The sequence below is a fragment of the Leisingera sp. CC-HEC096 genome (assembly GCF_059429235.1).
The window spans coordinates 719,035-829,817 of record NZ_JCAIJS010000001.1 but is presented as its reverse complement, the minus strand read 5'-3'; the positions used below and the strand labels follow the sequence as shown (position 1 = coordinate 829,817).

Genomic DNA, 110,783 nt, shown 5'->3' with positions numbered 1-110,783 from the left:
AAGCTTGAAAAACATATCAAACCGGGCGATCACCTGATCTTGAAAACCGCGCATCCCTCGCCCCTGTCGGCGCGGCGCGGCTTTTTTGGGTCCCGGCCCTTCTCAAAAGTGAACAATTGGCTCGCCGCACGCGGTGAAGCCGGCATAGACTGGAACACATGAACGGAGGCACTGGCATGACCCAAAACGTGCTGGACAAGATCAAGGCCTATAAGCTTGAGGAAGTGGCCGCCGACAAAGCCGCGAAACCGCTTGAGGCGGTTGAGGCCGAGGCGCGCGAAGCCTCCCCGGTGCGCGGCTTTGCCGACAGCCTGTTTCAGGCCAGCCGCCGAGGGTACGGCCTCATCGCTGAGATCAAGAAAGCCAGCCCGTCCAAGGGGCTGATCCGCCCGGATTTTGAACCCGCTGAACTGGCCAAAGCCTATGAGGCCGGCGGCGCCACCTGCCTGTCGGTGCTCACCGATACGCCCAGCTTTCAGGGTGCTAAAGACTTCCTCAGCCAGGCGCGCGCAGCCTGCTCGCTGCCGGCACTGCGCAAGGATTTCATGTACGACACCTATCAGGTGGCCGAAGCCCGTGCCCTGGGCGCCGACTGCATCCTGATCATCCTGGCTTCCGTCTCCGACGAACAGGCGCAGGAGCTTGAAGAAAGTGCCTTTGAATGGGGCATGGATGTGCTGCTCGAGGTGCATGACGCCGAAGAGCTGGAGCGCGCCTGCAATCTGAAATCGCCGCTGATGGGTATCAACAACCGCAATCTCAAGACGTTTGAGACCACGCTGGACACCACCCGCGAGCTGTCGCGCCTGGTGCCTGCTGACCGGACCATCGTTTGCGAAAGCGGCCTGACCACACCCGAGGATCTGGCGGACATGGCCCGTTACGGCGCCCGCACCTTCCTGATCGGCGAAAGCCTGATGCGCCAGGAGGACGTGGCCGCGGCCACCCGTACTCTGCTCGCCAACCCTCTGACTCCCGGCATGATGTAAAGGAGGCAGCCCATGAGCCTCACCCATTTCGATACCAAGGGCGACGCCCATATGGTCGATGTCTCGGACAAAGACGTCACTTCGCGCGTTGCAACTGCCGAGGGTCACATTACCATGGCGCCGGAAACCTTTGAAATCATTTCAGAAGGCCGTGCCAAGAAGGGTGATGTTCTCTCTGTTGCCCGCTTGGCCGGAATCATGGGCGCCAAGAAGACACCGGACCTGATCCCGCTCTGCCACCCGCTGCCGGTGACCAAGGTTGCGGTGGAGCTGACTCTGGATCCGGACCTGCCCGGCGTGCGCATCGAGGCAACCGTCAAGACCACCGGCCAGACCGGGGTCGAAATGGAAGCGCTCACCGCCGTCTCCACCGCTGCGCTCACCGTCTATGACATGGCCAAGGCCGTGGACAAGGCGATGCAGATAGGCGGCATCCGCGTCACGCTAAAAGATGGCGGAAAATCAGGCAGGTACGAGGCATAGATGATCTCCGTCAGCGAAGCCCGCGCACATCTTCTGGCGCTTGTCTCCAAGCTGGAGACCGAAGAAGTTCCCTTGGCAGAGGCCGCGGGCCGGGTACTGGCAGAGGATATGCACGCGCGCCGCGACCAGCCGCCGTTTTCCGCCTCCGCCATGGATGGCTACGCGGTGAATGCTGCCGAAGTCGAGCTGCACGCCATGTTCAAGGTGATCGGCGAGGCTGCTGCGGGCCATGCCTTTGACGGCCGCGTGGGCGCGGGCCAGGCGGTGCGGATCTTCACAGGCGCGCCAGTGCCGGAAGGCGCAAGTTTCGTTGTTATTCAAGAGGATATCAGCCGGACCGGAGACCTCATCACCATCAGGGATGAGCCTGGAAGGAACGACAACATCCGCCCCCGCGGCGGTGATTTCACCGATGGTCAGACCGTCTCCGCACCCCGGCTGCTGACACCTGCGGACGTCGCCCTTCTGGCCGCGATGAACATCCCCTCCGTTCCGGTCATTCGCCGCCCCGAGGTCGCCCTGATCTCCACCGGGGATGAGCTGGTGATGCCCGGCGGCACCCCCGGCCCGGACCAGATCATCGCCTCCAACACCTTCGGGTTGAAGGCGATGCTGGAGAGCCTCGGCGCGCGCGCCCGCATCCTGCCGATTGCCCGCGACACCGAAAGCTCCCTGCGCACCGCCTTTGAACTGGCAGAGGGCGCCGACCTGGTGGTGACCATCGGCGGCGCCTCCGTTGGCGACCACGATCTGGTCGGCAAGGTGGCGCAATATCTGGGGATGGAGCGCAGCTTCTACAAAGTCGCCATGCGCCCCGGAAAACCGCTGATGGCAGGCCGGATAAACTCTGCCGCCATGGTGGGTCTGCCCGGCAACCCAGTGTCAGCGATGGTCTGCGGCCATGTGTTCCTCGCACCGATGATCCAGGCGATGCTTGGCCTGCCGGACAGCGGCCAGTCGCTTCAAACTGCCACCTTGGCGGAGCCTCTTTCTGCGAACGGTCCGCGCGAGCATTACATGCGCGCCCGGATTGAGGACGGGAAGATCAGCGCTTTCGCCAATCAGGACAGTTCATTGCTTACTGTCCTGGCCGGGGCCAACGCCTTGCTGATCCGCTCGCCAGGCGACGGCTCACGCGACGCAGGCGAAACCGTGCAATATTTGCCGATCTGACACCCCTTCACCTTTGCAAAAATACTCCACCTAAAAGAACGCGCCTCCCGCGCGTCCATAATCCGCCACAACCGCAAGCCGCCATGTTGACACAAAACGTGAACATGCGTAGAACAAAAGAAAACATCTACAAGAGGCGCGGAGGGAGCGGCGATGCTCACGAAAAAACAGCTGGATTTGCTGGAATTCATTCACAAACGCCTGCAGCGGGACGGTGTTCCGCCCAGTTTTGACGAGATGAAGGAGGCGCTGGATCTGCGCTCCAAATCCGGCATCCACCGGTTGATCACCGCCCTGGAAGAACGCGGCTTCATCCGCCGCCTCGCCCACCGCGCCCGCGCCATTGAGATCCTGCGGCTGCCCGAAAGCCTGGGTGGCACGCCAGAGCCGCATGGCTTTGCACCCGCTGTGATCGAAGGCGGCCAGAGCGGCCAGCGTACTGCCGCAGCTGCGGCCCCCGACCCCATGCGTCAGGCCGCGGTCGAGCTGCCGGTCATGGGCCGCATCGCGGCCGGTGTTCCGATTGAAGCGATCAGCCAGGTCTCGCACCAGGTGGCGGTGCCGGGCGGCATGATTGCCCCCAACGGCCAGCACTTTGCGCTGGAGGTCAAGGGCGATTCGATGATCGAGGCCGGCATCAACAATGGCGACATCGTGGTTATCCGCGAGACCAGCTCTGCCGACAACGGAGACATCGTGGTGGCACTGGTCGAAGGCCAGGAAGCCACTTTGAAGTATTATCACCGCCAGGGCGGAATGATTGCGCTGGAGGCCGCGAACCCGGTCTATGAAACCCGGCGCTACCCCGAGGACCAGGTGCAGGTTCAGGGCCGCCTCGTCGGACTGATCCGCACCTACTGACCCTGCGCTGCCACCGCGAGCAGCCGCCGCAGGCGCCGGATCTCCGGCCCCTCCGGCTTCCACCCGCTCCACAGGCGCGCTCCGGTCGTTTCGCGGGCAGTCAGCAGCCGCCCGTCGGACTGGACCGCGATGCTGCCGGTCTGCCGCAAATCCTCGGGCGTCAGCAGCAAGCAGTCGCCAAGCGGCACGCGAGCGACGTTGGAGACGATGATATCGCCCTTTTTACAAGGGCTTGCCTGCAGCAGTTTACGCTTTCCCGGTGCGTGAACCAAGCGGTATCCCGCAGCTTTCCAAACAGGCAATCCCATGTCCGCCGCGCGCCACCGCGCAGCTGCCTCGGTCTGGCTGGCTGCATCGCCATCGTTTTCCAGCCAGATCTTTGCCGTGAACGCCTGCCCCTTGGCCCGCGACAACGCACGGCCCTCGGTTTCCATTACTCCGATCAGCCCGCCGGATCCGGCGATGATTACCGCGGGCCGCTCCGCCCCGCTCCAAACCCACAGCGCTGCAGCCGCTGGCAACAGGCCAGCGAGCCGGAGCCTCCCCTGCCAGATCACCGCGAATACCATGCCCGACGCAAACAGCGGCAGCACCGCGCCGCCCGGGGCCGCCACATGGGACACGGCCCCCTCAAACCCCGACACGGTTTGCGCGACGCTCAGGATCCAGTCCATGCCCCAGCGCATCACCGTCAGCGCAATCCCTTCCAGCCCGATGGGCACCAGGCAAAGCGCCAGTACAGCCGCCGGAATGACCACAGTGCCCATAACCGGAACTGCCAGCACATTTGCAAGAAGACCGTAGTGAGGAAGGGTGTTGAAATGCGCGGCTGCAAAGGGCGCGGTTGCGGCACCTGCCACGGCGGAGGAAATCACCAGCGCCAGAACCGGCCGCAGCCAGCGCGGGCCCAACGGAACCTCCCCATCGCGCAGCGCGGCAAAAACTGCGACCAGCGCGGCCGTCGCGGCAAAGCTCATCTGGAAACCCGGGCTCAGCAGGCTTTCGGGACGCCGCAGCAATACGATCAATGCCGCCGCCGCCACCGCGCGCAAGGTGATCGCCCGCCGGTTCAGCAGCACCGCGCCCAGCATCACGGCGACCATGACAAAGGCCCGCTCCGTCGCCACATTGCCACCTGACAACATCAGATATCCTGCCCCGGCAGCCAAGGCGGCCAGCGCCGCCAGCTTCTTGACCGGCCAGCGCAGGGCAACCGGCGGCACCAGGCAAAACAGAACCCTCACGGCGGCAAAGACAAAGCCGGTGAGCAGCCCCATATGCAGACCGGAGATTGCCAGCAAATGCGCCAGGTTGCTTTGCCGCAGGGCTGTCAGGGTCTGCTCGCCGACACCGCTGCGGTCGCCGGCGGTGATGGCCGCGGCGAAACCGCCGGTTTCGCCCGGGATCCGCTCCTGCAGGTACCCTGCCATTGCGCGGCGCAGGCGCTCCACCGGGACACCATCTCCCGGCGCCTCCGCCAGCAAAACCGGTAATCTGGTATAGCCGAGGGCGCCCAGTTGTTTGAACCAGGCATGGCGGCGGAAGTCGAACCCGCCCGGCTCCGCCGGACCCTGGGGCGGCAGCAGATGCGCGGTTGTCATCACAATGGCGCCGGGCGGCGGAACAGTGTCCTGCCCCTTCAACGAAATCCTGACACGGACCGGTGTTTTCGCGGGAGACACACGGTCCAGCCGTACCTGGTCCAGGGTCAGCCGCAGCGCATCGGTCGGGGAGCGGTCCACCGACACCACCCGCCCCTCCACCGGGCCGTAATAGCGAAAGTCCAGAACCGGGGCCGCGACCCAATTCGCCCTGGCGCCCGCAAGGCACAGGCCCGCCGCCGTGAAGGCGGGCGCCCAGCATAGAAACGCCAGCGAACGCCGCTGCACGGCCACGCAGGCCAGCAGCATCGAAACCGCCGCGAAAGACGCATAAACCGCCCAGCCAGGTTCGCTTTTCAAATTGAAATAGGCCCCGATCCCGGCGCCCAGAAACACTGGAACCCAGGGGAACAAATGTCCCCGCTGCGCCTGCAGCAGGTCTGCGATGGCTGCGCTCAGCCGCATGCTTGCCCCCCGCCTTCTGGCCCGGTAGACAGGCGGAAACTCTATGCCTCCCATGGTTTCCAAAAGGTAAATCCCGCTCATGACCCAACCGGTTGTCACCCGTTTCGCGCCGTCTCCCACCGGCTTTCTGCACATTGGCGGCGCCCGCACCGCGCTGTTCAACTGGCTTTATGCCCGCGGCCGCGGCGGCAAGTTCCTGCTGCGGATCGAAGACACCGACCGCGAACGCTCCACGCCGGAGGCCACGGCGGCCATCCTTCAGGGCATGGAATGGCTGGGCCTGGATCACGACGGCGAGGTGATCAGCCAGTTCGAGCGCGCAGACCGCCATGCCGAGGTTGCCAAACAGCTGCTGGCGGAAGGCAAGGCCTACAAATGCTTTGCCACTCAGGAAGAAATCGCCGCCTTCCGCGAGCAGGCCAAGGCCGAGGGCAAGTCCACCCTCTACCGCTCGCCCTGGCGCGACGCTGATGAGGCCAGCCACCCGGACGCGCCCTATGTGATCCGCATCAAGGCGCCGCAGGATGGCGTCACTGTGATCAAGGATCAGGTGCAGGGCGATGTGACCATCCGCAACGACCAGCTGGACGACATGATCCTGCTGCGCTCGGACGGCACCCCTGTCTACATGCTGGCTGTAGTGGTGGATGACCATGACATGGGCGTCACCCATGTGATCCGCGGCGATGACCACCTCAACAACGCCGCCCGCCAGATGATGATTTACGAGGCGATGGGCTGGGACGTTCCGGTCTGGGCGCATATCCCGCTGATCCACGGGCCGGACGGCAAGAAACTCTCCAAACGCCACGGCGCGCTTGGCGCGCAGGAATACCAGGCGATGGGTTACCCGGCGGCCGGCATGCGCAACTATCTGGCGCGTCTCGGCTGGTCGCACGGCGATGACGAATTTTTTACAGACAGCCAGGCCAAAGAGTGGTTTAACTTTGACGGTATCGGCAAAAGCCCGGCCCGGTTCGACACCAAAAAGCTGGAGAACCTCTGCGGCCAGCATATTGCCGTTAGCGACGATGCCGCACTGCGGCAGGAAATCTGCGCATATCTGGCGGCTGCTGGAGAACCGGCCCTGACTGACGCGCAGTCACAAGGGCTGGAAGCTGCGATGTATTGCCTCAAGGACCGGGCCCGCACCTTCCCGGAACTGCTTGAAAAAGCGCATTTTATCCTTGCATCACGGCCTCTTGAACGGGATGCGAAGGCAGAAAAAGCGCTGTCTTCTGTATCCGATGGTATACTGGAAGAATTGACGCCGCAGTTGCAAAATGCTAGCTGGGTCCGTGACGATCTGGAGGCGCTTCTGAACGCATTTGCAGAAGCACATGATACCAAGTTCGGCAAACTGGCAGGCCCGTTGCGGGCTGTGCTTGCGGGCCGGGCGGTAACGCCTTCGGTGTTCGATATGATGCTGATTCTGGGCCGCGATGAAACCATCGCCCGGCTCAAAGACGCGACAGGCTGACTTCGGTCTTTACGCCCGGGTAAGCCTGTTTTGATAAGACAACCCCTGCGCGAAATCGCGCAGGCGCTGCCCCGCATGAAGACGCCCGAGCGGCAGCTTTCGTGCCTGTAACAGGAAGGGACATCCATGACCGAGACACAGAAATCTGCCACGCTCAGCCTGAATGGCGAAAATTACGAGCTGCCCATTTTCTCGCCAACGGCCGGGCCCGATGTCCTCGACATCCGTAAGCTCTATGCGCAGGCAGGTGTGTTTACCTATGACCCGGGCTTCACCTCCACCGCCAGCTGCGACAGCACCATCACCTATATTGATGGCGGCAAGGGCGAACTGCTGCACCGCGGCTACCCGATCGACCAGCTGGCGTCCAAGTCGCATTATCTGGAAGTCTGCTACCTGCTGCTGTACGGCGAACTGCCGACCGCCGCTCAGCTGGAGGATTTCGAGACCCGTGTGACCCGTCACACCATGGTGCATGAGCAGATGCACAACTTCTTCCGCGGGTTCCGCCGCGACGCGCACCCGATGGCGACCCTGGTGGGCGTGGTCGGCGCGATGTCGGCCTTCTATCACGACTCGCTGGACGTGACCGACCCGTGGCAGCGCGAAGTTGCTGCGATCCGTCTGATCGCCAAGCTGCCGACCATCGCGGCGATGGCCTATAAGTACTCCATCGGCCAGCCCTTCGTGTACCCGAAGAACGACCTGGATTACTCGGCCAACTTCCTGCACATGTGCTTCTCGGTTCCGGCCGAGGAATATCACGTGAACCCGATCCTGAGCCGCGCGATGGACCGGATCTTCATCCTGCACGCCGACCACGAGCAGAACGCTTCGACCTCGACCGTGCGCCTGGCGTCCTCCTCCGGTGCCAACCCGTTTGCCTGTATCGCTGCGGGCATCGCATGTCTCTGGGGCCCGGCACACGGCGGCGCCAACCAGGCCTGCCTGGAAATGCTCAAGGAAATCGGCTCCGTTGACCGCATTCCGGAATTCATCGAACGCGCCAAGGATAAGAACGACCCGTTCCGCCTGATGGGCTTTGGCCACCGCGTCTACAAGAACACCGACCCGCGCGCCAAGGTGCTGAAGCAATCCGCGGATGAGGTGCTGGAGCTGCTGGGCGTCGAAGACAACCCGCTGCTGCAAGTCGCCAAGGAGCTGGAGCGCACCGCGCTGCACGATGACTACTTCATCGAGAAGAAGCTGTTCCCGAACGTCGACTTCTACTCCGGCATCATCCTGGAGGCGATGGGCTTCCCGACCTCGATGTTCACCCCGATCTTTGCGCTGTCGCGCACCGTCGGCTGGATCTCGCAGTGGAAAGAAATGATCGCCGATCCGCAGAACAAGATCGGCCGCCCGCGCCAGCTGTACCTGGGCGAGACCCTGCGCGACTACGTCGACATTGAAAAGCGCTGATGGCTGCGCAGACAACCAGACAAACGCCCCGCACTTTGCGGGGCGTTTTTTATTTGCTGCCGATGCAAACAGCGGCCTTCTTCCCGCCTGCACTCCAAATCCCCATCTGCTGCGGCAGGCCAGAACGCGAAACAATCCGGGCGGTATCAGCTGACTGTTTCGTCGCGAATTTCAATATTTACGAGTATTTGACTAAAATCACTCAACTCTCTACCAAACTACTTAGTTTATTCCAATCCGGTGGTGCGCGTGCCCCGCGCGCGTCGTTACAGAACGTCACCCGCCGGGCGGCTACAGGATTGAATAGATGGAACTATTAATTTTGCTCGGTATCGGCCTGACCATAGGCGGTGTGGCTATGGCGGCGGACGATGATGATGACGGCGCCAGTGAACCGGACGCTACGGAACCGCCTCAAACCGAAGAGCCCGTAAGTACCATCACCACGTCTGATGCTGCAGATGACTTGACTGCCACTGACCAGGACGAAACCATTTTTGCCAGGGGCGGAGACGATATCGTCGAAGGCCGCGGCGGCGATGACCGCCTGTTTGGAATGGACGGCACCGACATTCTGGTTGGCGGCACCGGCGACGACTTTGTGCGGGGCGGCGCCGGCGATGACTATCTTATCGACAACGACGGATCGGACACTCTGCACGGGGATGCCGGCGATGACAGGATCATCTCAACCAGCGGTATCGACGGCGAAGGAATTGTCGGCTTTTCGCGTGGGGTGGCCGACGGGTCCATCACGGATATCAGTGGTCTCTCCGGGTTTGTAAACCCGGATACGGATGTTGACGGCGATGCAGACAGCGTCTCAGCCGGGTATGGCGATGATACCGTGATCGCGGGGGATGGCGACACCATCTCTCTTGGCGAAGGACGCGACACTCTGGTGGTTGGTGATTGGGTCGCGTCCAACGATGACCCCGTTATCGTGACTGATTTTGACCCCGCCGAAGACCTGCTGGTCTACTCCTGCAACGGCGACGGGCTGCCGCCCAGACTGTCGGTTCAGACCGTCGGCGACGGCAGCGGCGACGAAGGGCAAGGCTCTGCCCTGCTCTTTGCAGACAATGTATTCGTCGCACGGATCCAAGGCGCCGGCGGATTGCTGACGGTCAGCGATGTTTCCATCGTCGACCGTTCTTCCGGCGGGTCCTTTTTCTCCTGGCCGAGCGGCCCCGTCCCCTGAATGCCTGTCAGCGCCCCTCGAACTTTGCGGGGCGCTTTTCCATGAAGGCTGTGACACCTTCCAGGAAGTCGCGGGTTTTGCCGCATTCCCCTTGAAGATGCGCCTCTTCCGACAGCTGTTCCATCAGGCTGCGGCCCGTGCTTTCGCGCAGGGCGGATTTGGTGGCGGCAAAGGCCTTGCTGGGGCCTTGCGCCAGATAGGCGGCACGCTCACGCCAGCGGGCGTCGAACTCCGCATCCGGCACCGCTTCCCAGATCATGCCCCAATCGCTGGCCTGCTGCGCGCTGATACGGTCGGCAAACAACGCCGCACCCATCGCCTTGGCCATACCGATCTGGCGCGGCAGGAACCAGGTGCCGCCGGCATCGGGCATCAGGCCAATCTTGCTGAACGCCTGCATGAAAAACGCGCTTTCACTGGCGATCACCACATCCGCCGCCAGGGCCAGGCTGGCGCCGGCACCGGCTGCGGCTCCGTTGACCGCGGCCACGACAGGCACCGGGCAATTGTAGATCGCCTCAACCATCGGCAGGTATTCGTCGCGCAGCGTGCGCTCCAGATCCAGGTCGCCGCTGCTGGAGGCATCGCTCAGGTCCTGGCCGGAGCAGAACGCATCGCCCGCCCCCGTCAGCACCACCGCACGCGCTTCTGCCGACGCCATCCGCACCGCATGGGTGATTTCCGAGCGCATCAGGCTGGTCAGCGCGTTCTTGCGGCTGGCACGGTTCAGGGTGATGACCGCCAGCCCGTCCTCCAGCGTGAACAGGATTTCCTTGTAGTCCATAGGGTTGCCTCATAAAGCTTGCGTCCCGCCCAGCCGTGCGCAGCGGGCCCGTTTGACGCTATGGTGACGTAAAGCCTGCCCGCCGGAAAGGCAGACCCGGCGTCAATCCTTCAGGATTTTGCGAAGCCGTTCCTGTTCTTCCGCACTCAGGCTCTGCTCTGCGGCTTTCGGCGCCCGGGCCCGGCCGCGAACATAGAATACCGCAATCACCAGCGCCGCCAGCAGCATCAGCGGGCCCGCCGCCCACAGGAGCCAGTTGGCACCGCTGGTGGTAGGCCGCAGCAGCACGTACTCGCCATAACGGGCGACGATGAAATCCATCGCCTCACGGTCGCTGTCGCCGGCCACCAGCCGTTCCCGCACCAGCACCCGCAGGTCGCGGGCCAGTTCGGCGTTGGATTCATCAATGCTTTCATTGCGGCAGACCAGGCAGCGCAGGTCCTTGGACAGCTCCCGCGCACGCGCCTCCAGCGCCGGGTCCGCCAGGATCTCATCCGGCTCCACCGCCAGAGCGGGCGACGGGGTGACGGCAGCTGCCGCCATAAAACCCGCCAGGGCGACGATCAGAAAACGCATCCGTTTCATTCCGCAGGCACTCCGCTTGCCGGTGTCTTGCGCGCGCCCGCAGCCACGCGGAAGCGCCGGTCGCTGAGGCTCAGCAGCCCGCCGAGCGCCATCAGGATGGAGCCGGCCCAGATCCAGTTGGCAAAGGGCTTGATATAGGTGCGCATGGTCCAGCTGCCGTCGGCCTGCTGGTCGCCCAGCACCACATACAGATCCCGGGTTACCCGGTAGTCAATCGCGGCCTCCGTGGTCGGCATCTTGGCCACCGGATAATCGCGTTTCTCCGGGAACATCACCGCTTCGGGCCGGCCGTTTCGGGTGACTTCGACGCGTCCCTTGGTGGTGAAGTAGTTCGGCCCTTGCTCGCGGCTGACATCCTGCAGAACCAGCGTAAAGGCACCAACCTGAAACGGCTCGCCAATGCGGGCCACGCGGATATCCTCCTGTTCCCAGGCGGTCAGCCCGGCAACGGCAAAGATGGTGACGCCAAGGCCCGCGTGGGCCGTGGCCTTGCCCCAGTCCGCCCGCGGCAGCCGCAGCATCCGCTGCAAGCGGCCGGATTTGCCGCTGCGCATCCACAGATCCGTCAGCGCACCGAAGACCACCCAGGATCCCAGAAACAGCCCGACCGGCCCCAGCGCAGACCGCCCGGTCTGCATCGACCAGGCCAGAACGCCCAGCGAAACCGCCAGGACAAACACATAGCGCAGCTGCCAGGCGGTGCGCCCGATCCGGCCGCGCTTCCACGGCAGCATGGCGCCGACCGGCAGCAGCAAGCCCAGGACCACCATGAAGGGAGTGAAGGCTGAATTGAAGAACGGCGGGCCGACGCTCAGCTTCCGGTCCAGCAGCATCTCGGCCACGATCGGCCAGATGGTGCCGAAGAACACCACAAAGCAGCTGACCGCCAGCAGGATATTGTTCGCCACCAGCGCGCTTTCACGGCTGATCATGCCAAAAACGCCCTTGGCCTCCATCGCCTGCGCACGCGCCGCAAACAAGGTCAGCGCGCCGCCGGTGAAGAAGGCCAGGATGATCAGGATAAACACGCCCCGCTCCGGGTCGTTGGCAAAGGCATGGACGCTGGTGATCACGCCCGAGCGCACAATGAACGTACCGATCAGCGAGAAGCCGAAGGCCAGGATCGCCAGGAGGATGGTCCAGCTTTTCAGCGCCTCGCGCTTTTCCACCACGATGGCGGAGTGCAGCAGCGCTGCGGCCAGCAGCCAGGGCATAAAGGAGGCGTTCTCCACCGGGTCCCAGAACCAGAAACCGCCCCAGCCCAGTTCGTAATAGGCCCACCAGGATCCCAGCGCGATGCCGATGGTCAGGAAGATCCAGGCGGCCAGCGTCCACGGCCGCACCCAGCGGCCCCAGGCGGCATCCACCCGGCCCTCGATCAGGGCCGCGACGGCGAAGGAAAACGCCATGCTGAGGCCCACATAGCCGAGGTAGAGGAACGGCGGGTGGAACGCGAGGCCCGGGTCCTGCAGCAGCGGGTTCAGGTCCTGCCCGTCAAACGGCGGCACCGTCAGGCGCAGGAACGGGTTGGAGGTGAACAGGATGAAGGCAAAAAACGCCACCCCGATCGCCGCCTGCACCGCCAGCACCCGCGCCTTGAGCGTGGGCGGCAGCCCGCCGCCAAAGACCGAGGCCAGCGCGCCGAACAGGCTGACGATCAGCACCCACAACAGCATCGAGCCCTCGTGGTTCCCCCAGGTGCCGGAGATCTTGTACAGCATCGGCTTGGCCGAATGGCTGTTCAGCGTCACCAGCTTCAGCGAGAAGTCAGAGGTGATGAAGGCCCACATCAGCGCGCCAAAGGAAAACGCGGTGAACAGGAACTGCGCCTGCGCCGCAGGCTCTGCCACGGCCATCCAGCCGGGCCAGCGTTTCTGCGCGCCGATCAAGGGGATCACGGCCTGCACGATACCGATCATGAAGGCGAGGATAAGGGCAAAGTGGCCGAGCTCTGTAATCATGTTTTTTCCTATACGCCTGTCTGCCGGGGGGGCCAATGGCAAACGCCGCGCCATGCCGCCGCAGAGGGCAAAATGTGATCAGCCGCGGCGCGCTTTCCAGGCTTCCAGCGCTGGATTGTTCTCCGCCGCTGTGGCGTCCAGCCGGGCCGCCGCATCCGTGCGGGTGGCGGCGGCGTCAGGCGCATCCGCCCTGAGCCGCTCCAGCGCGGCGATGTTTTGCGCCACCTGCGGCACCCGCGCCATGCTGGCAGCCAGCCCCTGCTGAAACTCCTGGCTCTTCACCTGATGGCGGGCGCCGAAGTAAAAGGAGACGATGACGCCCAGCAGCCACCACAGCGGCTCTGGCACCAGCGCCAGCCCTTGCATTCTTGCAGCAAACCAAACCGGATCGCTGAGACAAGCGCCTAGCAGTGCAAGGGTCCCAAGCGCCAGCAGGGGCCGCGGCAGACGGTTCACCCCGTCCATGAACCGGTCAAAGCGGCTTTTGCCGCCATACTGAAACTCCGCCGCCAGCTGGCTCAGCGCAGCATTTTGCATGTCATGCGCGCGGGCGGCGCCGGCCTCCGCGTTTTCGCGAAAGACTTCAACGGTTTCCCGCAAGGCGTTGCGATGGCTGCCAAAAATCAATCCGATTATATCTGCAATCAGCCCCATGCCGCGGTCCTCCGCTGAAAGTCGCCGCGGCTCAGGTGGTAGACTGGTGAAATGAACTCTTCGGCCCGCTTGATCCAGCCGCCCTTGCTGCCTGCACGGGTGCGCGCATATTTGCGGCTGGCCGGGCGCCGGTCCGCCAGGCGGAAGTAATAATTTCGGCGCGCCACCCCATAGGCATCGCGCAAGGCCTCCGCGCCGACCTCCGTCGCCTGCGCCGCAGCGCCTGCGGTCTGGGGGCCTATGGCGCCATCAACCGCTACGGCATAGCCCATGTCGCGCAGCAGCCGCTGCAGGATGCGCACCGCGTTGCTGCCCGCGTTCACATACATGTCGAACACCGTCGCCTGCAGGCAGGGCGGCAGGCTGGCGATCCGCGGCGCCTCGAAATAATGGCGGATGAAGATGTCCACCGCCTGCGCCCGGCTCACTGCCTTCACGTCCTGAACATCCACGGCGCCATCGCCGGTCAGATCCAGCCCCAGCCGCCGCAGCGTGCCGATGGTCACACCGTGTTTGGTGGCCCCGCCGGGATCATCGGGATCATTCACAAACCCGCCTTCGCGCGCCACGATCTGTTGTGCAATTTCCTGAACGCTCTGCATGTCACCTCACCACTTCCAACCGGAACAGGATGCCGCAGAGGCGCTAACATCGGCTGAGGCCACCGCGCGCTGCCAGCGCAACACCCGGGTTCTGTTTGCTGGTGGGCCCGGAAAGAAAAAGCCCCGCAGGACTGCAGTCCTGCGGGGCCATTGTGTCAAAATCTTCCAGGGCTCAGGTTCCGGGTTCCTGATAAACCCCCTGCTCCTTCAGCGCGTCCATGACTTCCTTGGGCATGTAAGTCTCATCATGTTTCGCCAGGATTTCAGTGGCTTCAAAGACACCGTTCACGTATCGACCTGTGCCAACCATGCCCTGGTTCTCCTCGAACAGGTCAGGCAGAACGCCGGTGTAGGCGACGTTTACAGTCGCGCCGCCGTCCGTCACCGCAAAGCGCACGGTTTCGCCCTGGCCGCGCTGCAAGGAGCCTTCCGCCACCAGCCCGCCGATGCGGAACACCTCGGATGGCTTCGGAGGCTCTTCCATCACCTGGCTGGGCGAGCGGAAGTAGTTGATCCCGTCCCGCATCGCATAGCCGATCAGGGCGGTTGCCACGATCAGGGCCACCGCGGCAACCGCGATGACTTGGATCCGGCGCTGTTTCTTCAGGTTCTTCATGGTGTCCTCTATTCAGGCCCAACGAGCGCCGGCCCCTGATCAGGGGAACAGCGGCGCCATCATCAGACCTTGGGTTTCTTCCTCACCTAACATCAGGTTTGCGTTCTGCAAGGCCTGGCCGCTGCTTCCTTTTGTCAGGTTATCCAGTGCCGCAAAGACGATGGCACGGCCTTCGATCCGGTCCTGTGCCACGCCGATATGGCAGAAGTTGGAGCCGCGCACGTGATGGGTAGAGGGCGCCTCACCCAAGGGCAGCAGCTCAATGAACGGCTCATCAGCATAGGCCTCGGCAAAGGTATCATGAATCGCCTGCGCGTCGCCCTTCACATAGACGGTCGCCAGGATGCCGCGGTTCACCGGCAGCAGATGCGGGGTGAACTGCACCTTGACCGGGCGGCCTGCGATCTTGCTGAACTCCTGGTCGAATTCGCCCAGGTGCCGGTGGGTGCCGCCGATGGCATAGGCGTTGTAGCCCTCGCTCAGCTCGGCATGCAGCAGGTTTTCCTTGAGCGACCGGCCGGCGCCGGAGACGGCGCATTTCAGGTCCAGGATGATCTCGTCCAGGTCGATAACGCCGGCTTCGATCAGCGGCCGCAGGGCAAACTGGCCGGTTGCGGCGTTGCAGCCCGTGCCGGCCACCAGGCGCGCAGATTTGATGTCATCCCGGTAGAACTCGGTCAGGCCGTAAACAGCCTCTTCCTGCTGCTCCAGCGCAGCGTGCGGATTGCCGTACCACTTCTCGTATTCCGCCGGGTCGCGCAGCCGGAAATCCGCCGACAGATCCACGATCTTGAGGGTCTTGGGCAGCGCCGCGATCACCTCCTGGCTGGTCTTATGCGGCAGCGCGCAGAAGCAGAGGTCGATACCGGCAAAGTCGATCTCGTCGATCTTGCACAGCACCGGCAGCTCCATATGGCGCAGGTGCGGGAACACTTCGGCCATGGTCATACCGGCCTTACGGTCGGCGGACAGCGCCGCGATGTCGATGTTCGGGTGCTGCGCGATCAGCCGCACCAGTTCGGCGCCGGTGTAGCCGGAAGCGCCAAGGATAGCTACTTTATGGGTCATGTCAGACCTCGTCTTTCAAAATGATATGCCGGTTCCGCAGCCATCTGCGGAGAGAAATACGGGGAAAGGCGCCCGCGCACTTTGACCTGGAACAAGGTTCTGGACGGTCGGTGTTCAGGCCGCCTGAAAGGTGATTTCCCGTCGGAGAAACTGGGTCGCGCGGTCGCTGACACGGCCCGGGTTCCCGGTGGTGAAAAAGCCGCCACCGCCATTGCCGTACATGTCAGGATGGCGGGTCAGATAGTCTGCCAGGCTGTCCGCCACCAGATTGCCCTGGCTGAACACCTTGACCTCCGGCCCCAGCGCCTCCTGAAATGTCTGTTCCATCAGCGGGTAGTGGGTGCAGCCCAGAATCGCGGCCTCCGGATGCGGCATCTTGCGTTTCAGCGCATCAACGTGGGAACGCACCAGCGCCTCCGCCAGGATCATGTCGCCATCCTCGATCGCGTCGACAACGCCGCCGCAGGCCTGTGCCTCGACGTCTACACCAATGGCGCGGAACGCCAGTTCGCGCTGGAAGGCGCGGCTGGCGACGGTCGCCGGGGTGGCGAACAGCGCCACATGCTGCACCGCGACCTCACGCGGGGGCGAGTTGTCGCCCCACTGGCGCTCAGTCAGCGCTTCGATCAGCGGCACAAACACCCCCAGCACCCGCTTGCCCTTGGGCAGGCCGCCCTCCTGCATCCGGCGCAGCGCGGCAGCAGAAGCGGTGTTGCAGGCGAGGATCACCAGGTCGCAGCCCTTGTCCCACATACCGGCCACGGCCGTCTTGGTCAGCTGATAGACATCCTCGGCATCGCGCACACCATAGGGCGCGCGGGCGTTGTCGCCGTAGTACAGGAAATTCACATCCGGCAGCCGCTTTTGCGCTGCGTCAAGGACGGTCAGCCCGCCCAAGCCTGAATCAAAGATGCCAACAGCCATAAAGCTCTCTCACGCGCGGTGTTTCTCCTCGAACTCAAACCCATGCGCATAGGATTTGAGCGGTACCGGAGACAGGTCATACGTCGCTTTGCGCAGGAAATCCATCATTGCTTTTGTGTCTTTGGCCAGCGGGTCCAATACGTCGCGGCTAATCGGCTCGCCGATAGCGACCCTCACCGGGGTATCGACACGTTTGCGGAACTCCTTGATCAGCAGCCCCATCCGCAGCGTGACGTGCAAATGGCTGGCAATCTGGAAGAGGCGCGAGGTGTGGCCGTCGAAGAAAACCGGAACCACCACCGCATCCGATTTGGCCACCATCCGCGCGGTAAAGCCGCGCCAGCCCGGGTCCATCGGATGGTCAAAGGGCCGGGCCGCAGTGGACACAGTGCCGCCCGGGAAGATGCCGATGGCACCGCCCTGCCCCAGAAAGCTGAGCGCGTCCTTGCGGGTCTGCAGGTTGGTCTGCATGGCCTCCCGTGTCCCGGCGAAGTCCACTGGCAGGATCACCTTGCTCAGATCCTCCGCCTTGCGGAACACCTGATTTGCAAGAATGCGGAAGTCTCCACGCGTCTGGGACAGAATATGCCCCATCATCAGCCCGTCGAGGATCCCATAGGGGTGATTGGCAATCAGGATCACCGGCTTGTCCCGCGGAATGTTCTCCAGCGATCCTCTGGCCACCTCCAGCGACAGACCGTAGCGCTCCGCCATCACGCTCCAGAAGCTTCGGCCCGCGGCCACATCGCGTTCATATCCAGCCGCACGCCGGATCAGGCCGAGGCGCCCGGTGGAATTCTCCATCAGCCGGATCACCGCGCGGCCCGCGCGGGTGGAGGCCGAATGGGCATAGGAAATATCACGGGCAATATGGCGCTGCGCCTGCATCTGTGGCGGGTCTCCGTCTGGTGTCAGCGGCCAGATAAGGCCGGAGGCGCATTCTGCAATGGATGCGTAACAGGGGTGTGACGCTTTGCTGCAAGACCTGGCCGGGGTGCTTCCACGTGCCCTGGGGTGTCCAGATGCGCAAACGGCGCCGTGGAACGGCAAACGCCGCGCGTCAGCGCGGCGCCAGGCCCAACCGGGAGGGGCCATCCCAACGATGGTCCGGAGCGGGCGGGAGTGCCCCGCCCTGCCCCAATGCCGTTCAGCGTTATTCGGCCGCCTGTTTTACAGCCGTGCCGCCCTGGCGCAGGGCAGCCAGCAGATCTTCGCGGCGCTTCGCGGCCTTCTGTTCGTTTGCCAGTTTCACCGGTCCGAAGCCGCGGATCTGCAGCGGCAACTCGGCCAGCGCCACCAGCGGCTCCATGATCTCCGCACGGGCTTTGGGCAGCCATTCCTGCATGTCGGCCTCATACTGCTTGATCAGCGCCCGCTCCATCTTGCGCTCTTCGGTGTAGCCGAAGATGTCGAGCGGGGTGCCGCGCAGGGACTTCAGCTTGGCAAGCACCCGGAACCAGCGCTCCATCCCAGCACCAAACTTGCGCTTTTGCGGGCGCCCGTTCGGGTCCGTGCCCCCCAGCATCGGCGGCGCCAGGTGGTAGGAGAGCTTGAGGTCGCCCTCAAACTCCGCTTCCGCCTTGGCGCGGCTGTCCAGCAGCAGGCGGGCCACCTCGTATTCGTCCTTGTAGGACAACAGCTTGTGGTAGCCCTTTGCCACCGCCTCTTTCAGCGCGGGATCGCTGATGCCGTCCAGCAGCTTCGCATAGCGCTTGGCCAGCCCCTTGCCCTGATAGGCCACAAGGTGATCGGCGCGGAAGGCGATTTTTTCGTCCAGCGACTTGGGCTTTGCCACCACCTTGGGCTGGATCAGACGCGCCGCTTCTTCAGGGTGCAGCACCGCCCATCGGCCGATGTCGAAGGCGCGCTTGTTGCGCTCCACCGCGGCGCCGTTCATCTCGATCGCCTGCTCAATCGCCTCATGGCTGACCGGAATCAGGCCCTTCTGCCAGGCGCCGCCGAACACCATCATGTTCGAGAAGATCGAGTCGCCCATGGTCGCGCGCGCCAGCTCGGATGCGTCGAACAGGTCGAGACGGTCGCGCAGGCGGGCCTGCAGCGCCACCTCCAGCCGGTCGGTGGGAATGGCGAACTCGGTATTGCGGGTGAAATCGCCGGTGATGATCTCGTGGCTGTTCACCACTGCGCCGGTCTGGCCGGAGGTGGTCAGGCCCAGGGTCTTGGCGCCCGCGCTCACCACCAGATCGCCGCCGATCAGCGCATGCGCTTCGCCGGTGGCTACGCGGATGGCTGAGATGTCTTCCGGCTTATTGGCAATCCGGCAGTGGATGTGCACCGCGCCGCCCTTCTGGGCGAGACCGGCCATTTCCATCAGCCCGGCGCCCAGCCCGTCGATCTGCGCTGCCTGCGCCAGCACCGCACCGATGGTCACAACCCCGGTGCCGCCGACGCCGGTGATCACCACGTTATGGGTGCCGTCGATTGCCGGCAGCTCCGGTTTGGGCAGATGCGGCAGGTCGATATCGGCGGTTGCTTCCTTGCGGATCTTGGCGCCTTCCACCGTGACGAAGGACGGGCAGAAGCCGTTCAGGCAGGAGAAATCCTTGTTGCAGGACGACTGGTCAATGGCGCGTTTGCGGCCAAGTTCGGTGTCCTTGGGCACGATGGAGACGCAGTTCGACTGCACGCCGCAATCGCCGCAGCCTTCGCAGACGTCGGAGTTGATGAACACCCGCTGGTCCGGATCCGGGAACTGGCCCCGCTTGCGGCGGCGGCGCTTCTCGGCGGCACAGGTCTGGATGTAGATAATGGCAGAGACGCCCTCGATCTGTTCGAACTCGCGCTGGATCTTCATCATCTCGGCGCGTTCGTGCATCCGCATCCCAGTCGGGAACAGGGAGGCGTCCACGTCCTCCTTCTCGTCATAGACCACCGCAATGGTCTTGACGCCCATCGCCTTCAGCTCATGCGCGATCTGCTGCGCGGTCAGGCCGCCCTCGGCCTGCTGGCCGCCGGTCATCGCCACAGCGTCATTGTACAGGATCTTGTAGGTGATGTTGGTGCCTTCGGCCAATGCCGCCCGGATCGCCTGCACGCCGGAGTGGTTGTAGGTGCCGTCGCCCAGGTTCTGGAACACATGCTTGCGCTTGGAGAAGGGCGCCTCGCCCACCCAGTTGACGCCCTCGCCGCCCATATGGGTGAAGCCGGTGGTTTCCCGGTCCATCCACTGAACCATGAAATGGCAGCCAATGCCCGCATAGGCGCGGGAGCCCTCCGGCAGCTTGGTCGAGCTGTTGTGCGGGCAGCCGGAGCAGAAATAGGGCAGCCGGGTGGCGATTTCCTCGGCGTTGTCGGCTCGGCGGGCCTCTGCCAGGCTCTCCAGCCCGGCGCGTAGCGCCTCGGTGTCGCGGCCTTCCTCGATCAGGATGTTGCCGAGCTTCTCGGCGATCATGATCGGGTCGAGCGCATAGCGGGTCGGGAACAGCTCGTCCCGGTGCATGGAGCCGGCGCCGCCCTTGTACCAGCCATAGACGCGGCGGCCCTGGCGGGTGTCAAAGATCGCTTCCTTGATCTGGATCTCGATCAGCTTGCGCTTTTCCTCGACCACGACGATCAGGTCCAGGTCTTCGGCCCAGTCGTTGAAGCCTTTCATGTCCATCGGCCAGGTCTGGCCCACCTTGTAGGTGGTGATGCCCAGCCGCTCGGCCATGTTTTCGTCGATGTTCAACAGCTTGAGCGCATGCACCAGGTCGAGCCAGTTCTTGCCCGCGGCGACAAACCCGATCTTGGCGCCGGGCTTGCCCCACACGCGCTTGTCCATCTTGTTGGCATGGCTGAAGGCCTCGGCCGCAAAGCGCTTGTAGTCGATGATGCGGTCTTCCTGACGGAACCGGTCGTCATCCAAGCGGATGTTGAGGCCATCCGCCGGCATGTCGAACTCCGGCGTCACCATCTGCATCCGGTCCGGGCGGGCGTCCACGACCGAGGTCACCTCGATGGTGTCCTTCATGGTCTTGAGGCCGACCCACAGGCCCGAGAAGCGGCTGAGCGCATAGCCGTAGATACCGTAGTCCAGGATCTCCTGCACCCCCGCGGGGCTAACAATCGGCAGGTAGCAGTCCAGCAGCGACCATTCAGACTGGTGCAGCACGGTGGAGCTTTCGCCGGTGTGGTCGTCGCCCATCGCCAAGAGCACGCCGCCGTGCTTGGAGGTGCCGGCCATGTTGGCATGGCGCAGCGCGTCGCCGGAGCGGTCGACGCCCGGGCCCTTGCCGTACCACAGGCCAAAGACGCCGTCATACTTGCCTTCGCCGCGCACCTCAGCCTGCTGCGCGCCCCACAGTGCGGTGACCGCCAGATCCTCGTTCAGACCGTACTGAAAGGTGACATCCGCGGCTTTCAAGTGCTTTTCAGCGCGGCTCATCTGCAGGTCCACCGCACCCAGCGGCGAGCCGCGGTAGCCGGTGACCAGGCCGGCCGTGTTCAGGCCTGCTGCCGTGTCGCGCTGCTTCTGCATCAGCATCAGCCGCACCAGCGCCTGGGTGCCATTCAGCAGAACCGGCGATTTGGTCAGATCGTATTTATCATTGAGTGAGATCTTTTGCGTGCTCATCGTGGCCTCCTCAACCGGGATTAGCTTGCACATTCTGGCGCGCAGAATAGGTCATAATTGCTGACCTGAATAGCCGCTTTTTTTTCGTTTTCGCTCGCTTGCGCATCGAAAACTGATACATAACTAAGATTTCATATAGTCGGCCCCAAACGCACGGAAAGTAACGGATATGGATTGGGACAAGCTCAGAATATTTCACGCGGTGGCGGACGCGGGCAGCCTGACCCATGCCGGCGACAAGCTGAACCTGTCGCAATCGGCGGTCAGCCGCCAGATCCGTGCGCTGGAGGAAAGCCTGAACGCCACTCTGTTCCACCGGCATGCACGCGGGCTGATTCTCACCGAACAGGGTGAGCTTCTGTTCGACGCTACCCAATCCATGACCAGCCGCCTGGACGCTGCCGCTGCGCGTATCCGTGACAGCGAAGAGGAAGTGTTCGGCGAGCTGCGGGTGACCACCACCGTCGGATTTGGCACCCTGTGGCTGGCTCCGCGGCTGACCAAGCTTTATGAGCAGTACCCCAACCTCAAAATCGACCTGATGCTGGAGGAACGTGTGCTGGACCTGCCGATGCGCGAGGCCGATGTGGCCATCCGCATGAAGGAGCCCAGCCAGGCCGACCTGGTGCGCAAGCGGCTGATGACGGTGCGCATGGGGCTATATGCGACACCGGAGTATCTGGAGAAGCACGGCAACCTGGAAACCTCTGCAGACATTTCCCAGCACCGCCTGATCTGCCAGAACCAGAGTTCGGCGCAGGTCGGTTCTGCCGCCGTGCTGGGCAAGAAACTGATGGCGCTGGATCCGGCATCGCTGCTGACCGTGAACAACTATTTCGGCGTTCTGCAGGGTGTTCTGCACAATCTGGGCATCGGCATTCTGCCGGACTATGTAACAGAAGAGTTCCCGCAACTTGTCGAGGTGCTGCCGCACGAGGACCAGAACGAGGTTCCCGTTTACCTGGCTTACCCGGAAGAGCTGCGTCATTCGCAGCGGGTCGGTGCCTTCCGCGATTTCGTCCAGTCCGAGATCATGGAACACCGCAAGCATATGAAAGCGCTGGGCAAGCTGTGATCCCGCCCGCCTCCGGATCAGTCCGCTCCTGCTGCGTTGCGGCAAGCGGACTGGCATCCGGGCTGCCTTGCAAACAGAGCGCCGCCCAAGCCATGCAAAAACCGCATAGCAGCATTGACGCTCATTTGTTGTTAATCCCCTTGAAGGGGCAGGCCCGGAGCCCTAAATGAACCTCATGAAGGCGGCGGCAACGCCCCCCTTCATACCTCCCTGTTGGACTTCGGCCGAGCTTAGTGCTCGGCCTTTTTTTTGGCTGTAACCCATTGGCCTGTAACAGCTCTTAAGGCGCTGCAAACATCGGCCTCTGGTATTGGGCTAACAGTATGCATGTCTGTCTCCGGCCATAGACTGCCCCTGCTGGATAGCATCAGAATGAAAAAACTTGCCCGAAAACATTTGACGTTTCTTGCCGTCTACATTCGCAATGCTTGTATTTTCAGCAGCTTGCCTGGCCCAAGCCGCAATTTCCGCCGATTTGACAACCCTGCAATGCCATCTGCTGCCCAAAGAGATGGAGGCGGGCATGCTGCGGCGCAAAGACGCCTCCGGCGGCATCTGCAGTGGATTCGTTTAATTCCACTTCCCCCGCGCCCCGCCTTGCCCTAAAAGGCGCGCAATCGCAGCCATTGGGGACGTTTACGGATGCAGGAACCCGCCATCACGCCTGAATTGATTGCCAATCACGGGCTGAAGCCCGAGGAATACGATCTGATCCTCGAAATCATCGGGCGGGAGCCGACCTTCACCGAGCTGGGCATTTTCTCGGCGATGTGGAACGAGCACTGCTCCTATAAGTCCTCCAAGAAATGGCTGCGCACCCTGCCGACCGACGGTCCGCAGGTGATCTGCGGCCCCGGTGAAAACGCGGGCATCGTGGACATTGGCGACGGCGATGCCGTTGTTTTCAAGATGGAAAGCCACAACCACCCCTCCTACATCGAGCCCTACCAGGGCGCGGCAACCGGGGTTGGCGGCATTCTGCGTGATGTTTTCACAATGGGCGCGCGGCCCATCGCCTCGATGAACTCGCTGTCCTTCGGCGAGCCGTCCCACCACAAGACCCGTCAGCTGGTCAACGGTGTGGTTGAGGGCATCGGCGGCTACGGCAACTGCTTTGGCGTTCCTTGCGTTGGCGGCGAAGTCCGCTTCCACCCTGCCTACAACGGCAACTGCCTGGTCAACGCCTTTGCGGCGGGCCTCGCCAAGACGGACGGCATTTTCTACTCCGCTGCCTCGGGCGTTGGCATGCCGGTAGTGTACCTGGGTGCCAAAACCGGACGTGACGGCGTCGGCGGCGCCACCATGGCTTCCGCGGAATTCGACGACACAATCGAGGAAAAGCGCCCCACCGTTCAGGTCGGCGACCCCTTCACTGAAAAGCGCCTGATGGAAGCCACGCTGGAGCTGATGCAGACCGGCGCGGTGATCTCGATCCAGGACATGGGCGCCGCGGGCCTCACCTGTTCGGCCGTGGAAATGGGCGATAAGGGCAAACTGGGCGTGCGCCTGGACCTGGAGAAGGTTCCGCAGCGCGAAGAGAACATGACCGCCTACGAGATGATGCTGTCGGAATCCCAGGAGCGGATGCTGATGGTTCTGAAGCCGGAGCTGGAAGCCGAGGCGCGCGCGGTGTTCGAAAAATGGGACCTGGATTTCGCCATTGTCGGCGAAACCATTGCCGAGGACCGCTTCCTGATCATGCACAACGGCGAAGTGAAGGCCGATCTGGTGCTGTCGAAACTGTCCTCCACCGCGCCGGAATACGACCGCCCGTGGGTGGAAACCCCGGCCGCCGAGCCGCTGACCGACGCGGATGTGCCTACCATTGACCCGATTGACGGGCTCAAGGCGCTGCTGTCCTCGCCGAACTACGCAGGCAAGCAGTGGGTTTACGAGCAGTACGACACCACCGTGATGGGCGACACCCAGCGCCGTCCGGGTGCCGGTTCCGGTATCGTGCGTGTGCATGGCACCGACAAGAAACTGGCCTTCACCTCCGACGTGACCCCGCGCTACGTCAAGGCAAACCCGTTCGAGGGCGGCAAGCAGGCGGTGGCAGAGGCCTACCGCAACCTGACTGCTGTGGGCGCCAAGCCGCTGGCAACCACCGACAACCTGAACTTCGGCAACCCCGAAAAGCCTGAGATCATGGGCCAGTTCGTCGGCGCCATCAAAGGCATCGGCGAGGCGGTTGCCGCGCTCGACATGCCGATCGTCTCCGGCAACGTGTCGCTCTACAATGAAACCGACGGCAAGGGCATCCTGCCGACCCCGACCATCGGCGCCGTGGGCCTGATTGCCGCGGGCGAAGAGCCGATCATCGGCGAGGCGCGCGACGGCCATGTTGCCCTGCTGGTGGGTGAAACCGTCGGCCATCTGGGCCAGTCGGCGCTGCTGGCGGAAGTTTTCAACCGCGAGGACGGCGACGCCCCGGCGGTGGACCTGGAAGCCGAGAAGCGCAACGGCGAGTTCATCCGCGCCAACCGCGAGCTGATCAAGGCCTGCACCGACCTCGGCGACGGCGGCCTGGCGCTGGCGGCGTTCGAAATGGCGGAGGAAGCCGGCGTCGGCGTACAGATCGACGCGGGCGACACCCAAACCGTGTTCGGCGAGGACCAGGCGCGTTATCTGATCGCCTGCAACTTCGACCAGGCCGAAGCGCTGATGCTGGCCGCGGGCCAGGCGGGCGTCACCATCACAACCGTCGGCAAGTTCGGCGGCGACATGGTGAAGATCGGTGGCTCTGAGGCGCCGCTGGCCGAGCTGAAGGAGATCTTCCGCTCCAGCTTTGCCGCTGCTGTAGCCTGACCGCTCGCACCGCCGGGCAGCGCTCGTTACAATACAAAGGGCGGGATGGCACAGCCGTCCCGCCTTTTCCTTTGACCGGGGACCTGCCCATGACCCTTCCCGACCTGAAAGAGGATTGCAGCCGCTGCGCGGGCCTTTGCTGCGTGGCCTATCCGTTTGAAGCGCAAGAGGATTTCGGCCTCCTGAAGGACGCGGACACCCCCTGTCCCAATCTCGCTCCGGACTTCCGCTGCACCATCCACGAGGATCTGGAAGCCTGCGGTTTTGGCGGCTGCGTGGCCTATTCCTGCGCCGGCGCCGGCCAGCGGGTGACACAAGACCTGTTTGACGGCGAAACCTGGCGGGATGACCCGGACTTGTTGACCCATATGACCCGCGCCCTGCGGGTGCTGCGCCCGATCCACGAGGCGCTGCTGGTGCTGGAGGAGGCCGCCGCCCTGCCCCTGCCGGAAGACCTGCAGGCCCGGTGTTCTGAGCTGACCCGTGCGCTTTGCCCGGAAAACCCGGCTTCGGTCTGGGATTTCGAGGATGACAGCGTGCAAGAGGCCCTGGCCAGTCTTCCGGACTTCGTCGAAAGCCTCGCGCCCTTCGCCCAGGACGGCTGCTAATCCTGCTTGCACAGCCCCCGGCGCCCCCCTACATTTTTACCGAACAAGACAAAGGACTTCCCCGGATGCCCATGCAAGCCCATGAAATCGAAGAACTGCTGCGCGAAGCCTTCCCGGACGCCGAAATCCAGGTCGGCGGCACCGATGGCGTTCACATGTCGGCGATGGTCGTCGACGAAAGCTTCCGCGGCAAAAACCGCGTCCAGCAGCAGCGCGCCGTGTATGCCGCGCTGAAAGGCAAGATGGACGGCCCCGACGGCGAATTGCACGCCCTGGCGCTGACCACCAAGGCGCCGGAGTAGGATTCGTGTCTCTCTTCGCCTCCATCCTGGTGCTCGGCATTGTGGTGATGACCGCCGTTGTTGCGGCCGTGTCCCAGCGCCGCCGCCCGCTGGAGGAGGACGATGAGGACCCGGATTACCACACCCTGCGCTCAGACTATCAGTCGGGGATGGGCGGCGGCTCCGTCCGCACATGGAAAGTCCCGAAAGACCCGCAGGAATACGCACGATTTTTCGTTCCCAAGAACAAGGCGAAATAGCGTTGCACTGAGCCCTGCATCGCCTGCGGGGCGGATTGGCAAAACCCGCGAAACTGCCTATATGACGGCCAACGCAAACGGCGCAGCAGCCGAAAGGATACTGACTTATGACCGACGCAAAGACCCGCATCGACGAAACCGTCAAAGCCAATGACGTGGTGCTCTACATGAAAGGCACCAAGGAAATGCCGCAGTGCGGCTTCTCCTCGCGTGTGGCGGCGGTGCTGAACTATATCGGCGTGGACTACACCGACGTGAACGTTCTGGCGGATGAAGAGATCCGCGCGGGCATCAAGGACTACTCCGACTGGCCGACCATTCCGCAGCTTTACGTCAAAGGCGAGTTCGTCGGCGGCTGCGACATCATCACCGAGATGACCCTGTCGGGCGAGCTGGACGGCATGTTCGAGGACAACGGCATCGCCTTCAACAAGGACGCCGCCGACAAGATCCGCGAAGCGAACGGCTGATCGCGGCTTCTGTTTTAAAAGGAAAAAGGCGCCCTGCGGGGCGCCTTTTTTCGTTTCAAAAAGACCCAAGGGAACGGTGCCCTCAGCCCGCGGATTTTTCTTCGATCTCCTGGGCCAGCGCCTCGCTTCGGGCCGCGATCTCGGCCAGCGCCTCGGTGACCATCGGCGGCACTACCGGCACTTCAACACGCTCCGGTTCCGGCGCTGGCGCGTTCTTCAGCGCCTCCAGCTCCTGCACGCGTTCCGCCAGTTCAGCCTCCACTTCCTTGATCCGGTCTTCGACGGCAGCGGTCTTGTCCGCCAGCATCAGACCGGCCATCAGGAGCATCCGCGCCTCGGGCATGCGGCCGATCTGATCTGACAGCACCTGCGCCTCATCGTCCAGCATCTTGGCGGCAGAGTGCAGATAGCTCTCCTCGCCCTCCTGGCAGGAGACCTCAAAGCCGCGGCCGCCGATATGAATGGTCACTTCGGGCATCAGACTTCCTCCCCTTCCGGCAGGTTGCGGGCGTTGGCCAGCAGCGGCTCCAGCTTGGCCAGAACCGCGTTCACTTGAGCCTGGTCGCTGGCTTGGGCTGCGCGCAGCCCCTCAATTTCGGCTTCCATCGAGGCATTGATCAGCCCGGCATCGCCCAAGCTCTGGGCGTTGGCCTCGCGCAGCGCCGCGTTGGAGGCGCGCAGCTCCTCATTGGCCTGGCGCAGCTGCTGCAGTTCGGTATCCAGCCGCAGCAGGGCTTCGTTCTGGCGTTCAATCTCCGCACTCATGCCAGAGTCTGCGGCCGGCGCTGCCGCGGCTTGCCCGCCATTCTCCTCAGCCTCTTCCAAGCGGGCTTTCAGGCTGTCGTTTGCAGCCTGAACCTCGGTGAGCTGATCCTCCAGCTTCTCTTTCTCGCTCGCCGCCGTGTTGGCGGCGGCTTCCAGCTGGCCCCTGAGACGCTCAACCTCAGCCCGCAGCGCTTCCTTCTCCGCCGGGTCGCCCGCCTCATTGCGCAGCAGCTGCAGCTCCGCCTCCATGGCCGCAACATCACCGCCATCGGCAGGCGTCTTGCTTTCGGCCTCCTGCAGACGGGCGTGCAGCACCTTTACCCGCTCTTCCAGCTGGGCGTTGGCGGTTTTTTCTTCGTCCAGCGCCTGCTCCAGCGCCTCATTTGCAGCACTTGCCGCAGCCGCTTCCGCTGCCTGGGCAGCTTCGGCGACGGCTTCAGCCGCCTTGACCTTGTCCGCCTCGCGGGCCTCCTGCAGCGCTGAGGTGCCCGCACTGATGCGCTCCAGCGCGGCCTGGATGCGGCCTTGCAATTCTTCGATCTGGTTCATGCCTGTCCCTCACCCGTCCACATCAGTTCACTCTTTTTTCCGGCACCTGCGCGAATCGCGCACGCGCCGCTGACATGGGGCCAGTTATTCCCCTTCAGGGATAAAACACCCCCCCTTGTCTTTCAACCACTTGCCGCGCCAACTTCGCGCAAGCCAGCAGACATGCGCGCAACCATGCTTGATCTTTGGCTCATCGCTGTTATTGAGCGCAGCAATTGCCTGTAACGCCAAAGGAACAATCCAAGTGGACCTGACAGCCCTGCGCACCGCCAATCCCGAGCATTGGAACAAGGCCGCCGCAATCCGCGCGCTGGCTCTGGACGCCGTCGCCGCCGCCAACTCCGGCCACACCGGTATGCCCATCGGCATGGCCGATGTGGCGACCGTGCTGTTCGAAAAGCACCTCAAATTTGATGCATCCAACCCGTCCTGGCCGGACCGCGACCGGTTCATCCTGTCGGCGGGCCACGGCTCGATGCTGATTTATTCGCTGCTCTACCTGGCCGGCGACAAGCAGGTCACCCTGGATCAGATCAAGAACTTCCGCCAGATGGGCGCGATCACCGCGGGCCACCCGGAGAACTTCCTGGTCGATGCCGTCGAAGTGACCACCGGCCCGCTGGGCCAAGGCATCTCCAACGCTGTCGGCTTTGCCATGGCAGAGGAAATGCAGCGTGCCCATTACGGCCGCAAGGTCGTGGATCACCACACCTATGTGATCGCCGGCGACGGCTGCCTGATGGAAGGCATCAGCCAGGAAGCCATCGGCCTTGCAGGCCGCCACCAGCTGGGCAAGCTGATCGTGTTCTGGGACAACAACAACATCACCATCGACGGTACCGTTGAACTGTCCGACCGCACCAACCAGGTGCAGCGCTTCAAGGCGTCGGGCTGGCAGGTGCTGGAAATCGACGGCCACGACCCCAAGGCCATCGACGAGGCCATCGAGGCAGCCAAGAAGTCCAAGAAGCCTTCGATGATCGCTTGCAAGACTCACATCGCCCTGGGCCACGCCGCGCAGGACACCTCCAAAGGCCACGGCGCGCTGACCGATCCCGAGCAGCTGCAAGCGGCCAAGGACGCCTACGGCTGGACCGGCGGCCCGTTCGAGGTTCCCGCGGACATCAAGTCCCAGTGGGAAGAAATCGGCGCCCGCGGCAAGTCCGAGCGTGAAGCCTGGGAAGCCCGCTTTGCCGAGCTGTCGCAGCAGAAGCAGGACCGCTTCAACCGCGCCTATGCGCTGGACGCGCCCAAAAAACTGTCCGCCGCCATCAAGGCGCTGAAAAAGCAGGTGAGCGAGGAGCAGCCCAAGGTTGCCACCCGCAAGTCGTCCGAGATGGCGCTGGGCGTCATCAACCCGCTGATGCCGGAAACCGTGGGCGGCTCTGCCGATCTCACCGGCTCCAACAACACCAAGACCGGCGACCTGGGCGTCTTTGACACCGACAACCGCAAGGGCCGCTATGTCTACTGGGGCATCCGTGAGCACGGCATGGCCGCAGCGATGAACGGCATGGCCCTGCACGGCGGCATGCGCCCCTACGGCGGCACCTTCTTCTGCTTCACCGACTATGCCCGCCCGGCGATGCGCCTGGCCGCGCTGTCCAAGATCCCGACCGTGTTCGTGATGACCCACGACTCGATCGGAGTCGGCGAAGACGGTCCGACCCACCAGCCGGTCGAGCATCTGGCCATCTGCCGCGCGACCCCGAACACCTATGTGTTCCGCCCGGCCGACACTGTTGAGACCGCCGAAGCCTGGGAAATCGCCATCACCGCCAAGGAAACCCCCTCGGTGCTGGCCCTGACCCGTCAGAACCTGCCCACCGTGCGGACTGAGCACAAGCTCACCAACATGGTCGAAAAAGGCGCCTATGTTCTGGCCGAGGCCGAGAACAAGCGCCAGGTGATCCTGATCGCCACCGGCTCCGAGGTCTCCGTTGCGATGGAAGCCAAGGCCAAGCTGGAAGCCGAAGGCATCGGCACCCGCGTCGTTTCCATGCCCTGCATGGAGCTGTTTGCCGAGCAGAACGAAGCCTACCGCCGCAAGGTCCTGCCCGCAGGTCCGGTGCGTGTGGGTATCGAGGCCGCTGTACGTGACGGCGGCTGGGACCGCTGGCTCTTGGGCGAGCGCGGCCAGGAGAAGAAAGCCGGTTTCGTCGGCATGGACCGCTTCGGCGCCTCCGCCCCCGCAGGCGAGCTATTCGAACGCTTCGGCATCACTGCCGAGGGTACAGTGGCGCAAGTGAAAGAGCTGCTGGGCTGAACGGTTTACGCAGAAAGACAAGTTGACTAGACGCCTTCGGGCGTCTTTTCATTTAAGACTTTCAGCTCTGCAGAACTCTCAGCAGGAAACCGAATAGGGAACGTGAGGAAGTCATATGAAGGTAGTGCCAGTTGTCCTCGCGATTTCAGCAATACCAATTGCTTGGCTCGGCGTATCTTTTTTCATCGAACGTGCAGCATCGTGTCCTACTTCTGAAGACCTAGCGCGTGGTATTATTTTCGAGGAAGAGCTCGCAAACGACCATGGGTACATTGTCAAGTCCCACCGCAAAGATTCAGATAATGACACTATTACGGCAAGCTACTTCTTAACGGACGGAAAACTGGAAAGGCTTTTTGAGACCTTTAACGAAACTGCGTCTGCAGTTGACAAAGACATAACACCAGCAACCACAGCAACGTGGATTACGAAAAAGAGCAATGGCTTGTACAACTTGTTGCAGCAACAAGCCGAGGGAAGCAACCGCACTTCCTACGAGTACTCGGCTGTCCCCACTGAACTCGTACTAAGCTATCCTGACGATGAAGTTTTTTACACCGTACAATGGTTCCGCGATAACAAAACTTGGCTTAGGGAAACAAGGTCGAGGGTGACAAAGAGAGGCTCTGTTCACTTTGGCTCGTGCACCTATGTCGCGCTGCAAATAGAAAACAACGGTTATAGAACAAGCCCTGAAGGTGTCAGAAAGAGGGAGAAGCAGTTACTCGTGTACATTCCTGAACTACTATACTCATTGCGTGGTCTCCTATCTGAAAGCCGCCCAATCAAGGTTCGTCATCGCCAAGACGGCGACTTTTTTCCAGACGCAATTGAGTGATTTTCCGTTTCTAGTCACTGGGCTTCAGATCATTTACTGCCGCCCTCGCCAGTTACCTTAGCGGTTAGCGGCCCGATCACCTTGGTCGCCAGCGGGATCAGCAGCAGCCCCAGCGCCACGCCAAACACCCCGTCCATCGCTGCCTTTGCGCTCCATTCGGCAAAGCCATTCCAGGCTGCAGGCACCGCGTGGCCGACGGCATAGGCCCAGTCGTGGATGTGGTGGCCCAGCCAGCCAAAGCCCAGCACCTCCAGCCCGTGGATGATGATGGAGCCTCCGACCCACAGCATCGCCGCAGTGCCGACCACCGACAGGATCTTCATCAGCACCGGCATGAATTTCACCAGCCCGCGCCCCAGGCCCCGGCCCGGAGACGTCAGCGCGTTCTGCGCCAGGTAAAGCCCCACGTCATCCATCTTCACGATCAGCGCGACAGAGCCGTAGACCGCCAGCGTCACGCCGATTGCCACAACCGCCAGCGTTGCCGCCTGCATCCAGACGCTCGGTGCCTCAATGGCGGCCAGCGCGATGGTCATGATCTCCGCCGACAGGATGAAATCAGTCTTGATCGCGCCCTTGATCTTCTGCTCCTCCAGATGGCCCGGGTCCTTGATGCTCATGTCCTCGTCAATGGCGTGGCTGGCATGGGGAAACAGCACGTGAAAAATCTTCTCGGCCCCCTCGAAACACAGGTAAGACCCGCCCAGCATCAGCAAGGGCGTGATCAGCCAAGGCGCGAAATTCGCGAGCAGCATCGCCACCGGCAGCAGCAGGATCAGCTTGTTGAACAGAGAGCCGCGGGTGATGCGCCAGATGATCGGCAGCTCTCGCGCCGGCGCGAAGCCCTGCAGGTATTTCGGCGTCACCGCAGCATCGTCGATGATAACCCCGGCGGTCTTGGCCCCGGCCTTGCCCGCTGCTGCCGCCACATCATCAACAGAGGCCGCCGCCACCTTGGCAATCCCCGCCACGTCATCCAGAAGCGCCAGCAATCCGCTCATGCCAATATCCTCAAAATCTATCCGCTTTAACAGGCAATCTGCCCGCTTCCGCGGCGCAGCACAAGCGTTAGCGCCACCGCGCCGGAACCGCGGATTTCCGTTAACGCCACCGCCGCAAACCGTTACCGCCAACATCATGATTTTGCGCTAACAGTTTCATTTAATGACGCTTTTACCCCTTTAGACCACATCCGCCCCGGTCTATATGGCGGCCAAAGGTTTTTGCTCGCTTGGAGACGTAACTCATGACCATCAAAGTCGGGATCAACGGTTTTGGCCGCATCGGCCGCTGCACCCTGTCGCACATCGCCGCCTCGGGCCGCGACGACATCGAAGTGATCAAGGTGAACGCCACCGGCCCGCTGGAGACCGCAGCGCACCTGATCAAATACGACTCTGTGCATGGCCGTTTCCCGGGCGAAGTGACCATCGGCGACGGCACCATGAACCTGGGCCGCGGCGACATGCAGATGTTCTCCACCTACGACATGAACGAGCTGGACTGGGACGGCTGCGACGTCGTTCTGGAATGCACCGGCAAGTTCAACGACGGTGAGAAGGCGAAGGCCCACCTGGAGCGCGGCGCGAAGAAAGTGCTGCTGTCCGCCCCCGGCAAGAACGTCGACAAGACCATCGTCTTTGGCGTTAACGACGACCAGCTGGAAGCCGGCGACACCATGATCTCCAACGGCTCCTGCACCACCAACTGCCTGGCGCCGCTGGCCAAGGTGCTGGACGAGGCGTTCGGCATCGAGCACGGCATCATGACCACCATCCACGCCTACACCGGCGACCAGCCGACCCTGGACCGCCGCCACAAGGACCTGTACCGCGCCCGCGCCGCCGCCATGTCGATGATCCCGACCTCGACCGGCGCCGCAAAAGCCCTGGGCGAGGTGCTGCCGAACCTGAAGGGCCGCCTGGACGGTTCCGCCATCCGCGTGCCGACCCCGAATGTCTCCGCCGTGGACCTGACCTTCCGCGCAGGCCGCGACGTGACCGCCGAGCAGATCAACGCCGCCGTCAAGGAAGCGGCCGAGGGCCCGATGAAGGGCGTTCTGGGCTTTGAGTCGGCGCCGCTGGTTTCCACCGACTTCAACCACACCCCGGAAAGCTCGATCTTTGCACCCGATCAGACCCGCGTGGTCGAGGACCGCATGGTCCGCGTTCTGGCCTGGTACGACAACGAGTGGGGCTTCTCGGTCCGCATGGCCGACGTGGCCGTGGCGATGGGCAAACTGGGCTAAACGCCCTCAACCCCTTGAGAATTCACGCCCGCTCAGGTTATCTGGGCGGGCGTTTTCCTTTGCGGCGGAGCTTTCATGACCAACCGGATTGCCATTTCCCTGGGCCTGCTCCTGATCGCCGCCGCCATTGTCGACATTGCCCTGTTCGGGGATCAGCACATGATCTTCCTGGGCAAGAAACTGTTCGCCCTGATCGACTGGGTCGCCTTCTGGCGCTGAGCCGCTGTCACCGCTGCTGCTTTGGAGAGCTCCAAGCCCCCCTTCCTTTGGCTTGGCGGCGCCAGCCGCCGCCCGCGCGCAGCGCGCCGCCAAAAGCACAAAGCCGGGCGTCAGCCCGGCTTTGCCTGTGTCCTATGCTGCAAACAGGCTCAGGCGGTCTTGCCCAAACGCGCCAGCAGCTTGTCCTTGACCAGCGGAGAGACGAATTTTGATACATCCCCGTCCAGCCGGGCGATTTCCTTGACCAGCTTGGAGGCAATCGCCTGATGCCGCGCCTCGGCCATCAGGAACACGGTCTCGATCGAACTGTCGAGCGCCCGGTTCATGCCGACCATCTGGAATTCATACTCGAAATCAGCAACCGCCCGCAGGCCGCGCACGATGATCTGGGCCCCCACGTCGCGGGCGCAGTCGATCAAGAGATTTTCAAACGGATGCGCGACGATCTCGGTGCCGGTCTCGTCGCTCAGCTTGGCGCATTCCGCTTCAATCATGCCGACCCGCTCTTCCAGATCGAACAGCGGCCCCTTGTCACGGTTGATCGCCACGCCGATCACCAGCTTGTCCACCAGGGCGCTGGCGCGGCGGATGATGTCGATGTGCCCGATGGTGATCGGGTCGAAGGTGCCGGGATACAGACCCACACGCATGGGCGGCCTCCTGCCTTGTCAGAATTTCTGCGCACGCAAACACATTTGCGGCTGGCAATGCAAGGGGGCAGAAATACGGACCCCGCCCCTGCGGCTCAGTGCCCCATGATCATGTCCTGGAGCGCGTCCTTCTCCATCGCCACCTGCGCCAGCTGCGCCTTCACCGCATCGCCAAGGGTCACGATTCCCACAAGTTTTCCGTCCTCGACCACGGGCATGTGGCGGAACCGGCCCTCGGTCATCTGCTTCAGCAGCTCCCCCACGTTTGACTGGGTGGTGCAGGTCACCAGCTCGCGCGTCATATAGCCGCTGACCGGCTGATCCAGGCAGCCGGCACCCTCTTTCGACAGTTCCCGGACAATGTCGCGTTCTGACAGGATGCCAACCGGCGTCTCGCCATCCGCGGAAACCACCACGGTGCCGAAACGGTTGTCCGACATCACTTTTGCTGCCTCGGCCACGCTTGCATCCGGCTTCACTGTCACGACACCGGTGCTGGCTTTGGATTTCAAAATGACCTGAACAAGCATACGGCAAACCTCCGAAATATTATTGCGTTACAGCAAGGTTTGCCGCAACGCAGCTTCAAGTCAAGGATTCCAGCCGGGCCACCTCGTCGCGGATCCCCTTGGACAGCGCCTGGGCAAAGCGGTTCAGCCGCTCGCTGCGCTGGTCGCCCTGATGGCGCACCAGGTGGAAGCTGCGGGTCAGGCTCACCTTGTCGGTCAGGATCTTGCGCAGCATCCGGTGCGCCGGCAGGCTGAAGTCATGCGCCACGCAGACCGCGGTTCCTTGCGCCGCCATCTTGATCTGGACCGAGACGGAGTTTGAGGCCAGCGCCACCCGCTCCACGCCGATGTCGTTCAGATAGTCGAGTTCCTTGTCGAAGATCATGTCCGGAATATAGCCGATCATCTTGTGGCCCTTCAGATCCTCCAGTTTGGTGATCGGCGGGTGCTCCTTCAGGTAGTGGCGCGAGGCCACCAGATGCAGCTGATAATCACAGATTTTCTGCACCAGCAGCTTGCCCGCAGTGGGCGCGCTGACAGTCACTGCCATATCCGCTTCGCGGCGGCTGAGGTTGATGACCCGCGGCAACGCCACGATCTGAATGTCCAGATCCGGATTCTCCTCAGAAATCTGCGCGCAGACCTGCGGCAGGATGTAATTGGCGGCGCCGTCCGGCGCGCCGATGCGGATCTGCCCGGACAGGGTATCATTGGGACCGGTCAGCGCTTCGGTGCCCGCCCGCATTGCCTGTTCCGCCGCTTCCGCATGAACCAGCAGCCGGTCTCCGGCGGCACTGAGCGCATAGCCTTGGGGGGATTTCACGAACAGCGGCGTCTCCAGTGCCGCCTCGAACCGGGCCACCCTGCGGCCGACTGTCGCCGGGTCCATCTTGAGGACGCGGCCGGCGCCGGACAGGCTCGCCTCCCGTGCCACCGCCAAAAACACTTTCATATCATCCCACTGGGGATCCATCGGCCCGGTTCCTCCGTGTTCCTGCTAACGCCGCGTTAACCTTTTGCGTTCCTGCAAAGCCTCTTTGAAATCTTTCCTCTTTTCCGATGTTTTTTGCAAGCCTAGGATTAAGGCAAGATGAACAGAGGAGGATCCGATGAAAGAACTCGGCCACTTTATCAACGGCAAGATTGTCTCCGGCACCTCGGGCCGTTTTGACGATGTTTTCAACCCGGCAACCGGCGAAGTGCAGTACAAATGCCCGATGGCAAGCGTTGCTGAAACCACCGACGCCATCGAAAAGGCCGCGGCGGCGCAGCCCGCCTGGGGCGCCACCAACCCGCAGAAGCGCGCCCGTGTCATGATGGCGATGGTTGGCCTGATGAACCGCGACATGGACAAGCTGGCCGAGGCGCTGAGCCGCGAGCACGGCAAGACCATCCCGGACGCCAAGGGCGACCTGCAGCGCGGCCTGGAAGTGATCGAATACTGCGTCGGCGCGCCGCAGATGCTGAAGGGTGAGTTCACCGACAGCGCAGGCCCCGGCATCGACATGTATTCGATGCGCCAGCCGCTGGGCGTTGTCGGCTCGATCATGCCGTTCAACTTCCCGGCCATGATGCCGCTGTGGCATGTCGGCCCGGCGCTGGCCTGCGGCAACGCCGTGGTGCTGAAACCGTCCGAGCGCGACCCCTCCGTCCCGCTGATGCTGGCCGAACTGTTCGTCGAAGCAGGCCTGCCCGAAGGCGTGTTCCAGGTGGTGAACGGCGACCGCGAGGCTGTTGACACCATCCTGGACAGCGAAATCATCCAGGGCGTGTCCTTTGTGGGCTCCACCCCGATTGCGCAGTACATCTATTCCCGCGCCACCGCCAACGGCAAGCGCGCCCAGTGCTTCGGCGGCGCCAAGAACCACATGATCGTGATGCCCGACGCCGATCTGGACCAGGCCGCTGACGCGCTGGTCGGTGCAGGTTTCGGCGCGGCCGGCGAACGCTGCATGGCGATCTCGGTTGCGGTTCCGGTTGGCGAGGAAACCGCCGACAAGCTGATCGAAAAGCTGATCCCGCGCATCGAGAAACTGAAAGTCGGCCCCTACACCGCAGGCGACGACGTCGACCTGGGCCCGGTTGTGACCGCGGCCGCCAAGGAACGTATCCTGGGCCTGATCCAGTCCGGCGTCGACCAGGGCGCGGAACTGGTTGTCGACAACCGCGACTTCAAACTGCAAGGCTATGAAGACGGCTTCTTTGTCGGTGCGCACCTGTTCGACCGGGTAACCCCGGACATGGACATCTACAAGCAGGAGATCTTCGGCCCGGTGCTTTCCACTGTGCGTGCAGGCACTTACGAGGAAGCATTGAAGCTGGCGATGGACCACGAGTACGGCAACGGCACCGCGATCTTCACCCGTGACGGCGACACCGCGCGTGACTTCGCCTCCCGCGTGAACATTGGCATGGTTGGCATTAACGTGCCGATCCCGGTGCCGCTGGCCTACCACACCTTCGGCGGCTGGAAAAAGTCGATGTTCGGCGACCTGAACCAGCACGGCCCGGACAGCTTCAAGTTCTATACCCGGACCAAAACCGTGACCTCCCGCTGGCCCTCGGGTATCAAGGAAGGCGGCGAGTTCAACTTCAAGGCAATGGACTAACCCACTGCCTGCAAATCAGAAAAGGCCCCGGATTTTCCGGGGCCTTTTTCTGTTGGGGCAGCCTAGTGCAGACCCGCCACCACGACGGGCGGCGCTTTTACCGGCACGGTCGGGGTTAAAAATAAGGATTTCGGCCAAATTTCCCTTGTTCCGCCGCGTAACTCGTCTATCCGGTCAGCAACGGACAAACAGACGGCAGGCGCATGAGCAAGACACCCGACCCGAACCAGCCGAAGACGGCTGCAAGAACCGCCCGCGACTGGGTCAAGATCCTGGCCCAATACCGCGAACCCAGCCACCTGCGCAGTGCTTTCGAACTGGCGGTGACGGTGGTCCCCTTCCTGCTGCTCTGGGCCTTGGCCTGGTGGTCGCTCTCGATCAGCTACTGGCTGACCCTCGCGCTATCCGTCTGTATCGCAGCCTTCCTGCTGCGCCTGTTCACCATCCAGCATGACTGCGGCCACGGCTCCTTCTTCACCAACCGCCATGTCAGCGACTGGGTGGGCCGCATCATCGGGGTGCTGACGCTGACACCCTATGACGTCTGGCGCCGAACCCATTCGATCCACCACAGCACCCACGGCAACCTCGGCAAGCGCGGCATGGGCGACATTCACACGATGACCGTCGCCGAATACCGCGCCGCCAGCCGCTGGGAGCGGCTGGTCTACCGGCTTTACCGCCACCCGGTGACCCTGTTCGGTATCGGCCCCGGATACCTGTTCTTCCTGCAGAACCGCATTCCCTACGGCCTGACCGGGCAGGCGCGCTATTGGATCAGCGCCATGGGCACCAATGCGTCGATCCTCGCGGCGCTGGGGCTGATCTGGTATTTCGGCGGCCTGATGCCGCTGCTGCTGATTTTCCTGCCCGCCACCCTGATCGCCGCCACTGCCGGCCTGTGGCTGTTCTATGTGCAGCACCAGTTTGAAACCACCCAGTGGACGCAGGATGAAGACTGGCAGCTGCATGACGCCGCCCTGCACGGCAGCTCGCACTACGTGCTGCCGCCGGTTCTGCAATGGCTCAGCGCCAATATCGGCATTCATCACGTGCACCATCTTTACAGCCGTATCCCGTTCTACCGCCTGACTGAAGTGCTGCGCGACCACGCAGAGCTGGCGGAGGGCAACCGCATGACCATCCGCGAAAGCCTGGCCAATGCGCGTCTGCACCTTTGGGATGAAGACAGCTGCCGCCTGCTGTCCTTTGCCCAGGCCCGCAAGCTTTACGCCTGACGCACTGACCGGCGCCGGGCGGCAATATCTTGCCGCCCGGCCCTACACAAACACGTGAAGCGCTGCCGCAGCTCTTTGACACCTCTGGAAATTCCCGTGCGGGTGATTATCTTGCCCGGAGTTTTTGAGCAGCACGGTAGATGGAAAAATGACAAAACTCCGCATCACCCGCCGCGCCACCCTGATGGGCCTGGGCGCGACCCTGGCCACCCCGGCCATCCTGCGCGCGCAGTCGACAGACGCCTTCCCGCAGAACGAACCGGCCATCCGTGAGGAGGTTCCGGTTCAGCGCAATGTCTCTGCGTTCTCACAGCAGGACTGGCAGGATCATTTTGAACAGCTCGGCGCCGGTTGCCTGCTGGCCGACATCAGCTCCCGCGCCCTGCATTACTGGGGCCCGGACGGAGAGACCTACCGCCTGTTCCCTTCCTCCGTACCCATGACCGAAGATCTGACCAAGCGCGGCTACTCCAAAATCGTGCGCAAGGCGGAGAACCCCAGCTGGACCCCGACCCAGTCGATGCGCGAGCGCGACCCGACGCTGCCGGTCCGCATCGAAGGCGGCGCCCCGGGCAACCCGCTGGGCACCCGGGCAATGTATCTGGACTGGCCCGCCTACCTGGTGCACGGCACCCACGACACCCGCAAGATCGGCCGCCAAAGCTCCTCTGGCTGCATCGGTCTTTATAATCAGCACGTCGAAGAACTGTATGAGCTGGTGCAAGTCGGCACCCAGGTCCGGCTGCTCTGAACCGGGAACTCCGCAAGAGCTAAGCTGCCTGCAGAAAGAAGGGGCGCGGAGTTATCCGCGCCCCTTCTTTGTTACCGCCCGCCCTTAGCCCAGGCTTATGTGGTCAGGCTTCAACCCGGTATCAAAGCGCGCCACGGCTTTTTCCATCAGCGCCTCGTAGTTCCGTGTGAAAGTCTCAGTGTCATACAACGGGCCATTACGGATGCCCTCCTTCACGCGGGCCTTCACATCCGCCAGATATTCCGGATCGCGGGCAAGTTTCAGAGCCAGTGCCTGATACTGGTTCGGCGTCGCCGCCGTCAGCTCATCCAGACCAGTTGAGTGCAGCAGGCTGGCAGCAACACGTGCGGCAAACTGCTTGCCGATCTTGGTCACCACCGGCACGCCGGCCCAAAGTGCGTCACTTGCCGTGGTGTGGGCATTCACATTGAACGTATCCAGGAAGATGTCCGCCAGCGGCAGGCGGGCCAGGTGGTCTTCCTGCTCTGCATGACCGGCAAAGACAACGCGCTCCGGATTGACGCCGCGCTTCTTGGCTTCGGCGCGGATATTCTTCTGCACCGCACCGTTAGCCGCGTAAAACCAGAGCACGCTGCCCGGTACCAGCCTCAGAAGTTTCATCCAGATGCCGAACTCGTCCGGCGAAACCTTGTAGGGGCTGTTAAAGGAGCAGAACACCACACCGTTTTCCGGCAAGCCCATGTCTGCCCGTGTAGGCTTGAATTCGGACGCCTTCCGCCGGTCGTCGTTGGACTGGTAGCAATCCGGCATATACAGCACTTTTTCGGTATAGAACCTGCGGTACTTCGGCGGCACGACAATCGGATCTGCAACCATGTAATCCATCGCCTCAACGCCGCTGGTTCCCGGGTAACCAAGGTAAGAGACCTGAATGGGCGCCAGCCGGTGATCAAACAGATTGATCCGGTTTCCGTTTGTATGCCCCTTCAAATCGACCGCGATATCGAGGCCGTCTTCGCGCGCCATAGCGGTAATCGTTTCGCTGGGCATCCCCGAAATCTGCCGGTAGACATCCGCCGCGTCTTCGGCCCGCTGGCGGCCGTCCTGGTCGGTCATTGCGCCGTAGTCGTAGATGTAGATTTCGAACCGGCTGCGGTCGTGCATCTCCAGCATCCGGCCAATCAGGTACATGGTGGCGTGATCCAGGAAGTCGCAGGAGAAATACCCGATCTTTATCTTGCCGGACTTGGCCAAAGGCGCCGTGAAACCGCCAGTGTCGAAGTTGCGCAACTTCTGTGCGCTGGCCGCCTTGATCGAGTGGTTCATCTGAATTTCAGGATCGTCCACGATGCTCAGAAATGAGAACGGATCGACAGAGGTGGTGCTCTTGGAGTGGTTCTTGACCCTTTTCAGCGCCTTGCCTACATCCGTCCAATCGCACTGGCGCCGCTTCAGATACATCAGGCGGGCAAAGACCACGTCGTTGGACGGATCGAATTTCAGCGTATCCTGGAAGTAGTTGATTGCTTCTTCGTCTTGCGAAACCCGCATCAGATAACTTCCGATATAGGCGAGGCATTCCGGATTGTTCGGCTCAAGGCGCAGCGCGTCGACGTGATGCAGGATTGCTTTTTCAGGCAGCCCCATCAGTTCCAGAACTTCCCCGAGTGTGGTGTGGACCAATCGGTTCTTGGGGTCCAGTTCCAGGGCCTGCTTGAGCAGGTAGACCGCATCCGTGCGCTTGCCTTCCACCGCCAACCGGGTGGCGAGCTTTCGCAGCTGTTCTGCATGTTCCTGGGGCGAGGCGTCCCGGACGCCCATCATGCCATGCCGAATATCCATCGCGAAATTGGCCCGCAGATTGCTGGTCACCGCATTGGTGAAGTCCGGCTCACCGGTGGGGCTGCGGCCAGACCCGTTTTGCTCTGAAGCCAGAAAATGCTGCGCCCCTGAATTCGACACTGCGTTTACTCCTTTTGGAATGCCCCGGCAGGATTCACCTGCGAGTGATCGGTTTGAGACAGAGTTTCGCCGAAGTTTCTTAACATTCTCCTCATCAAGCGCGCGCCGCCCTGCGGCATTGCTGCACGGCGGCTTTGCATTTGCGCAGCTTGCCTCAACGTCCTGCCGGCGCTATTAAATAAACAACTGTTCAATTCATTGCGCGACGGGAGGAGCTGAACATGGATTTCGCACTCACAGAGGAACAGCAGGCCATCTTCGACATGGCCCAAGCCTTTGGACAAGAGAACATCGCGCCGCATTCCCGTGAGTGGGAAAAGGCTGGCACCATCCCCAAATCCCTGTGGCCGCAACTGGCAGAGCTTGGCTTTGGCGGCCTGTACGTCTCAGAGGAGTACGGCGGATCCGGTCTCTCGCGCCTCGACGCCACCCTGGTGTTCGAAGCGCTGGCGATGGCTGATCCGGCGGTTGGCTCCTTCCTGTCGATCCACAACATGTGCGGCGGCATGATCGACAAGTTCGGCTCGGAAGAGACCAAGCAGAAGTGGCTGCCCGATCTTTGCACCATGGAGAAGATCTTCTCCTATTGCCTGACTGAGCCCGGATCGGGCTCTGACGCGGCGGCGCTGAAAACCCGCGCCGAGCGCACCAATGAAGGCTACACGCTGAACGGCACCAAGGCGTTCATCTCCGGCGGCTCTTACTCCGACGCCTATGTCGTGATGTGCCGCACCGGCGAAGACGGTCCCAAGGGGATCTCCACCGTGGTGGTTGAGGATGGCAACCCAGGCCTCTCCTTCGGCGCGCTGGAGGACAAGATGGGTTGGAAGGCGCAGCCCACCTCGCAGGTGCAGTTCGATGATTGCGCGATCCCCGCGGACAACCTGATCGGCGAGGAAGGCAAGGGCTTCTCCTACGCCATGGCGGGTCTCGACGGCGGCCGCCTGAATATCTCGGCCGGCGCTCTGGGCGGCGCCCAGGCGGCGCTGAACCAGACCGTTCAATACATGTCCGAGCGCAAGGCCTTCGGCAAATCCATCAACCAGTTCCAGGCGCTGCAGTTCCGGCTGGCGGAATATGAAACCCGCCTGCAGGCCGCCCGCACCTTCCTGCGCCAGGCGGCGTGGAAGCTGGACACTGGTGCGCATGACGCCACCAAGTTCTGCGCCATGGCAAAACTGATGGTCACCGACACCGCCTTTGACGTCGCCAACGGCTGCCTGCAGCTGCACGGCGGCTACGGCTACCTGGCCGACTACGGCGTCGAGAAGATCGTGCGCGACCTGCGGGTGCACCAGATCCTGGAAGGCACCAACGAGATCATGCGCCTGATCGTCGCGCGCCAGCTGATTGCAGAGTAACCTGCAATCAGCACACTGCCCGCGGCAACACATACTGACGGAGCACGCCCGATGAGTGATATCCATATCCGCAAATCCGGCCAGGCCGGCCGCATCACCTTTACCCGCCCCAAGGCGCTGAACGCGATGAGCTATGACATGTGCATGGCCATCGACGCCGCCATGCGCGACTGGGCCGGCGATGACACCGTCAAGCTGGTGGTTATTGACGCCGAGGGCGACAAGGCCTTCTGCGCGGGCGGCGATATTGCCGAGCTTTATGATACCGGCACCAAGGGCGACTATTCCTATGGCCGCACCTTCTGGCGGGATGAATACCGGCTGAACGCGCGGATTTTTGAGTACAAGAAGCCGGTGATCAGCTTCATGCAGGGCTTCACCATGGGCGGCGGCGTCGGCATCGGCTGCCACGGCACCCACCGGGTGGTCGGCGAAAGCAGCCAGATCGCCATGCCGGAAGTCGGTATCGGGCTGGTGCCCGATGTGGGCGGCTCGCTGATGCTGGCGCTGGCGCCGGACCACCTGGGCGAATACCTCGGCATGACCGCAGCGCGGATGGGCGCGGATGACGCCATTCTCGCAGGCTTTGCCGATTATTTCATCCCGCAGGATCAATGGCCTGAGCTGATTGCCGGGCTGGAAGAGACCGGCTCCGCCAAACTGGTAGAGGACGCGGCCAAACCCGCCCCCGAAGGCAAGCTGCGCGGGGTCCGGGAGTATACTGCCAAGCATTTCGGCAAGGACAGCCTGGAAGATATCCTGCAGGGTCTTGAGGCAGACGGCAGCGAATTTGCTGCTGCTGCGCTGAAATCCCTGAACCGCAACTCTCCGCTGTCGATGGCCTGCACCCTGGCGATGCTGCGCCGCCTGCGCGCCGATGGCCCCGCCATCCGCCGCGCACTGGACCTGGAATACCGCTATACATACCGCGCGATGGAAAAGGGCGATTTTCTGGAAGGCATCCGCGCCCAGATCATTGACAAGGACCGCAATCCGCAGTGGCAATACGCCGGCCAGGCAGTGCCCGCATCAGCGGTGGAGGACATGCTGGCGCCGCTCGGCGCGGATGCGCTGACATTTGAGGAGGAACTCGCATGAAGATCGGATTTATCGGACTTGGCAACATGGGCGGCCCGATGGCCGCTAACCTGGCCAAGGCAGGCCACGAGGTGACCGGCTTTGACATGGCCGATGTCAGCATCGAGGGCGTGACGATGGCCGCCTCCGGTGCCGAGGCCGCAGCCGGCGCCGATGCCGTGATCACCATGCTGCCCAACGGCGCCATCCTGCGCTCGGTTGCCGATGAGCTGATCCCGGCCATGGCCAAGGGCGCCAATTTCATCGACTGCTCCACCGTCGACGTGGAATCCGCCCGCGCGGTGGCCGGACAGGCCGCGGACGCAGGGCTCATGTTCGTGGACGCGCCGGTCTCCGGCGGCATCGGCGGCGCGGCGGGCGGCACCCTGACCTTCATGGCAGGCGGCTCGGCAGAGGCGTTTGCCGCAGCGGAGCCGCTGTTCGATATCATGGGCCAGAAGGCGGTGCATTGCGGCGAGGCCGGCGCCGGACAGGCCGCCAAGATCTGCAACAACATGATCCTCGGCGTCACCATGATCGCCACCTGCGAGGCCTTTGCGCTGGCCGACAAGCTGGGATTGGACCGGCAGAAGATGTTCGATGTGGTTTCCACCTCCTCGGGCTACAGCTGGACCATGAACGCCTATTGCCCGGCCCCCGGCGTCGGCCCTCAATCGCCGGCCGACAACAACTACCAGCCGGGTTTCGCGGCCGAGCTGATGCTCAAGGATCTGGGCCTCAGCCAGCAGGCCGCCGCGAGCGCCGACGCCGACACCCCGATGGGCGAACTGGCCATGGCGCTTTACAAGAAATTCGTCGAGGAAGAAGACGGCAAGGGCATGGACTTTTCCGCCATGCTGCCCCGCTTTGAAAAGCGCAGCCGGGAGAGCTGAGCGGACTTGACCGCACCGGCAGCCCTCTGGCAGCCGGTGCGACGTTTTGAAAGGCAGCCCGGAACAGGCTGCCTTTTTCTTCTGGTCTTCGACAATGCCCTTAAAATTCGAGTAAACTCCAGATTTCGGGCACCAGCCTGCCACAGTTCTGTCCAAGTTCGGCACCATTCCGGTAAGCAACCGCAAATCCTTGCACACCCGGAGGCAAGAAGCCCGAAATGGCCACGGCAACGGAACTGAACATCAACACTTCCGCCACCGCCACCCAGATGGCGGAGGAGATCTTTGGCGACGGCGTCACCGTCACCAGCGCCAGCTACAGCGGCGATGATCTGTCATCGGGCATCTATTCGGGCGCCGACACCAGCACGCCTGGCGTGGCGCCCGCCGACTCGGGTGTGATCCTGTCAACGGGTTATGCCCGTGACTTCACCAACAGTGACGGCTCCGCCAATACCAATGTCCGCGCCAACACCAGCACCAACACCTCCGGCGTAGACCGGGACGCTGACTTTGATGCCCTGGCCGGTGCCGCCACCCGCGACGCCTCCTTCATGGAGATCGAGTTCATCCCGGACGGCGACACGCTGACCATCGACTTCGTGCTCTCCTCGGAGGAATACCCCGAGTTCATCAACTCCCAGTACAACGACGTCGTCGGCGTCTGGGTGAACGGGGTTGAAGCGCAAGTGTCCATCGGCGACGGCACCGCCTCGATCGGCAATATCAACGGCGGCACTGAAAACATCTACGTCGACAATACCGGTGACCAGTTCAACACTGAAATGGACGGCTTCACCATCACCCTGACCTTCGTCGCCCCGGTGAATGCAGGCGAGACCAATACCCTCAAGATCGGTGTCGCCGACACCTCCGACAGCAGCTACGACTCCAACCTGCTGATTGCCGGCGGCTCAGTGCAGACGGCCGTGGTCGCGCAGGATGACCAGGAGGATATCGCGGTCAACAAAACCAGGGTTATTGATGTCCTGGAAAACGACAGCACCGCTGCCGGCGGCACTCTGACCATCACCCATATCAATGATCAGGCGGTTTCCGCCGGTGATACGGTCACCCTGACAACCGGCCAGGAAATCACCCTGAATGACGACGGCACCCTGACTGTTGTCACTGACGGCGACCTGGAAACCGTCTATTTCAATTACACGGCGGACAACGGCCAGGGCAATTCGGACACCGGTCTGGTGGAGATCAACCAGACGGTACCCTGTTTCCTGCGCGGCACCATGATCCGGGTTCCAGGCGGCGAGATCGCGGTCGAGGATCTGCGCCCCGGCATGGAAGTTCTGACCTACGACAATGGCCCCCAGACGTTGCAATGGATCGGCAGCCGCCGCGCTGATTGCACACCCGGCACCGCCCCTATCCGCTTTGCCGCGGGCAGCTTTGGCAACACCCGCGACCTCTATGTCTCGCCCCAGCACCGGATGGTGGTGTCCGGAGCGCTGGCGGAGCTGCTGTTCGGCGAAAACGAAGTCCTGGTAAAGGCCAAGGATCTGGTCAACGACAAGACCATCCGCCCGGCGCTGGATCTGGCGCAGGCGGAGTATTTCCACTTGCTGTTCGGCAGCCACCAGATTCTCTGGGCCAACGGCGCCCTCAGCGAGAGCTATCAGCCCGGTCCGGAAACGGCCGAGGGCTTTGATGCGGAAACGCAGGCGGAAATCCGCGAGTTGTTCCCGGATCTTTGCGCAAAAACCGGCCGCGGCTGCGGCGCCGCGGCCCGGCTGTCGCTGCGCAGCTTCGAAGCGCGGGTTATTGCCGCCGCGTAAGCGGCAACCGGCAGCCTGCCGCCACCCCTTTGCGTGTGCTCTTGGAATTGCCGCACGGGCGGTTATTTGGAGGGCAGCGAAGAAAGGATCCGCTGTAAATGGTACGCCGTCACCTTGTTCCCCTCACCGTTCTTGCCGCCGCCTGTGCGGTGGCGATTCCGCTGGCGGCCGGCAATGGTTTTGACACCCCGGTGCAGGCAAGCTTCCAGTGCCCGCATGTCATGGCTAAGAAGTCCGGCTATTGCGTGCCACCGGGCCAGGCCAAGAAATTCTACCGCCGCGGCGACCACATCCTGGACAACTATACCTTTATCGGCAAGCCCGGCGGCTGGGCGCCCGACCCCTACGGCAGCTATGTTCAGGCAGGCGGCTATGTGTACCAGGTCAACCGGGAAACGCATAAAGTGCTGCGGCTGATCGGCGCTGAGTCTGAGCTGAAAAACTAAGTGGCAGAGTCGGCGGCCCGCTGCCCGGCCATCATTTGCATAGCCGTCCGCGTGCCCTCATCGGCCGGGAACAGCATCTCGATACGCAGTTCCGTCATCGCCAGATCGCCGGTGCCGCCGAACTGGGTGATGGTGGAAAAGAACGACAGCACCTGCCCGCCCAGACGGTAGCGGGCCGGGATCACCGCGGGCAGCACGCCTTCGCACAGCGCTGCCGCCGTCACATTCCGCTGCAACTGCTCTATCGCCTGTTCCAATACCGGATCGGCCCCAAAGTGGGCCAGTTCGGTCCGAAGCCGCGCCAGGCTGTGCCGTTCGACGTCTTCCAGATTGTCCAGCGCCGCCCGCAGCGCTGCGTTCTCCAGCAGCGCTTCGATCAGGCTGTCACCGGGTTTGAGCCCCGTTGCGTCCAGCATCATCGCCGCTGCCCGGTTCAGGCGCAGCAGCTGCCAATGGCGGCCAAGAACCATCGCCGGAAACGGCTCATGGCTTGCCAGCATCTGTTCAGCAGCCTGCCACAGCGGTGCCAGTTCCTCATCCTCCAGCGGCCGCTGCACATAGGCCGGCGCCAGGCCTGCCGCTGTCAGCAGCTGGTTGCGGGCCGCGGCAGGCACCTGCAGCTCATCGATCAGCCGCAGCACCATGCCCCGGCTGGGCTGCGCCCGCCCGGTTTCCAGAAACGACAGATGCCGCGGCGACACTCCGGCGCTCAGCGCCAGCTCCATCTGGCTCAAGCGCCGGACCTGCCGCCATTTCTTCAAAGCCCCGCCAAATGCCGCCGCCATCGCTGCCTCCTGCCTTTGATCCACTCTACAGCAAGAGCTGCCGGAAACACTTACCTCCAAGGTAATTGAATTCACTCCCCCTCTGCCCGCAGGCTAAGGCCAGTTCAATACAGGAGGTCCCAATGACCCGCTCCGCTTCCGTCCGCTGGCTCAAAACCGCCGCGGTACTGTCCGCCGCCTTCGGCCTTGCCATGGTTCTGGCACTGGCCACACCGCTCTCACAGGCCCTCGGTTTCTTTCTGGACCTGGCCTTTCTGCCCTTGGATGGCGGGCAGAGGCTGGAACCCGGCCCCGCGTCGCTTATGACCGCCATCAGCGGCGGCCTGCTGTGCGGCTTCTGCGCGCTGATTTACCTGGTGACAGAGCATGTCTACTCTGCCAACCCGGCCCTGGGCCGCCGTCTCCTTATCCCGGCGCTCTTAGCCTGGTACATTCCCGACAGCCTCGGCTCCCTCGCCGCCGGCGCCTGGTTCAACGTGTTGATGAACTCGGCCTTCCTCGCCCTGTTCCTGGTGCCGCTGCTGCTGGCCCGCCCGTCAGCAGCGCAACCCGCATAAGAAAAGGGGCGTTTCAGCCCCCTTTCATCTTTCCTGAAATACTCCGGGGTGAATTGGCCAAAGGCCAAGAGGGGCAGCGCCCCCCTGCGCTCTAGTGCGGCGCAGCGCCCCGCCCTTATTCCGCCGCCACCTTCCGCGCCGCCAGAATGTCCTTCAGATAGCGCCCGGTATGGCTGCGCGGCTCATCCGCCACCGCCTCCGGCGTGCCCGCCGCCACGATCTCACCGCCGCCATCGCCGCCCTCCGGGCCGATGTCGATGATCCAGTCCGCGGTCTTGATTACATCCAGATTGTGCTCGATCACCACAACCGAGTTGCCCTGCTCCACCAGCTCATGCAGCACTTCCAAGAGCTTCTTTACATCCTCGAAATGCAGGCCGGTGGTCGGCTCGTCGAGAATGTACAGCGTCCGCCCGGTCGAGCGTTTCGACAGCTCCTTGGACAGCTTCACCCGCTGCGCCTCGCCGCCCGACAGCGTCGTCGCCTGCTGGCCCACCTTGATATAACCAAGGCCCACCCGCATCAGCGCGTCCATCTTGTCGCGGATCGCCGGCACCGCCTGGAAAAACTCCTGCGCATCCTCGACTGTCATATCCAGCACATCGGCAATGCTCTTGCCCTTGAACTTGATCTCCAGCGTCTCACGGTTATAGCGCGCGCCCTTGCAGGTCTCGCAGGTCACATAGACGTCAGGCAAAAAGTGCATCTCGATCTTGATGACGCCGTCACCCTGACATGCCTCGCAGCGCCCGCCCTTGACATTGAAGGAGAACCGCCCGGGCTTATACCCCCGCGCCTTTGCCTCCGGCAGGCCGGCAAACCAGTCGCGGATCGGTGTGAAGGCGCCGGTATAGGTCGCCGGGTTAGACCGCGGCGTGCGCCCGATCGGGCGCTGGTCGATGTCGATCACCTTGTCCAGATGCTCCAGCCCCTTGATGCTTTCGCAGGGCGCAGGCGTCTGGCGCGCACCGTTCAGGCGCATCGAGGCGGTCTTGAACAGCGTCTCGATGGTCAGCGTCGACTTGCCGCCGCCCGACACGCCGGTCACGCAGACGAACTTGCCCAGCGGGAACTCGGCGGTCACCTCTTTCAGGTTGTTCCCGGTGGCCTTGACCACCTTGATCTTCTTCTTGTTTCCCTTGCGCCGCTTGCCAGGCACCGTAATTTCCCGCGTCCCCGCCAGATACTGGCCGGTGATCGAGCCTGCGTCCGAGGCAATCGCCTGCGGCGTGCCGTGGCTCACCACCTCGCCGCCATGCACCCCGGCGCCGGGGCCAATGTCGAAGACGTAGTCCGCCTGCCGGATCATGTCCTCGTCATGCTCCACCACGATCACGGTGTTGCCCTGATCGCGCAGGTTCTTGAGGGTACCGATCAGACGGTCATTATCGCGCTGGTGCAAACCGATGGAAGGCTCGTCCAGCACATACAGCACCCCTGTCAGGCCGGAACCGATCTGCGAGGCCAGGCGGATACGCTGGCTCTCGCCCCCCGACAGCGTGCCGGAGTTGCGGCTCAGGGTCAGATATTCCAGCCCCACGTTGTTCAGGAAGCCCAGCCGCTCGCGGATTTCCTTGACGATGGCGCGGGCGATCTCCTGCTTCTGCTGGCTCAGATGGTTCGGCACATCCTCGATCCAGGCCAGTGCTTCGCGGATCGACTTCTGCACCACCTGCCCGACATGCACCCCGGCGATCTTGACCGCCAGCGCTTCATCCCGCAGCCGGTAGCCCTCGCAGTGGTGGCAGGGACGGTTGTTCTGGTACCGCTCGAATTCCTCGCGGATCCAGTTGGAATCGGTCTCGCGGTAGCGCCGCTCCATGTTCGGGATCACGCCCTCAAAGGTGCGTTCCACCTGGTAAACCCGGCCGCCTTCGTCATAGCGGAACTGGATCTCCTCCTCGCCCGAGCCATAGAGGAACACCTTCTGCACCTTCTCGGGCAGATCCTTCCATGCGGTATTCTTGTCGAACTGGTAATGCTTCGCGATGGCCTCGATGGTCTGCAGGAAGTAGGGCGACTTGCCCTTGCGCCAGGGCGCCAGCGCACCGTCATAGACCTTCAGCGACTGATCCGGCACCACCAGCCGCTCGTCAAAGAACAGCTCGACGCCCAGGCCGTCGCACTGCGGGCAGGCCCCGAAGGGCGCGTTGAAGGAGAACAGCCGCGGCTCAATCTCGGGGATGGTGAAACCACTGACCGGGCAGGCGAAATTCTCGCTGAATGTGATGCGTTCGGGATCGCCCTCCTTGGGCGCGGTCTCCAGAATGGCAATACCGTCAGCAAGGTCCAGCGCGGTGCGAAGCGAATCCGCCAGCCGCGTCTCCATGCCTTCGCGCACCACCAGGCGGTCGACCACCACGTCGATGTCATGGCGGAACTTCTTGTCCAGCACGGGCGGCTCGTCGAGCTCATAGAACTCCCCGTCCACTTTCACCCGCTGGAAACCCTGCTTGCGCAGCTCCAGGAATTCCTTCTTGTACTCGCCCTTGCGGTCGCGGACGATCGGCGCCAGCAGATAGCCGCGGGTGCCTTCCTCCATCTCCATGATCCGGTCGACCATGTCCTGCACCTGCTGCGCCTCGATCGGCAGCCCGGTGGCCGGGCTGTAGGGCGTGCCCGCGCGGGCAAACAGCAGACGCAGATAATCGTAGATCTCGGTCACCGTGCCCACGGTGGAGCGCGGATTCTTGGAGGTCGTCTTCTGTTCAATCGAAATCGCCGGGGACAGACCGCTGATGTGGTCCACATCCGGCTTTTCCATCATGTCGAGGAACTGGCGGGCATAGGCGCTCAGCGATTCCACATAGCGGCGCTGGCCCTCGGCATAGATGGTGTCGAACGCCAAGGACGACTTGCCCGAGCCGGACAGGCCGGTGATCACCACCAGCTCATCGCGCGGAATATCCACGTCGATGCTTTTGAGATTGTGCTCGCGCGCGCCGCGCACTTCGATGGATTTCAGCTCAGCCATAATGCCCCCGTACCCGCGCCCGCCGTACCCTTGGCGGACGAACGCCCTACAGATAGGGAATGCGATCGGAAACGCCAAGCCCCCATAAAGAACATATCGCGAACAAGAGGAAGTTTGCTGACAGCAGCTGGCAGCAGCCGGAACGCAGTGTCTGCCCGGTCCGGATTTCCCTGAAATCCGGCGCGCCGCGCATCGCGCGGCGCCACGCCCAACGGGAAGCGGTCCCCCAGGGGGCCGGTGACGGGCGGGAGTACCTCTAAGCCAAAGCGCGCCGCCGGGCGGACAGCAGCACATGCACCGCCGCGCCGCATAAAAACAGCACCAGAACCGCAGCCATCATGCCGCCGAATCCCGCCGCCGACAGCGACAGCACCATCAGCGGGGTGCCGATCGTGTTGCCCAGGTTGCCCATCTGCGCCATCGCGCCGCTGGCCTGCGCCCGCGACGCGGCGGTTTCATTCAGCTGCGGCACCGCGGCAAAGGAGCCGCCCTGCACCAGCCCCATCGCACCGGCCATGGCGATACAGGCCAGCGGCGCACCGGGCACAGCCCACAGCCACAGGGCCGCCGCCGCACAGGCCAGAAACCCCAATTGCGCCAGCCGCACCCCCGGCAGGTACCGCAGCAGGAAAACTCCAATAGTCATCGACACCGCAATGCTCGCCAGCGGCATCATCCCCAGCACGAAACTGCGCGCCCCCTCTGCGATATACGGCGGGATCACCGTCAGCACCGCGACAAAGCAGCAGGTGTAGAACAGCCAGCCCGCAGCAGGCGCCGAAATCCAGGGCGAGCGGTAAACCGGCAGATGCAATCCCGGCAGTTCCGCCAGCCGCGGCAGCGGCGTCCGCTCCGGCACGGGAACTGCGCGCAAGGCCAGGCCGAGCAGAACCGCCAGCCCTGCCATCACCGCCGCATGAGCGCCGAACAGCGCCAGCAGCCCCCAGGCGCGCACCAGCGGCAGGCCGGCCCAGGCCAGCAACGTAAAGGCGACGGCAAAGAACGTGCTCCACAAGGTCATCGCCAGCCCCCGGCCCCGGTCCGAACTCAGCTGAGCAATCAGCACCGGCCCCGCCACCACAATGCCGAGGTGCGACAGCCCCTCGACCACACGGGTGGCCAGGAACAAGCCGAACGGCAGATGCAGCGCCTGCAAGGCAGACACCGCCGCCCCGGCCCACAACGCCCAGACCAGCGTGCGCCGGTAGCCAAAGGCAGCGGCATACAGCCCCGCCACCGCGCCCAGCAAAATGCCCAGCGTGCCCACCAGCGAGACGGAAAAGCTGAGCGCCGTGCCCGCCTGCGGATACAGCTCGCCCATGCGACCGAAGATCACCGAGATCTTGCCGTATTGCGCCGCGGCCCCCAGCCCCGCGGCCCAAACCGCCAGGATCAGCCCCCAGCGGGAGTTTCCGCCATCCGTCAAATGTCCGCCCTCAAATAGAAAAAGCAGGCACGCACCGCGCCTGCTTTCCCTGTCCTGCCTGCTATCGCCGCCCGCGGCAAGGGCCGCGGTGCGGGAATGCTGCGTCACATATGGATGACGCGGTCAAAGGCATCGAGCACCGATTCATGCATCATCTCGCTCAGCGTCGGATGCGGGAAGACGGTGTTCATGAGGTCTTCCTCGGTGGTTTCCAGCTGGCGGCCCACCACATAGCCCTGAATCATCTCGGTCACCTCGGCGCCGACCATATGGGCGCCCAGCAGTTCGCCGGTCTTGGCGTCAAAGATGGTTTTCACCATGCCCTCGGCCTCACCCAGCGCAATTGCCTTGCCGTTGCCGATGAAGGGGAAGCGGCCGACCTTGATGTCATAGCCCAGCTCCTTGGCCTTCGCCTCGGTATAGCCGACGGAGGCCACCTGCGGCTGGCAGTAGGTGCAGCCCGCGATGCTCTCGGGCTTCACAGGATGCGCGTGTTTGCCCGCGATCAGTTCGGCCACCATCACGCCCTCATGGGACGCCTTATGCGCCAGCCAGGGCGCACCGGCGATGTCGCCGATCGCATAGAGGCCATCAACACCGGTGCGGCAGTACTCGTCAGTCACCACATGGGTGCGGTCGACCTTGACGCCCAGCTCTTCCAGGCCCAGGCCCTCGACGTTGCCGACGATGCCAACGGCAGAGATCACGGTGTCGAATTCCTGCTTCTCGACCTTGCCGCCGACTTCGATATGAGCCGTTACCTTGCCCTTGCCGCGGTCCAGCTGCTTGACCATGGCTTTCTCCATGATCTTCATGCCCTGCTTGACAAAGGCCTTCTTGGCAAAGGCGGAAATCTCCGCATCTTCGACCGGCAGCACCCGGTCCATCACCTCAACCACCGTCGTTTCAGCACCCAGGGTGTTGTAGAAGCTTGCAAATTCGATACCGATGGCGCCGGAGCCGATCACCAGCAGCTTTTTTGGCATGCGGACGGGGTCCAGCGCGTGCTTGTAGGTCCAGACCAGATCGCCGTCCGCTTCCAGGCCCGGCAGCTCCCGCGCCCGCGCGCCGGTGGCCAGCACGATGTTCTTGGCGGTCAGATCCTGGGTGCCTTTGTCGGTCTTGACCGACACTTTGCCCTTGGCGGGGATCGCTGCCTCGCCCATGACCACGTCGATCTTGTTCTTCTTCATCAGGTGGCCGATGCCGGAGGACAGCTGTTTGGCCACCCCGCGCGAGCGTTTCACCACCGCGTCCAGGTCATATCCAACCTTTTCCGCCTTCAGACCGAAATCCTTGGCGCGCTCCATCAGGTGGAACACTTCCGACGAGCGCAGCAGCGCTTTGGTCGGGATGCAGCCCCAGTTCAGGCAGATGCCGCCCAGATGCTCGCGCTCGACCACGCAGGTCTTCAGCCCCAGCTGTGCTGCGCGGATGGCGGCAACATAGCCCCCCGGCCCGGCGCCGATTACGATCACGTCATAGGATTGTGCGGCCATGCTGTCCCCTCGCCTTGAACAGGATCAATAAAACTAGTTTACCGTTAAACTATTTCTTTCTGCACTGCAATCACCCTCTGCTGCGGCATAGCGGTCATGCGTTTTATGGCAGACTTCCGCTTGGCAGCGAGGCTGGTTCCGGGCCAGCATAAGCCGAAACATGTGCTGCAATCCACTGCCGGGAGCGGAAGACGATGACACGAACTGTTGCGGATCTTGCCAAGGCCCTAGTGAACGCCACCCTGATCCTGCTGGCGCTCTGCCTGTTCCTGGGATGGAAGCTGATGGCGGCGGCTGAGGCCGTCACCGCCAATGCGTCGGAGATTACCAGCCGCGTTGCCCCGCTGCAGACCGCCGCAACCGGGCTGCAGGAGGAATTGGCCAGCCTGCGCGCCGCCCTGCAGGACCCGCCCGGCCGGGACGGCGCCAACAGGCTCTCAGCGGCCCGGCTGGAGCGGGTGGAGGAGCGCCTGAACCAGCTGCAAGCGAATCTTGCCGGGGTCCGGCAGCTGCCGCTGCAGGCGGCCGAACAGGCCGCCCGCGCCGGCGCGGCAGAGCTTGCCGGCCGGATCATCCGCGCCGCGCCGATGCTGCGGGACGGCCGTGCCTGCCATCCGACCGAAGGCTGATCCTGCCTCAGCCCTTGGCGGCGTATGCGTCCAGCAGCGCGCCGAACTCCTCCATTGCGGGGAATTGCTCAAAGCTGTGGTCGGCCGCGACTTGGACGAAGGGAAGCCGTGCAGCGGTCCAGGTTTCAATGAACGGCCGGAACCAGCTGGTGTCTTCGAACATCACCGGACGCACGTTCACGAACCCCTCTACACCTGTGATGCGGGTGAACATCCATGTCATGCACTCCGGGCAGCAGTAGTGCGCCAGGTCTTCGCCCTTGGCGCCGCCAGCGGCCGGCGTGCCCTGCACCACCTCGAAGGCCTCCGCCGGAAACATCGCGGTCAGGGAAAACGCGCTGGCGCTCATCTTCTGGCAGCCGCGGCAGTGGCAGGCAGCGGTCAGCACCGGCGCGGCGGAAACCTCAATCACGGTAGAACCGCAGCGGCAGCTGCCGGTCATCTGAAAGCCTGCTGTGGTCACGGGGCGGTCCTCAATTGCTTATTTGGAAAACAAAGCCCCTCCCTGCCGCAGGCCGCCCAATGGCACAAGGGACCGGCCAAAAAAAATCGCCGCGCCCGGACCCGGGCACGGCGCTGCAAATTTCTGCCGGAGCCGGCGTCAGCCAGCCGCTTGCACCTGCCGCACGGTCTCGCCGTAGCCGCCCGCCATGACATAGTCGAGCTCGGGCCCGGTGCTGGCGCGGTGCAGCGCCTCATTGCGGTAGGGAAAGCGGCCGAACTGGCGGATCACTTCGCGGTGCGCGCGGGCATGCAGCAGGTTGCTGCCGCCGCTCTCAGGCATCCGCTCCATCATCAGCCGGATGCAGCGTTCCTGATCGCACAGGTTCTCCGAATGCATCAGCGGCAGATAGAAGAACTGCCGTGCCGGCTCGTCGATCTTCATGTCCCACTTCTTGTTGATCGCGACCTTGGCCGCTGACAGCGACGCTTGGTCGGAGGCAAACGCCTTACCCTCGCCGCGGAACATGTTGCGCGGGAACTGGTCCATCAGAATGATGTAGGCCAGCGTCCCGCTGGGGTAGGTTAGCCAGAAGGAAAATTTGCCCTCGCAGGCCTCCTGCCAGGTTTTCTGGAACTTCTTGCGGATCTCCTGATCCAGCGCGTCATCCTGCAGATACCATCCCTTCTCCCCGACCTCGTCGAGCCAGAATTCAAGTATCTCTTCGGGACCAGCCATCGGTCTTAACTCCAAGTTTTTCCTGACCCTGATTTCAGGCCATTTTACGTTGCCATTACAAGTAACCTTGGGTCACAAATTGCGACAGGCAAGACCTGGACGTGAAATAATCCTCACGAAAACGGCTGGTTAGCGCAATCAATTCTCCGCGGCGGCGGATTCCTGCTCCTCCAGTTCGGTCTCAATGGCGTATTCCTGGGCGAACTCCACCGCCACCGGCGAAGCGGTCGGCGACATCGCGGCATAGCTGCCGGTCTCCTCGACCGGGATCGAAGCGCGCTGGGTCGCGCGGTACAACGCATAGGCCGCCATCACGAACATCAGCGCGGCGATGAAGGTGAAAAAGCCCGGAGGCCCGAACACCGCGTCCCCCATCAGCCAGCCGGTGATCACCGGACCGGCAATCGCGCCAAGCCCGTTGATGAACACCAGCCCGCCCGACGCGGCCGCCATGTCGTCATGCTCCAGGTAGTCGTTGGTATAGGCGATCAGCAGCGAATAAAGCGGGTTCGACAGGCCGCCGATAAAGAAGGCCGCCACCAGCAGCATCTGGAAATTTCCGCCCAGCAGAAAGCCCGCCACAGCGGCGCAGCCGCCGATCAGCGAGACAAACAGGATCAGCACCCGGCGGTCCATCCGGTCGGAAATCCACCCCAGCGGATACTGAAGCACCGTTGCGCCGACATAGAAGGTAGCGATGAAGACCGACAGCTGGGTCAGGCTCATGCCTGCGGCTGAGCCGTAAACCGCGCTCATCCCGAACTGCGCCGAAAACACGCCGCCCAGCAGGAACATGCCAACGCAGCCCAGCGGCGAAATCTTCATCAGCTCCTTCAGCGTCATCGGCTTGGTGGTGTCAAAGGCAGGGGTCGGCTGGATCGACAGCAAAATCGGCGCAAAGGAAATCGAAACCAGGATCGAAGCGATGATGAAGGCTTCATAGCCCGCCGGGTCGCCGACCTGGATCAAGCCCTGCGCGGTGATGATGCCGATCATCTGCACGATCATGTACAGCGACAGCGCCTTGCCGCGGTTGGTGTTGTCGGCGGCGTTGTTCAGCCAGCTTTCGGCGGTCACATACACGCCGGAAAAGCAGAAGCCGATGATCATCCGCCCCAGCGCCCACGCGATGGTGTTGGGCAGCAGCGGATACAGGATCATCACCGCCGAGATAAAGGAGGCCAGCGCCGCAAAGACGCGCACGTGGCCGACCCGCCGGATCATCTCCGGCGCCAGCCGCGAACCGCCGAGGAAGCCGACGAAATAGGCCGCCATCACAAGGGACATCTCAAAGGAGGAGAACCCCTCCAGGTCGCCCCGGACCCCCAGCATGGTGCCCTGCAGTCCGTTGCCCACCATCAGCAGGCAAACGCCCAACAGCAGCGCCCAAGCGCTCGACAGTACCTGAAGCATTCCGACGCCTCCTTTGAAAGCAAAGCAGCCCTCCACAAGGGACGGGCTGCCTCCACATTTGAATGTTATGTCCGGGCGATCAAGGCTCGCGTGGCCGCTATCGCTGATTCTGATTTCAGTTTCATGACCCAGCGCACACGCTCACGGATCACGATCGCGGCGCTTGTCTATGGATTCGCGCCGCTTTTCTGATGCGGTTCCGCCTTCGCCGGCATCAAAAGCGACGCATCGCCATAAGAAAAGAACCGGTAGCCGCTGCTGACCGCATGTTCGTAGATGCGCCGGATCTCCTCTTGCCCCATCAGGGCGGAGACCAGCATCAGCAGGGTCGATTTCGGCAGATGGAAATTTGTCATCAGCGCATCGGCCACCTGGAACGTGAACCCGGGGTAGATAAAGATATCGGTGTCGCCTTCCCAAGCGTGGATTTGGCCGTCTTTCGCCGCGCTTTCGATCAGCCGCAGCGCGGTGGTGCCGACCGGGATGACCCGGCCGCCCGCCGCTTTGGTGGCAGTGATCTCCGACGCCGCTTCTTCGCTGACCTTGCCCCATTCCGCGTGCATCCGGTGGGTGGTCACATCCTCTACCTTGACCGGCAGGAAGGTGCCCGCGCCCACATGCAGGGTGACATAGCTGATCTCCACCCCGCGCGCCTTCAGCGCTTCCAGCAGCGGCTCGTCGAAGTGCAGCGAAGCGGTCGGCGCCGCCACCGCGCCTGAGTTGCGGGCCCAGACGGTCTGATAGTCGGTCTTGTCCTGATCATCGGCGGCGCGCTTCGCCGCGATATAGGGCGGCAGCGGCATCGCACCGGCCTCGGCCAGTGCGGCGTCGAAATCCGTGCCGCTGAGGTTGAAGCGCAGGTGCCCCTGGCCCTCGGCAATCTCCTCCAGCCTGGCGCTCAGGTCATCGGAGAAGATGATTTCCTCACCTGCCTTGATCTTCTTCAGGGGTTTCAGCAGCGCCGCCCAGGTGCCATCGGCCCGCGGCTCCAGCAGGGTCGCCTCGATCCTGGCCGCCACCGGCCCTTGAGCGCTGTCGCGGTGGCGCATCCCGCTGAGGCGCGCCGGGATCACCTTGGTGTCGTTCAGCACCAGCCGGTCGCCGGGCTGCAGCCACTGCACCAGATCGGCCACCTGCCCGTCGTGCAGGTTTCCGCCCTCGGCCACCAGCAGCCGGGCCGAGCTGCGCGGATTGGCAGGCCGGGTGGCAATCAGATCGTCGGGCAGGTCAAAGTCGAAATCGCTGAGTTTCATGGCGCGCGCTATAGGATGTGCTGCAGGGAAAATCTATGGCGATTTTCACCCCCAGCCAGTTTACTTGTTGGCCCCCGGCGGGGTTTGGACTTGCTCTTCTCCCTCCTCCAGGAGTTCCCCGTCGACGGAAAACGCTCTGTTGTCGCCGGGCACTTTCGGCGGCGGTCCTCGGAAGATCTCGCGCAGGAACCCCGGCGCCAGCCCCGCCAATGGGTTGACCGAGACAGAAGGATCGTCAGCGGTGCCCCGCAAGGTGAAAGTAAAGCCGAACAGCCCCTCGCCGTCCCTGGGCGACAGCACCCGCCCGATGGCATTGAGCAGATAGACCGGCGAGATCACCCCGCGCATGTTCAGACGGCTGCTGTTCAGATCAAAGTTGCCGTCAAGCGACAGCCCCATAGACGGCCCCACAGCGCTGCTTTGATGCAGGATCAGATGGGAGCCGCCGAGGCGGAACCGCCCGTCCATGCTGGTGAACAGAATGCCCTGCCCCGTCATCTCATCAAGCAGCCCGACCAGGCTGATCGCATTCAGAATTGCCGCCATAGACGGCGCGTTGCGCACCCGGATATTGCGGACGCTGACCCGCCCGTCATATTCGCCGGGCCGCTCCGCCGGGACCAGCGTCATGTCGAAACTGCCGCCGCGGCCATGCTCGAACACGCCGGCAGAGCGGAACACGCCGCCGGCATCATTGGCCCGGATACGCGCCGCGGTGCCATTGTTCTGCGGCACCACGGTGCCGGCCACCGGCGTCTGACCATTCAGCCGGGCGGTGAACTCCCCGTTCATGCCGCCGCCGGTGGAAAACCGGCCCTGAAAGCTTTGCAGCCCGATGCTGTCCGTGACCTGCAGATTCTGCAGACGCAGGCTGATGGGAACCGACGCTCCGCTGCTGGCGCCACCGCCGCCGCTGCCGGAGCTTGCCGAAAACGGTGAGCGGTTCAGATCCAGCCTGCCGCCGGTGACTTCAATCGCCGGTGCCGCGCTGCCGCGGCCGCGGAAGGTCACCGCGCCCTGAAACCAGTTGCCCACCCGCGCCGAGGAAAACACCGCCTCGTTCAGCCCGCCGCCCTCGCGGGTAGTCACCCGGCCAGTGGCCGATAGGCCGGGCGCCTGCAGTTCCAGCCGCTCGACGGTTGCGGTCCCGCCCAGTTCCGCCGACATCGACAGCTTCCCCGTCGCCGCTTCATTCTTGCGCCAGCCTATGTCCGCGATCCTGAGGCCAACGCCGGCCAGATCCGACTCCAGCTGCAGCTGCGGCGGTGCCCCGGGTTTCAGGTCAACTTCATAGCGGCCCTGCCCCGTACCGGAAACAGAGCCTCGCGGCAGGCCGATGTTGAAAGCCGAAACCGTTTCCGGCGACAGTTCGATAGTCCCCTCAACCCGGCTGTCCTGAGGGGCGTCCTTGCCAACCTTCTGCCCCCAGCTGGCGGTCAGCGGCACGCCCGACAGGCTGCCGCTGCCGCTGATGCGCACCTCACCCTGGTTTCCTTCGATCTTCAGCAAGGGGGCTGCTGCGGTATGGCCCGGCACCAGCTTGCTGGTCTCCACCGCCCGCGCCTCGCCGCGGTAATGGTACAGGATTTCCTCCGGCTGAACGCCTTTGCGCAGCGGCAGCGACAGCGTGCCCGTGGCCTCCACCTGCCCCTCCGCCAGATCGACCGGCAGCGAAGCCTTGTCCATTACTCTCAGGGGCTCGCGGTTCAGCAGCGACAGCGCCGCAGTCACTGAGCCCCGCGCAGCAATCCGGGCAATACCGGGCGTGCCGTCGCGCACAGTTGTGTCCGGGATGATGAAGGATGTGCCGGTCACATCCACATCACCGCCCTGGTCCGCAGTGACCACCCCCTTGGACGCGGTGACGACAAAACGGTTGCCGTAAAGGCTGAGCTGGCCTGCTGCGTCCCGCACCGGCGGCATGAACTTCTGAAACAGCACCTCGGCCTCTTCAAAGGCCAGGTCCAGGCTGACGAAGGGCTTGCCGCTGCCGCGCCCGCGCATGTGAAAGCCCACATCGCGCACCAGCCCCGCATGCAGGTTGTCGCGCACCCATTCGCGCGGTTTGGACGCCAGCGCCTCGGGCCACAGCTCCTTGACCCGTGCTACGCCGACCTGATCGACCCGCCCGTTCAGGTCGTAATCCCAGCCCTCAGGCCCGGCGCCGATCTCACCGTCAAAATGGATCAGGCTGCCGCCGTCGCGCACCAGCATCTCGCCCAGCCGCAGCCGGAAGGGTTTGAGCCTGAGGTCGAAATCCGCATCCACCCCCGGAAACTTCACGGGCGCCTCGAACAGCCGCCGCGGGTTCAGTTCCAGATCGGTAAAGCGCAGCTGGCCGGTCAGCCCGGTAAGCTGGCCGTTCCGGATACCGGCAAGGCTGGCCTGCCCCTGCATCACACCGGAGCCCCAACCGCTTTGCACGCTGAGTTCGGCGAACTCCAGCACCTCGCGTGCCGGATCATAAGTGAAATAGCTGCGCGCGCCGGTGATCGGCACCGGGCGGGTCTGGGCTTCCGGCTGGATCACCCCCTCGCCGATCCGCAGGCTGGCCTGCACCGGCTCAAGCGCGCCATCGCTGCGGACGCCGCCGCGCAAGGAGCCGGAAATCGGCGCCCGCAGCACCCCCAGCCAGCCAAGCGCCGGACTTTGCAAGGCGATGTCCTCGCTGGCGATCTCTGAGACAAGAACCCCGAATTCGGCCTCCGGGCTGCCGATCTCCGAGGTATAGCTGGCCTCGACAGAACCCACATCGCCGCGCCCGCTCAATACAGAGAACACTGCCGAGGCCGACAGCGAACTGCCGCTTTTCTGCAGCCGGATCTGGCCGCCGTCCAGGGTCCAGGCGCGGCCCAAGCGGTCATCGGTGTAGGACAGCGTCAGTTCGCTGGTCTCCACGCCCCGCAGCGCCGCCAGAACGGGTTTGTCCAGCTGGCTGTCCCACTGCTTGATCAGCTCCACCAAATTACCCGCCTGCCGCGTTGGCAGCCCGCCGCTGGCAAAGCTCAGCGCCAGGGTGCCGTCCGGATTGCGCCGCAAAACCGCGAACAGACCGCTGAGCGAAATCTGTTTGGGCTGGACCTGGCCGCGCAGCAGCGGCCGCATCGCCAGGCTCGCCTGGGCATCCGCCAGCTGGGCAAACACCGCGCCGTCCGGATGGCGCAGCACCACGTCCTTGAGGCTGACCCGCGGCCGCCAGCCCTTGTTCACGACCACATGGATGGCGCCGAATTCGATCTGCAACCCGTTAAGGTGCCGCTCGATCCGGGTTTCAACCCGCTGACGCACCCACTCCGGCGCGTCCAGCCGGGTGCCAAGACCGAAATAGATGGCGCCAGCGCTCAGGAAGCTCAGCAGCGCCAACAGCCAGACGGCACCGCGCAGCAGCCGCCAGCGCAAGCGCCTCTGCGCGGGCGCCGCGAGGCCCGCGTCCGGGCCCGGCTCCGGGCCGCGCACAGGCACGGCCTCAGCCGCAGTGCCGTTATTCTCGCCGGCGGGTTTGATCTCAGCTTTCCCTTCGCTGCTCATGGGTTATGGTTGCGGCGCAGTGATTTGCGCAAATTACGGAGACAGGCCGATGCCCGACGTTTCAGATCCCGCCCCTTCCTTTACCCTGCCCCGCAGCGGCGGCGGAGAGGTCACATTGTCCAGCCTCAAGGGCGCGCCCGTGGTGCTGTTTTTCTACCCCCGCGATGATACTCCCGGCTGCACCAAAGAATCCATCGGCTTTTCAGAGGCTTTGCAGTCATTTGCCGATGCCGGGGCTCACGTGTTCGGGATCTCCAAGGACACGGTAGCCAAACACGATAAGTTCACTGCCAAACACGGGCTGACCACGCCGCTCTTGTCCGATGCAGAGGGCACGGTGTGCGAGGATTACGGCGTCTGGAAGGAGAAGAACATGTACGGCAAGAAGTTCTGGGGGATCGAACGCTCGACCTTCCTGATAGATGCCGAGGGCCGGATCGCCCAGGCCTGGCGCAAGGTCAAGGTCGACGGCCACGTGGATGAGGTGCTGGCAGCCGTCCAGGCGCTTTGAGGCGCTTCCGCTCTCAGGCCTAGCGGGCACTCCCGCCAGTTCGGCCCGCGCCCTGACGGGCGCAGCCCTCGCTGTTGGGCCCGGCGCCGCCCAAGCGGGCGGCGCGCACCGCGCGGAACGCGCGGTGCCAGGCCCAAGGCCGCCAGGGGGATCAGCCCGCTGATCTTCCGCGGGCGCGGGAGCGCTTCTCTTCCGCGGGCGCGGGAGCGCTTCCGTTTCCGCTCTGGACTCCGCCGCCTGAATCAGGTGAACCCGGGCCAGCCGCTGCAACAGGAGACCCGCATGACCGATCAGCCCCTAACGCTCGCAGAACGCGCCGCCGAGGTGCTGAACACCGCGGACGGCCGGCAAAAGACAGCGCTGTCGCGCCGCCATGCAGCCGAGTGGTTCGCCTTCCGCAATGGCACCGGGCCGGACATCGCAATCGGCACCGCGTCACCGCCCATGCACCCGGCCCGGCCCGATAAGCCTGAGCTGCTGCATCCCCGCGACGTGCCCAAGCGCAAGCCGGGGTCAGAGGCGGGCCGCATCGCGCTGCTGCACGCCGTGGCCCATATCGAACTGAACGCCGTCGACCTGCACTGGGACATCATTGCCCGCTTTTCCCATGTGCCGATGCCGATGGGATTCTTTGATGACTGGGTGAAGGCAGCGGATGAGGAATCCAAGCATTTCAACCTGATGTGCGACTGCCTTGAAGCGCTGGGCAGCCACTACGGCGCCCTCCCGGCCCACGCCGGCATGTGGCGCGCGGCGGAGGACACGGCGGAGGACCTCATGGGCCGCCTGGCGGTGGTGCCAATGGTGCTGGAGGCGCGCGGGCTGGATGTGACGCCCGGCATGATCGAAATCTTCCGCAAGGCGCAGCTCACCCAGGCGGTTGACGCGCTGGAGGTGATCTATGCCGAGGAGGTCGGCCATGTCGCCTATGGCTCCAAGTGGTTCAACTTCCTTTGCGGCCGGGACAACCTGGACCCCAAGGAGGTGTTTCATGCGCTGGTGCGCAAATACTTCCACGGCGCCCTGAAACCGCCCTTCAACGAGGAGAAGCGCGCCGATGCCGGGCTGCCGCCGGATTTCTACTGGCCGCTGGCCGATCAGGCGCGGGACCTGCCGGGCCGCTGAGCCCCGGCGGCGCGCCTTGCCGGCCGCAGCCGCCTTTACCGGACTGCCGCAGCCGCCTAGACTGGGACATCTGGACAACCGGGTGATCCCATGTTCGAAAACGATTTCCCATTGCTGAGCACAGCAAGCCTTGTGGCCCTGATCCTGCACACGGCACGATCCGGCCCGGTGACGCTGGACAGCTGCGAAAAGGCGCTGAACGGCCTGTTCCGCCAGGCCAATGAAACACCCGGCCTGCCTCCTGACGATTTGCGCGAACGGCTGGCCGGCCATCTGTCGGACCTGGAAATCGCCGGTATCCTGGTTCCGGGAGAGGCGCTGCCGGGTGAGGCGTCCAGCTGGCGCCTGACCAGCCGCGGCCATCAGGCCCTGGCCCGGCATCCAGAAGGGCTCGACCAGACCGACCTCGCCAAATACCCGGAGTTTGCCGCCCACTTGCGCGACACCGCCCACAAACCCTGCGGCATGGACCCGCGCGCGCACAGCTATGACGAGGGCTTCCGCGCCTGCATGGACGGTCAGCCCTTCACCGGCAACCCCTACGCCTTCGACACCGCCGACCACCAGGCCTGGGAAAGCGGCTGGACAGAAGCGCAGGAGGAACGGCGGAAAGGCCAGCCCGGCTGAACGGCCCGCCTCAGGCACGGCGCGCCCGCTGTCCGGGCCGGACCTTACACTCTGAAACTTCGGCAGGTTTCCGCCTATCCGCCCGCCCTGCCGGCACGATCCCCGTCCAGCGGGTCAACAGGCTTGCCCAATCCGCCCGCCCTGTCTATTCACTTCGCCCAAGGCACCGGATCCGCCCTGCGGCCGCGGTGCGGATCGGGACAGGGACGGAACAGGGAACGGACTTTGCGCACACGGCTCGCGATCAAAATACACGCCTTTCTGGAGCGCCGCTTTCCCGAGCGGCGGGTGTTCCTGAAATCCGACACTGACACGCGTTTCATCCGGCTGCGCTCGGAAACCCAGCTGGCCGCGGTGGCCGGCATCACCCTGTTCGTCGCCTGGGCCATTGTCGCCACTGCCATCGTGCTGATGGACAGCATCGGCGCCGGCAACTTCCGCGAGCTGGCCAAACGCGATCAGCAGACCTACCGGGAGCGGCTGAACGCGATCTCGGCGGAGCGCGATGCCCGCGCCGAAGAGGCCCTGGCAGCACAGGAGCGGTTCAACGCCGCGCTGGCCCAGATCTCAATGATGCAATCTGAGCTGCTGGCCTCGGAAACCCGCCGCCGCGAGCTGGAAACCGGGATCGAAGTGATCCAGACCACCTTGCGCGACACCATGAGCGACCGCGACGGCGCCCGCAAAGCCCTGGCGCAGCTCAAGGAAGAAACCCAGGACGAAAACGCCGCCCCGGCAGTCATGGCCAGCGCCGTGGAGCAGATGGACATGCTGGCGGGCGCCCTGACCGACACCGCCGCGGAACGCGACCGGATCATGGCCGACGCCCGGGACGCCATCGGCCAGCGCCAGGAGCTGGAGCTGGAACTGCAGCTGATGGAGGAGCGCAACGGCCAGATCTTCCGCCAGCTGGAAGAAGCGGTCGCGGTCTCCATCACCCCGCTGGACAAGATGTTCCGCAATGCCGGCATGCCGCCCGACCGGATCCTCGAGCAGGTGCGGCGCGGCTACAACGGCCAGGGCGGTCCGCTCAGCCCTTTGGCGATGTCGACCCGGGGTGAGGAACCCGCGCCGGAGGAACTGCGCGCCAACAAGATCCTTGCCCGGCTGGACCAGCTGAACCTGTACCGGCTGGCGGCCCAGAAGGCGCCCTTTGCAACCCCTGTCAACCTGGGCCAGGTGCGCCAAAGCTCCGGCTTCGGCTACCGGCGCGACCCCAAGACCGGCGGCCGCCGCCTGCACAAAGGCTTTGATTTTGCAGGCCGCACCGGCACCGATATCTTTGCCACCGCGGATGGCGTCGTGACCCACGCGGGCTGGCAATCCGGCTACGGCCGCCTGGTGACGATCCGCCATGCATTCGGCATCGAAACAAGATACGCCCATAATTCGAAACTCCGCGTTAAGGCCGGCCAAAGGGTCTCGCGCGGGGATCACATTGCTGATATGGGTAACACCGGACGGTCCACCGGGACCCACCTCCACTACGAGGTGCGGGTCAACGGGCAACCTGTAAACCCCATGATCTATATCAAGGCTGCGAGAAATGTTTTCTAAGAGCAAAATCAACGAGCCCGGGCCGAAGCAGGCCGACGCAACCCCGGCTGCCCCTGCCTCTGCCGCTCCGGCTGCACCGGCGGCCAGCGAGTACAAGGCCAGCGCGCCCAAGGCCAAGCCCGCCGCGTCGCTGCTGAGCTCGGATCTGCACATCACCGGCAACGTCAAAACCACCGGCGACATCCAGGTCGAAGGCACCGTCGAGGGCGACATCCGCGCGCACCTGCTGACCGTTGGCGAGACCGCCACCATCAAGGGCGAAGTCACCGCCGACGACGTGGTGATCAACGGCCGCATCGTCGGCCGCGTGCGCGGCCTCAAGGTGCGCCTGACCGCCACCGCCCGCGTCGAAGGCGACATCATCCACAAGACCATCGCCATCGAAAGCGGTGCCCATTTCGAAGGTTCCGTGCAGCGCCAGGACGACCCGCTGAACCCGGGCGGCCGCAAGGCGTCCCCGGCACCGGCTCCGGCCGCAGCGCCTGCCCCCTCGGCAGCGGTTCAGGCCGCAACCGCCGCGCACAAGGCCGATAACTGAACAGGCGAACGGCTGGCGTTCAGCACGGCCGGGTCTGACAGGGAAAAAGAAACGCTGCAGGGGAAACCTTGCGGCGTTTTTTTCTTGCGGGGAACACTCGTAAAAGCTGCAAAAAAGCTACAGTAACCTGGCGGCAAGGTCTTCCTTGCCTTGAACATTCCTCCTTGCTCGGGCAACAGACCTTAAAATTGCGTTGACCAACCTGGTTTCAACTAAAGTTTTGCCAGAACCAAGGAGCTGTTCCCAATGGCTACGTTTACCGTGAATGATTCCAGCAACAGCTGGGATGTCGGCGATCTTCAAACCTTCCGGGTCCTTAACCCGACCGCGGGAACCGTCAACAGCAACCTCCTGGAAATCAACGGCACCACATACGGCGGCGCCAGTTTCTTCGGCAGGTTCACGGGCAGTTTCAGTTCATTTGGCTCATCCGTTTATGGAACGATCACCAGCATCACATTCCAGATCGACGGATCAACCGTCTTCACGGCCAGCGGTCTGGACGTGTCCTTCACCAAATACTCCAATACCTATAACCCCTCCGCCTTCGAGGAGGATGCCACCAAAGGCAACGACCTCTTCACCATCGAGTCGACCCTCGGCAGCAGTTGGGAACTGGGTGATGGCAATGACACCATCAATGCGGGAAGCGGCTGGGACTACATCTATGGCGGCAGCGGAACCGACCGGCTGATCGTCGATGGCGCATTCTCCGGCGCCAGCTTCTCCTCCAGCTTCAGCCGCACAATCCTAGACGGACCGGACGGCCGCGACACCCTGAGCTCCATCGAGTTTGTTCAGTTCACGGACCGCACTGTCAGCCTGAAGGCCGGGACCTCATATTCCAACTCTCTCAGCGGCGACACCAGGACGGCGACATCCCACGATGTCCTGCTCGGCGGGGGCGGCAACGATAGCCTCAACGGCCTCTCCGGCCACGACCTGCTTCTGGGGGAAGACGGCAACGACAAGATCACCGGCCACAGCGGCAATGACACTCTGCGCGGCGGCTTTGGCAACGACACGCTGAACGGCGGCTTCGACGCCGACCGCCTGCTCGGCGGCAGCGGCAACGACAGCATGGCTGGCGGCGAGGCGCGGGACACCCTTCACGGAGAGACCGGCGACGACACGCTGAACGGCGACGCCGGCAACGACGTTCTCGGCGGCCAAAGCGGAGCCGACCTGCTGGATGGCGGCCGGGGCAGCGACCGGCTGCACGGCGGCGGCGGCAAAGATGTGATCAAGGGCGGCAGCGGCAAGGATCTGCTCGAAGGCGGCAAAGGCGGCGACCGCCTCTCCGGCGGCGGCGGCAATGACACCCTGTCCGGCGGCACCGGGCGCGACGTTCTGCTGGGCAAAAAGGGCGACGATCATCTTACCGGCGGCAGTCACGCCGACACCTTCGTATTCCACAAAGGACACGGTAACGACACGATCACCGATTTCACCGCAGGCGAGGACCTCATCGGGATCGGCCGCGGTGCATCCCGCCTGAGCCAGCTGGAGTTTGAGCAGCAAGGCGACGATGTGCTCGTCTCTTTTGCCGATGTCACCATCCTGGTGGAAGACATCAGCGTGGCGCAGCTGCAGGATGCTGACAACTTCCTGTTCTAACGTGACTTTTTCTTAAAATGCAAAGGCGCGCCCTGCCCGGCGCGCCTTTCGCTATTTCAGCATCCACGTGCCGTCCGGCCAGAAGGCATGGAAGGCAAAGGCAAACATCACGTCATGCGCCACGTCGCGCCCCTGACGGTCCCGCACCCGGACGGAGCCGATGTCACGCCCCTTGGCAATTGTGCCCGCATCCAGCGCCGAGGCCTGCCCGGCCCGCCAGCTCAGCACCACACCGGATTCGCGGATCTCGCCTTCGCGCGCCAGCCGCGTCAGCGGCCACGCGCGGCTGCCCACGCGCACCACCCGCTCCATCGGCGCCAGCCCGTGCGGCGGCGGCGTGCCGTCATACAGGAACGGCCAGTCCGACCTGTCGTAATTCACATAAGGGTTCTGACCATAGCGCCGGTTCCAGCCCGGCTGCGCCATCACCAGCCCATCCGGGTTGCGGGCGGTGAATTCCTGCCAGCTTTCCACCCAGCTTGGCAGGCCGGCCAGCCGCTGGCCGCTCATCCTGCCGACAATGGCGGTGCCGACCGCCTGCTGCCACCAGCTCTGGGTTTCGCGGTCATACATCACCAGGTCGGAATACCGCAGCTTGCCGGTGACCCCGAAACTCAGCACCCCGGCAGGCGTGCGCCGGTCAAAGGTCATCGCGGAGTTGCACAGCGGGCAATAGGTCACCGCCACTGGCAACCCCGCCACCACGTCGTTCACGATCTCATGCCAGGTCAGGTAGCGCAGCGGATAGGCCCGCGGCCGGGCGCCTGCCAGTTCCAGCGTGATCACCGGTTCGCGCGGCTTGATCCGGCGGTCCTTGGCGGCCTCTGCGAACTGCGGCGCATCCAGCGCCGGAATACCGTCCTTGGGCACCCCGCCAGAGCGGATCTGCTCCCAGTCCTTCACCAGCGATTGGCTGAAGTCGGTTTTCGGCCACTCCCGTTTCCACTCAGCAGGCCCGGCCAGGGCCATCCACGGAAACACCAACGCTGCACTCAGCAACAAGCGTTTCAGCATCGCACATCTCCCTTACCACCAGTCATAAGGGGGCTGATGCGACCGGGACAGGGGCAGACACGCGCTTGTGACGGCAGTTCAACAAACGGTGCCCCCGCGCCAAAGCAAAGGCCCGCTTCCCTTGCGGGAAACGGGCCTCGCCAAAGCTGTGCAGGCTCGCGGCCTTAGTCGGTCACGCTCACCTTGGACATGGTGTCGGGCTGGCCGATCACCGCGCCATTGGGGCCATCGCCGCGCTTGATCGCGTCGACCACATCCATGCCTTCGGTCACCTTGCCGACAACCGTGTACTGGCCGTCCAGGAACGGGCCCGGCGCGAACATGATGAAGAACTGCGAGTTGGCGCTGTCCGGGTTCTGGGAGCGGGCCATGCCCACCACGCCGCGGTCATAGGTGATGTCCGAGAACTCGGCCGCCAGGTCGGGGCGGGCGGAACCGCCCTGCCCGGCCCGGCGCATATCACCGCCAGCCTTGCCGAACTCGACATCGCCGGTCTGCGCCATGAAGCCCTCGATCACCCGGTGGAACACCACGCCGTCATAGGCGCCTTCGGCGGCCAGCGCGGTGATCTGCTCGACATGCTTGGGCGCCACATCCTCGAACAGGTCGATCTGAATGGTGCCGTTGGCTTCGCCTTCGACCTGGATTTCCAGACCGGTGGCAAAGGCAGGCCCTGCCGCCAGCAGGGCCACCAGCGAAAGCGCCTTACGCATCCGCAGCCACCTTGACGGAGATCATCCGGTCCGGGTTCGCAGGCGGCTCGCCGCGGGTGATGGCATCCACATGCTCCATGCCTTCGATGACACGGCCGTACACGGTGTACTGGCCGTTCAGGAAGTGGTTGTCCTTGAAGTTGATGAAGAACTGCGAGTTTGCCGAGTCCGGGTTAGCGGAACGCGCCGCACCCAGGGTGCCGCGGTCATGCGGCAGCTTGGAAAATTCAGCCGGCAGGTTCGGCAGGGAGGAGCCGCCAGTGCCCGCCATGCGGATGTTGAAGCCGTCTTCCATGTCGCCGTTGGCCACGTCGCCGGTCTGCGCCATGAAGCCGTCGATCACGCGGTGGAAGCACACGTTGTCATACTCACCCGCACGGGCCAGTTCCTTCATCCGCTCGGAATGCTTCGGCGCCACGTCGGGCAGCAGTTCGATAACAACATTGCCGTCTTTCAGCTCGATGATGACGGTGTTTTCGGGATCTTTAATCTCGGCCATCTGGCCCTCCTGTCGTCGAAATTTGCAACGATAGTTAAGGGTAGCGCTCGCAAATGCCAAGGGAGCATTGACTGATACGCAAAAACCCCCGAAACAGCCCGCGGATTTGACTGCACTTTCACCATAAGGGGTCTCGCAGATGGGCTGGAAAACTCTCGACGACATGGATCTGAACGGCAAGCGCGTGCTGGTGCGTGTGGATATCAACGTGCCGATCGTCGACGGCGTGGTGACCGACTCCACCCGCATCCGCCGCATCGCCCCCACCGTGCGCGACATTCTGGCGGCGGGCGGCAAGCCGATCCTGCTGGCCCATTTCGGCCGCCCCGGCGGCGAGCGCCGCGAGAACCTGTCGCTGAACCAGCTGGTGCCGACGCTGGAGCGCGCCTTTGAAACACGCGTGCTGTTTGCCGCCGACTGCGTTGGCGCAGGTGCGGAAGCCGCCGCAGACGCGCTGCAGCCGGGCGAAGTGCTCCTGCTGGAAAACACCCGCTTCCACGCGGCCGAAACCAAGAACGACCCGGACCTGGCCGCCGGCATGGCGCGCCTGGGCGAGGTCTATTGCAACGATGCCTTCTCCGCCGCCCACCGCGCGCACTCCTCGACCGAGGCGCTGGCCCGCCTGCTGCCTGCCTGCGCCGGCCGTCTGATGCAGGCCGAACTGGAAGCGCTGGAAAGCGCCCTGGGCCAGCCCCAGCGCCCTGTGACCGCCGTGGTCGGCGGCGCCAAGGTCTCCACCAAGCTGGAGCTGCTGGGCAACTTGATCGAGAAGGTCGATCACCTGGTGATCGGCGGCGGCATGGCCAACACCTTCCTGGTCGCCAAGGGCCTGCCAGTGGGCGTCTCGCTGGCCGAGCGCATCATGAAGGATACCGCAGCCGAGATCCTGGCCAAGGCCGAGGCCGCAGGCTGCGAGATCATCCTGCCCTCGGACATCGTGGTCGCCAAAAAGTTCGAGGCCCACGCCGAGCACCAGATCCTGGCCGCCGACCAGTGCCCCGAGGACGGGATGATCCTGGACGCAGGCCCGGACAGCGTCGCCCGCATCATCGAGGTCTTTGCAAACAGCAAGACTCTGATCTGGAACGGCCCCCTCGGCGCCTTTGAGCTGGAGCCGTTTGACGCCGCCACCAATGCCGCAGCTCTCAAAGCCGCAGCGATGACCCGTTCCGGCCAGCTGATCTCTGTGGCCGGCGGCGGCGACACTGTCGCGGCCCTGAACGCTTCCGGCGCGGCCGGCGATTTCAGCTACATCTCCACCGCCGGCGGCGCTTTCCTGGAGTGGATGGAAGGCAAAACCCTGCCCGGCGTTGCGGCGCTGGAGCAGTAAGGACGAAACACAACCACCCGTGTTTTTTATGCCCCGGCCACCCCGCCGGGGCATTTATTTTTTTAGGATAAAAATTCCCGCGGCGGGCCGATTTGGGATTCACAAGCAGATTCGCTTGTGGCATTCTGACACCAGACGCCGGCAAACGGCGCTAATACAACTAGAGCAGTAACATACAGGCACTCCCAACGTGACCCGAAGCACCCGGCCGTCTTTTGGCGCCATCGCCTTCTTTGCCATCGCCTTCGCGCTCAGCGCGTACTTCACCTTCGCGGCGGTGCAAGGCGACTTCGGGCTGTTCCGGAGGGTCGAGATCCAGGCTGAGGCAGAAGACCTGCGGCTGGATCTCGGCCGCCTCCAGTCCCAGATCGGCGACATGGAAAACCTGACCCGCCGCCTCTCCGACGACTACCTCGACCTCGACCTGCTGGATGAACAGGCCCGCTCGGTCCTGGGCCTTGTCCGTGCCGACGAGATCGTGATCCGCTAACCGCGGTTCTCCTCCCGCCTCCGCATTTGGCCGCGCGCTGAAACCCGCTGCGGTTTTCCTCCAAGGGAACAGCCTGCCGCCAGCCAAGCCGGAAACAGGCTTTCCCTTCTTCACGCAAACAGACATGATGCAGCCGCCCGCCGTGTGCACCTCCGGGCAGCGTGGCATTTTTGCGCGCCCTCGGCGGTTTTTTACGCGGCGGAAACCCCGCGGCAGAATAACACTATTCAGCCGCGTCAAAACCGGTTATGAATTTGTTTAATGCTAAACTATCTAGCCTGCAGGGGGAGCCGACCACCATGGCCGCTAGAAAAACCACAAAGAAACCAAACGTTTCTGCCGAAGAACTTACCCACTACTACCGCGAGATGCTGCTGATCCGCCGATTCGAAGAGAAATCGGGCCAGCTCTACGGCATGGGGCTGATCGGGGGCTTCTGCCACCTGTACATCGGCCAGGAAGCCGTTGTCGTGGGCCTGGAGGCCGCCGCCGAGGAAGGCGACAAGCGCATCACCTCCTACCGCGACCACGGCCATATGCTGGCCTGCGGCATGGACCCCGATGGCGTCATGGCCGAGCTCACGGGCCGCGAAGGCGGCTACTCCAAGGGCAAGGGCGGCTCGATGCACATGTTCTCCAAGGAGAAGCATTTCTACGGCGGCCACGGTATCGTCGGCGCCCAGGTGCCGCTCGGCGCGGGCCTCGCATTCGCCGATAAGTACAAGGGCAACGGCCGCGTCACCTTCACCTATTTCGGTGACGGCGCCGCCAACCAGGGCCAGGTCTATGAGACCTTCAACATGGCCGCCCTGTGGAAGCTGCCGGTCGTCTTCGTGATCGAGAACAACCAGTACGCCATGGGCACCTCGCAGCAGCGCTCCACTTCCAGCGCAGAGATCTGGGAACGCGGCAAGGCGTTCGGCATTCCGGGCGAAGCGGTGGACGGCATGAACGTCCTCTCCGTCAAGGAAGCGGGCGAGCGCGCCGTGGCCCACTGCCGCAGCGGCGACGGCCCCTACATCCTCGAGGTCAAGACCTACCGCTACCGCGGCCACTCGATGTCGGACCCGGCCAAGTACCGCACCCGCGAAGAGGTCCAGAAGATGCGCGAGGAGCGCGACCCGATCGAGCAGGTCCGCGACATGCTGCTGACCGGCAAGCACGCCACCGAAGAGGATCTCAAGGCGATCGACAAGGAAATCAAGGAAATCGTTTCCAAGTCCGCCGACTTCGCCAAGGAAAGCCCCGAGCCCGCCCTGGAAGAGCTCTGGACCGACATCTATGCGGATGAAGTGCCGCAGGAAAACGCCTGAGAGGGAAGACATAGACATGGCAACTGAAATTCTGATGCCCGCCCTGTCGCCGACCATGGAGGAAGGCACCCTGGCCAAATGGCTGGTCAAGGAAGGCGATACCGTGAACTCCGGCGATATTCTGGCCGAAATCGAAACCGACAAGGCAACGATGGAATTCGAAGCCGTCGACGAAGGCACCGTCGGCAAGATCCTGATCGGTGAAGGCACCGAAGGCGTCAAGGTGAACACCCCCATCGCGGTGCTGGTCGAAGACGGCGAAAGCGCCGATGACTACGAGGCCTCCAGCGCCAAGGAAGAGGCCCCGGCCGAGGAAGCGCCCAGCGACGAACCCGCCGCCGCCGCGCCGCAGAAAGAACCCGCCATGCCGGCCAGGGTTCTGGAGCCCGACTACCCGGAAGGCACCGAAATGGTGCAGACCACCGTGCGCGAAGCCCTGCGCGACGCCATGGCCGAGGAAATGCGCCGCGACGAGGACGTGTTCCTGATGGGCGAGGAAGTCGCCGAGTACCAGGGCGCCTACAAGGTCTCCCAGGGCCTGCTGGATGAATTCGGCTCCAAGCGGGTGATCGACACCCCGATCACCGAACACGGCTTTGCCGGCATCGCCACCGGCGCGGCCTTTGGCGGCCTGCGCCCGATTGTCGAGTTCATGACCTTCAACTTCGCCATGCAGGCGATTGACCAGATCATCAACTCGGCGGCCAAGACGCTCTACATGTCCGGCGGCCAGATGGGCGCGCCGATGGTGTTCCGCGGCCCCAACGGCGCCGCCGCCCGCGTTGGCGCCCAGCACAGCCAGGACTATGCCGCCTGGTACATGCAGATCCCCGGCCTCAAGGTGGTGATGCCCTACTCCGCCGCCGACGCCAAAGGCCTGATGAAAACCGCCATCCGCGACCCCAACCCGGTGATCTTCCTGGAAAATGAAATCCTCTACGGCCGCGCCTTCGACGTGCCCAAAATGGACGATTTCACCATCCCCTTCGGCAAGGCCCGGATCTGGCGCGAGGGTTCCGACGCCACCATCGTCTCCTTCGGCATCGGTATGCAATACGCACTGGAAGCCGCTGATAAGCTGGCCCAGGAAGGCATCTCGGCTGAGGTCATCGACCTGCGCACCCTGCGCCCGATGGACTTGCCCACGGTGATCGAGTCGGTCAAGAAGACCAACCGTCTGGTCACCGTCGAGGAAGGCTGGCCGCAGGGTTCCGTCGGCAGCTACATCGCGTCGGAAGTGCAGCGCGAAGCGTTCGACTATCTGGACGCGCCGGTCATCACCTGCACCGGCAAGGACGTGCCCATGCCCTATGCCGCCAACCTGGAACGCCACGCGCTGATCACCACGGATGAGGTGGTCGAGGCGGTGAAGCAAGTGTCCTACCGCTAGAGGCACCGATGGAAATCAGGGGCCGCGATCCCGAAACCGAATGCTACCGCGTCACGCTGACCGTCGACGGGCGCACAGTCACCGCACTGGTTCCCGAACGGCTGGCAGCAGACACACGGCTGATCGGCTCGCGGCCCTCCCATCAAGAGGCCTACGTCTGGATGGCTGAATACAAAGACAAGATCGAAGCCGCGATCACCCAGCTGGCCCGCGGCACCAGGCGCCCCAAGGCGCCCTATGACCAAATTGTTCTGATTGAGGAGCGCTGACATGCCCACCGAAATCCTGATGCCCGCGCTTTCTCCCACCATGGAGGAAGGCACCCTTGCCAAATGGCTGGTCAAGGAGGGCGACACCGTCTCCTCCGGCGACCTGATCGCCGAGATCGAGACCGACAAGGCCACCATGGAATTTGAAGCCGTGGACGAAGGCACCGTCGGCAAGATCCTGATCGCCGAAGGCTCCGAGGGCGTGAAGGTCAACACCCCCATCGCGGTGCTGCTGGAAGACGGCGAAAGCGCCGACGACATCGACACCTCCAGCGCGGACGCAGCTCCGGCCAAGGAAGCCAAGGAAGAGGCGCCTGCCAAAGCCAAGGCCGAAGCCCCGAAAGAAGAGGCCAAAGCCGCCCCCGCTGCCCCTCAGGGCGCCGACGGCAACCGCATCTTCGCCTCCCCCCTGGCGCGCCGCATCGCTGCGGACAAGGGCCTGGACCTGGCGCAGATCGAGGGCTCCGGCCCCAAAGGCCGCATCGTCAAGGCCGACGTGATCGACGCCAAGCCGCAAGCCGCCAAGGACGAGGCTCCGAAAGCCGCCGCCGCCAGCGCACCGGCTGCTGCCGCTGCGCCCGCGGCAGGCCCCTCTGCCGACCAGGTGGCCCGCATGTACGAGGGCCGCGAGTTTGAAGAGGTCAAGCTGGACGGCATGCGCAAGACCATCGCCGCCCGCCTCACCGAGGCCAAGCAGCAGGTGCCGCATTTCTACCTGCGCCGCGACATCCAGCTGGACGCGCTGCTGAAATTCCGCGGCGAGCTGAACAAGCAGCTCGACGCCCGCGGTGTCAAGCTCTCGGTCAACGACTTCATCATCAAGGCCTGCGCCCTGGCGCTGCAGTCGGTGCCGGACGCCAATGCGGTCTGGGCAGGCGACCGGGTCTTGAAGATGAAAGCTTCCGACGTTGCGGTGGCGGTTGCCATCGAGGGCGGCCTGTTCACGCCCGTCCTGCAGGACAGCCACACCAAGTCGCTCTCCGCGCTGTCGGCAGAGATGAAGGACCTCGCCGCCCGTGCCCGCGACCGCAAGCTGGCGCCGCATGAATACCAGGGCGGCAGCTTCGCGATCTCCAACCTTGGCATGTTCGGCATCGACAACTTCGACGCGGTGATCAACCCGCCGCATGGCGCGATCCTGGCCGTCGGCGCCGGCGTGAAAAAGCCGGTGGTTGGCAAGGACGGCGAGCTGGCGGTGGCCACCGTGATGTCCGTCACCCTCTCGGTCGATCACCGGGTGATCGACGGCGCACTGGGGGCAGAGCTCCTGAACGCCATCAAGGAGAACCTGGAAAACCCGATGGTGATGCTGGCCTAAAAGGCCGCCACCACGAAACATCAAAAGCCCCGGCGAAAACCGGGGCTTTTTCTTTGCCTGCCCGCGGACGGCGACAGAAAAAGGGAGCGCAGCCGCCCCCTTCATCTTTCCAAAAATACTCACCTGCACCACCGCCGCCGCCTGCGAAACGCCAACGGCGGCGCGCCGGTCAGTACCGGTACCCCGGGGTCGAGGAAGAAAGCGCCGCCTCATCCTCATCCATCTCCGCCGCAATACCGTCAAACAGCGGCGTCGACAGATAGCGCTCGCCGGTATCCGGCAGCATCGCCAGCAGCACCGAGCCCTCCGGCGCGGTTTCCGCCACCTTGATGGCCGCCGCCAGGCTGCCACCGCCAGAAACGCCGGTCAGGATGCCTTCTTCCGCCGCCAGCCGCTTGGACCAGGCAATGCTCTCGTCTCCGCTCACCGGCTCCAGCGCATCGAAATACCCCTCGTCCAGCGCCTCCTGCAGCACCAGCGGGATGAAGTCCGGCGTCCAGCCCTGAATCGGGTGCGGGTTGAAGGCCGGATGCGTCGCCGCCGGCTCGCCCTCATCATTGCGCTCCTGCGCTTCACCGGATTGCACCAGCGCCGCATTGGACGGCTCGCTGAGGGTGATCTTCAGATCCGGCCGCGCGCCCTTCAGCACCCGGCCCAGACCGCTCACCGTGCCGCCGGTGCCATAGCCCAGCACCACATGATCCAGACGCTCGCCATTGAAATCACCCAGGATTTCCTGTGCGGTCGTGCTCTCGTGGATATCGGCGTTGTCCTTGGTCTCAAACTGATGCGCCAGGAACCAGCCGTTTGCTTCTGCCAGTTCCTTGGCCTTCACCACCATACCGACCGCCTTGTCCTCCTTGCGGGTCAGCACCACCTTGGCGCCCAGCATCCGCATCAGTTTGCGCCGCTCCACCGAGAACCCGTCATGCATGGTGATCACCAGCGGATAGCCCTTGGCGGCGCAAACCATCGCCAGGCCGATCCCTGTATTGCCGCTGGTCGCCTCCACCACGGTCTGACCGGGTTTCAAGCGCCCTTCGCGTTCGGCGGCCTCGATGATGTTCAGCGCCAGCCGGTCCTTGACCGAGCCTGCCGGATTGAAGGCCTCGAACTTCACATACATGGTGACATGATCCGGCGCGATGCGGTTCAGCCGGATCGCAGGCGTGTTGCCCACGGTCTCCAGGATCGAGCCATAAAGCCGCCCGCGGCCTTCGGTTGTGTAAATCATCTTCTGTCCCCGTCTCCCAAGTGCAGTTAACTATTGCGTTCCGGGGGAAATATGCGCCCGCTGCTGCGCCGCCGCAAGCCGCGAGGCCCGCAGCCGCCCGGATTAAGACCAACCTTCGCCAAAAAAGCGCCAAAGCGGAACCAAAGGCTCAGGTTCCCTCTCCAGATGGATCACAAACCGCTCTCAACGCTTTCATAAGAAACGGCTTTCCCGGAAATTCCGGACACAAGAAAGGGGCGGTAACCGCCCCTTCATCTTTCTCCAAATACTCAAGGTCCGGCCCCTGCGCCGCCCGGCTCACTCCGCGGCGGAAGAGCCCGCCGGCACCACCTGGTCCATGTTGACCGACGGCTGGTCGCAGCCCGCCTCGCCGACGATTTTCGCAGGCACGCCCGCCACCGTGGTGCAGGGCGGAACCTCCGACAGCACCACCGACCCGGCAGCAATCCGGCTGCAGTGGCCGACCTTGATGTTGCCCAGAACCTTGGCGCCCGCCCCGATCAGCACGCCATCGCCGATCTTGGGATGCCTGTCCTGCTCCTCCTTGCCGGTGCCGCCCAGCGTCACCGAATGCAGCATCGAGACATTGTCGCCCACCACCGCGGTTTCACCGATCACGATGGAATGCGCATGGTCGATCATGATCCCCTTGCCGATGCGGGCGCCGGGGTGGATGTCGATCCCGAAGATTTCAGACGTGCGCATCTGGAAGAAATAGGCCAGATCCTTCTGCCCCTGCTTCCACAGATAGTGGCTGACCCGGTAGGCCTGCACCGCCTGGAACCCCTTGAAATAGAGGATCGGCTGCAGCAGCCGGTGGCTGGCCGGGTCGCGCTCGTTGATCGCCATCAGATCGGCCCGCGCCGCCTCAATCAGTTCGGGGCAGCTGTCATAGGCCTCGTCGACGATCTCGCGCAGGACCATCATCGACATCTCGTTGGAGCAGAGCTTGGCAGCGATCCGGTAGGACAGCGCCTTCTCCAGCGTCTTGTGATGCAGGATGCAGGCGTGAATCAGGCCGCCCATCAGCGGCTGGGTGGCAACAGCCTCCTCCGCTTCGCGGGTGATCCGGTCCCATACGGGGTCCACCGGGGTGAGGGCTTGCTGGGTTTTGGCCATGGATCTCTCCCTTTCTCCGCTCAGACTACCCATCTAAGGGGGTTTTCCGCAAACGCAAACCCTTGATGGCGTATATTCCGGGAATGAATGAATCGGATCAACAGAAGTTGAAGCACCGGATTTCCGCCCGGCTGGAGGAGCTGGCGGCAGAGGATGCCCTTGGCGAAGCCTCCCAGGGAGTGGTGGAACTGGACCAGCAGATGGTCGGCCGCCTGTCGCGCATGGACGCTTTGCAGATGCAGGCCATGGCCAAGGCGCAAGCTGCCCGCCGCCAGCTGGAAACCCAGCGCCTGCAAACGGCGCTTGCCCGGATGGAAGAGGGCGAATACGGGTATTGCGAGGACTGCGGCGAGGACATCGCCCTGAGGCGCCTTGAACTGAACCCGGCAGCGCTCAAGTGCATCTCTTGCGCGTCGGGGTAGCCCGGCAAAGAGGCATTTCGCTCCGGGCTGCGCCGCGCGCCTGCGGCGCGCGGCGCGGGGAAACGGTCCCAAATCTCTGGGATCAATCAGCGGCCCTGGAACCTGGAGCGTCCAAGAAGATTTGCTTCGCTGAGAAGCGCTTGAGGGCGCATTCTGCTTCCTCAAGACGCCCGCCCAAGCATGTGAGCCAGCCTGACAGCCTCAAGGACAAGCCGCGCCGGGGCGCGGGGACCTGCGGTCCTCCTTGACCCCGCCAGGCTGCCAGGGCGCGCAACCGCGCCGCCGCCAGGCGGCGCCCGGCCCAACGGCTGGCCGGGCAGGCTTCCTGCCTGGATCAGCGGGCGGGAGCCTTCCCGGCGGCGTCAAGCACGGCTTCCAGCTCTTCCAGCACCAGCCGGGTGCAGCGCAGGTATTCCGGATCATCCAGAAACACCTCATCCGCCAGCGCATACCGCCGGGCAGCAGCATTCAAAGAACCATCGCCCCAGCGCGGATGCAGCCGGCCAAACAAACCCGCATAGGCCGCAGCCTCCGCCGCGCCGCCAAAGATCCTGCGGCACAGGCGCAGCCGTTCGCGGTCCGGCACCGCCAGCAGCGACCGCGCCACGGCGGACACATCGCCAGCCAGCACCGGCCGCCTCATCCCAGCACAATCCGCGCCGCAGGCCCCGCGCCGAACCGGGCCGACCTTTGCGCCACTTCCAGCACGTCTCCGGCCTCGACGCCATCCGCAGCCTGGGCCGCCGCCGGATAACTCCACGCAGGCGTGCCGGACGTCTCCTCCCGCAGCACCGTGCCGCCGCGCATCACCCTGATGCGGTAGGCCTCAACCTCCTCGCCCAGCGGCACCTCGTCCAGGTCCCAGCTGTCGCCCTCGATCCGGGTCCGGCGGATCCAGGCCGCCGCCAGGTCATCGCCCAGCGCGCCGCTCAGCCGCAGATGCACCGGCGCATAGGGCCTCAGGCCATTGCCGTTGAAGCTCTCCTGCAGATGCACATAGGAGGGGTCATCCAGCGCGCGGCGGGCAGGCCCGATCCGGTAGTGCCGCACCCTCCGGCGCTGTTCCGGCGCCAGCTCCATCTGTACCGGGGTGCCGTCCAGCAGCACCACGTAAGAGCCGGCAGGCCAGACCTCCGGCATTAGCGCATCCGTCCCCTGCTGGCCGCGCAAACGGCCGCGCAGCAGGTAGGTCTGCGGCGCGATCAGCTCCGCCTCGCGGAACTGAAACAGCTCCCAATTGCCGGATGTGCCGTCGCCGATAGCCGCCGCATTGGCGCCGTTCAGCACCGCCTCAACGGTGCGGCTTTCCAGTGTGCCGGAGATCAGCTTCACCTGCAGATCCGCGCCCAGATCCCAGCGTCCCGCGCCTGCAGCAAACAGCGGCGTTTCGGTGACGCCCACCACCTGCCGCGCGGCGATCACCTGCTCCAGCGCGTAATTCTCATCCGCCTCTGAGCCATAAACCGCCACGCTGCCGGGCCAGGCCTGCGCCGTCAGCGCCAGATACGGCGCATGCGGCACCTCATCACCGCGCATCAACGGCAGGTCCATGAACAACGGCAGCACCGGTCCGGGGGCAGCAAAGGCGTTGCCCCCCGGCAGCTCCTCCGCCACCGCGGCCAGGTCATAGGTTCCGGGCTCGATCCGAACCGCCTCCACCATCTGCGCTTCGGCCTGTTCCACGCGGTCGATGCGATAGAGCTGATCGCCGCCCGCCAGCGGCAGCGACACCACATCCCCTGCCCCCAGATGCAGCATCGAGGGCGGCAGCTGGAACCGCAGCATATCGCGTGAGATCCGCGCCTCCGCCAGCCAGCGGCCGGCCACCTGGCGCGCCTCGGCAGCGGTGAGCGCCAGCGGGAGCTCATTCTGGCTGACGGAATGGGTGGTCTCATCGGGCAAGACCGCCTCCACCGACCCGGCGGCATGGTCGCCGCCCCATTCGGTGAACCGCAGCCGCACCCGGCCCGCCAGCTCCGCCTCGCTGGAGCGGGTGAGCTCAATGGTGCCCTCCAGCTCCTCGCTTTCGGCCAGATGCTCCAGCGCCAGCGCCTCGGCCCCGGTGCCCTTGCGCATCCGGAATTGCAGCAGCCCGTCGCGTTCCACCGCATCAAACCCATGCCGCAGCATCAAGGGCTGCAGCACCGCACGCGCGTCGCTCACATCCGGGTTCACATAGCCATGCACCACGCCATAAAGCCGCGAGACATCGAAATCCTCCAGCCCCGCGCGCTGGCACACCTCCGCCACCACCGAGGCCAGCGTCCGCTGCCCGGCCCGCCCGTTCAGCCAATGGCCGCGCAAGTAGTTTTCACCGTCGTTCCAGATCTCCAGGCGGCTGGGGAAGGCCGGAAACGGCCGCGCGTCCCAGGCCCAGACATAGGCGTTGGCCATGTCCAGCATCGGCCCGCCGTATTCCTCGGAAACCGGGTTGTTGGCTGCCTCGCCCCAATAGCCAAGGATCGCACGCAAGTAGTGGATCTGGATCAGATCGTCGCGCAGGCCATTGGAATATTTCGGCAGTTTCGATTCCGAGCTTTTCGGGTCCAGGAATTTGTTCGGCTGGTTGGTGCCCTTGTCGATGGCAGCGCAGCCCAGTTCGGTGAACCAGATCGGTTTGCTCTGCGGCACCCAGCCGGTCGGCGCGGCCTGGCGCACCCCGCCGATCCGCTCATGATGCTCATTGAGCCACCAAGAGCGGATGTCCTTGTAACGCCAGATCCAAGGTTCATCATGCGCGCCGTCGGTGATCGGGGTACGGATCTGCGCCGCCTCGGCCTCGGGCGAGTGGTAATACCAGTCAAACCCCTCGCCGCCCTCCACGTTGCTGCGCAGGTAGTCCAGATCATAGATCGCGGGCACGCCGGATTGCGCGTCCAGGTGATCCTCCCCCTCCCGCCAGTCGCTGAGCGGCATGTAGTTGTCGATGCCGATAAAGTCGATATTCGCATCCGCCCACAGCGGGTCGAGGTGAAAATACCGGTCGCCCTCCGGCGATTGATAACCCCAGTATTCGGACCAGTCAGCGGCATAGCCGATCCTGATCTCTGCCCCCAGCAGCAGGCGCACCTCAGCCGCCAAGGAGCGCAGGGCTGCCACCGCGGGAAACCCAGCCGCGCCGCGGATCTGCGTCAGCGCCCGCATTTCCGAGCTGATGCAGAACGCCTCGACTCCGCCCGCCGCCGCACAGAGCGCCGCGTTGTGCAGGATAAACCGGCTGAGGCTCCATTCATCCGGCCCGCTGTAGGTGACAGTACCGTCGCCAACGGTGAAATCCGCCGCCGTGACGGTGCCAAAGAACGACGCCACCTCCGCGTCTGCGGCAGCCGTGCCATCGGGCGAGCCGGGCTGCCCCGGCGCGGCCGAGAGCGTGATCCGCCCCCGCCACGGCAGATGCGGTTGGCTGGCGCCGCCGGTCCAGGGATCGGGCAGTTCGTTGCCCTCGGCCTGGTCCATCAGGATGAAGGGGTAAAACATCACCCTCAAACCCCGGCTCTGCATCTCCCGGATCGACTGGATCACCGAGGCATCGGCCGGGGTGCCGCCGTAAAGCGGCGTTGCCTCCTGGGTCAGTACCTGCTCCGCTGATGCCCGGGTCAGCCCGCTGACGCTCCAGGGCATACTGCCCTCGGCGTCTTTGTGTTCCACCTTGGGTTTCAGACTGCACTCTCCGCAGCGCAGATCACCCCCGAACCAGGACACGATCAGCGAGGCCGCGCCGCAGGCCGGCAGCTCCGCCTCCAGCGCGTTCAGCGAGGTCTTGAGATCGCTCATCCCCGAGGGCGTATGCTCATTGGCCGGTTTGGCATCGCCCGGCCCGCCGGAATACTGCACCGTCTCGGCAGCCAGCGCATACTCGCCAGTGCCGGGCATCAGCGCGACGCCCTGCACCAGCTGGCCCAGATCCTGCGCATATGTGCTGCTGTCCGGCTGTTCCGGCCGCAGCACATCAAAGGAGAACTGCGGCACCCGGTTGCCGAACCGGGACAGCTCCAGGTTCTCGATCACCACGTAAGCCGTGCCGCGGTAGGCAGGCACCTGGCCTGCGCCCTCGATCGCCTCCATCACCGGGTCAGGCAGCTGGTCCTGTGTGCCGCGGTAAACGGTCATGTTCAGATCCTTGGGCGCCACTTCTTCGCCATCGGCCCAGACGCGGGAGACATGGGCAATCTCCCCCTCGCACAGAGCAATCGCCAGCGACACGGAATAGCTGTAGCTGGTGACCTGCGGCTGGCTGGGACGGCCCTTGCCGCCACCGCCGGAGGTGGCGGAGGTTTCCAGGAACCGCGACGACCAGATCACCTGCCCGCCCAGCCGCATCCGGCCATAGACCTGCCCCACGGGGCTGCCCTCGCTGGACTGGGTCAGGCGGAAGCGGTCCACCTTGCCGGTCTCCACCGGGGCGGAGCCTGAGCCCAGCAGGCGGTCGTCGATCATGCCGCCCAGCGTGGCGCCCACCGCCCGGCCGATAACCGCGGATGAGAGGCCCGCGACGGTGCCGCCGATTGCGCCGCCAACCGCCGCGCCCGCGGCCGAGAGAAGAATAGTTGCCATCAGATCAGCTCCTTCGGGAAGTGAAACCGCGCCACGATACGGCGCTGCCAGGGCGGGCTCAGCTGGCTTTCCACCACCCCGTGGCCCGCATAGGCGTGGATGAAAGACGGAACATTTTCTGCCTGTTTCGCCAGGCCGAAGGCCGGGCAGCGTCCGTCCGCCCCCCCGGGCGGGCGCTTCTCGCCCACCCGCGGCCGGACGCTGCCCTCACCGATTTGAATGCTAGTTCCGGACTGCACCCCCAGATGCTTGGCCACCGATCCCTCGCGCATCCGGAACAGGATCACGTCACCGGGAGCGGCATCACGCAAAGGCTTTGCCGCCAGATGCCGCGCCGCCGCTTGCCACAGCGCCTCAGCCCCCTGCGGCTCCGACCAGTCCATCGTATAGGCGGGCGGCAGCTCCGGCTCAGCCCCATACAGCTCCCGCCACAGGCCCCGGATCAGGCCAAGGCAATCGCAGCCCGCGCCCTTGCGCGAGGCCTGATGCACATAGGGCGTGCCGATCCAGCCGCGCGCGGCCTGCACCACCCGGCTCATCGCCGGCTGCCCCCGGTGTTCACGCCAGACTGGCGCGGCACCGCCATCACCCAGTCTTCGCCCGGAATGTCCGGGAAGCCCTGGAAGTTCAGCAGGTTGTTGAATTTCAGCCGGCAAGTCTCCATGCGCTTGTCGCAACCCGCCTCCAGCCGCAGCATGTCACCCGGCTGTACATCGGCCCGGACCGGCTCCCACAGCGTAATCCTGCGGCCGTCAGCCTTGCTCTGGTCCGCCTTGACCGCCGCCCACAGGCCCTCAGCCGCGCCGCTCAGGACCGTCAGCCGCCCGCCGGTGAACCAGTCGGGCTCAAACCCCGGCAAGGCATCCCAGCGGAACACTTCATTGCGCTCCACCTCTGCGGCGGCCAGCTCCACGGCATAGCCTGGTGTTGACAGGTCAAACCCGCAAGCGGCATCGCCCAGAACTGCGGTGCAAGGCTTCTGGTAGATCCGCCCCAGCGGCCTGTTCAGCGCCTCGGTCAGCCCGCGCAGCTCAGCCTCAAAGGCCCCGGCGGCGCGGCGGATCTCGCCGATGGAGCCGCGGAACTGCAGCCAGCGCATCGAAACATCCTGCCAGTTGACCAGCCAGCAGCGCACCTCGGCGCCGTCGAACCGGCCTGCCTCGATGTCCTCCTCCCGCACGGCAGCGTCGCTCAGCACCCCGAGCGCCTCGGTATTGTCGACCGAGAGGCCCGTGGCCTGCTGCACCGCCCGCGCGGTCAGGCCGCTGCCGGGCTGAAACGCCAGCCCGTCGAAGCGCAGCACACAGTCATGGTCGGTGAAACCCAGCACCGCGCCGTCGCGCCGCGTCAGCGCCCAGCAGCGGCACAGGGTGGTGATGCCGCTTTGCACATGGGCGCGGAATGCTTCGGACAGCCCGCTCATACCCGCACCTCCACCACCGGCACAGCCGGCGCCTCGCCCGCCTGAAAAGACGCGACGCTGGTCTGGATGCTGCCGGTGTCAAAGCGCACCGGCACGTCGAACTCGAACCCCGCATTGATGCTGAGGCCCGCTTCGGGCGGGTGCGCCAGGGTGATCAGGCCGGTGGCGGTGTCCAGCTCATAATCGACGCTTTCGCGCAGCTCATCCTGTTCGATACCAACGCGCACCGTGCCCGCCACCGGTTTGGCAATCGGGCGCTGATAGGTGAATTCTCCTGAACGGTAGGTCTTGGCCAGCTGGAATGTCACCGTGCTGCCATCGCCGGTGGCGATCACCTGATCGCGGAAATCGGGGTCAGCGCTGGGCCGGGCGGATTTGTAATCGCTCCAGTCCTTCCAGCGGAAGCCGTAAAGCTGACCCTGGCGGGCCTCGAAGAAGGCAATCAGCGTCTCGATATCCTCCAGCGCGCGCAGGCCGAGCCCGGCGTCATAGCGGCGGCGGGAGTGCGCCCAGGGCGTGTTGCGCTCCTCGAACCCGTTGGCGAGCGTCACCACATCGGTGCGCCGTTCCGGGCCGCCGACGGAGCCGAAGCTGAGCGAGGCGGGAAAGCGGACTTCGTGGAAATTCATGGTGTTATCCTCCGTCCTTAACGGTTGCGCCCGCCGCGGGACAGCGCGCGGGACAGCTGCGCCGCGATCTGGCTGCGGCTGCGTTCAAAGCCTTTGACGTCCGGTGTGGAGACATTCATCACCACATTGACCGCGCCGCCGCCCTGGCTGCGCACGCCAAGCGCGCCATCCGCGCCGCGGGTGAGCGGCAGGATCGCCTCCGGCCCGGCCTCGCCCATAAGCCCGGTGGCGCCGCGCATCGGGAATGTTGTCGGGCTGGTCACGATCCCGCCCTTGGCGAACGGCATCACCTTGCCCTGGCTGAAGGCCGCGCCATCGGCAAAGGGCAGCATGCCGCCGATCAGCGAGGTGAGCCCGTCGGTCATCATCCCGCTGATGTGATTGGTCACCGGTTTCATCGCCGCGTTATAGGTGGTGCGGACCATGCTGCGCGCCAGCGTGTCCATCGCTTCCGACAGGCTGTCCCCGTCAAAGGTCAGCCCCTCAAAAGCACGCCGCAAGCCTTTGGAAAGACTTCGGTCCAGGATCTGAGCATCGCGGCCGGTTTCGGAAAAACCCTCTTTGACCCGCCCCAGCACGTCTGCAAAGGCAGCGGCCATACCAGAGGCACCGTCCAGCGCTTCGCCCAAAGCCTCGCCCTGCAGTTCCAGTTCGGCCATCGCGGATGAGTCAGTCATCTGTCGTCTCCTTGTTCTTCGGCGGCGCGAAGTCCGGGAAGTCCCGCATGAGCGCCGCCAACCGGTCGCGCTGCATCGGCTGCGGTGCGGCGGCCTCGCCCAGCATCAGCCGCAGCTCTGCCGGCGTCAGCTGCCAGAAATCACGCGGCAGCAGTTTCAGCCCCGCCATCCCGGCGCGCATCAGGGCGGGCCAGTCGAGCCCGGTCATGCACTGTCCGGGACAGCAAAGCTGCGCACCAGGAGTTCCGCTGCTACCTTGGCGGCCTGCATCGGGCCGCCGGTGATGGTGGCAGACGCCAGGTCCTCGCGGCTCAGATCATGCCCGCCGCCCTGCAGCCCGGCCGCCAGCAGCGCCAGCACGTCGCGGGCAGAAAACCGGCCCTGTTCGAACCGCTGCACCAGGTCCACCAGCGTGCCTTCTTCCAGTGCGGCCTCCAGCCCCGCCAGCGCACCAAGGGTCAACTTCAGCGCGTAAGGGGTTCCATTCACGAGCAATTCCGCCTCGCCTGCGTGCGGGTTCACCATCATCAGACCGCCGCAAAGCTGAGCTCGCCGGCGCTGGCGAGCGACAGCTCATAGGTGGCCTCGCCATTGTGGCTGCCCGCGTATTCAAGTGCTGTCACCTGGAACGGACCCTGCACGATGCCGAAGTCGGGGATGATCACCTGAAACGCCGGCGTCAGCCCGTCAAAGAACAGCTGCCGGGCGCGTTCGTCCGTCGCCTCGTCCCTGAAGATGCCGGAGCCGGAAATGCTGGCGGAGCGCACGCCGGCCCCCGCCAGCAATTCACGCCAGCCGCCCTGGCTTTCAAGGCTGGTCACATCGACGCTTTCGGCGTTGAAGCTGATGCGGGTGGCACGCAGGCCGGCGATGGTTTCAAACAGGCCTGCGCCGTTCATGTCCACTTTGACCAAAAGGTCCTTGCCGTTTTGAACTGTCATGGGGATTCTCCATTTATTTCAACTGGTTTCACGAAAGTTCCGAGGTTCAAACGTCATCCACCCGCGCCCGGAAACGCAGGGTGATCTGCCTGCCGCCGGTCGTCAGCCGCTCAGCTTTGGCCCGGTCGAACCACAGGCCGGTGAGCTGGCCGCGCGGCAGCGGCACCGCGGCGCCGACCAAGGCGTCGCAGACCGCGGCGGCGGCGGATTTAGCGGTGGCGAAACCGGCGGTGTCGGTGGTGACGGTGACAAAAAACCGGTGCTCAGCCCCGCCCGCGGTCTTGTCGGAGCGGTCCAGCACCTCTTCGCTGCCAAGCGCCACATAGGTCTGCGGCAAGGGGCCTGCGGGGATGGCGTCATAGATCGCGCTGCCGACCAGCGCAGTTAGTCCTGCGTCCCCGGTCAGATGGGTGTAAACGGCGGATTGCAGCCCGCCTGCGATGGCATAGGTCATCCGCTCACCTCCTCTACCGCGAAACATGTGAGGTAGCGGGCGTCCGGGCCGCTTTCCGCAACCGCATCAATGCGGTAGAGGCGATTGCTGTCACGGAAGCGCTGGTCGGGCCGCGGTCGAGATGCAAAGCCATCAGGGGATGCACGCAAGGTAATCCGGTATTTTTGCAAGGACAGATTGCCGCCGGCCAAGCGGCCTGAGAGAGACTTCACCTCGGCCCAAAGGGTGCCAAGCGCCACCCAGGTCTCGGTAAAGCCGCCGGCGCCGTCAGGGGCGCGCTGAGGGTCTTCCAGCACCAGCTTGCGGGTCAGGTTCGGGGGCTGTTTCATGCCAGGCCTCCTAGTGTCAGCCGCAGGCTGCGGTAGCGTTCAATCAGGCTGGTGACGCCAAAGGGCATGCAGCCGCCGTGCAGGCCGGTGTCGGCCCGGTATTCGTAGTAATGCGCGGCCAGCAGCATCACCGCCTGGGCCAGATCCGCGGGCAAGCCGCCCCAATCCGCGGCCATGCCGGCCTGCAAGGTGATCCGTGCCAGACCGCCCGTGGGAATCGCGGGCAGCAGGCTGCCGGTGGGACAAAGGCGCGGGCGCTGGCTGTCGCGTTCCAGCCGGTAAAGCGCTGCGTTCAGAACCGTCTCCGCGCCGCTCGCATCGCGGATCGCAACCTCGCTCACCGACTGCACCGGGGCGAGCGGCAGAACCATTTGCGCACGATCGCGCCAGTGGCGGATCTCCAGCTCAAAATCACGGGTAATCAGTGCCTTGCCGGTCCTTCCTTCTATCGCGGCCAGGGCGGCGCGCAGGAAGCCAAACAGCACCTCGTCCTGCAGGCTGTCCTCGCCAAAGCCGGTGCCCAGGCGCAGATGCGCCTTGAAGGGGGCCAGCGGCAGGGCGGCCTCGGGCACGGGGGTCACTTCGCTCAGCATCATCATCTCACTCCTGCGGGCCTCCCCCTTGCCGGCCCTGATCTGCTGTCCGTTTCCAAGGTTCGGCCGGCACGCACCGGTCCCTGCCGCTCGGACGGAGGGGGAGCAGCTAGACGGCAGGAAAATATGGGGTGCGTGCCAGCCGGCGGACCGGGCTGCCGGTCCGCCATCAGCGCGGAGCGTTAGCTCGCGCCGAATTTCATCAGCTTGATGGCGGCAAAGTCGCTGACGTCGCCGCCGACGCGCTTGGTCGCGTAGAACAGCACATGCGGTTTGGCGCTGAAGGGGTCGCGCAGGACGCGCAGGTCCGGGCGTTCGGCGATGGTGTAGCCGGCGCGGAAGTCGCCAAAGGCAATCGGGTAGCTGTTGGAGGTCGGGTCCGGCATGTCTTCTGCAATCAGCACCGGGTAACCCATAAGGCGCGCGGGCTCACCAGCGGCGAGACCGTCAGACCACAGGAAGCGGCCGTCAGCGTCCTTCAACTTCCTGAGCATACCCGCGGTTTTGGAGTTCATGATGAACGTCGCATTGGCGCGGTATTCCGCCCCCAGCGCATAGACCAGGTCGATGATCGCGTCGCCATTGCCGACCTCACCATCCACGCCGGTTGCCTTGTAGCCGATGTTGCCCCAGGTCCAGCTGTCGTTGTCCGTGACCGGGTAGTTGAGAAAGCCCGTGGGCTTGTCGATGCCGTCGCCGTTGATGAAGGCATCGGCCTCGGACCGCGCGAATTTGCCGGCGATGCGGCCGGCCAGCCAGCCCTCGATATCAAAGGCGCTGTCATCGAGCAGCCGCTGCGACGCCTTGGGCAAAGCGCTCAGCTCATGCAGCGGGATGGAGATGCGGTCGATGCTGCCAGTTGAGGTTTCCGCCGACGGGCCGGTTTCATTGGCCCAGCCGGCGCCCATTTCGCTGTGGTCGATCAGCACGTCATAGGACGTTGCCTCCACATGCACCACAGAGGCCACGGCGCGGATCGAGGCGGAAGCGTTCAACACCGCCTTGACGGTGTCGGAGGTCTGCGGGTCGACCAGATAGCCGCCGTCGCTGCCCACGGCGGTGGACATGGATTTCCCTTCCAGTTCGAGGCCGCGCAGGCCGTCGTCGTCGCCGCTGCGCAGGTAGGCGTTGAACGCCTTCTGGTGCGGCGCGCCCGCGTCCTGACTGGCTGCCAGATGGGGGCGGTTCTGAGAGATTGTCTTACGGTCCAGCATGTTCACTCGCTCTTCTGCCTGTTTCAGCCTTGATTGCACGTCGTCCTGAAACCCCTTGAATTCATGAAGAAAGCCCGTGATGGCCTGTTTCACTTCATGCGCCAGGGGCGCTGCGTCCCCGGATTGGGCCGGGAGGTCTTGGTTGCTCATGATGGGTGTCCTGTTTTGAGGTCGCGGGTGATCTGGCGCAGGCCGGCGGCCAATGCGCGGAGGGTCTCTTCCTCGGCGTCCAAGGCGGAAGATTTCCCCGCCACCCGCGCCGCGGGCAGCATCGGGAAAGTGACCAGCGACACCTCCCACAGCTCCACCTGGGTCAGGCGGCGGGTGCCGTCCTGGGCGCGGGTGGCTTTCTGGGTGCGGTAGCCGATGGAGAGGCCGTCAATCGCGCCCGCCTCGATCAGCGCGGCCGCCTCGGCGCCCTTGGGCGTGGCGGTGAGGATCCGGCCTTTGACGTACAGACCGCGCTTGTCCTCGCGCACCTCATCCCAGACGCCGATGGGCTGGGCCGGGTCGTGCTGCCACAGCATCTTGACCGTGCGGCCCTGATCCCGGAGCGCCTTGAGCGAGGCTGCATAAGCGCCGCGCATAACCACATCGCCGCCCTGGTCGGTCTGGCCGAACAGGCTGGCGTAGCCCTTGATTTCTGTTGCGTCCTTCAGCGAGAGATCCTCGCCGAAGCGCGCGAATTTATGTTCAAGCTGGGGTGTTCCCTGCATGATATCTGCCTCGCAAGTTATTGGAGTTACGGCAATTGCACCGCCAGAAAGGATTGGAAGGCCTGCGCCAGGATCACCGCGGCGACGCCGTAGACCGTGAGCCAGAGGCGTTTCTCCAGCCGCTCCATCATCTGCTCGATCCGGTCGAGGCGGCGGTTCACGGCCTCGTTCTGGATCTGGGCAACCCGCTCATGGGCGGACAGGCGCAATCCCGGTGAACAATCGAATGCGTGTATCGGGTGCTCAGTCATCCTGTCCGCCCTCCGCCTGCGGCGCGGCCGGGGCTTCTGCGGGCAACCCCAGCAGCTGCCGCTTTTCCGCGGGTGTGAGGAAATCCGCGGAAGCGACCCGCCGCCATTGCGCCTCGCGCTCTGCCGCCAGTGCGGGCAGCTGGTCGAGATCGGGCTTCAGGGTCAGTTCCTCGCCGGTCCAGCCTGCAAGCCAGCCGGACAGCGCGGCGTTCACCTTGGCCGCCAGGGGCAGCACGGTCAGCCGGTAGAAGGCGCGGTTGGCCTCCTGATAGTTGGCATAGGTCGCATCGCCGGGGATGCCGATCAGCATTGGCGGCACCCCGAAGGCCAGCGCGATTTCGCGGGCGGCGGTGTCCTTGGTCTTCTGGAACTCCATGTCGGAGGGCGAAAAGCCCATCGGCTTCCAGTCCAATCCGCCCTCCAGCACCATCGGGCGGCCGGCATTCTGTGCGCCCTGGAAATTTGATTGAATCTCCTCACTTAGATGGCGGAATTGATCTTCCGACATCTGGCCCTGGCCGTCGGAGCCGGTCCAGACCAGCGCGCCGGAGGGGCGGGCTGCGTTGTCCAAAAGCGCCTTGGACCAGCGGGAGGCGGCGTTGTGGACGTCTATCGCCATCGCCGCCGATTGCAGGGCTGACAGGCCATAGTGATCGTCCTGCGGGTGGAAGGTCTTGATATGGCAGACCGGCGGCTGGCCGGGCTCGTTGGCGAAGCGGTGCTTGCGCCCGCCGGCCACATAATCGAAGGCTGCCGGCCAGCCATCCGGACCGGGCACCACGTTCATCCGGTCGGAGCGCAGCATATGCAGCTCTGCGGGGGTTGCGTCCTCAGCCGCGACCATCTCGATATAGGCGTTGCCGGACAGCAGCAGGTGGCCGTAGAGCGCCTCCAAGAGCTCCGCCTGGGTCTGGGCCGGGTTGGGACGCGCCAGCAGCGCCAGCCAGGGATGGGTGTCATAGCGCTGGCGGCTGTCCTGAAGCACCAGCGGCACGGCGGCGGCGGCCTCGGCAATCAGGCGGATCACCCTGTGCGTGACCGGGTTGCCGGCAAAGCCGCTGCGGGTCAGGGAGACGGTGTCGCGCGGGCTCCAGGCGATGCGCCCCGAGTTGTGCCAGGAGACCACGCGGGCGGTCTGGCTGGCCTTCTGTTCCAGGCCCGGATTTTTGGGGCCGGGTTTCCGGGGGTCCGGCGTTTTACGCCGCAACAGGTCAAAGACCATGGTCCGCTCCTCAGCTTGTTCCTGTCCGGCGCTGAACCCCTTGGGGCTGGTGCGCCTTTGCTGAGGATCATTAGTGGCAGAAAGAGCTGAAGATCCGGGAAGCGGTGCGTACGGAGGGGGCGCAACACCATACCTCAACCGTCTGATTAAAAACAAAAACCGCCCGTTGCGCAGAGGGCGGCTTGCGGAGGTCACGAAGGGCCGCGCCGGTCCGCGAGCGGGCGGAAAGCGCCCGCCCTTGGGGGCGGACGGGCGCTGCCCGGCCTGCGGCCAGGCTGTAGCTTACAACACCCTCACTTGCGGCCTGCGCAGGTTTGCGGCGGGCTGGATGATCAGCTCATGCAAGGCCCAGACCAGCGCATCGACCCGGTCGGGAGAGCCGCTGCCGCGGTAGCCCTGCGGGGTCATCTGGCACATCTGGTCCTCCAGCTCTCCCAATCCGGGCAGGTGAGACACCCGGCCCTGTTCGTAGAGGGCGGCAACCGGTTCGGCGCGGGCGGATTTGCCCTTGCGCGCGTGCAAGGCCCGGAACGGCACCAGCGGGTCGGCCTGGCGCAGGACGGTTTCCACCAGAGCGCCGCCCTGGTTGACCTCTGCCACCACCCGTTCAGCGCCAAACCTGTCGCGGGCGGCAATCACCGCCTGCGCCCAGGCCAGGGGGCCAGCCCCCTGCACGGTGCAATCTGCCAGCACGTAGGCCTGCCACTCCTGCGGCGGGCCGTGGGTGATCGCGCCCGCCACCAAGATGCCGCAGGCGTCGGAGTCCTTGCCGGCGCTCACCGCCGGGTCGACGGCGACCACCACCCGGTCCAATGGCGGTGCCTCAGACACCTGCGCGTCCACCAGCGCCGCTGTCGTCCAGAGCGCGCCCTGGATGTCCGACAGCATCACCCCGTCAAGCTCCTGCCGGCCCAGGCGGGTGCCTGCATAGCGCGCCCGCACCTCGGCCAGAAAGGAGGGCGCGAGATTGGCGCGGTTGGCCTCTGTCGGGGCATGGGTGGTGACGGTGCTGGGTGAGGCCAAGAGCCGTTTCAGCACGGGCGCGTTGCGGGGCGTGGTGGTGACGCAGACGCGCGGGTCCTGGCCCAGCCGCAGGGCGAATTGCAGCATGTCCCAGCTGTCCTGCCCCTTGCGCCACTTGGCCAGCTCATCCGCCCAGGCAGCGTCGAACTGGGGGCCGCGCAGGGCTTCGGGGTCGTGGGCAGAGAACGCCTGCGCTTCGGCGCCGTTGGGCCAAGTGAGCTTGCGCTCCGAGGCTTTCCACTTGGGCCGCCGGTCGGGTGGCGAACAGGCCAGGATGCCGCTGTCGCCGTGGATCATCACGTCGCGCACCTGGTCATAGGTCTCTGCCACCAGCGCGATGCGCCGGGCGGTTCCGGGGTCATGCGGGCACGGACCCTCGGCCAGCGAGCGGACCCATTCGGCCCCTGCCCGCGTCTTGCCCGCGCCGCGGCCGCCCAGGATCACCCAGGCACGCCAGTCTCCCGGCGGCGGGCGCTGGTGGTCCAGCGCCCAGATATCAAAGAGATGCGGCAGCGCGCAGAGCGTTTTGCGGTCCAGCTCATCCAAGAAGAAGCTCAGGAGCGATGGCGGCACGCAGGCAAGCAAGTCCGCGCTCGACAGCTGCGCGCGCCGCGACGAGATCGAGCTCGTGCTCGGATTTGAGCATACGGGTGAATTCGGTGCTTTGTTCTGCAATGACTTTCTCCACTTTCTGGCAATCCCGGATCAGGCCTTCAAGCTTGCTGATCTGCGCCTTGGCGCCGGTAACTTCATCGGCGCCGGCGGTTTCGAGCTGCTCCCGGAGCTCTTCCGCCTCGTTCCGCAGACGGTGAATGCTGTCCTGCAGCGAACGCAGGAGATCGGCGGTGTAATGCACCTGCCGGGTCAGAACGGCGGCGCCGTCCTGGTCTGGTTTGTTGTCTGTCATGGGTTGCTCTGCCTCATGCGTTATTGTCCGCACGAGAGAAAGACAGGACGGCCACCGGTGGAGGGATCCGGGGCCGTCCTTGTTTCTTCCAGCTGCGCCACAACCTATACGCGATTACATCGTAAAAGTCAAGGGTTATGCGGCGGGGTGCGTACGGCGTGCCCGCAACGCCCCGCCCGCAAGGAACCGACGGAGGCGCGCCGCAGCGGCAGGCTGCCACAGAATAGCGGCAGCCCTGGGGTCACGTGGACGGGCTGGCCGGCTCTTCGCACAGCATGGCCAGGGCACCGCCGGGATCGCGCAGGATTAAGCTGTGGGCCGCGCCGCGGCCCACTGCGCCGCGGTCCAAGAGGCACGCCCCATTGGCCTCTGCAACGCGCTGCGCATCCGCCAGCGCGGCGATCCGGATGCTTGGCACCCAGATAGCCTGCGCGCCTGTCCCCAAGTCCGCCGGTTGCACGACTGCGGTCAAGCCGCCCGTGGGCCCGGTGATGGCAAGGCCGCCTTGCCCTTGTGTCCGGGGGCCGGCAGCCTGCCACCCCAGAACCTCCCTGTAGAATGCCCCGGGAAAGGCGCCGGTGCCCGACAGGTAGACTTCGGGTCCGAACTGCCGGCGCGGCACAGGAAAGCTGTGGCGCGACAGAGAGACCCCGATCAGCGCGCCCTCCGGGTCACGGATGACCGCGTTGCGCCCGACGCCTGGAACTTCGAAGGGGTGCCTGACGATACCGCCGCCATGCACCTCCGCCTGGTCCAGCGCGGCGTCCACATCGGGGACCTCGACATAGGCGAGCCAGCCCTCTGCCAGACCGCGCGGCGCCGGTAGAATACCAGCGCCAGCCTCATCGCCGGATAGGGCGAGAATGAAATCCTTTTCGCCGCCGCCCCACGCGAAGTCCGTGGCGTGTTCGGTCACATAGCTCCAGCCCGCGACGCTCTTGTAGAACGCCATCGCGCGGTCCGTGTCCGGCGTGAACAGGTCGTGCCAGACGACCTGGCCGGTTTTTGACTTGCTCATCGGTTCACCTCCGGCTCTCTTTCAGTTTCTTAACGCCGCGCACCATCTTTCCAAAAGCCTTGTCCTTGGACCTGCGTTCGGCAAGGCTGGCTGAATTGAAGGCGTTTTCGGCCTTGAGCTTGCGCCAACGGGCAAGCCGGGAGGCGTCGATTTCGCCCTGTTCAATGGCTTGCGCCACCGCGCAGCCCGGTTCCGTGTCGTGCTTGCAGTCTTTGAACCGGCATCCAAGCGACAACTGCTGGATATCAGCGAACACGTCATCAATCCCGGCATCCGCATCGGTAAGCTGCAGTTCCCGCATACCGGGAGTATCGAGGATCATGCAGCCATTTGGCATGGAATGGAGCTCGCGGCGCGTCGTGGTGTGCCGGCCCTTGGAGTCGTCTTCACGGATCCCTTGCGTTTCAATCGACTGGCTGTTCAACAGCGCGTTGGCAAGGGTGGACTTGCCGACGCCCGATGACCCCAGGAACGCAACCGTCTTCCCCGGCTTGCACCAGGGCGCCAGCGCGCTTCGGGGCTCGAATCCGCGAGCGTCGAGCGTTACGACTTCAACCGTTTGCGAAATGGCCCGGGCCGCATCTCTGTAGTCCTGCGGGTCCGCAAGCAGGTCGGCCTTGGTCAAAACTATGACCGGCGTGATCTGCGCCTCAAATGCCAGGGCGATGTAACGTTCGAGCCGCGGCACGTTGAAATCCTGGTTGCAGGACGAAACGATAAAGGCCGTGTCGATGTTAGCGGCGATGAGCTGCTCGAACCGGCCGGTGCCGGGCGCGCGCCGCTTGATCAGGCTGATGCGATCCAGAACCTGGCTGGACTGCGGCCGTTCGCGATCCAGCAACAGCCAGTCGCCGACCGTAACATCCTGCCGGGGCGGAAGCGTGGTTTCGATGCTGTCACCGAGAACATGCAGCGCATTGCGATGCACCTGGACGACGCGGACCGGCGGTGTTGCGCGCAGGTCTTCAACGCTGATCTGCTGGGAAAAAAACGGCTGCCAGCCTAAGGCCTGAAGCGGCGTCATGCGGTCGTTTGATCCGCCGTCACGGCGGCTGTTCGGAAGAAATTGGGAGTAGTCCCGTACCATTGCGGGTAAACTTTCATGTCTGGGCTGCGGGCGGGGCCCGGCCGGAAAAGTAAGGAAAAGATGCAAGGCGTCATTCACCGGCCGCACTTAGCGGTGGTGTTTTCCGTGACGGGTCTTGCGCTGGGAGGCTTGCTGCCTCCCCTCCTTACCGGGACATGAAATCTCCATTTATCCTGAACATCATTTAGGAGGACGCCTGGGCGGATGCAACTGCAATCGAGCGAAGGCGTGATTTGCGATGGCGGCAATGGAGCTGGCTGGTTCGGCACCGGAACGGCCGCGCCTGGCCGCGCTGTTGCGTATGGGTTCAACAAAAAAGGGCGCCGTCCGGCGCCCTTTCCTACCCGATCCAGCCTCGCAGCACTCAGTTGTTCTGCTGCTGCTGGGCTTCAATCTCGCGCCATTTGGCGACGTTCCTGTTGTGCTCGTCCAGCGTCTCGGCAAAGGCGTGGCCGCCGGTGCCGTCGGCGACGAAGAACACATAGTCCGTGGTCTCCGGGTTCACCGCCGCCTCAAGGCTCGCAAGCCCCGGGTTGGCGATGGGCGTGGGCGGCAGGCCCTCGATCACATAGGTGTTCCAGGGGGTGGGCTTGCGCAGCTCGCTCTGGCGCAGGCCGCGGCCCAGGATGCCTTCGCCCTTGGTGACGCCATAGATCACCGTCGGGTCGGTCTGCAGGCGCATGCCGCGGTTCAGGCGGTTGGTGAAGACCGAGGCGACCACACCGCGCTCGGAGGCGACGCCGGTTTCCTTCTCGATGATCGAGGCGAGGATCAGCATCTCCTCGGGCGTCTTGACGGCAGCGTCGTCTGCACGGCTTTCCCAAGCGGCGTTGATGCGCAGCGTCTGGCGCTCCTGCATCTCGGCCAGCACGGCGGCGCGTTCAGTGCCTGGGGTGACCTCATAGCTGTCGGGCGCCAGCAGGCCTTCGGCCGGACGCTCGCCCGGGTCACCGTCCAGCACGTCCATCGCCTTCAGCGCCTCAACCACCTGCCAGCTGGTCACGCCTTCGGCCAGCGCGATGCGGTAGCGGGTGTCAGCGTCCTGGCGGGTCTCGGTGTATTCCGCAGGCACCTCATCCACGCCAAGGACGAATTCCGCCTTCTCCTCGAATTTGTTCGTGGCCGGATCCAGCTCGCGCACCTCAGCCTGGGTGCGGGTCACGCCGATGCGGTAAACAATCTCGGTGCCGCAGGTGGAGGCGCCGGAATGGGTGATCTCATCGACGATGCGTTCCATCGACGACCCCGGCTCCACCAGGAAGCTGCCGGCCTTCAGCTGGCCGGTCTTCTCGCTGTACTTCGCGCCGAGACGGAAGATGGTGCCGGAGGAAACTGCCCCCTGCTCTTCCAGGTCGCGGCTGACGCGGGCCATGTTGGAGCCGCGCTCCACCCGGAGGCAGATGGCGGTGTCCAATGGACCTTCAGCGGTATACTGCGACTGACCCCACAGGATGAGGCCGCCCAGCAGGAACAGGGCGGCGATCAGGACCGTCAGCATATTAGAGGCGAGGCTGCGCCACATCAGTCAGGTTTCCCGAAGATCACCGATGCGTTGGTGCCGCCAAAGCCGAAGGAGTTCGACAGCGCCACTTTGATTTCCCGCTCACGCTTGGCGTTGGGGGCCAGGTCGACCGGGGTTTCAACCGCGGGGTTGTCCAGGTTGATGGTCGGCGGTGCCACCTGGTCGCGGATCGCCAGGATCGAAAAGATCGCCTCGATCGCGCCGGCCGCGCCCAAGAGGTGGCCGGTGGCGGATTTGGTCGACGACATGGTGACATTGCCAGCATGGTTGCCCAGCAGCCGTTCCACCGCGCCCAGTTCAATGGTGTCGGCCATGGTCGAGGTGCCGTGCGCGTTGATATAGTCCACCGCCGACGGCTCCAGGCCCGCATTGTTCAGGGCCGCGCGCATCGAACGCTCGCCGCCTTCGCCATCCTCGGACGGTGCGGTGATGTGATAGGCGTCGCCGGACAGGCCATACCCCAGCACCTCGGCATAAATCTTGGCGCCGCGGGCCTTGGCGTGCTCGTAGTCTTCCAGCACCACGATGCCGGCACCCTCGCCCATGACAAAGCCGTCACGGTCGGCATCATAGGGACGCGAGGCTTTCTTGGGGTCGTCGGCGTATTTGGTCGACAGCGCCTTGCAGGCGTTGAAGCCCGCGATGCCGATTTCGCAGATTGCCGCCTCGGCGCCGCCTGCGATCATCACGTCGGCGTCGCCCGATTTGATCAGCCGGGCCGCGTCGCCGATTGCATGGGCGCCGGTCGAGCAGGCGGTCACGACGGAATGGTTCGGACCCTTGAAGCCGAAACGGATCGACACCTGGCCGGAGATCAGGTTGATCAGCGCGCCGGGGATAAAGAACGGCGACACCCGGCGGGGGCCTTTTTCCTTGATCATCACGGCAGTGTCGGCAATCGACGACAGGCCGCCGATACCGGAGCCGATCATCACGCCGGTGCGCAGGCGGCTTTCCTCGTCCTCGGGCGTCCAGCCGGCGTCGCGCACGGCCATGTCGGCGGCGGCGATGCCATAGAGGATGAAATCATCAATTTTCTTCTGGTCTTTCTTGGCAACCCAGTCATCCGGGTTGAACGTGCCGCCGCTGCCATCGCCGCGCGGAACCTCGCAGGCATAGGTCGTGGTCACGCCGCTTGCTTCGGCGTCAAACTGGGTGATGGGGCCCGCGCCCGACTGGCCGTCCAGCAACCGGGTCCAGCTTTCCTCGACTCCGCTGGCCAGAGGGGTAACCAGGCCCAGACCGGTGACAACTACTCGACGCATTCCTTGCTCTCCTTTGCCTCGGCAATCCGTCTGTCCAAATAGCTTGGAATGCCCGGCAGGTGCAAGAGCGGGTGCGGCCGCGGATTCCCTTGCGGAAGTCCGTTTTTTATGCAGAGATGCCGAAACGGGAATGGCTGATTAACTATTCTCTCATAGGTTGCTCGTATACCGATCAATAGAACTTGGCATCCGTCCTCAAGGATTGCCACAGCGGGCTGGAGCTCTGGGCCTTTTTGTCTCCAGCCCGCATTTTTTTCCGGTGCTTGCAGCCCCCCGTTTTCGCGGCAAGCGGCCTTGGGCGAAGCGGGAAAAACAGTCCTCCCCCTTGTTCGTCTTCACGCGTTTGGCTGCTGTCCGCACGGCGGTGTGCGCCTTGGCTGCGGCTGCTGCAAGGTTTTCTTCCGCTGCGGCCGCTGCGTTAACCGGGCATTCGCTTCTTTAGGGCATTCTTCTGTTCTCGAAGGATTTGAGGAACGACCCCGCCATGCGCCAATGGCTCTCCATAGCTGCTACCCTGCTGGTGATCGGCCTGCTCCCCGGGCATGCAAGCGCCAGTTGTGCCGTGCACCGCGACCTGTCGGATCTGCACCGGGCCAGCAAGGGATTTCTGTCTTATCTCAGTACCGGCCAGGGCGCCTACAGCGTGCAGCATCTGCGCAGCTGGATCAGCGCAAATCCGCCGGCACCGCTGCGGCAGCGGATGAGGGCCGTGGGAATTCAAACCGTTGAGGCCGGAACGATGGAGCTGTTGAAGCAGCAAACCGTCGTCCTGCAGATTCTTGCAACCCAGGGCCGCGCTGCCGCCTTTGAAACCGCCCGCCACATGGGTCTCCAAGATCTGGCGGCGGAATTCGGCACGCAAGTCGAGGCCCTGCCCTGCGATCAGGTCAAGGACGACGGTTACGGCAGTAAGCTGGTTGCGGTGAATGCAGCGGACGCGCGCCAGCGCCAGCAGATCATCAATGCTGCCATTGCCTGGGTGTCCTTCCTGGTGCTGGGCGGAAGCGTTCTGTATTTCCTCGACCGGATCGGCATCCGCAAGATCCGCCGCACCAAGCGTTACCCCTGTTCGGTGCCTTGCGTGCTGCAGGCGGGCGGGCGAACGGTGCCTGCCCATCTGGTCGACCTCAGCCGGGCCGGCGCCAAAGTGCGCCCTGACGCGGCTTGCGAGATTCCGGGCCGGGTGACCCTCGCCTTCGGCGGCTATACCGTGGACTCGAATGTGCGCTGGCAGACGGCTGATTACTTCGGAGTGAAGTTCTCCAAGGATTTCAACTTCCTCCAGCTGCACCGGCTGCTGGAAGCCTTCCCGATGGAGGATGAGGACGGCAGACCACGGGCCGCACGGATGCCGCCCGGCCTCGGAATCTAGCTTATGGCTCCCCGCGGCAGCGCCTTAAGCTCCGCCGGATAGCCACTTCCGCTGTCCCTGGCCTTTCTGGCCGCCCCGCAGACACACGGCGGTCCGGCCGCACGTCCGCCCCCCGTCTGCCAGACCTGCGAAGCGCTGCTGAGATTTAACGGAGATTTGCTGCGTCCGCTTGCCGTGCGTTAAGGCCGCCAAGTTAGACCTTGGGGTGATCTGTGCACAGTTTCGCGAGTCCCCCGGCATGGTTTTCAAGCCTTTTGTTCTTTCCGCCGCCGCAGCCCTGACCCTTGCCGCAGCCGGACCGGCGGCAGCCGCAACACCGTCGCCTTCCCGCGCCACATGCGAGCTTTTGTCGGACCTTGTGTTCATGCAGCATCAGATGCGCGAGTATCACCAGGTGCTTCGGACCGGAAAGGGCAGCGGCGAGGCGCAAAGACTGCGCAATTGGCTGGCTGACCATCCGCAAGTGGATCTTCGCATCCGGCTGCGCCGGGCCGGGATGCATCGCTATGAGCGGCTCACTCTGAACCTGATCACCCGTTACAAGGGCCTATTGGAGATCCACCGCAGGCACGGCCCCGAAGCGGCGGCGGCAAATGCCAAGCGCCGCCGCACCGCTGCGCTGCTGGAAACCTATGCCGCGCGCATCGTTCCCCTGCCCTGCAACTATGTGCCGCCGCAGGACACCGAAGGCGTTTCGCTGAGCGGCATCGGGAAACTGAAACAACTTCCGCAGGAGGCGGTCATCGCAGGTTCCATGCTGACGCTGATTCTCGGTGCGGCAGCGGCGGTCCTGCTGGAGCGCCTGGCCCGGCGGCGCCTGCGGCTGTCCCGCCGCCACCCCTGCGCGTTGCCTTGCATCCTCAAAAGCGGAGATTTCCGCTTTGAGGCACGGATTGTCGATATCAGCCGGCTGGGGGCCAAGGTGCGTGTCGGGCTGGAGGACGACCAGCCCGAGCCTCTCATCGAAGGCGAAGTTGCGGCCGAGGCGGCCGGCCTCCTGCTGATAGAGGCCCACGCGACCTGGCAGAACAACGACTATGTCGGGATAAAGTTCAGTAAACGGCTGTCCCGCGGGCACCTTAAGAAGCTTCTCAAACTCAATGCCGCGCAGGTCAATGAGCCGGAGACAGCCGCCAGCTCAGCCTGACCGCGCCCCGTTTGGCTGGATCTGCGCGCCGGCCGCGATAAGCAAGCCGCCGCGCGGCTGCAGGCTGCCTGCGGGTGTTAGCCGCAGGCAGCAGCCCGATTGCTTGGGGTTACTGGAATTCCGCCACCGGTTCCGGCTCCGGCCGCGCAACGGCCAGCGCATCCTCGACCGACAGTGTCTTGCGGAACAGCGCCCGGCCCACCATCGCGCCGGCGATATTGTGAATGTACTTCAGCCGCGAGATATCATCGGCATTGCGCACCACGCCATTGGCAATCACCGGCAGCTTCACCGTGGACGCCAGGTGCGACATCAGCCCCATCTGCGCTTCCGTGTCGGCAACATCGGAGTCGATGTCGGTGATAATGATGCCGGCAAATGGCGCGCCCTCAAAGGCCTCCAGATAGGCTTCGGGGGTAAATGCGCCGGACTTGCGCCAGCCGTCGGTCATCACCTGGCCTTGCCAGATATCAACGGCAAGCACGATCTGGTCCGGATGGTGTTCCGCAAGCTCGCGCACCAGATGCGGGTCGCGGGCAGCCAGGGTGCCGATCACGATGCGGCCTGCACCCTTGTCGATCCAGCTCTCGACCTGCTCGCGCGATCGGATGCCGCCGCCCAGCTGCACCGGAATGCCGGCGCCGCGGATGATGTCGGTGACCAGGTCCTCGTTGCTGTAATCGCCCTCAATGGCGCTGAAGTCGGTCAGGTGCATCCATTCCGCCCCTGCGGCGGCAAAGCCCTTGGCGGTTTCCACCGGGTCCACGTGCCAGATCTGCGGCTCGTCCAGGCGGCCTTTTTCGAGGGTCACGCAGCGGCCGTTCTGAATCTCCATCGTGGGGTAAATCATCATAGTGCCAGTCTCCTCTGTGTTCTGCCTGTCGAGGAAAGCTTAGCACGGATCGCACCCGCCGTTACGCCGTATCCTGACCCTTTGTGGAACAATTGCGGCGTGCGCGCCCGGCTGTCTGGTAGCGCAAACAGGCAAGACGCCAGATTGCCGCAGCAGCAGATTCGGCAGGTGCCGGCCCTGCAGTGGAGCGGCAAAAGAAAACGGCGCCTTCCCCGCTGGGAAGACGCCGTTCTTTCCGGTCATCCGGAAGCGTTTATCAGGACGCTTCGGAGATGAACTTGACCGCGTCGCCGAAGGTCTGGATGGTTTCGGCTGCGTCGTCCGGGATCTCGATGCCGAACTCTTCTTCAAACGCCATCACCAGTTCCACGGTGTCCAGGCTGTCTGCGCCCAGATCATCGATGAAGGAGGCGTTTTCGGTGACCTTGTCTTCTTCAACACCCAGGTGCTCAACAACGATCTTTTTAACGCGATCTGCGACGTCGCTCATGTCTCTTCCTCGTAATTCAGGGCACTCTGCCCGGTTCTGCCCTTGCCCGTGCGGGCGGCGTGGTTATTGCCCGGAGCGGGCGGTGTGATCCCCGCGGGACGGGGACAGTGCGGCGTTTCCCTTAGGAAATACCTGCGGATATGGGCCGCCTATAGCATAGACCGCGGCCAAGGCAAACGGTTTCGCTTGGTAACGATTCCCGCGGCAGCCGGTATCGTGCGGGTATGAAGCCGTGCAGATGGCCCCGCAATCAAGTGGTTGCAAGAGTGTTAACGGGATTTTTTGGCAATTCCGCCGTTTTTCAACCGCTTGACGGCAACGGCAGGACTGGCTGCGCGGCGGGCTTGGCGTGATACGGCGTGAAAAAGCCCCGCAAACGGGCTGCGGGGCTTGGCAATTCAGCGGCTGGCACGGGGCTCAGATCATCGCCATGCCGCCATTCACATGCAGGGTTGTGCCGGTGACATAGCCGGCTTCCTGGCTGGCCAGGTACAGAACGGCAGAGGCGATTTCGTTCGAATCCCCCATGCGGCCCGCCGGAATCTGGCTCAGAATCGCGTCTTTCTGCGAGTCGTTCAGCTTGTCGGTCATCGCCGTGGCGATAAAGCCCGGGGCGACCGCATTGACGGTAATGCCGCGGTTGGCGACTTCATATGCCAGCGATTTGGACATGCCGACCATGCCTGCCTTGGAGGCGGCATAGTTGCCCTGACCCGGGTTGCCGGTTGCGCCCACGACCGAGGAGATGTTGATGATGCGGCCCCAGCGCGCTTTCATCATGCCGCGCAGAACGCCGCGGCACAGGCGCATGGTCGAGGTCAGGTTAACGTTCAGGACGCTTTCCCATTCCTCGTCTTTCATCCGCATGAACAGGTTGTCGCGGGTGATGCCAGCGTTGTTGACCAGGATATCGACCGAGCCCATTGCCTCGGCCGCCTGTTTCGGCAGCGCCTCGACCGCTTCGGCGTCAGAAAGGTTGCAGGGCAGCACATGGGCGCGCTCGCCCAGCTCTTCGGCCAGTGCCTTGAGCGGTTCCTCGCGGGTGCCCGACAGCGCCACGGTTGCGCCAGCCGCGTGCAGCGCGCGGGCGATGTCGCCGCCGATGCCGCCGGAGGCGCCGGTGACGAGGGCATTCTTGCCAGTCAGATCAAACATGTTTGTGTCCTTTGTATGCGGTCCCCGGCGCTGCATGGGCGCGCCGGGATATATTGTTACGCTTCAGCTGCGGCCTTGGCTTCCTCGGGGGTGCCGATCTGGCGGCTCGCCAGCGCGCGGTCGATCTTGCGGATCATGCCGGACAGCGCCTTGCCCGCGCCGATCTCCCAGAATTCGGTCACGCCCTTGGCGGCCATCGCCTGCACGCTTTCGCGCCAGCGCACAGAACCGGTCACCTGTTCCACCAGAAGCTGGCGGATCTCATCCGGGCTGGTCACAGCGTCGGCGCGCACATTGGCGATCAGCGGCACCGCCGGGGATTTGATTTCAACGCCGGCCAGCGCCTCGGCCATGGCGTCGGCGGCGGGCTGCATCAGGGCGCAATGGAAGGGGGCGGACACCGGCAGCATCACCGCGCGCTTGGCGCCCTTCTCCTTGGCGATCACGGCGGCGCGTTCAACGGCGGCCTTTGCGCCTGAGACCACCACCTGGGTGGGGTCGTTGTCGTTGGCAGCCTGACAGACTTCACCCTGCGCGGCTTCCTCAGCAACTGCGCGCACGGCGTCGAGGTCGAGGCCGAGGATCGCGGCCATCGCACCCTCGCCCACCGGCACGGCACTTTGCATTGCCCGGCCGCGGGTGCGCAGCAGGCGGGCGGTGTCTGTGACCGAGATCGCCCCGGCGGCGGCCAGAGCGGAGTATTCACCCAAGCTGTGGCCGGCCACAAAAGCGGCCTTCTCAATCGTCACGCCTTCGGCTTCGAGCGCGCGCATGGCGGCCATCGAAGTGGCCATCAGCGCCGGCTGGGCGTTCTGGGTGAGGGTCAGGGTTTCGATGTCGCCCTCCCAGATCAGCTGGCTCAGGCTTTCCCCCAGCGCTTCATCGACCTCGTCAAAGATGGCCTTGGCCGCCGGATAAGCATCGGCCAATGCCTTGCCCATCCCAATGGTCTGGGCACCCTGCCCGGGAAACACGAATGCGATCGTCATTGAAGACCTCGTCTGTTTTAGCGTTTGGCCTGATGTAACGGCCCTTGACGCAACGCACAAGCAAAGCTGCAGTTTGCGCACCGGCCCTGTGCGCGGATGAAGGGGGCGCGGATGTTGCGCGGGGCCGCGGTGTTGCTACCTTGAAGGCAGCCCCGACTGAAAAAGGACCCCAAGCCCCATGTCCGGCCAAAACACCTTTCAAAGCTATGGCAGCGTTGCCAAGACCTTTCACTGGCTGACGGCCCTGCTGATCTTCTCCGCCTTCCCGCTTGGCTATTTCGCCAATGAACTGGCGCATGAGATCCAGGGCCCGGCGTTTGACGGCAGCCAGGAGGTGATCGAGCGCGCCACGCTGCTGTTCTCGCTGCACAAGACCGTTGGGGTGGCGGTGTTCTTCACCGCGCTGCTGCGCATCCTGTGGGCGCTGAGCCAGCCCAAGCCGGGGCTGCTGCATCCGGACCGCAAGGCCGAGGCGCTGGCCGCGGAGATGGTGCACTGGCTGCTGTACGGCTCGCTGGTGGCGGTGCCGCTGACCGGCTGGATCCACCATGCCGCGACCACCGGTTTCGCCCCGATCTGGTGGCCGTTCGGGCAGACACTGCCGTTTGTGCCGCAGTCCGAGCCGCTGGCAGAGCTGACGGCGGGGCTGCACTGGGTGCTGGTCTGGACCCTGGCGGGCGCGCTGGGCCTGCATATTGCCGGTGCGCTGAAGCATCATGTGATCGACCGGGACGCCACCTTGCGCCGGATGCTGCCGGGCCGCGCCAGCCTGCCGCAGCCGCCCGCGCAGAGCCACAGCCTGCTGCCGCTGCTGGCCGCACTGCTGGTCTGGGCCGGCGCGCTGGGCGGCGGTGCAGCAATTGGCGTCTTTGGAAGCAAGCACGCCAGCGGAACCGCAACGCCGGTTGTGGCCACGGAACCGGGCGGCGGCGCTGCAGGCAGCTGGGCGGTGCAGTCGGGCACATTGGCGATCTCTGTCGTCCAGATGGGCAGCGCGGTCACCGGCAGTTTCGGCGAGTGGAATGCGGTGATCAATTTCGAGGAGCCGGCCGCCCCGGGACCGGCGGGCGATGTGGAGGTCACCATCGCCATCCCCTCGCTGGAACTGGGCTCGGTAACCGGTCAGGCGATGGGCGCCGATTACTTTGACAGCGCCAATTTCCCCACGGCCATGTTCCAGGCGGAGATCGAAAAGCTGGAGGAGGGCTACCAGGCCGAAGGCACCCTGACAATCAAGGACCAGACGGTGCCCGTCACCCTGCCCTTCAGCCTGGATCTGGAGGGAGACACTGGGAGGATGACCGGAGCCCTCAGCCTGAACCGGCTGGACTTTGGTATCGGCAAGAGCCTGCCGGACGAAAGCTCGCTGGGGTTTGCGGTGGACGTGACTGTGTCGCTAGAAGCCCAAAGGGTGCAGTGACACAGGAAGCGGCGCTCTCCCGCGCCCGCGGGTGCCCCGGCTGCGCCGGAACCCCCTGGCAGCCTTGGGCCCGGCGCCGCGCTGACGCGCGGCGCTTTGCCGTTCCGGTCGCCGCTCTGCCCGCGAGGTATCAAGCGCAGCTACTGGAGTGGTCCCGCTTTTGCAGGACCGTCAATTGCAGTTGCAGGGGCGTCAGCTTAGTGGCTGTGCCGGTAATAGCCGCCGTGGCGGGTGCGGTGGCGGTGGATGCCGCGGTTGTGATGCCGGTGCCGTTTGACATGATGGCGGCCGCCGTGGGGCTTGTAGTAGGTACGCGGGTAGTAATGCGTACGCGGCTGGTAGCTGTAGTTATACCCGTGGTGGCGGTGCTTTCGGTCATCCAGGCTTTTGACGATAAGGCCCAGGGCAATCAGCCCGGCAATGGCGCGGGCCGCATCATGGCCTGAATCATGGGCGGCGGCGGGCGCTGGGAAAGCCAGGTTGGCAGCGAGGGCCAATGCCGCACCGGCTGAAGCGATATAGCCTAAGCGGAACATGGGTGCCTCCTTTCCGATGTGGCCGGAGAGGCCGGCACCAGACTGCCGCAGGGCGGCGGAAAACGCCAGTGAACTCCGGTCACGCTTTGGGGAGGCCCGCAGCAGCAGGCACGAAAAAACCGCCAGCCCGGAGGGAGCTGGCGGCCAAAAGGTCTCAGGTCAGCGGATCAGGGTCAGCTGTCGGCCTTCATTGCCTCGATCGAAATCTTGATGTTGACCTCGTCGCTCACGAAGGGGGCGAACTGGCCAAGGTTGTAGTCGGAGCGCAGGACCTGGGTTGTTGCGTCAAAACCGGCCCAGGGCTTCTTGGCCATCGGGTGCTCACCTTTCTGGTTCAGCTTGGCATCCAGCACAACCGACTTGGTCACGCCGTTGAGGGTCAGATCGCCGGTGATCTTGGCGGTGTCCTCGCCGGTCACTTCGATGGCGGTGGAGGTGAAGCTGACGGTTTCATCCTCGGTGGCGTCGAAGAAATCCTTGGTCATGAAGTGGTCGAACCGCGCCTGCCAGCCGGTGAACATCATGCTGAGCGGCATGGTCACAGACACGCTGGAGGCCGCCGGGTCTTCCTGGTCGAACATGATTTCGCCCTCGAAGCCGGAGAACAGGCCATAGGTGGTCGAGTAGCCCAGGTGGTTGTAATCGAACAGAATCTGGCTGTGGCCGGGATCCAGGACGTATTTTTCGGGGGCGGCGGCAGCGCCAGTTGCAGTGGCAGCGGCCAGGGCGGCGGCAAGCAGGGTCTTCTTCATGGGAAAGGCTCCGTCTGAACAAATCTTGTGGCAACAGATGCGGCGAAAGTCTCCTGAAAAGGAAGCCGGCAAAAACCAACACTAGCTGTGAGCGGGCGAACACAAAACCCGGCTGCGGTGCAGCCGGGCCTGTCTCGCGAAAACGTGATGGGCTGTCAGGTCAGGAACCGCACCGCACCGCTGAACTGGTCGCGAAGCTGGCTGCGCATCGCAGCGGACCCGACCGGCAATTCGATCAGCAGGCTGCCATCCACCTCGTACATCTGCACCGAGGCCGCTGTCAGCCGAACCCCGCCCAGGCTTTCATAGCTGCGGCGCAGCACAGTGCAGGGGCGGCCCTGGCTGTCACGCTGCAGCACCCGCAACTCACGGCGCACCGGATCAAAGCACGCCTCGGGCCGGTTGCCGGGTTCATGCGCGGTCATCAGCACCAGCCCGGCAAGCAGAAAGGCCACGGAGATCCCCATCCGGATCAGGTTCATCTCCGGGTCCGCCCCGGCCCCGGGCACCAGCCACAGGCCGGTGGAGCCGAGGATCATAGCCGCCCCCAACAGCCGGAACAGAACCACACGCAGTTTCCAGTTTGCCTCCAGCCGCAGGCTCAGCGGCACCGCCCTGACTGCGGCACCAAACGCCGTGCCGCCAGAAGCCCTGGAAACCTCCGGCGGAGTTTGATCTGTTACTGCCATCCGACTGCCCTTTCTCAAGCTGCCCCTGCCGGCGCGGAGCCGGCATCACGGCTCCCCGACGCGTTAAGACTTCGTTAATGAGAGAAGACCGGCATTGAGGCAGCAATGCGGCGCGCTTGCGGTTTTGCAGCGGCGGCCCGGCACTGGCGGCGGCGGAGGCCGCTTTTGCCTTGCTCTTTGCGCCTCAGCCTGTATAGGGGGCCTGCTTCCGCGACACTTTCGATCCGCGCAGCCTCTCGTGACCGGGCAGCGGAAGCATCAGATGCCCCGTCTATGAAATGCGCCTAGACACAAACAGGAGTTCGCATGCCACTCTATGAGCATGTCATGATTGCGCGTCAGGACCTGTCCAACTCGCAAGCAGAAGGCCTCATCGAACACTTCGGTGCTGTTCTGTCCGACAACGGCGGCAAGCTGGTCGACCAGGAGTACTGGGGCGTCAAGACCATGGCCTACAAGATCAACAAGAACCGCAAGGGCCACTATGCCTTCCTGCGCACCGACGCACCCGCGTCTGCCGTTCAGGAAATGGAGCGCCTGATGCGTCTGCATGACGACGTGATGCGCGTCCTGACCATCAAGGTCGACGAGCACGCCGAGGGCCCTTCGGTCCAGATGCAGAAGCGCGACGAACGCGACGGCCGTCGCGAGCGCCGCTGATCAACGCTTGAGAAAAGGACGCTAAATCATGGCAGCCAAACCGTTTTTCCGCCGCCGCAAGGTTTGCCCGTTCTCGGGCGACAACGCGCCGAAGATCGACTACAAAGACACCCGTCTGCTGCAGCGCTACATCTCTGAGCGCGGCAAGATCGTGCCTTCGCGCATCACCGCCGTTTCGGCCAAGAAGCAGCGTGAGCTGGCCCGTGCTATCAAGCGCGCCCGCTTCCTCGCCCTGCTGCCCTACGCCGTGAAGTAAGGAGATAAGCAGATGCAAGTTATCCTTCTTGAGCGCGTTGCAAAGCTGGGCCAGATGGGCGACGTCGTCGACGTGAAGCCCGGTTACGCCCGCAACTTCCTGCTGCCGCAGGGCAAGGCAAAGACCGCATCCGAAGCCAACATCGCTTCCTTCGAAGCCCAGAAAGCGCAGCTGGAAGCGCGCAACCTGGAGACCAAGAAAGAAGCCGAGGCTCTGGCAGAGAAGCTGGACGGCCAGCAGTTCATCGTGATTCGCTCCGCATCGGACGCGGGCGCGCTGTACGGCTCGGTCACCCCGCGCGACGCAGCTGACGCTGCAACTGCGGACGGCTTCTCGGTCGACAAGAAACAGGTCGCCCTGATCCACCCGATCAAGGAACTGGGCCTGCATTCCGTCGCCGTGAAACTGCACCCGGAAGTGGAAGTCGAAATCAAGCTGAACGTGGCCCGCTCCCAAGAGGAAGCGGAGCTGCAGGCATCGGGCAAATCGATCCAGGAGCTGGCCGCCGAAGAGGAAGCCGCTGCTGAATTCGAGATCTCCGAGCTGTTCGACGACATCGGCTCCGCGGCGTCCGACGAGGACGAAGCACCGGCAGCCGAAGCCGCTGGCGACGAAGAAACCAACTGATCCCTTCTCGGGTCAGAGGAAATCGGGAAAGGCCGTCCTTCGGGGCGGCCTTTTCTGTTTCAGGCGGCCACTCCTAAAAGCCGCGCTAAGTTTTATGGAAATGCACAACCGCCATAAACCTCCCGTTTGCCGTTCCTTGCCAGCATCGCAACGGGATCAGAATGGAGGGGACAGACGTGGATGACGACCTGGAGCGTGAGGAGCTGGCGCTGCGCCGGCGGCTGCTGTTCCGGCTGCTGCGCGGGCACCGGTTCGACCGGCCGGACTTCAGAACCGAGGCGATTGCGGAGATCGTGCCCAAGGGCCTGATTGCGCCGGGCAGCGGCCTGTTTGAGGCGTTGAACAAGCCCAGCCGCGCGTCCGGCTGATTTCGCGGAAACCGGAGGCGGGTGAAGCAGTGAAGCCTTAGCTGCCCCCTTCCAGGCCCCCGCCGAAACCGCTGCTGCCGGGGATGGACGGAGGTGAGATCCAGACGCCTTGCGCCGCGCCAAACATAGGTCGGTTTCTTGCTTTCAAAGACAGGCCGGCCTGCGCTTGCCGGGGGTTATCGGGACCGCGGAAAATTGGGAAACAGCCGCGGTCCCTTCTGCCCGATGCGGTCAG

Annotated in this window: 109 protein-coding genes (1 of these 109 running past the window's edge); 48 read left to right on the top strand and 61 right to left on the bottom strand. The window is 64.1% G+C overall.

The genetic code is table 11. The features are described from left to right. From AC5STI_RS04150 to lexA, 5 genes are all read left to right on the top strand, one after another. Positions 1-162: the 3' portion of a uracil-DNA glycosylase gene (locus AC5STI_RS04150; protein WP_495445689.1), read on the top strand. The gene continues 492 nt to the left of window position 1, outside the view; the window shows 162 of its 654 coding nt (coding positions 493-654); the start codon falls outside the window, past its left edge; it ends in the stop codon at positions 160-162. Positions 163-176: 14 nt separating this feature from the next. Then, on the top strand, positions 177-989 hold the full coding sequence (gene trpC, locus AC5STI_RS04145; RefSeq protein WP_495445688.1) for an indole-3-glycerol phosphate synthase TrpC: 813 nt from the start codon (positions 177-179) through the stop codon (positions 987-989). A 12-nt stretch (positions 990-1,001) separates the two neighbouring features. Further along, on the top strand, positions 1,002-1,472 hold the full coding sequence (gene moaC / locus AC5STI_RS04140) for a cyclic pyranopterin monophosphate synthase MoaC (protein ID WP_495445687.1): 471 nt from the start codon (positions 1,002-1,004) through the stop codon (positions 1,470-1,472). Beyond that, the gene (locus tag AC5STI_RS04135; RefSeq protein ID WP_495445686.1) at positions 1,473-2,645 is read left to right on the top strand and encodes a molybdopterin molybdotransferase MoeA; all 1,173 of its coding nucleotides are present in this window, start codon (positions 1,473-1,475) and stop codon (positions 2,643-2,645) included. Between the two features lie 153 nt (positions 2,646-2,798). Next, complete coding sequence (gene lexA, locus AC5STI_RS04130) at positions 2,799-3,506, top strand: transcriptional repressor LexA (protein ID WP_495445685.1); 708 nt, start codon at positions 2,799-2,801, stop codon at positions 3,504-3,506. Here lexA and AC5STI_RS04125 read toward each other — a convergent pair. Next, on the bottom strand, positions 3,500-5,572 hold the full coding sequence (locus tag AC5STI_RS04125; RefSeq protein ID WP_495445684.1) for a ComEC/Rec2 family competence protein: 2,073 nt from the start codon (positions 5,570-5,572) through the stop codon (positions 3,500-3,502). The two genes, lexA and AC5STI_RS04125, sit on opposite strands and share 7 nt — an antisense overlap. Before the next feature lie 79 nt (positions 5,573-5,651). Here AC5STI_RS04125 and gltX point away from each other — a divergent pair, with 79 nt between their 5' ends. The 3 genes from gltX to AC5STI_RS04110 all read left to right on the top strand — a co-directional run bounded on the left by gltX (position 5,652) and on the right by AC5STI_RS04110 (position 9,675). After that, a complete protein-coding gene (gltX, locus tag AC5STI_RS04120; protein ID WP_495445683.1) occupies positions 5,652-7,052 on the top strand; it encodes a glutamate--tRNA ligase in 1,401 nt (466 codons plus the stop codon). Between the two features lie 126 nt (positions 7,053-7,178). Next, a complete protein-coding gene (locus AC5STI_RS04115; protein WP_027237699.1) occupies positions 7,179-8,474 on the top strand; it encodes a citrate synthase in 1,296 nt (431 codons plus the stop codon). 307 nt (positions 8,475-8,781) lie between these two features. Continuing rightward, positions 8,782-9,675, top strand: a complete 894-nt coding sequence (locus AC5STI_RS04110; RefSeq protein WP_495445681.1) for a calcium-binding protein — start codon at positions 8,782-8,784, stop codon at positions 9,673-9,675. 7 nt (positions 9,676-9,682) lie between these two features. Here the strand turns inward: AC5STI_RS04110 and AC5STI_RS04105 are convergent, their stop codons facing one another. From AC5STI_RS04105 to AC5STI_RS04060, 10 genes are all read right to left on the bottom strand, one after another. Continuing rightward, positions 9,683-10,459: an enoyl-CoA hydratase-related protein gene (locus tag AC5STI_RS04105; RefSeq protein WP_495445680.1), complete on the bottom strand. Its 777-nt coding sequence runs from the start codon at positions 10,457-10,459 to the stop codon at positions 9,683-9,685. A 102-nt stretch (positions 10,460-10,561) separates the two neighbouring features. Beyond that, positions 10,562-11,044 (bottom strand): cytochrome c-type biogenesis protein, encoded by a 483-nt coding sequence (locus AC5STI_RS04100; protein ID WP_475051948.1) that lies wholly within the window; start codon positions 11,042-11,044, stop codon positions 10,562-10,564. Further along, complete coding sequence (locus tag AC5STI_RS04095) at positions 11,041-13,005, bottom strand: heme lyase CcmF/NrfE family subunit (RefSeq protein WP_495445679.1); 1,965 nt, start codon at positions 13,003-13,005, stop codon at positions 11,041-11,043. Before AC5STI_RS04095 ends, AC5STI_RS04100 begins: the two co-directional genes overlap by 4 nt. Before the next feature lie 78 nt (positions 13,006-13,083). Then, the gene (locus AC5STI_RS04090; protein ID WP_495445678.1) at positions 13,084-13,659 is read right to left on the bottom strand and encodes a holin family protein; all 576 of its coding nucleotides are present in this window, start codon (positions 13,657-13,659) and stop codon (positions 13,084-13,086) included. Next, complete coding sequence (locus AC5STI_RS04085) at positions 13,650-14,261, bottom strand: holin-associated N-acetylmuramidase (protein ID WP_495445677.1); 612 nt, start codon at positions 14,259-14,261, stop codon at positions 13,650-13,652. Before AC5STI_RS04085 ends, AC5STI_RS04090 begins: the two co-directional genes overlap by 10 nt. 172 nt (positions 14,262-14,433) lie before the next feature. After that, the gene (gene ccmE / locus AC5STI_RS04080) at positions 14,434-14,877 is read right to left on the bottom strand and encodes a cytochrome c maturation protein CcmE (protein ID WP_475051941.1); all 444 of its coding nucleotides are present in this window, start codon (positions 14,875-14,877) and stop codon (positions 14,434-14,436) included. Positions 14,878-14,916: 39 nt separating this feature from the next. Continuing rightward, positions 14,917-15,945 (bottom strand): N-acetyl-gamma-glutamyl-phosphate reductase, encoded by a 1,029-nt coding sequence (gene argC / locus AC5STI_RS04075; RefSeq protein WP_495445676.1) that lies wholly within the window; start codon positions 15,943-15,945, stop codon positions 14,917-14,919. 114 nt (positions 15,946-16,059) lie between these two features. After that, entirely contained in the window at positions 16,060-16,869 is an 810-nt protein-coding gene (locus AC5STI_RS04070) for a glutamate racemase (protein WP_475051936.1), read from the bottom strand. A gap of 9 nt (positions 16,870-16,878) precedes the next feature. Beyond that, positions 16,879-17,757, bottom strand: coding sequence for a lysophospholipid acyltransferase family protein (locus AC5STI_RS04065; RefSeq protein WP_495445675.1), 879 nt, complete (start codon positions 17,755-17,757; stop codon positions 16,879-16,881). Positions 17,758-18,022: 265 nt separating this feature from the next. Further along, positions 18,023-21,442, bottom strand: coding sequence for an indolepyruvate ferredoxin oxidoreductase family protein (locus AC5STI_RS04060; protein ID WP_495445674.1), 3,420 nt, complete (start codon positions 21,440-21,442; stop codon positions 18,023-18,025). A gap of 169 nt (positions 21,443-21,611) precedes the next feature. Here AC5STI_RS04060 and AC5STI_RS04055 point away from each other — a divergent pair, with 169 nt between their 5' ends. The 6 genes from AC5STI_RS04055 (at position 21,612) to grxD (ending at position 26,944) form a co-directional block, all read left to right on the top strand. Beyond that, positions 21,612-22,517: a LysR family transcriptional regulator gene (locus AC5STI_RS04055; RefSeq protein WP_475051932.1), complete on the top strand. Its 906-nt coding sequence runs from the start codon at positions 21,612-21,614 to the stop codon at positions 22,515-22,517. A 642-nt stretch (positions 22,518-23,159) separates the two neighbouring features. After that, positions 23,160-25,325 (top strand): phosphoribosylformylglycinamidine synthase subunit PurL, encoded by a 2,166-nt coding sequence (purL, locus tag AC5STI_RS04050; RefSeq protein ID WP_495445673.1) that lies wholly within the window; start codon positions 23,160-23,162, stop codon positions 25,323-25,325. Positions 25,326-25,414: 89 nt separating this feature from the next. Beyond that, positions 25,415-25,933 carry a hypothetical protein gene (locus AC5STI_RS04045; protein WP_495445672.1) on the top strand — a complete coding sequence of 173 codons (519 nt, stop codon included), beginning with the start codon at positions 25,415-25,417 and terminating at the stop codon, positions 25,931-25,933. Between the two features lie 65 nt (positions 25,934-25,998). Continuing rightward, a complete protein-coding gene (locus tag AC5STI_RS04040) occupies positions 25,999-26,235 on the top strand; it encodes a BolA family protein (RefSeq protein ID WP_027237713.1) in 237 nt (78 codons plus the stop codon). A gap of 5 nt (positions 26,236-26,240) precedes the next feature. Then, positions 26,241-26,474 (top strand): hypothetical protein, encoded by a 234-nt coding sequence (locus tag AC5STI_RS04035; RefSeq protein WP_495445671.1) that lies wholly within the window; start codon positions 26,241-26,243, stop codon positions 26,472-26,474. Positions 26,475-26,581: 107 nt separating this feature from the next. Then, a complete protein-coding gene (gene grxD, locus AC5STI_RS04030; RefSeq protein ID WP_490397496.1) occupies positions 26,582-26,944 on the top strand; it encodes a Grx4 family monothiol glutaredoxin in 363 nt (120 codons plus the stop codon). Between the two features lie 82 nt (positions 26,945-27,026). Here the strand turns inward: grxD and AC5STI_RS04025 are convergent, their stop codons facing one another. Further along, positions 27,027-27,422, bottom strand: a complete 396-nt coding sequence (locus AC5STI_RS04025; protein WP_475051922.1) for a cell division protein ZapA — start codon at positions 27,420-27,422, stop codon at positions 27,027-27,029. After that, positions 27,422-28,258, bottom strand: a complete 837-nt coding sequence (locus AC5STI_RS04020) for a coiled-coil domain-containing protein (RefSeq protein ID WP_495445670.1) — start codon at positions 28,256-28,258, stop codon at positions 27,422-27,424. Before AC5STI_RS04020 ends, AC5STI_RS04025 begins: the two co-directional genes overlap by 1 nt. Positions 28,259-28,502: 244 nt before the next feature. Here AC5STI_RS04020 and tkt point away from each other — a divergent pair, with 244 nt between their 5' ends. Next, the gene (gene tkt / locus AC5STI_RS04015) at positions 28,503-30,524 is read left to right on the top strand and encodes a transketolase (protein ID WP_495445669.1); all 2,022 of its coding nucleotides are present in this window, start codon (positions 28,503-28,505) and stop codon (positions 30,522-30,524) included. A gap of 115 nt (positions 30,525-30,639) precedes the next feature. After that, complete coding sequence (locus tag AC5STI_RS04010; protein WP_495445668.1) at positions 30,640-31,362, top strand: hypothetical protein; 723 nt, start codon at positions 30,640-30,642, stop codon at positions 31,360-31,362. A gap of 29 nt (positions 31,363-31,391) precedes the next feature. Here the strand turns inward: AC5STI_RS04010 and AC5STI_RS04005 are convergent, their stop codons facing one another. Continuing rightward, on the bottom strand, positions 31,392-32,363 hold the full coding sequence (locus AC5STI_RS04005; protein ID WP_495445667.1) for a DUF808 domain-containing protein: 972 nt from the start codon (positions 32,361-32,363) through the stop codon (positions 31,392-31,394). Between the two features lie 245 nt (positions 32,364-32,608). Here AC5STI_RS04005 and gap point away from each other — a divergent pair, with 245 nt between their 5' ends. Then, on the top strand, positions 32,609-33,610 hold the full coding sequence (gap, locus tag AC5STI_RS04000) for a type I glyceraldehyde-3-phosphate dehydrogenase (RefSeq protein ID WP_495445666.1): 1,002 nt from the start codon (positions 32,609-32,611) through the stop codon (positions 33,608-33,610). Between the two features lie 75 nt (positions 33,611-33,685). Then, the gene (locus AC5STI_RS03995) at positions 33,686-33,829 is read left to right on the top strand and encodes a hypothetical protein (protein ID WP_475051912.1); all 144 of its coding nucleotides are present in this window, start codon (positions 33,686-33,688) and stop codon (positions 33,827-33,829) included. Positions 33,830-33,978: 149 nt separating this feature from the next. Here the strand turns inward: AC5STI_RS03995 and coaD are convergent, their stop codons facing one another. The 3 genes from coaD to AC5STI_RS03980 form a co-directional block, all read right to left on the bottom strand. Further along, positions 33,979-34,479 carry a pantetheine-phosphate adenylyltransferase gene (coaD, locus tag AC5STI_RS03990; RefSeq protein ID WP_475051909.1) on the bottom strand — a complete coding sequence of 167 codons (501 nt, stop codon included), beginning with the start codon at positions 34,477-34,479 and terminating at the stop codon, positions 33,979-33,981. Positions 34,480-34,574: 95 nt separating this feature from the next. After that, positions 34,575-35,009 (bottom strand): CBS domain-containing protein, encoded by a 435-nt coding sequence (locus AC5STI_RS03985; protein ID WP_490397503.1) that lies wholly within the window; start codon positions 35,007-35,009, stop codon positions 34,575-34,577. A gap of 55 nt (positions 35,010-35,064) precedes the next feature. Then, on the bottom strand, positions 35,065-35,961 hold the full coding sequence (locus AC5STI_RS03980; RefSeq protein WP_495445665.1) for a LysR family transcriptional regulator: 897 nt from the start codon (positions 35,959-35,961) through the stop codon (positions 35,065-35,067). Positions 35,962-36,097: 136 nt separating this feature from the next. On the opposite strand from AC5STI_RS03980, the gene AC5STI_RS03975 reads away from it, so the two are divergent. From AC5STI_RS03975 to AC5STI_RS03965, 3 genes are all read left to right on the top strand, one after another. After that, positions 36,098-37,597 carry a CoA-acylating methylmalonate-semialdehyde dehydrogenase gene (locus tag AC5STI_RS03975; protein ID WP_490397505.1) on the top strand — a complete coding sequence of 500 codons (1,500 nt, stop codon included), beginning with the start codon at positions 36,098-36,100 and terminating at the stop codon, positions 37,595-37,597. 203 nt (positions 37,598-37,800) lie between these two features. Continuing rightward, positions 37,801-38,835 (top strand): fatty acid desaturase, encoded by a 1,035-nt coding sequence (locus tag AC5STI_RS03970; RefSeq protein WP_490397506.1) that lies wholly within the window; start codon positions 37,801-37,803, stop codon positions 38,833-38,835. A gap of 148 nt (positions 38,836-38,983) precedes the next feature. Further along, the gene (locus AC5STI_RS03965; protein ID WP_495445664.1) at positions 38,984-39,586 is read left to right on the top strand and encodes a L,D-transpeptidase; all 603 of its coding nucleotides are present in this window, start codon (positions 38,984-38,986) and stop codon (positions 39,584-39,586) included. Positions 39,587-39,670: 84 nt separating this feature from the next. On the opposite strand, the gene AC5STI_RS03960 is transcribed toward AC5STI_RS03965, so the two are convergent. Beyond that, positions 39,671-41,509 (bottom strand): O-linked N-acetylglucosamine transferase, SPINDLY family protein, encoded by a 1,839-nt coding sequence (locus tag AC5STI_RS03960; protein ID WP_495445663.1) that lies wholly within the window; start codon positions 41,507-41,509, stop codon positions 39,671-39,673. Between the two features lie 221 nt (positions 41,510-41,730). On the opposite strand from AC5STI_RS03960, the gene AC5STI_RS03955 reads away from it, so the two are divergent. The 5 genes from AC5STI_RS03955 (at position 41,731) to AC5STI_RS03935 (ending at position 47,079) form a co-directional block, all read left to right on the top strand. Beyond that, positions 41,731-42,870: an acyl-CoA dehydrogenase family protein gene (locus AC5STI_RS03955; RefSeq protein WP_495445662.1), complete on the top strand. Its 1,140-nt coding sequence runs from the start codon at positions 41,731-41,733 to the stop codon at positions 42,868-42,870. Between the two features lie 51 nt (positions 42,871-42,921). Beyond that, positions 42,922-43,968 (top strand): enoyl-CoA hydratase/isomerase family protein, encoded by a 1,047-nt coding sequence (locus AC5STI_RS03950; protein WP_495445661.1) that lies wholly within the window; start codon positions 42,922-42,924, stop codon positions 43,966-43,968. Beyond that, positions 43,965-44,840: a 3-hydroxyisobutyrate dehydrogenase gene (gene mmsB / locus AC5STI_RS03945; protein WP_475051888.1), complete on the top strand. Its 876-nt coding sequence runs from the start codon at positions 43,965-43,967 to the stop codon at positions 44,838-44,840. Before AC5STI_RS03950 ends, mmsB begins: the two co-directional genes overlap by 4 nt. Before the next feature lie 218 nt (positions 44,841-45,058). After that, on the top strand, positions 45,059-46,633 hold the full coding sequence (locus tag AC5STI_RS03940; RefSeq protein ID WP_495445660.1) for a choice-of-anchor L domain-containing protein: 1,575 nt from the start codon (positions 45,059-45,061) through the stop codon (positions 46,631-46,633). 98 nt (positions 46,634-46,731) lie between these two features. After that, positions 46,732-47,079 carry an excinuclease ABC subunit A gene (locus tag AC5STI_RS03935; protein WP_495445659.1) on the top strand — a complete coding sequence of 116 codons (348 nt, stop codon included), beginning with the start codon at positions 46,732-46,734 and terminating at the stop codon, positions 47,077-47,079. Here AC5STI_RS03935 and AC5STI_RS03930 read toward each other — a convergent pair. Beyond that, positions 47,076-47,864 carry a helix-turn-helix domain-containing protein gene (locus AC5STI_RS03930; protein ID WP_495445658.1) on the bottom strand — a complete coding sequence of 263 codons (789 nt, stop codon included), beginning with the start codon at positions 47,862-47,864 and terminating at the stop codon, positions 47,076-47,078. The genes AC5STI_RS03935 and AC5STI_RS03930 overlap by 4 nt on opposite strands. 122 nt (positions 47,865-47,986) lie before the next feature. Between AC5STI_RS03930 and AC5STI_RS03925 the strand changes: the two genes are divergently transcribed. Next, the gene (locus AC5STI_RS03925; protein ID WP_495445657.1) at positions 47,987-48,421 is read left to right on the top strand and encodes an excinuclease ABC subunit A; all 435 of its coding nucleotides are present in this window, start codon (positions 47,987-47,989) and stop codon (positions 48,419-48,421) included. 115 nt (positions 48,422-48,536) lie between these two features. On the opposite strand, the gene uvrA is transcribed toward AC5STI_RS03925, so the two are convergent. The 3 genes from uvrA to lpdA all read right to left on the bottom strand — a co-directional run bounded on the left by uvrA (position 48,537) and on the right by lpdA (position 54,320). After that, a complete protein-coding gene (gene uvrA, locus AC5STI_RS03920; RefSeq protein WP_495445656.1) occupies positions 48,537-51,395 on the bottom strand; it encodes an excinuclease ABC subunit UvrA in 2,859 nt (952 codons plus the stop codon). A gap of 256 nt (positions 51,396-51,651) precedes the next feature. Continuing rightward, a complete protein-coding gene (locus tag AC5STI_RS03915) occupies positions 51,652-52,821 on the bottom strand; it encodes an MFS transporter (RefSeq protein WP_495445655.1) in 1,170 nt (389 codons plus the stop codon). A 104-nt stretch (positions 52,822-52,925) separates the two neighbouring features. After that, positions 52,926-54,320 carry a dihydrolipoyl dehydrogenase gene (gene lpdA, locus AC5STI_RS03910; RefSeq protein ID WP_495445654.1) on the bottom strand — a complete coding sequence of 465 codons (1,395 nt, stop codon included), beginning with the start codon at positions 54,318-54,320 and terminating at the stop codon, positions 52,926-52,928. Positions 54,321-54,514: 194 nt separating this feature from the next. Between lpdA and AC5STI_RS03905 the strand changes: the two genes are divergently transcribed. Next, on the top strand, positions 54,515-54,949 hold the full coding sequence (locus AC5STI_RS03905) for a hypothetical protein (protein ID WP_495445653.1): 435 nt from the start codon (positions 54,515-54,517) through the stop codon (positions 54,947-54,949). Positions 54,950-54,956: 7 nt separating this feature from the next. Here the strand turns inward: AC5STI_RS03905 and AC5STI_RS03900 are convergent, their stop codons facing one another. The 5 genes from AC5STI_RS03900 to AC5STI_RS03880 all read right to left on the bottom strand — a co-directional run bounded on the left by AC5STI_RS03900 (position 54,957) and on the right by AC5STI_RS03880 (position 62,323). Beyond that, positions 54,957-55,412: a GFA family protein gene (locus tag AC5STI_RS03900; protein WP_495445652.1), complete on the bottom strand. Its 456-nt coding sequence runs from the start codon at positions 55,410-55,412 to the stop codon at positions 54,957-54,959. 138 nt (positions 55,413-55,550) lie between these two features. Beyond that, positions 55,551-56,129 (bottom strand): DUF924 family protein, encoded by a 579-nt coding sequence (locus AC5STI_RS03895; protein ID WP_475051869.1) that lies wholly within the window; start codon positions 56,127-56,129, stop codon positions 55,551-55,553. Between the two features lie 138 nt (positions 56,130-56,267). Next, positions 56,268-57,542, bottom strand: a complete 1,275-nt coding sequence (locus AC5STI_RS03890; protein WP_495445651.1) for an MFS transporter — start codon at positions 57,540-57,542, stop codon at positions 56,268-56,270. Positions 57,543-57,709: 167 nt separating this feature from the next. Then, positions 57,710-58,795 (bottom strand): tRNA preQ1(34) S-adenosylmethionine ribosyltransferase-isomerase QueA, encoded by a 1,086-nt coding sequence (gene queA / locus AC5STI_RS03885; RefSeq protein WP_495445650.1) that lies wholly within the window; start codon positions 58,793-58,795, stop codon positions 57,710-57,712. Positions 58,796-58,855: 60 nt separating this feature from the next. After that, a complete protein-coding gene (locus tag AC5STI_RS03880; protein WP_495445649.1) occupies positions 58,856-62,323 on the bottom strand; it encodes a YhdP family protein in 3,468 nt (1,155 codons plus the stop codon). 49 nt (positions 62,324-62,372) lie between these two features. On the opposite strand from AC5STI_RS03880, the gene AC5STI_RS03875 reads away from it, so the two are divergent. The 6 genes from AC5STI_RS03875 (at position 62,373) to AC5STI_RS03850 (ending at position 68,298) form a co-directional block, all read left to right on the top strand. Beyond that, complete coding sequence (locus tag AC5STI_RS03875; protein WP_495445648.1) at positions 62,373-62,834, top strand: peroxiredoxin; 462 nt, start codon at positions 62,373-62,375, stop codon at positions 62,832-62,834. Between the two features lie 282 nt (positions 62,835-63,116). Then, the gene (locus AC5STI_RS03870; RefSeq protein ID WP_495445647.1) at positions 63,117-63,959 is read left to right on the top strand and encodes a ferritin-like domain-containing protein; all 843 of its coding nucleotides are present in this window, start codon (positions 63,117-63,119) and stop codon (positions 63,957-63,959) included. 90 nt (positions 63,960-64,049) lie between these two features. Continuing rightward, positions 64,050-64,586 carry a ribosome modulation factor gene (locus AC5STI_RS03865; RefSeq protein WP_475051857.1) on the top strand — a complete coding sequence of 179 codons (537 nt, stop codon included), beginning with the start codon at positions 64,050-64,052 and terminating at the stop codon, positions 64,584-64,586. A 225-nt stretch (positions 64,587-64,811) separates the two neighbouring features. Then, positions 64,812-66,143: a DUF5930 domain-containing protein gene (locus AC5STI_RS03860; RefSeq protein WP_475051855.1), complete on the top strand. Its 1,332-nt coding sequence runs from the start codon at positions 64,812-64,814 to the stop codon at positions 66,141-66,143. Next, on the top strand, positions 66,133-66,681 hold the full coding sequence (locus tag AC5STI_RS03855; protein ID WP_490397526.1) for a bactofilin family protein: 549 nt from the start codon (positions 66,133-66,135) through the stop codon (positions 66,679-66,681). Before AC5STI_RS03860 ends, AC5STI_RS03855 begins: the two co-directional genes overlap by 11 nt. A 246-nt stretch (positions 66,682-66,927) precedes the next feature. Continuing rightward, on the top strand, positions 66,928-68,298 hold the full coding sequence (locus AC5STI_RS03850) for a calcium-binding protein (protein ID WP_495445646.1): 1,371 nt from the start codon (positions 66,928-66,930) through the stop codon (positions 68,296-68,298). Positions 68,299-68,349: 51 nt separating this feature from the next. Here AC5STI_RS03850 and AC5STI_RS03845 read toward each other — a convergent pair whose 3' ends face one another. The 3 genes from AC5STI_RS03845 to AC5STI_RS03835 form a co-directional block, all read right to left on the bottom strand. Further along, positions 68,350-69,312 carry a DUF3179 domain-containing protein gene (locus tag AC5STI_RS03845; protein ID WP_495445645.1) on the bottom strand — a complete coding sequence of 321 codons (963 nt, stop codon included), beginning with the start codon at positions 69,310-69,312 and terminating at the stop codon, positions 68,350-68,352. Positions 69,313-69,476: 164 nt separating this feature from the next. Beyond that, positions 69,477-70,025, bottom strand: a complete 549-nt coding sequence (locus AC5STI_RS03840) for a peptidylprolyl isomerase (RefSeq protein WP_490397529.1) — start codon at positions 70,023-70,025, stop codon at positions 69,477-69,479. Beyond that, the gene (locus tag AC5STI_RS03835) at positions 70,018-70,524 is read right to left on the bottom strand and encodes a peptidylprolyl isomerase (protein ID WP_475043031.1); all 507 of its coding nucleotides are present in this window, start codon (positions 70,522-70,524) and stop codon (positions 70,018-70,020) included. The genes AC5STI_RS03840 and AC5STI_RS03835 overlap by 8 nt, the downstream gene beginning before the upstream one ends. Positions 70,525-70,663: 139 nt before the next feature. On the opposite strand from AC5STI_RS03835, the gene AC5STI_RS03830 reads away from it, so the two are divergent. The 6 genes from AC5STI_RS03830 (at position 70,664) to AC5STI_RS03805 (ending at position 76,634) form a co-directional block, all read left to right on the top strand. Beyond that, positions 70,664-71,854, top strand: coding sequence for a phosphoglycerate kinase (locus AC5STI_RS03830; RefSeq protein WP_495445644.1), 1,191 nt, complete (start codon positions 70,664-70,666; stop codon positions 71,852-71,854). Positions 71,855-72,044: 190 nt separating this feature from the next. Beyond that, the gene (locus AC5STI_RS03825) at positions 72,045-72,344 is read left to right on the top strand and encodes an FtsB family cell division protein (protein WP_475051837.1); all 300 of its coding nucleotides are present in this window, start codon (positions 72,045-72,047) and stop codon (positions 72,342-72,344) included. A 299-nt stretch (positions 72,345-72,643) separates the two neighbouring features. After that, complete coding sequence (gene pdhA, locus AC5STI_RS03820) at positions 72,644-73,657, top strand: pyruvate dehydrogenase (acetyl-transferring) E1 component subunit alpha (protein ID WP_475051836.1); 1,014 nt, start codon at positions 72,644-72,646, stop codon at positions 73,655-73,657. A 16-nt stretch (positions 73,658-73,673) separates the two neighbouring features. Next, entirely contained in the window at positions 73,674-75,047 is a 1,374-nt protein-coding gene (locus tag AC5STI_RS03815) for a pyruvate dehydrogenase complex E1 component subunit beta (RefSeq protein ID WP_495445643.1), read from the top strand. 8 nt (positions 75,048-75,055) lie between these two features. After that, the gene (locus tag AC5STI_RS03810; protein WP_475051831.1) at positions 75,056-75,316 is read left to right on the top strand and encodes a hypothetical protein; all 261 of its coding nucleotides are present in this window, start codon (positions 75,056-75,058) and stop codon (positions 75,314-75,316) included. Between the two features lies 1 nt (position 75,317). Next, positions 75,318-76,634 (top strand): pyruvate dehydrogenase complex dihydrolipoamide acetyltransferase, encoded by a 1,317-nt coding sequence (locus AC5STI_RS03805; RefSeq protein WP_495445642.1) that lies wholly within the window; start codon positions 75,318-75,320, stop codon positions 76,632-76,634. A gap of 169 nt (positions 76,635-76,803) precedes the next feature. Here AC5STI_RS03805 and AC5STI_RS03800 read toward each other — a convergent pair whose 3' ends face one another. Both AC5STI_RS03800 and cysE read right to left on the bottom strand, forming a co-directional pair. Beyond that, positions 76,804-77,868 carry a PLP-dependent cysteine synthase family protein gene (locus tag AC5STI_RS03800; RefSeq protein WP_495445641.1) on the bottom strand — a complete coding sequence of 355 codons (1,065 nt, stop codon included), beginning with the start codon at positions 77,866-77,868 and terminating at the stop codon, positions 76,804-76,806. A 297-nt stretch (positions 77,869-78,165) separates the two neighbouring features. Then, entirely contained in the window at positions 78,166-78,987 is an 822-nt protein-coding gene (gene cysE / locus AC5STI_RS03795; protein WP_475051826.1) for a serine O-acetyltransferase, read from the bottom strand. Positions 78,988-79,052: 65 nt separating this feature from the next. Between cysE and AC5STI_RS03790 the strand changes: the two genes are divergently transcribed. Further along, positions 79,053-79,409 (top strand): TraR/DksA family transcriptional regulator, encoded by a 357-nt coding sequence (locus tag AC5STI_RS03790; protein WP_495445640.1) that lies wholly within the window; start codon positions 79,053-79,055, stop codon positions 79,407-79,409. 334 nt (positions 79,410-79,743) lie between these two features. On the opposite strand, the gene AC5STI_RS03785 is transcribed toward AC5STI_RS03790, so the two are convergent. From AC5STI_RS03785 to fabF, 22 genes are all read right to left on the bottom strand, one after another. After that, positions 79,744-80,052: a DUF7742 family protein gene (locus AC5STI_RS03785; protein WP_495445639.1), complete on the bottom strand. Its 309-nt coding sequence runs from the start codon at positions 80,050-80,052 to the stop codon at positions 79,744-79,746. Next, on the bottom strand, positions 80,049-83,963 hold the full coding sequence (locus tag AC5STI_RS03780) for a baseplate multidomain protein megatron (protein ID WP_495445638.1): 3,915 nt from the start codon (positions 83,961-83,963) through the stop codon (positions 80,049-80,051). Before AC5STI_RS03780 ends, AC5STI_RS03785 begins: the two co-directional genes overlap by 4 nt. Further along, positions 83,963-84,502: a C40 family peptidase gene (locus AC5STI_RS03775; protein ID WP_495445637.1), complete on the bottom strand. Its 540-nt coding sequence runs from the start codon at positions 84,500-84,502 to the stop codon at positions 83,963-83,965. Before AC5STI_RS03775 ends, AC5STI_RS03780 begins: the two co-directional genes overlap by 1 nt. After that, positions 84,499-85,386: a phage/gene transfer agent baseplate hub protein gene (locus tag AC5STI_RS03770; RefSeq protein ID WP_495445636.1), complete on the bottom strand. Its 888-nt coding sequence runs from the start codon at positions 85,384-85,386 to the stop codon at positions 84,499-84,501. The genes AC5STI_RS03775 and AC5STI_RS03770 overlap by 4 nt, the downstream gene beginning before the upstream one ends. Continuing rightward, positions 85,383-86,015, bottom strand: a complete 633-nt coding sequence (locus AC5STI_RS03765; protein ID WP_490397540.1) for a phage distal tail protein, Rcc01695 family — start codon at positions 86,013-86,015, stop codon at positions 85,383-85,385. The genes AC5STI_RS03770 and AC5STI_RS03765 overlap by 4 nt, the downstream gene beginning before the upstream one ends. 17 nt (positions 86,016-86,032) lie before the next feature. Further along, positions 86,033-86,692: an RcGTA-type gene transfer agent tail tape measure protein gene (locus AC5STI_RS03760; RefSeq protein ID WP_495445635.1), complete on the bottom strand. Its 660-nt coding sequence runs from the start codon at positions 86,690-86,692 to the stop codon at positions 86,033-86,035. After that, complete coding sequence (locus tag AC5STI_RS03755) at positions 86,685-86,900, bottom strand: rcc01693 family protein (protein WP_475051814.1); 216 nt, start codon at positions 86,898-86,900, stop codon at positions 86,685-86,687. Before AC5STI_RS03755 ends, AC5STI_RS03760 begins: the two co-directional genes overlap by 8 nt. Continuing rightward, positions 86,897-87,217 carry a gene transfer agent family protein gene (locus AC5STI_RS03750; protein WP_495445634.1) on the bottom strand — a complete coding sequence of 107 codons (321 nt, stop codon included), beginning with the start codon at positions 87,215-87,217 and terminating at the stop codon, positions 86,897-86,899. Before AC5STI_RS03750 ends, AC5STI_RS03755 begins: the two co-directional genes overlap by 4 nt. A 2-nt stretch (positions 87,218-87,219) precedes the next feature. Beyond that, entirely contained in the window at positions 87,220-87,633 is a 414-nt protein-coding gene (locus tag AC5STI_RS03745; protein WP_495445633.1) for a phage major tail protein, TP901-1 family, read from the bottom strand. A gap of 46 nt (positions 87,634-87,679) precedes the next feature. Then, a complete protein-coding gene (locus AC5STI_RS03740) occupies positions 87,680-88,087 on the bottom strand; it encodes a DUF3168 domain-containing protein (RefSeq protein WP_475051808.1) in 408 nt (135 codons plus the stop codon). After that, positions 88,084-88,416: a head-tail adaptor protein gene (locus AC5STI_RS03735; protein WP_495445632.1), complete on the bottom strand. Its 333-nt coding sequence runs from the start codon at positions 88,414-88,416 to the stop codon at positions 88,084-88,086. Before AC5STI_RS03735 ends, AC5STI_RS03740 begins: the two co-directional genes overlap by 4 nt. After that, positions 88,413-89,012: a head-tail connector protein gene (locus tag AC5STI_RS03730; RefSeq protein ID WP_495445631.1), complete on the bottom strand. Its 600-nt coding sequence runs from the start codon at positions 89,010-89,012 to the stop codon at positions 88,413-88,415. Before AC5STI_RS03730 ends, AC5STI_RS03735 begins: the two co-directional genes overlap by 4 nt. A 179-nt stretch (positions 89,013-89,191) precedes the next feature. Continuing rightward, positions 89,192-90,373 (bottom strand): phage major capsid protein, encoded by a 1,182-nt coding sequence (locus tag AC5STI_RS03725; protein WP_495445630.1) that lies wholly within the window; start codon positions 90,371-90,373, stop codon positions 89,192-89,194. Continuing rightward, entirely contained in the window at positions 90,370-90,939 is a 570-nt protein-coding gene (locus AC5STI_RS03720; RefSeq protein ID WP_495445629.1) for an HK97 family phage prohead protease, read from the bottom strand. Before AC5STI_RS03720 ends, AC5STI_RS03725 begins: the two co-directional genes overlap by 4 nt. 26 nt (positions 90,940-90,965) lie before the next feature. Beyond that, positions 90,966-91,190, bottom strand: coding sequence for a GTA head formation protein, RCAP_rcc01685 family (locus AC5STI_RS03715; RefSeq protein WP_475051796.1), 225 nt, complete (start codon positions 91,188-91,190; stop codon positions 90,966-90,968). Then, positions 91,183-92,412, bottom strand: a complete 1,230-nt coding sequence (locus tag AC5STI_RS03710) for a phage portal protein (RefSeq protein WP_495445628.1) — start codon at positions 92,410-92,412, stop codon at positions 91,183-91,185. The genes AC5STI_RS03715 and AC5STI_RS03710 overlap by 8 nt, the downstream gene beginning before the upstream one ends. A gap of 282 nt (positions 92,413-92,694) precedes the next feature. Continuing rightward, the gene (locus tag AC5STI_RS03705) at positions 92,695-93,981 is read right to left on the bottom strand and encodes a DNA-packaging protein (RefSeq protein WP_495445627.1); all 1,287 of its coding nucleotides are present in this window, start codon (positions 93,979-93,981) and stop codon (positions 92,695-92,697) included. Further along, a complete protein-coding gene (locus tag AC5STI_RS03700; RefSeq protein WP_495445626.1) occupies positions 93,974-94,342 on the bottom strand; it encodes a recombinase in 369 nt (122 codons plus the stop codon). Before AC5STI_RS03700 ends, AC5STI_RS03705 begins: the two co-directional genes overlap by 8 nt. 241 nt (positions 94,343-94,583) lie before the next feature. Further along, the gene (locus tag AC5STI_RS03695; protein WP_495445625.1) at positions 94,584-95,360 is read right to left on the bottom strand and encodes a VOC family protein; all 777 of its coding nucleotides are present in this window, start codon (positions 95,358-95,360) and stop codon (positions 94,584-94,586) included. A 4-nt stretch (positions 95,361-95,364) separates the two neighbouring features. After that, on the bottom strand, positions 95,365-96,447 hold the full coding sequence (gene rsgA, locus AC5STI_RS03690; RefSeq protein ID WP_495445624.1) for a ribosome small subunit-dependent GTPase A: 1,083 nt from the start codon (positions 96,445-96,447) through the stop codon (positions 95,365-95,367). 364 nt (positions 96,448-96,811) lie between these two features. Continuing rightward, positions 96,812-97,969 (bottom strand): endolytic transglycosylase MltG, encoded by a 1,158-nt coding sequence (mltG, locus tag AC5STI_RS03685; protein ID WP_475051787.1) that lies wholly within the window; start codon positions 97,967-97,969, stop codon positions 96,812-96,814. Next, on the bottom strand, positions 97,969-99,234 hold the full coding sequence (gene fabF, locus AC5STI_RS03680) for a beta-ketoacyl-ACP synthase II (RefSeq protein ID WP_495445623.1): 1,266 nt from the start codon (positions 99,232-99,234) through the stop codon (positions 97,969-97,971). The genes mltG and fabF overlap by 1 nt, the downstream gene beginning before the upstream one ends. Positions 99,235-99,718: 484 nt before the next feature. Here fabF and AC5STI_RS03675 point away from each other — a divergent pair, with 484 nt between their 5' ends. Next, positions 99,719-100,606: a PilZ domain-containing protein gene (locus AC5STI_RS03675; protein WP_495445622.1), complete on the top strand. Its 888-nt coding sequence runs from the start codon at positions 99,719-99,721 to the stop codon at positions 100,604-100,606. Positions 100,607-100,970: 364 nt separating this feature from the next. Beyond that, positions 100,971-101,753, top strand: a complete 783-nt coding sequence (locus AC5STI_RS03670; protein ID WP_495445621.1) for a PilZ domain-containing protein — start codon at positions 100,971-100,973, stop codon at positions 101,751-101,753. Positions 101,754-101,862: 109 nt separating this feature from the next. Here AC5STI_RS03670 and AC5STI_RS03665 read toward each other — a convergent pair whose 3' ends face one another. The 4 genes from AC5STI_RS03665 to fabD all read right to left on the bottom strand — a co-directional run bounded on the left by AC5STI_RS03665 (position 101,863) and on the right by fabD (position 105,240). Beyond that, positions 101,863-102,606 (bottom strand): 1-(5-phosphoribosyl)-5-[(5-phosphoribosylamino)methylideneamino]imidazole-4-carboxamide isomerase, encoded by a 744-nt coding sequence (locus AC5STI_RS03665; protein WP_495445620.1) that lies wholly within the window; start codon positions 102,604-102,606, stop codon positions 101,863-101,865. 256 nt (positions 102,607-102,862) lie between these two features. Beyond that, entirely contained in the window at positions 102,863-103,096 is a 234-nt protein-coding gene (locus tag AC5STI_RS03660) for an acyl carrier protein (RefSeq protein WP_005982462.1), read from the bottom strand. Positions 103,097-103,513: 417 nt separating this feature from the next. Further along, positions 103,514-104,251, bottom strand: coding sequence for a 3-oxoacyl-ACP reductase FabG (gene fabG, locus AC5STI_RS03655; RefSeq protein ID WP_495445619.1), 738 nt, complete (start codon positions 104,249-104,251; stop codon positions 103,514-103,516). 56 nt (positions 104,252-104,307) lie between these two features. After that, on the bottom strand, positions 104,308-105,240 hold the full coding sequence (gene fabD / locus AC5STI_RS03650) for an ACP S-malonyltransferase (RefSeq protein WP_495445618.1): 933 nt from the start codon (positions 105,238-105,240) through the stop codon (positions 104,308-104,310). A 178-nt stretch (positions 105,241-105,418) separates the two neighbouring features. Between fabD and AC5STI_RS03645 the strand changes: the two genes are divergently transcribed. Beyond that, on the top strand, positions 105,419-106,660 hold the full coding sequence (locus tag AC5STI_RS03645) for a cytochrome b/b6 domain-containing protein (protein ID WP_495445617.1): 1,242 nt from the start codon (positions 105,419-105,421) through the stop codon (positions 106,658-106,660). A 197-nt stretch (positions 106,661-106,857) separates the two neighbouring features. On the opposite strand, the gene AC5STI_RS03640 is transcribed toward AC5STI_RS03645, so the two are convergent. The 3 genes from AC5STI_RS03640 to AC5STI_RS03630 form a co-directional block, all read right to left on the bottom strand. Further along, on the bottom strand, positions 106,858-107,196 hold the full coding sequence (locus AC5STI_RS03640) for a hypothetical protein (RefSeq protein WP_495445616.1): 339 nt from the start codon (positions 107,194-107,196) through the stop codon (positions 106,858-106,860). Between the two features lie 173 nt (positions 107,197-107,369). Continuing rightward, entirely contained in the window at positions 107,370-107,948 is a 579-nt protein-coding gene (locus tag AC5STI_RS03635; protein WP_490397562.1) for a YceI family protein, read from the bottom strand. 155 nt (positions 107,949-108,103) lie between these two features. Further along, positions 108,104-108,637, bottom strand: coding sequence for a hypothetical protein (locus AC5STI_RS03630; RefSeq protein WP_475051766.1), 534 nt, complete (start codon positions 108,635-108,637; stop codon positions 108,104-108,106). Between the two features lie 306 nt (positions 108,638-108,943). Here AC5STI_RS03630 and rpsF point away from each other — a divergent pair, with 306 nt between their 5' ends. The 4 genes from rpsF to AC5STI_RS03610 all read left to right on the top strand — a co-directional run bounded on the left by rpsF (position 108,944) and on the right by AC5STI_RS03610 (position 110,548). Further along, the gene (gene rpsF, locus AC5STI_RS03625) at positions 108,944-109,297 is read left to right on the top strand and encodes a 30S ribosomal protein S6 (protein ID WP_027237802.1); all 354 of its coding nucleotides are present in this window, start codon (positions 108,944-108,946) and stop codon (positions 109,295-109,297) included. Between the two features lie 28 nt (positions 109,298-109,325). After that, positions 109,326-109,553, top strand: a complete 228-nt coding sequence (gene rpsR / locus AC5STI_RS03620) for a 30S ribosomal protein S18 (protein ID WP_005982441.1) — start codon at positions 109,326-109,328, stop codon at positions 109,551-109,553. A gap of 12 nt (positions 109,554-109,565) precedes the next feature. After that, on the top strand, positions 109,566-110,180 hold the full coding sequence (gene rplI, locus AC5STI_RS03615; protein ID WP_475051762.1) for a 50S ribosomal protein L9: 615 nt from the start codon (positions 109,566-109,568) through the stop codon (positions 110,178-110,180). A gap of 161 nt (positions 110,181-110,341) precedes the next feature. Next, entirely contained in the window at positions 110,342-110,548 is a 207-nt protein-coding gene (locus AC5STI_RS03610; RefSeq protein ID WP_495445615.1) for a hypothetical protein, read from the top strand. Positions 110,549-110,783 lie beyond the last annotated feature (235 nt).

Bases quoted from the DNA above. Each gene is read 5' to 3' on its own strand.
- trpC (WP_495445688.1), top strand. From the start codon at position 177: ATGACCCAAAACGTGCTGGACAAGATCAAGGCCTATAAGCTTGAGGAA.
- moaC (WP_495445687.1), top strand. From the start codon at position 1,002: ATGAGCCTCACCCATTTCGATACCAAGGGCGACGCCCATATGGTCGAT.
- AC5STI_RS04135 (WP_495445686.1), top strand. From the start codon at position 1,473: ATGATCTCCGTCAGCGAAGCCCGCGCACATCTTCTGGCGCTTGTCTCC.
- lexA (WP_495445685.1), top strand. From the start codon at position 2,799: ATGCTCACGAAAAAACAGCTGGATTTGCTGGAATTCATTCACAAACGC.
- AC5STI_RS04125 (WP_495445684.1), bottom strand. From the start codon at position 5,572: ATGCGGCTGAGCGCAGCCATCGCAGACCTGCTGCAGGCGCAGCGGGGA.
- gltX (WP_495445683.1), top strand. From the start codon at position 5,652: ATGACCCAACCGGTTGTCACCCGTTTCGCGCCGTCTCCCACCGGCTTT.
- AC5STI_RS04115 (WP_027237699.1), top strand. From the start codon at position 7,179: ATGACCGAGACACAGAAATCTGCCACGCTCAGCCTGAATGGCGAAAAT.
- AC5STI_RS04110 (WP_495445681.1), top strand. From the start codon at position 8,782: ATGGAACTATTAATTTTGCTCGGTATCGGCCTGACCATAGGCGGTGTG.
- AC5STI_RS04105 (WP_495445680.1), bottom strand. From the start codon at position 10,459: ATGGACTACAAGGAAATCCTGTTCACGCTGGAGGACGGGCTGGCGGTC.
- AC5STI_RS04100 (WP_475051948.1), bottom strand. From the start codon at position 11,044: ATGAAACGGATGCGTTTTCTGATCGTCGCCCTGGCGGGTTTTATGGCG.
- AC5STI_RS04095 (WP_495445679.1), bottom strand. From the start codon at position 13,005: ATGATTACAGAGCTCGGCCACTTTGCCCTTATCCTCGCCTTCATGATC.
- AC5STI_RS04090 (WP_495445678.1), bottom strand. From the start codon at position 13,659: ATGGGGCTGATTGCAGATATAATCGGATTGATTTTTGGCAGCCATCGC.
- AC5STI_RS04085 (WP_495445677.1), bottom strand. From the start codon at position 14,261: ATGCAGAGCGTTCAGGAAATTGCACAACAGATCGTGGCGCGCGAAGGC.
- ccmE (WP_475051941.1), bottom strand. From the start codon at position 14,877: ATGAAGAACCTGAAGAAACAGCGCCGGATCCAAGTCATCGCGGTTGCC.
- argC (WP_495445676.1), bottom strand. From the start codon at position 15,945: ATGACCCATAAAGTAGCTATCCTTGGCGCTTCCGGCTACACCGGCGCC.
- AC5STI_RS04070 (WP_475051936.1), bottom strand. From the start codon at position 16,869: ATGGCTGTTGGCATCTTTGATTCAGGCTTGGGCGGGCTGACCGTCCTT.
- AC5STI_RS04065 (WP_495445675.1), bottom strand. From the start codon at position 17,757: ATGCAGGCGCAGCGCCATATTGCCCGTGATATTTCCTATGCCCATTCG.
- AC5STI_RS04060 (WP_495445674.1), bottom strand. From the start codon at position 21,442: ATGAGCACGCAAAAGATCTCACTCAATGATAAATACGATCTGACCAAA.
- AC5STI_RS04055 (WP_475051932.1), top strand. From the start codon at position 21,612: ATGGATTGGGACAAGCTCAGAATATTTCACGCGGTGGCGGACGCGGGC.
- purL (WP_495445673.1), top strand. From the start codon at position 23,160: ATGCAGGAACCCGCCATCACGCCTGAATTGATTGCCAATCACGGGCTG.
- AC5STI_RS04045 (WP_495445672.1), top strand. From the start codon at position 25,415: ATGACCCTTCCCGACCTGAAAGAGGATTGCAGCCGCTGCGCGGGCCTT.
- AC5STI_RS04040 (WP_027237713.1), top strand. From the start codon at position 25,999: ATGCCCATGCAAGCCCATGAAATCGAAGAACTGCTGCGCGAAGCCTTC.
- grxD (WP_490397496.1), top strand. From the start codon at position 26,582: ATGACCGACGCAAAGACCCGCATCGACGAAACCGTCAAAGCCAATGAC.
- AC5STI_RS04025 (WP_475051922.1), bottom strand. From the start codon at position 27,422: ATGCCCGAAGTGACCATTCATATCGGCGGCCGCGGCTTTGAGGTCTCC.
- AC5STI_RS04020 (WP_495445670.1), bottom strand. From the start codon at position 28,258: ATGAACCAGATCGAAGAATTGCAAGGCCGCATCCAGGCCGCGCTGGAG.
- AC5STI_RS04010 (WP_495445668.1), top strand. From the start codon at position 30,640: ATGAAGGTAGTGCCAGTTGTCCTCGCGATTTCAGCAATACCAATTGCT.
- AC5STI_RS04005 (WP_495445667.1), bottom strand. From the start codon at position 32,363: ATGAGCGGATTGCTGGCGCTTCTGGATGACGTGGCGGGGATTGCCAAG.
- gap (WP_495445666.1), top strand. From the start codon at position 32,609: ATGACCATCAAAGTCGGGATCAACGGTTTTGGCCGCATCGGCCGCTGC.
- AC5STI_RS03995 (WP_475051912.1), top strand. From the start codon at position 33,686: ATGACCAACCGGATTGCCATTTCCCTGGGCCTGCTCCTGATCGCCGCC.
- coaD (WP_475051909.1), bottom strand. From the start codon at position 34,479: ATGCGTGTGGGTCTGTATCCCGGCACCTTCGACCCGATCACCATCGGG.
- AC5STI_RS03985 (WP_490397503.1), bottom strand. From the start codon at position 35,009: ATGCTTGTTCAGGTCATTTTGAAATCCAAAGCCAGCACCGGTGTCGTG.
- AC5STI_RS03980 (WP_495445665.1), bottom strand. From the start codon at position 35,961: ATGGATCCCCAGTGGGATGATATGAAAGTGTTTTTGGCGGTGGCACGG.
- AC5STI_RS03975 (WP_490397505.1), top strand. From the start codon at position 36,098: ATGAAAGAACTCGGCCACTTTATCAACGGCAAGATTGTCTCCGGCACC.
- AC5STI_RS03970 (WP_490397506.1), top strand. From the start codon at position 37,801: ATGAGCAAGACACCCGACCCGAACCAGCCGAAGACGGCTGCAAGAACC.
- AC5STI_RS03965 (WP_495445664.1), top strand. From the start codon at position 38,984: ATGACAAAACTCCGCATCACCCGCCGCGCCACCCTGATGGGCCTGGGC.
- AC5STI_RS03955 (WP_495445662.1), top strand. From the start codon at position 41,731: ATGGATTTCGCACTCACAGAGGAACAGCAGGCCATCTTCGACATGGCC.
- AC5STI_RS03950 (WP_495445661.1), top strand. From the start codon at position 42,922: ATGAGTGATATCCATATCCGCAAATCCGGCCAGGCCGGCCGCATCACC.
- mmsB (WP_475051888.1), top strand. From the start codon at position 43,965: ATGAAGATCGGATTTATCGGACTTGGCAACATGGGCGGCCCGATGGCC.
- AC5STI_RS03940 (WP_495445660.1), top strand. From the start codon at position 45,059: ATGGCCACGGCAACGGAACTGAACATCAACACTTCCGCCACCGCCACC.
- AC5STI_RS03935 (WP_495445659.1), top strand. From the start codon at position 46,732: ATGGTACGCCGTCACCTTGTTCCCCTCACCGTTCTTGCCGCCGCCTGT.
- AC5STI_RS03930 (WP_495445658.1), bottom strand. From the start codon at position 47,864: ATGGCGGCGGCATTTGGCGGGGCTTTGAAGAAATGGCGGCAGGTCCGG.
- AC5STI_RS03925 (WP_495445657.1), top strand. From the start codon at position 47,987: ATGACCCGCTCCGCTTCCGTCCGCTGGCTCAAAACCGCCGCGGTACTG.
- uvrA (WP_495445656.1), bottom strand. From the start codon at position 51,395: ATGGCTGAGCTGAAATCCATCGAAGTGCGCGGCGCGCGCGAGCACAAT.
- lpdA (WP_495445654.1), bottom strand. From the start codon at position 54,320: ATGGCCGCACAATCCTATGACGTGATCGTAATCGGCGCCGGGCCGGGG.
- AC5STI_RS03905 (WP_495445653.1), top strand. From the start codon at position 54,515: ATGACACGAACTGTTGCGGATCTTGCCAAGGCCCTAGTGAACGCCACC.
- AC5STI_RS03895 (WP_475051869.1), bottom strand. From the start codon at position 56,129: ATGGCTGGTCCCGAAGAGATACTTGAATTCTGGCTCGACGAGGTCGGG.
- AC5STI_RS03890 (WP_495445651.1), bottom strand. From the start codon at position 57,542: ATGCTTCAGGTACTGTCGAGCGCTTGGGCGCTGCTGTTGGGCGTTTGC.
- queA (WP_495445650.1), bottom strand. From the start codon at position 58,795: ATGAAACTCAGCGATTTCGACTTTGACCTGCCCGACGATCTGATTGCC.
- AC5STI_RS03880 (WP_495445649.1), bottom strand. From the start codon at position 62,323: ATGAGCAGCGAAGGGAAAGCTGAGATCAAACCCGCCGGCGAGAATAAC.
- AC5STI_RS03875 (WP_495445648.1), top strand. From the start codon at position 62,373: ATGCCCGACGTTTCAGATCCCGCCCCTTCCTTTACCCTGCCCCGCAGC.
- AC5STI_RS03870 (WP_495445647.1), top strand. From the start codon at position 63,117: ATGACCGATCAGCCCCTAACGCTCGCAGAACGCGCCGCCGAGGTGCTG.
- AC5STI_RS03865 (WP_475051857.1), top strand. From the start codon at position 64,050: ATGTTCGAAAACGATTTCCCATTGCTGAGCACAGCAAGCCTTGTGGCC.
- AC5STI_RS03855 (WP_490397526.1), top strand. From the start codon at position 66,133: ATGTTTTCTAAGAGCAAAATCAACGAGCCCGGGCCGAAGCAGGCCGAC.
- AC5STI_RS03850 (WP_495445646.1), top strand. From the start codon at position 66,928: ATGGCTACGTTTACCGTGAATGATTCCAGCAACAGCTGGGATGTCGGC.
- AC5STI_RS03845 (WP_495445645.1), bottom strand. From the start codon at position 69,312: ATGCTGAAACGCTTGTTGCTGAGTGCAGCGTTGGTGTTTCCGTGGATG.
- AC5STI_RS03840 (WP_490397529.1), bottom strand. From the start codon at position 70,025: ATGCGTAAGGCGCTTTCGCTGGTGGCCCTGCTGGCGGCAGGGCCTGCC.
- AC5STI_RS03835 (WP_475043031.1), bottom strand. From the start codon at position 70,524: ATGGCCGAGATTAAAGATCCCGAAAACACCGTCATCATCGAGCTGAAA.
- AC5STI_RS03830 (WP_495445644.1), top strand. From the start codon at position 70,664: ATGGGCTGGAAAACTCTCGACGACATGGATCTGAACGGCAAGCGCGTG.
- pdhA (WP_475051836.1), top strand. From the start codon at position 72,644: ATGGCCGCTAGAAAAACCACAAAGAAACCAAACGTTTCTGCCGAAGAA.
- AC5STI_RS03815 (WP_495445643.1), top strand. From the start codon at position 73,674: ATGGCAACTGAAATTCTGATGCCCGCCCTGTCGCCGACCATGGAGGAA.
- AC5STI_RS03810 (WP_475051831.1), top strand. From the start codon at position 75,056: ATGGAAATCAGGGGCCGCGATCCCGAAACCGAATGCTACCGCGTCACG.
- AC5STI_RS03805 (WP_495445642.1), top strand. From the start codon at position 75,318: ATGCCCACCGAAATCCTGATGCCCGCGCTTTCTCCCACCATGGAGGAA.
- AC5STI_RS03800 (WP_495445641.1), bottom strand. From the start codon at position 77,868: ATGATTTACACAACCGAAGGCCGCGGGCGGCTTTATGGCTCGATCCTG.
- cysE (WP_475051826.1), bottom strand. From the start codon at position 78,987: ATGGCCAAAACCCAGCAAGCCCTCACCCCGGTGGACCCCGTATGGGAC.
- AC5STI_RS03790 (WP_495445640.1), top strand. From the start codon at position 79,053: ATGGCGTATATTCCGGGAATGAATGAATCGGATCAACAGAAGTTGAAG.
- AC5STI_RS03785 (WP_495445639.1), bottom strand. From the start codon at position 80,052: ATGAGGCGGCCGGTGCTGGCTGGCGATGTGTCCGCCGTGGCGCGGTCG.
- AC5STI_RS03780 (WP_495445638.1), bottom strand. From the start codon at position 83,963: ATGGCAACTATTCTTCTCTCGGCCGCGGGCGCGGCGGTTGGCGGCGCA.
- AC5STI_RS03775 (WP_495445637.1), bottom strand. From the start codon at position 84,502: ATGAGCCGGGTGGTGCAGGCCGCGCGCGGCTGGATCGGCACGCCCTAT.
- AC5STI_RS03770 (WP_495445636.1), bottom strand. From the start codon at position 85,386: ATGAGCGGGCTGTCCGAAGCATTCCGCGCCCATGTGCAAAGCGGCATC.
- AC5STI_RS03765 (WP_490397540.1), bottom strand. From the start codon at position 86,015: ATGAATTTCCACGAAGTCCGCTTTCCCGCCTCGCTCAGCTTCGGCTCC.
- AC5STI_RS03760 (WP_495445635.1), bottom strand. From the start codon at position 86,692: ATGACTGACTCATCCGCGATGGCCGAACTGGAACTGCAGGGCGAGGCT.
- AC5STI_RS03755 (WP_475051814.1), bottom strand. From the start codon at position 86,900: ATGACCGGGCTCGACTGGCCCGCCCTGATGCGCGCCGGGATGGCGGGG.
- AC5STI_RS03750 (WP_495445634.1), bottom strand. From the start codon at position 87,217: ATGGTGAACCCGCACGCAGGCGAGGCGGAATTGCTCGTGAATGGAACC.
- AC5STI_RS03745 (WP_495445633.1), bottom strand. From the start codon at position 87,633: ATGACAGTTCAAAACGGCAAGGACCTTTTGGTCAAAGTGGACATGAAC.
- AC5STI_RS03740 (WP_475051808.1), bottom strand. From the start codon at position 88,087: ATGACCTATGCCATCGCAGGCGGGCTGCAATCCGCCGTTTACACCCAT.
- AC5STI_RS03735 (WP_495445632.1), bottom strand. From the start codon at position 88,416: ATGAAACAGCCCCCGAACCTGACCCGCAAGCTGGTGCTGGAAGACCCT.
- AC5STI_RS03730 (WP_495445631.1), bottom strand. From the start codon at position 89,012: ATGATGCTGAGCGAAGTGACCCCCGTGCCCGAGGCCGCCCTGCCGCTG.
- AC5STI_RS03725 (WP_495445630.1), bottom strand. From the start codon at position 90,373: ATGAGCAACCAAGACCTCCCGGCCCAATCCGGGGACGCAGCGCCCCTG.
- AC5STI_RS03720 (WP_495445629.1), bottom strand. From the start codon at position 90,939: ATGCAGGGAACACCCCAGCTTGAACATAAATTCGCGCGCTTCGGCGAG.
- AC5STI_RS03715 (WP_475051796.1), bottom strand. From the start codon at position 91,190: ATGACTGAGCACCCGATACACGCATTCGATTGTTCACCGGGATTGCGC.
- AC5STI_RS03710 (WP_495445628.1), bottom strand. From the start codon at position 92,412: ATGGTCTTTGACCTGTTGCGGCGTAAAACGCCGGACCCCCGGAAACCC.
- AC5STI_RS03700 (WP_495445626.1), bottom strand. From the start codon at position 94,342: ATGACAGACAACAAACCAGACCAGGACGGCGCCGCCGTTCTGACCCGG.
- AC5STI_RS03695 (WP_495445625.1), bottom strand. From the start codon at position 95,360: ATGAGCAAGTCAAAAACCGGCCAGGTCGTCTGGCACGACCTGTTCACG.
- rsgA (WP_495445624.1), bottom strand. From the start codon at position 96,447: ATGGTACGGGACTACTCCCAATTTCTTCCGAACAGCCGCCGTGACGGC.
- mltG (WP_475051787.1), bottom strand. From the start codon at position 97,969: ATGTGGCGCAGCCTCGCCTCTAATATGCTGACGGTCCTGATCGCCGCC.
- fabF (WP_495445623.1), bottom strand. From the start codon at position 99,234: ATGCGTCGAGTAGTTGTCACCGGTCTGGGCCTGGTTACCCCTCTGGCC.
- AC5STI_RS03675 (WP_495445622.1), top strand. From the start codon at position 99,719: ATGCGCCAATGGCTCTCCATAGCTGCTACCCTGCTGGTGATCGGCCTG.
- AC5STI_RS03670 (WP_495445621.1), top strand. From the start codon at position 100,971: ATGCAGCATCAGATGCGCGAGTATCACCAGGTGCTTCGGACCGGAAAG.
- AC5STI_RS03665 (WP_495445620.1), bottom strand. From the start codon at position 102,606: ATGATGATTTACCCCACGATGGAGATTCAGAACGGCCGCTGCGTGACC.
- AC5STI_RS03660 (WP_005982462.1), bottom strand. From the start codon at position 103,096: ATGAGCGACGTCGCAGATCGCGTTAAAAAGATCGTTGTTGAGCACCTG.
- fabG (WP_495445619.1), bottom strand. From the start codon at position 104,251: ATGTTTGATCTGACTGGCAAGAATGCCCTCGTCACCGGCGCCTCCGGC.
- fabD (WP_495445618.1), bottom strand. From the start codon at position 105,240: ATGACGATCGCATTCGTGTTTCCCGGGCAGGGTGCCCAGACCATTGGG.
- AC5STI_RS03645 (WP_495445617.1), top strand. From the start codon at position 105,419: ATGTCCGGCCAAAACACCTTTCAAAGCTATGGCAGCGTTGCCAAGACC.
- AC5STI_RS03640 (WP_495445616.1), bottom strand. From the start codon at position 107,196: ATGTTCCGCTTAGGCTATATCGCTTCAGCCGGTGCGGCATTGGCCCTC.
- AC5STI_RS03635 (WP_490397562.1), bottom strand. From the start codon at position 107,948: ATGAAGAAGACCCTGCTTGCCGCCGCCCTGGCCGCTGCCACTGCAACT.
- AC5STI_RS03630 (WP_475051766.1), bottom strand. From the start codon at position 108,637: ATGGCAGTAACAGATCAAACTCCGCCGGAGGTTTCCAGGGCTTCTGGC.
- rpsF (WP_027237802.1), top strand. From the start codon at position 108,944: ATGCCACTCTATGAGCATGTCATGATTGCGCGTCAGGACCTGTCCAAC.
- rpsR (WP_005982441.1), top strand. From the start codon at position 109,326: ATGGCAGCCAAACCGTTTTTCCGCCGCCGCAAGGTTTGCCCGTTCTCG.
- rplI (WP_475051762.1), top strand. From the start codon at position 109,566: ATGCAAGTTATCCTTCTTGAGCGCGTTGCAAAGCTGGGCCAGATGGGC.
- AC5STI_RS03610 (WP_495445615.1), top strand. From the start codon at position 110,342: ATGGAGGGGACAGACGTGGATGACGACCTGGAGCGTGAGGAGCTGGCG.